Origin of the sequence: Pseudomonas sp. Irchel s3f19, assembly GCF_900187555.1 — a bacterium.
Taxonomy (GTDB): domain Bacteria; phylum Pseudomonadota; class Gammaproteobacteria; order Pseudomonadales; family Pseudomonadaceae; genus Aquipseudomonas; species Aquipseudomonas capeferrum.
Genome location: NZ_FYDW01000009.1, coordinates 115,056 through 215,447, shown reverse-complemented (window position 1 = coordinate 215,447; position 100,392 = coordinate 115,056). Strand labels below are relative to the sequence as shown.

General features: G+C 62.7%; 85 protein-coding genes, 1 tRNA gene and 1 pseudogene. 36 read left to right on the top strand and 51 right to left on the bottom strand.

Features of this window, described 5'->3' with window-relative positions; translation table 11 throughout:
- Positions 1-76: 76 nt before the first annotated feature.
- Positions 77-595 carry an IS3 family transposase gene (locus CKW22_RS20295; protein WP_033698080.1) on the bottom strand — a complete coding sequence of 173 codons (519 nt, stop codon included), beginning with the start codon at positions 593-595 and terminating at the stop codon, positions 77-79.
- 160 nt (positions 596-755) lie between these two features.
- Positions 756-2,219, bottom strand: a complete 1,464-nt coding sequence (locus tag CKW22_RS20290; protein WP_033700399.1) for a glyceraldehyde-3-phosphate dehydrogenase — start codon at positions 2,217-2,219, stop codon at positions 756-758.
- Positions 2,220-2,386: 167 nt separating this feature from the next.
- On the opposite strand from CKW22_RS20290, the gene mfd reads away from it, so the two are divergent.
- Genes mfd through CKW22_RS20275 form a run of 3 tightly spaced genes read left to right on the top strand, consistent with a single transcriptional unit; the run spans position 2,387 to position 9,767 of the window.
- The gene (gene mfd, locus CKW22_RS20285) at positions 2,387-5,836 is read left to right on the top strand and encodes a transcription-repair coupling factor (protein WP_033700401.1); all 3,450 of its coding nucleotides are present in this window, start codon (positions 2,387-2,389) and stop codon (positions 5,834-5,836) included.
- A 9-nt stretch (positions 5,837-5,845) separates the two neighbouring features.
- Positions 5,846-6,418, top strand: coding sequence for a CsiV family protein (locus CKW22_RS20280; protein ID WP_033700403.1), 573 nt, complete (start codon positions 5,846-5,848; stop codon positions 6,416-6,418).
- A 1-nt stretch (position 6,419) separates the two neighbouring features.
- Positions 6,420-9,767, top strand: coding sequence for a DEAD/DEAH box helicase (locus CKW22_RS20275; protein WP_084213350.1), 3,348 nt, complete (start codon positions 6,420-6,422; stop codon positions 9,765-9,767).
- Between the two features lie 111 nt (positions 9,768-9,878).
- Here the strand turns inward: CKW22_RS20275 and nagZ are convergent, their stop codons facing one another.
- Genes nagZ through CKW22_RS20260 form a run of 3 tightly spaced genes read right to left on the bottom strand, consistent with a single transcriptional unit; the run spans position 9,879 to position 12,178 of the window.
- Positions 9,879-10,877 (bottom strand): beta-N-acetylhexosaminidase, encoded by a 999-nt coding sequence (nagZ, locus tag CKW22_RS20270; protein ID WP_177326498.1) that lies wholly within the window; start codon positions 10,875-10,877, stop codon positions 9,879-9,881.
- Between the two features lie 22 nt (positions 10,878-10,899).
- Positions 10,900-11,424, bottom strand: coding sequence for a L,D-transpeptidase (locus CKW22_RS20265; protein ID WP_033700407.1), 525 nt, complete (start codon positions 11,422-11,424; stop codon positions 10,900-10,902).
- Positions 11,425-11,464: 40 nt separating this feature from the next.
- Entirely contained in the window at positions 11,465-12,178 is a 714-nt protein-coding gene (locus CKW22_RS20260; RefSeq protein ID WP_033700410.1) for a TetR/AcrR family transcriptional regulator, read from the bottom strand.
- Positions 12,179-12,395: 217 nt separating this feature from the next.
- On the opposite strand from CKW22_RS20260, the gene lexA reads away from it, so the two are divergent.
- Together lexA and sulA are read left to right on the top strand one after the other, a co-directional pair.
- Positions 12,396-13,004, top strand: a complete 609-nt coding sequence (gene lexA / locus CKW22_RS20255; protein WP_033700412.1) for a transcriptional repressor LexA — start codon at positions 12,396-12,398, stop codon at positions 13,002-13,004.
- A 13-nt stretch (positions 13,005-13,017) separates the two neighbouring features.
- A complete protein-coding gene (sulA, locus tag CKW22_RS20250) occupies positions 13,018-13,494 on the top strand; it encodes an SOS-induced cell division inhibitor SulA (RefSeq protein WP_033700413.1) in 477 nt (158 codons plus the stop codon).
- 50 nt (positions 13,495-13,544) lie between these two features.
- On the opposite strand, the gene CKW22_RS20245 is transcribed toward sulA, so the two are convergent.
- From CKW22_RS20245 to CKW22_RS20215, 7 genes are all read right to left on the bottom strand, one after another.
- Positions 13,545-13,778, bottom strand: a complete 234-nt coding sequence (locus CKW22_RS20245; protein WP_028632474.1) for a hypothetical protein — start codon at positions 13,776-13,778, stop codon at positions 13,545-13,547.
- 50 nt (positions 13,779-13,828) lie between these two features.
- On the bottom strand, positions 13,829-14,344 hold the full coding sequence (locus CKW22_RS20240; RefSeq protein ID WP_095064907.1) for a DUF6586 family protein: 516 nt from the start codon (positions 14,342-14,344) through the stop codon (positions 13,829-13,831).
- 123 nt (positions 14,345-14,467) lie between these two features.
- Positions 14,468-17,077, bottom strand: a complete 2,610-nt coding sequence (gene topA / locus CKW22_RS20235) for a type I DNA topoisomerase (protein WP_033700418.1) — start codon at positions 17,075-17,077, stop codon at positions 14,468-14,470.
- A 101-nt stretch (positions 17,078-17,178) separates the two neighbouring features.
- Positions 17,179-17,430: a DUF1653 domain-containing protein gene (locus tag CKW22_RS20230; protein WP_095064905.1), complete on the bottom strand. Its 252-nt coding sequence runs from the start codon at positions 17,428-17,430 to the stop codon at positions 17,179-17,181.
- A gap of 78 nt (positions 17,431-17,508) precedes the next feature.
- A complete protein-coding gene (fadA, locus tag CKW22_RS20225; RefSeq protein ID WP_033700424.1) occupies positions 17,509-18,684 on the bottom strand; it encodes an acetyl-CoA C-acyltransferase FadA in 1,176 nt (391 codons plus the stop codon).
- A 34-nt stretch (positions 18,685-18,718) separates the two neighbouring features.
- Positions 18,719-20,866, bottom strand: coding sequence for a fatty acid oxidation complex subunit alpha FadB (gene fadB / locus CKW22_RS20220; RefSeq protein ID WP_095064903.1), 2,148 nt, complete (start codon positions 20,864-20,866; stop codon positions 18,719-18,721).
- A 496-nt stretch (positions 20,867-21,362) separates the two neighbouring features.
- Entirely contained in the window at positions 21,363-21,800 is a 438-nt protein-coding gene (locus tag CKW22_RS20215; protein ID WP_033700427.1) for a hypothetical protein, read from the bottom strand.
- 110 nt (positions 21,801-21,910) lie between these two features.
- Here CKW22_RS20215 and CKW22_RS20210 point away from each other — a divergent pair, with 110 nt between their 5' ends.
- On the top strand, positions 21,911-22,351 hold the full coding sequence (locus CKW22_RS20210) for a universal stress protein (RefSeq protein ID WP_033700428.1): 441 nt from the start codon (positions 21,911-21,913) through the stop codon (positions 22,349-22,351).
- Positions 22,352-22,415: 64 nt separating this feature from the next.
- Here the strand turns inward: CKW22_RS20210 and CKW22_RS20205 are convergent, their stop codons facing one another.
- Positions 22,416-24,344, bottom strand: a complete 1,929-nt coding sequence (locus CKW22_RS20205; RefSeq protein ID WP_033700430.1) for an ATP-binding cassette domain-containing protein — start codon at positions 24,342-24,344, stop codon at positions 22,416-22,418.
- Positions 24,345-24,565: 221 nt separating this feature from the next.
- Here CKW22_RS20205 and CKW22_RS20200 point away from each other — a divergent pair, with 221 nt between their 5' ends.
- Positions 24,566-26,494: a transglycosylase SLT domain-containing protein gene (locus CKW22_RS20200; protein ID WP_047583290.1), complete on the top strand. Its 1,929-nt coding sequence runs from the start codon at positions 24,566-24,568 to the stop codon at positions 26,492-26,494.
- Positions 26,495-26,551: 57 nt separating this feature from the next.
- Here the strand turns inward: CKW22_RS20200 and CKW22_RS20195 are convergent, their stop codons facing one another.
- On the bottom strand, positions 26,552-27,352 hold the full coding sequence (locus tag CKW22_RS20195) for an MOSC domain-containing protein (RefSeq protein ID WP_033700433.1): 801 nt from the start codon (positions 27,350-27,352) through the stop codon (positions 26,552-26,554).
- Positions 27,353-27,407: 55 nt separating this feature from the next.
- Positions 27,408-28,343 carry a chemotaxis protein CheV gene (locus tag CKW22_RS20190; protein WP_033700434.1) on the bottom strand — a complete coding sequence of 312 codons (936 nt, stop codon included), beginning with the start codon at positions 28,341-28,343 and terminating at the stop codon, positions 27,408-27,410.
- Positions 28,344-28,692: 349 nt separating this feature from the next.
- On the opposite strand from CKW22_RS20190, the gene CKW22_RS20185 reads away from it, so the two are divergent.
- The 3 genes from CKW22_RS20185 to CKW22_RS20175 all read left to right on the top strand — a co-directional run bounded on the left by CKW22_RS20185 (position 28,693) and on the right by CKW22_RS20175 (position 31,125).
- The gene (locus CKW22_RS20185) at positions 28,693-29,193 is read left to right on the top strand and encodes a histidine kinase (protein WP_095064901.1); all 501 of its coding nucleotides are present in this window, start codon (positions 28,693-28,695) and stop codon (positions 29,191-29,193) included.
- A 386-nt stretch (positions 29,194-29,579) separates the two neighbouring features.
- Complete coding sequence (locus tag CKW22_RS20180; protein WP_047583288.1) at positions 29,580-30,476, top strand: sensor histidine kinase; 897 nt, start codon at positions 29,580-29,582, stop codon at positions 30,474-30,476.
- Positions 30,466-31,125: a response regulator transcription factor gene (locus CKW22_RS20175; protein ID WP_033700438.1), complete on the top strand. Its 660-nt coding sequence runs from the start codon at positions 30,466-30,468 to the stop codon at positions 31,123-31,125. Before CKW22_RS20180 ends, CKW22_RS20175 begins: the two co-directional genes overlap by 11 nt.
- Here CKW22_RS20175 and yegS read toward each other — a convergent pair.
- On the bottom strand, positions 31,109-31,996 hold the full coding sequence (gene yegS / locus CKW22_RS20170) for a lipid kinase YegS (RefSeq protein WP_033700440.1): 888 nt from the start codon (positions 31,994-31,996) through the stop codon (positions 31,109-31,111). The two genes, CKW22_RS20175 and yegS, sit on opposite strands and share 17 nt — an antisense overlap.
- A gap of 314 nt (positions 31,997-32,310) precedes the next feature.
- Here yegS and CKW22_RS20165 point away from each other — a divergent pair, with 314 nt between their 5' ends.
- Positions 32,311-33,558 carry a glycosyltransferase family 4 protein gene (locus CKW22_RS20165; protein ID WP_047583285.1) on the top strand — a complete coding sequence of 416 codons (1,248 nt, stop codon included), beginning with the start codon at positions 32,311-32,313 and terminating at the stop codon, positions 33,556-33,558.
- Here CKW22_RS20165 and glp read toward each other — a convergent pair.
- Together glp and moaB are read right to left on the bottom strand one after the other, a co-directional pair.
- Positions 33,547-34,773 carry a gephyrin-like molybdotransferase Glp gene (glp, locus tag CKW22_RS20160; RefSeq protein ID WP_077068561.1) on the bottom strand — a complete coding sequence of 409 codons (1,227 nt, stop codon included), beginning with the start codon at positions 34,771-34,773 and terminating at the stop codon, positions 33,547-33,549. The two genes, CKW22_RS20165 and glp, sit on opposite strands and share 12 nt — an antisense overlap.
- Positions 34,757-35,296: a molybdenum cofactor biosynthesis protein B gene (moaB, locus tag CKW22_RS20155; RefSeq protein ID WP_033700442.1), complete on the bottom strand. Its 540-nt coding sequence runs from the start codon at positions 35,294-35,296 to the stop codon at positions 34,757-34,759. Before moaB ends, glp begins: the two co-directional genes overlap by 17 nt.
- A 194-nt stretch (positions 35,297-35,490) precedes the next feature.
- Here moaB and CKW22_RS20150 point away from each other — a divergent pair, with 194 nt between their 5' ends.
- From CKW22_RS20150 to CKW22_RS20135, 4 genes are all read left to right on the top strand, one after another.
- Complete coding sequence (locus CKW22_RS20150) at positions 35,491-35,712, top strand: YgdI/YgdR family lipoprotein (RefSeq protein WP_027596642.1); 222 nt, start codon at positions 35,491-35,493, stop codon at positions 35,710-35,712.
- Between the two features lie 81 nt (positions 35,713-35,793).
- A tRNA-Pro gene (locus tag CKW22_RS20145) sits at positions 35,794-35,870 on the top strand.
- Positions 35,871-36,036: 166 nt separating this feature from the next.
- On the top strand, positions 36,037-37,263 hold the full coding sequence (locus tag CKW22_RS20140) for a tyrosine-type recombinase/integrase (protein WP_095064899.1): 1,227 nt from the start codon (positions 36,037-36,039) through the stop codon (positions 37,261-37,263).
- Positions 37,256-37,915 carry a hypothetical protein gene (locus CKW22_RS20135; protein ID WP_095064897.1) on the top strand — a complete coding sequence of 220 codons (660 nt, stop codon included), beginning with the start codon at positions 37,256-37,258 and terminating at the stop codon, positions 37,913-37,915. The genes CKW22_RS20140 and CKW22_RS20135 overlap by 8 nt, the downstream gene beginning before the upstream one ends.
- Before the next feature lie 766 nt (positions 37,916-38,681).
- Here the strand turns inward: CKW22_RS20135 and CKW22_RS20130 are convergent.
- From CKW22_RS20130 to CKW22_RS27960, 6 genes are all read right to left on the bottom strand, one after another.
- On the bottom strand, positions 38,682-38,984 hold the full coding sequence (locus CKW22_RS20130; protein WP_095064895.1) for a hypothetical protein: 303 nt from the start codon (positions 38,982-38,984) through the stop codon (positions 38,682-38,684).
- Between the two features lie 335 nt (positions 38,985-39,319).
- Complete coding sequence (locus CKW22_RS20125) at positions 39,320-41,128, bottom strand: DUF927 domain-containing protein (RefSeq protein WP_371856437.1); 1,809 nt, start codon at positions 41,126-41,128, stop codon at positions 39,320-39,322.
- Between the two features lie 64 nt (positions 41,129-41,192).
- Positions 41,193-42,071, bottom strand: coding sequence for a toprim domain-containing protein (locus CKW22_RS20120; RefSeq protein ID WP_095064893.1), 879 nt, complete (start codon positions 42,069-42,071; stop codon positions 41,193-41,195).
- Entirely contained in the window at positions 42,064-42,354 is a 291-nt protein-coding gene (locus CKW22_RS27965; RefSeq protein ID WP_095064891.1) for a hypothetical protein, read from the bottom strand. The genes CKW22_RS20120 and CKW22_RS27965 overlap by 8 nt, the downstream gene beginning before the upstream one ends.
- A gap of 90 nt (positions 42,355-42,444) precedes the next feature.
- Positions 42,445-42,702, bottom strand: coding sequence for a hypothetical protein (locus CKW22_RS27340; RefSeq protein WP_133248818.1), 258 nt, complete (start codon positions 42,700-42,702; stop codon positions 42,445-42,447).
- Entirely contained in the window at positions 42,690-42,893 is a 204-nt protein-coding gene (locus CKW22_RS27960; protein ID WP_095064889.1) for a hypothetical protein, read from the bottom strand. The genes CKW22_RS27340 and CKW22_RS27960 overlap by 13 nt, the downstream gene beginning before the upstream one ends.
- A gap of 372 nt (positions 42,894-43,265) precedes the next feature.
- Here CKW22_RS27960 and CKW22_RS20105 point away from each other — a divergent pair, with 372 nt between their 5' ends.
- The gene (locus CKW22_RS20105; RefSeq protein WP_160015217.1) at positions 43,266-43,571 is read left to right on the top strand and encodes an addiction module antidote protein; all 306 of its coding nucleotides are present in this window, start codon (positions 43,266-43,268) and stop codon (positions 43,569-43,571) included.
- 65 nt (positions 43,572-43,636) lie between these two features.
- On the opposite strand, the gene CKW22_RS20100 is transcribed toward CKW22_RS20105, so the two are convergent.
- The 6 genes and pseudogenes from CKW22_RS20100 to CKW22_RS20080 form a co-directional block, all read right to left on the bottom strand.
- Positions 43,637-43,942 carry a helix-turn-helix domain-containing protein gene (locus CKW22_RS20100; RefSeq protein WP_095064885.1) on the bottom strand — a complete coding sequence of 102 codons (306 nt, stop codon included), beginning with the start codon at positions 43,940-43,942 and terminating at the stop codon, positions 43,637-43,639.
- A complete protein-coding gene (locus tag CKW22_RS20095) occupies positions 43,943-44,209 on the bottom strand; it encodes an AlpA family transcriptional regulator (RefSeq protein WP_256577325.1) in 267 nt (88 codons plus the stop codon).
- A 305-nt stretch (positions 44,210-44,514) separates the two neighbouring features.
- Positions 44,515-46,083 (bottom strand): malate dehydrogenase (quinone), encoded by a 1,569-nt coding sequence (gene mqo, locus CKW22_RS20090; RefSeq protein WP_095064883.1) that lies wholly within the window; start codon positions 46,081-46,083, stop codon positions 44,515-44,517.
- A gap of 168 nt (positions 46,084-46,251) precedes the next feature.
- A complete protein-coding gene (locus tag CKW22_RS28200) occupies positions 46,252-46,956 on the bottom strand; it encodes a methyl-accepting chemotaxis protein (RefSeq protein ID WP_371856436.1) in 705 nt (234 codons plus the stop codon).
- Positions 46,957-47,184: 228 nt separating this feature from the next.
- Positions 47,185-47,295 (bottom strand): annotated as a pseudogene (locus tag CKW22_RS28195) (hypothetical protein); the annotation flags it as partial.
- Between the two features lie 765 nt (positions 47,296-48,060).
- Positions 48,061-49,824, bottom strand: a complete 1,764-nt coding sequence (locus CKW22_RS20080; protein WP_033700445.1) for an ABC transporter transmembrane domain-containing protein — start codon at positions 49,822-49,824, stop codon at positions 48,061-48,063.
- 212 nt (positions 49,825-50,036) lie between these two features.
- Here CKW22_RS20080 and CKW22_RS27610 point away from each other — a divergent pair, with 212 nt between their 5' ends.
- Complete coding sequence (locus CKW22_RS27610; RefSeq protein WP_167334463.1) at positions 50,037-50,210, top strand: PA1571 family protein; 174 nt, start codon at positions 50,037-50,039, stop codon at positions 50,208-50,210.
- A gap of 81 nt (positions 50,211-50,291) precedes the next feature.
- On the opposite strand, the gene pdxB is transcribed toward CKW22_RS27610, so the two are convergent.
- The 3 genes from pdxB to rlmM form a co-directional block, all read right to left on the bottom strand.
- Positions 50,292-51,434, bottom strand: a complete 1,143-nt coding sequence (pdxB, locus tag CKW22_RS20075) for a 4-phosphoerythronate dehydrogenase PdxB (protein ID WP_033700447.1) — start codon at positions 51,432-51,434, stop codon at positions 50,292-50,294.
- Positions 51,435-51,494: 60 nt separating this feature from the next.
- Positions 51,495-51,737 (bottom strand): sulfurtransferase TusA, encoded by a 243-nt coding sequence (gene tusA / locus CKW22_RS20070; RefSeq protein WP_033700449.1) that lies wholly within the window; start codon positions 51,735-51,737, stop codon positions 51,495-51,497.
- 73 nt (positions 51,738-51,810) lie between these two features.
- Complete coding sequence (rlmM, locus tag CKW22_RS20065) at positions 51,811-52,875, bottom strand: 23S rRNA (cytidine(2498)-2'-O)-methyltransferase RlmM (RefSeq protein ID WP_047583284.1); 1,065 nt, start codon at positions 52,873-52,875, stop codon at positions 51,811-51,813.
- Positions 52,876-53,098: 223 nt separating this feature from the next.
- On the opposite strand from rlmM, the gene acnA reads away from it, so the two are divergent.
- Together acnA and CKW22_RS20055 are read left to right on the top strand one after the other, a co-directional pair.
- Positions 53,099-55,840 (top strand): aconitate hydratase AcnA, encoded by a 2,742-nt coding sequence (gene acnA / locus CKW22_RS20060; protein ID WP_033700451.1) that lies wholly within the window; start codon positions 53,099-53,101, stop codon positions 55,838-55,840.
- Positions 55,841-56,166: 326 nt separating this feature from the next.
- Positions 56,167-57,732: a PAS domain-containing methyl-accepting chemotaxis protein gene (locus CKW22_RS20055; protein WP_033700452.1), complete on the top strand. Its 1,566-nt coding sequence runs from the start codon at positions 56,167-56,169 to the stop codon at positions 57,730-57,732.
- Positions 57,733-57,778: 46 nt separating this feature from the next.
- Here CKW22_RS20055 and CKW22_RS20050 read toward each other — a convergent pair whose 3' ends face one another.
- The 5 genes from CKW22_RS20050 to CKW22_RS20030 all read right to left on the bottom strand — a co-directional run bounded on the left by CKW22_RS20050 (position 57,779) and on the right by CKW22_RS20030 (position 61,156).
- Positions 57,779-58,663 (bottom strand): pseudouridine synthase, encoded by an 885-nt coding sequence (locus CKW22_RS20050; RefSeq protein WP_095064878.1) that lies wholly within the window; start codon positions 58,661-58,663, stop codon positions 57,779-57,781.
- A 51-nt stretch (positions 58,664-58,714) separates the two neighbouring features.
- Positions 58,715-59,023: a hypothetical protein gene (locus CKW22_RS20045; RefSeq protein ID WP_033701480.1), complete on the bottom strand. Its 309-nt coding sequence runs from the start codon at positions 59,021-59,023 to the stop codon at positions 58,715-58,717.
- 73 nt (positions 59,024-59,096) lie between these two features.
- Positions 59,097-59,528, bottom strand: coding sequence for a D-Ala-D-Ala carboxypeptidase family metallohydrolase (locus tag CKW22_RS20040; RefSeq protein WP_033700455.1), 432 nt, complete (start codon positions 59,526-59,528; stop codon positions 59,097-59,099).
- Between the two features lie 107 nt (positions 59,529-59,635).
- The gene (locus CKW22_RS20035) at positions 59,636-59,875 is read right to left on the bottom strand and encodes a glutaredoxin family protein (RefSeq protein WP_033700458.1); all 240 of its coding nucleotides are present in this window, start codon (positions 59,873-59,875) and stop codon (positions 59,636-59,638) included.
- Between the two features lie 72 nt (positions 59,876-59,947).
- The gene (locus tag CKW22_RS20030; protein WP_033700459.1) at positions 59,948-61,156 is read right to left on the bottom strand and encodes an ammonium transporter; all 1,209 of its coding nucleotides are present in this window, start codon (positions 61,154-61,156) and stop codon (positions 59,948-59,950) included.
- Between the two features lie 323 nt (positions 61,157-61,479).
- On the opposite strand from CKW22_RS20030, the gene CKW22_RS20025 reads away from it, so the two are divergent.
- The 8 genes from CKW22_RS20025 (at position 61,480) to dacB (ending at position 70,532) form a co-directional block, all read left to right on the top strand.
- Positions 61,480-61,794, top strand: a complete 315-nt coding sequence (locus tag CKW22_RS20025) for a YqjD family protein (protein WP_047583282.1) — start codon at positions 61,480-61,482, stop codon at positions 61,792-61,794.
- A gap of 9 nt (positions 61,795-61,803) precedes the next feature.
- Entirely contained in the window at positions 61,804-62,178 is a 375-nt protein-coding gene (locus CKW22_RS20020; protein ID WP_033700463.1) for a phage holin family protein, read from the top strand.
- The gene (locus CKW22_RS20015) at positions 62,175-62,504 is read left to right on the top strand and encodes a hypothetical protein (protein WP_033700465.1); all 330 of its coding nucleotides are present in this window, start codon (positions 62,175-62,177) and stop codon (positions 62,502-62,504) included. The genes CKW22_RS20020 and CKW22_RS20015 overlap by 4 nt, the downstream gene beginning before the upstream one ends.
- Positions 62,505-62,621: 117 nt before the next feature.
- Positions 62,622-63,953 carry a deoxyguanosinetriphosphate triphosphohydrolase gene (locus tag CKW22_RS20010; protein ID WP_033700467.1) on the top strand — a complete coding sequence of 444 codons (1,332 nt, stop codon included), beginning with the start codon at positions 62,622-62,624 and terminating at the stop codon, positions 63,951-63,953.
- A 282-nt stretch (positions 63,954-64,235) separates the two neighbouring features.
- Positions 64,236-64,853 (top strand): response regulator transcription factor, encoded by a 618-nt coding sequence (locus CKW22_RS20005; protein WP_033700468.1) that lies wholly within the window; start codon positions 64,236-64,238, stop codon positions 64,851-64,853.
- 8 nt (positions 64,854-64,861) lie between these two features.
- Positions 64,862-68,470, top strand: coding sequence for a transporter substrate-binding domain-containing protein (locus CKW22_RS20000; RefSeq protein ID WP_095064876.1), 3,609 nt, complete (start codon positions 64,862-64,864; stop codon positions 68,468-68,470).
- Between the two features lie 63 nt (positions 68,471-68,533).
- Complete coding sequence (locus CKW22_RS19995) at positions 68,534-68,878, top strand: YggL family protein (protein ID WP_033700471.1); 345 nt, start codon at positions 68,534-68,536, stop codon at positions 68,876-68,878.
- 196 nt (positions 68,879-69,074) lie between these two features.
- Positions 69,075-70,532 (top strand): D-alanyl-D-alanine carboxypeptidase/D-alanyl-D-alanine-endopeptidase, encoded by a 1,458-nt coding sequence (dacB, locus tag CKW22_RS19990; protein ID WP_033700473.1) that lies wholly within the window; start codon positions 69,075-69,077, stop codon positions 70,530-70,532.
- A gap of 78 nt (positions 70,533-70,610) precedes the next feature.
- Here dacB and CKW22_RS19985 read toward each other — a convergent pair whose 3' ends face one another.
- Both CKW22_RS19985 and rlmKL read right to left on the bottom strand, forming a co-directional pair.
- On the bottom strand, positions 70,611-73,016 hold the full coding sequence (locus CKW22_RS19985; protein ID WP_095064874.1) for a diguanylate cyclase: 2,406 nt from the start codon (positions 73,014-73,016) through the stop codon (positions 70,611-70,613).
- Between the two features lie 94 nt (positions 73,017-73,110).
- Positions 73,111-75,303, bottom strand: coding sequence for a bifunctional 23S rRNA (guanine(2069)-N(7))-methyltransferase RlmK/23S rRNA (guanine(2445)-N(2))-methyltransferase RlmL (gene rlmKL, locus CKW22_RS19980; RefSeq protein ID WP_095064873.1), 2,193 nt, complete (start codon positions 75,301-75,303; stop codon positions 73,111-73,113).
- Between the two features lie 559 nt (positions 75,304-75,862).
- On the opposite strand from rlmKL, the gene rmf reads away from it, so the two are divergent.
- Positions 75,863-76,078: a ribosome modulation factor gene (gene rmf, locus CKW22_RS19975; RefSeq protein WP_003248687.1), complete on the top strand. Its 216-nt coding sequence runs from the start codon at positions 75,863-75,865 to the stop codon at positions 76,076-76,078.
- A 93-nt stretch (positions 76,079-76,171) separates the two neighbouring features.
- On the opposite strand, the gene CKW22_RS19970 is transcribed toward rmf, so the two are convergent.
- Entirely contained in the window at positions 76,172-77,209 is a 1,038-nt protein-coding gene (locus CKW22_RS19970; RefSeq protein ID WP_033700476.1) for a quinone-dependent dihydroorotate dehydrogenase, read from the bottom strand.
- 136 nt (positions 77,210-77,345) lie between these two features.
- On the opposite strand from CKW22_RS19970, the gene CKW22_RS19965 reads away from it, so the two are divergent.
- The 5 genes from CKW22_RS19965 (at position 77,346) to cobA (ending at position 82,975) form a co-directional block, all read left to right on the top strand.
- Complete coding sequence (locus tag CKW22_RS19965; RefSeq protein ID WP_095064871.1) at positions 77,346-78,560, top strand: CmpA/NrtA family ABC transporter substrate-binding protein; 1,215 nt, start codon at positions 77,346-77,348, stop codon at positions 78,558-78,560.
- An 11-nt stretch (positions 78,561-78,571) separates the two neighbouring features.
- Positions 78,572-79,147, top strand: a complete 576-nt coding sequence (locus tag CKW22_RS19960) for an ANTAR domain-containing response regulator (RefSeq protein ID WP_033701481.1) — start codon at positions 78,572-78,574, stop codon at positions 79,145-79,147.
- A 165-nt stretch (positions 79,148-79,312) separates the two neighbouring features.
- Positions 79,313-80,524: a NarK/NasA family nitrate transporter gene (locus CKW22_RS19955; protein WP_047583276.1), complete on the top strand. Its 1,212-nt coding sequence runs from the start codon at positions 79,313-79,315 to the stop codon at positions 80,522-80,524.
- 9 nt (positions 80,525-80,533) lie between these two features.
- Positions 80,534-82,204, top strand: a complete 1,671-nt coding sequence (locus tag CKW22_RS19950; protein ID WP_033700479.1) for a bifunctional protein-serine/threonine kinase/phosphatase — start codon at positions 80,534-80,536, stop codon at positions 82,202-82,204.
- A 27-nt stretch (positions 82,205-82,231) separates the two neighbouring features.
- Positions 82,232-82,975 carry a uroporphyrinogen-III C-methyltransferase gene (cobA, locus tag CKW22_RS19945; protein WP_095064869.1) on the top strand — a complete coding sequence of 248 codons (744 nt, stop codon included), beginning with the start codon at positions 82,232-82,234 and terminating at the stop codon, positions 82,973-82,975.
- Positions 82,976-83,062: 87 nt separating this feature from the next.
- Here cobA and CKW22_RS19940 read toward each other — a convergent pair whose 3' ends face one another.
- The 8 genes from CKW22_RS19940 to ppsA all read right to left on the bottom strand — a co-directional run bounded on the left by CKW22_RS19940 (position 83,063) and on the right by ppsA (position 91,305).
- The gene (locus tag CKW22_RS19940) at positions 83,063-84,097 is read right to left on the bottom strand and encodes an OmpA family protein (protein WP_033700482.1); all 1,035 of its coding nucleotides are present in this window, start codon (positions 84,095-84,097) and stop codon (positions 83,063-83,065) included.
- A gap of 111 nt (positions 84,098-84,208) precedes the next feature.
- Positions 84,209-84,775: an RNA polymerase sigma factor SigX gene (gene sigX / locus CKW22_RS19935; protein WP_033700483.1), complete on the bottom strand. Its 567-nt coding sequence runs from the start codon at positions 84,773-84,775 to the stop codon at positions 84,209-84,211.
- Between the two features lie 112 nt (positions 84,776-84,887).
- Entirely contained in the window at positions 84,888-85,712 is an 825-nt protein-coding gene (locus CKW22_RS19930) for a mechanosensitive ion channel domain-containing protein (RefSeq protein ID WP_033700485.1), read from the bottom strand.
- 2 nt (positions 85,713-85,714) lie between these two features.
- Entirely contained in the window at positions 85,715-85,978 is a 264-nt protein-coding gene (locus CKW22_RS19925; RefSeq protein WP_033700486.1) for a hypothetical protein, read from the bottom strand.
- Positions 85,979-86,099: 121 nt separating this feature from the next.
- Complete coding sequence (locus CKW22_RS19920) at positions 86,100-87,095, bottom strand: zinc transporter ZntB (protein WP_033700487.1); 996 nt, start codon at positions 87,093-87,095, stop codon at positions 86,100-86,102.
- A 27-nt stretch (positions 87,096-87,122) separates the two neighbouring features.
- Positions 87,123-87,614 carry a ribonuclease E activity regulator RraA gene (rraA, locus tag CKW22_RS19915; protein WP_033700488.1) on the bottom strand — a complete coding sequence of 164 codons (492 nt, stop codon included), beginning with the start codon at positions 87,612-87,614 and terminating at the stop codon, positions 87,123-87,125.
- Positions 87,615-87,834: 220 nt separating this feature from the next.
- Positions 87,835-88,827: an alpha/beta fold hydrolase gene (locus tag CKW22_RS19910; protein WP_371856435.1), complete on the bottom strand. Its 993-nt coding sequence runs from the start codon at positions 88,825-88,827 to the stop codon at positions 87,835-87,837.
- A 102-nt stretch (positions 88,828-88,929) separates the two neighbouring features.
- Entirely contained in the window at positions 88,930-91,305 is a 2,376-nt protein-coding gene (gene ppsA, locus CKW22_RS19905; RefSeq protein ID WP_033700491.1) for a phosphoenolpyruvate synthase, read from the bottom strand.
- Between the two features lie 177 nt (positions 91,306-91,482).
- Between ppsA and CKW22_RS19895 the strand changes: the two genes are divergently transcribed.
- Entirely contained in the window at positions 91,483-92,301 is an 819-nt protein-coding gene (locus CKW22_RS19895; protein WP_033700492.1) for a pyruvate, water dikinase regulatory protein, read from the top strand.
- 136 nt (positions 92,302-92,437) lie between these two features.
- Here the strand turns inward: CKW22_RS19895 and CKW22_RS19890 are convergent, their stop codons facing one another.
- Positions 92,438-97,303 carry an NAD-glutamate dehydrogenase gene (locus CKW22_RS19890; RefSeq protein WP_095064867.1) on the bottom strand — a complete coding sequence of 1,622 codons (4,866 nt, stop codon included), beginning with the start codon at positions 97,301-97,303 and terminating at the stop codon, positions 92,438-92,440.
- A 273-nt stretch (positions 97,304-97,576) separates the two neighbouring features.
- Between CKW22_RS19890 and CKW22_RS19885 the strand changes: the two genes are divergently transcribed.
- Positions 97,577-97,930 (top strand): hypothetical protein, encoded by a 354-nt coding sequence (locus CKW22_RS19885; protein WP_095064865.1) that lies wholly within the window; start codon positions 97,577-97,579, stop codon positions 97,928-97,930.
- 52 nt (positions 97,931-97,982) lie between these two features.
- On the opposite strand, the gene CKW22_RS19880 is transcribed toward CKW22_RS19885, so the two are convergent.
- Positions 97,983-98,930: a LysR substrate-binding domain-containing protein gene (locus CKW22_RS19880; RefSeq protein ID WP_050506121.1), complete on the bottom strand. Its 948-nt coding sequence runs from the start codon at positions 98,928-98,930 to the stop codon at positions 97,983-97,985.
- A gap of 133 nt (positions 98,931-99,063) precedes the next feature.
- On the opposite strand from CKW22_RS19880, the gene CKW22_RS19875 reads away from it, so the two are divergent.
- A complete protein-coding gene (locus CKW22_RS19875) occupies positions 99,064-100,362 on the top strand; it encodes an FAD-binding oxidoreductase (protein WP_095064918.1) in 1,299 nt (432 codons plus the stop codon).
- The last annotated feature ends 30 nt before the right edge of the window (positions 100,363-100,392 follow it).

Here is a 100,392-nt window from a genome sequence, read left to right as displayed (position 1 = left end):
TAAAAAGTGCTGCGAGCCAGTCCGATCAGCCGCAGCAGGTCAGGCAAAGGGAATCTACGTTTGAGTTTGGAAACGATCAGGACTTTTTCGCCGGTATTCGTTCCTTTTCCTCGCGCAGAGCCTTGAGCTCCTTTAGGACAGCGTTCTCCATGCGCAGATACTCAAGCTCAGCCATCAGCTGGTCTCTGGGCTTTTGCGAATCGTCGGTATCTGTGGGCTTTGCTGGTTTAATCTTCTTCAACACTTTAATCGGCTTTTTCTGGCGGATGACAGGGGCTACAGGGCTACCACTGTAGTACTGCCGCTGCCAGTTGCCTATCTGCGAGGACTGGCCGAGGCCAAAATGCGCAGCGGTTTGGCGAAGAGAGAGACGATGCTCGTGCATGTGGCTCAGCACTTGGCGCTTGAAGTCGTCGTCATAGCGCTGCCCGTGCGAGCGCGGACTAAGGCTGGACTTGCTCTGATAGCTGGAGACCCACCGGCGCAGCAGACTGACGTCGATACCGAAACGCTGGGCTACTTTTCGGAAGCCATCGCTACCATCTAGGTAGGCTGAGATGGCTGTGAGTTTGAACTGCTCTGTGTATTTTCCCATCGGTCCCCCCAAGGGTTGGATTTTTTGTCCAACTTCTTGGGGGCAGTCCATCCTGTAGGAGCGGGCTTGCCCCGCGAAGAGGCAGCCCGGACAACACAATAGTCAGGACAAAAAAACGGGAACCCGAAGGTTCCCGTTTTTTCATTGCCTTACAAGCGAATCAGCGCGGAAACGCTGGCGGGTTCACACCGGCCATGTCTTCCATCACGCGAACCACCTGGCAGCTGTAACCGAATTCGTTGTCGTACCAGACGTACAGCACAACGCGGTTGTCATTGCAGATGGTGGCTTCGGCATCAACCACACCGGCGTGGCGCGAACCGACGAAGTCGGTGGAAACCACTTCCTGCGAGCTGACGTAGTCGATCTGCTTGTGCAGGTCCGAGTGCATGGCCGTCTGGCGCAGGTACTCGTTGATCTCTTCGCGGGTGGTGGCCTTTTCCAGGTTCAGGTTCAGGATGGCCATCGAGACGTTCGGCGTCGGCACGCGAATGGCGTTGCCGGTCAGCTTGCCTTTGAGCACTGGCAGCGCCTTGGCGGCAGCAGTGGCGGCACCGGTCTCGGTGATGACCATGTTCAGCGGCGCGGCGCGGCCACGGCGGCTGCCCTTGTGGAAGTTGTCGATCAGGTTCTGGTCGTTGGTGAACGAGTGAACGGTTTCGACGTGACCATTGATGATGCCGTACTGGTCGTTGACAGCCTTCAGCACCGGCACGATGGCGTTGGTGGTGCAGGAGGCGGCCGAGATGATCTTGTCATCAGCAGCGATTTCGCCGTGGTTGATGCCGTGCACGATGTTCTTCAGCGCGCCCTTGCCAGGTGCGGTGAGGATCACGCGGGCAGCGCCCGGGCAGGCCAGGTGCTGGCCCAGGCCGTCGGCATCACGCCATACGCCGGTGTTGTCGACGATCAGCGCGTTGTCGATACCGTACTGGGTGTAGTCGACTTCGCTCGGGCTCTTGGCGTAGATAACCTGGATCAGGTTGCCGTTGGCGGTGATGGTGTTGTTGGCTTCGTCGATGGTGATGGTGCCATCGAACGGGCCGTGCACCGAGTCACGGCGCAGCAGGCTGGCACGCTTGACCAGGTCGTTCTCGGCGCCTTTGCGCACGACGATGGCACGCAGACGCAGGCCATCGCCACCACCGGTCTTCTCGATCAGGATGCGCGCCAGCAGGCGGCCGATACGGCCGAAACCGTACAGCACGACGTCGGTGCCTTTACGCGCCGAAGCGTTCTGCTGGCCAACCACGTCGGCCAGTTCTTCACGCACGAACTGCTCGGCGCTGCGGCCGTTGCCTTCTAGCTTGAACTTGTTGGCCAGCTTGCCCAGGTCGACCGAAGCGGCGCCCAGTTTCAGCTCGCTCATGGCCTTGAGCAGGGGGAACGTCTCGTGGACAGACAGTTCGGTCTCGTCGGCCTGACGATGACGCGCAAAGCGGTGTGCTTTGAGGATCGAGATAACCGAACGGTTGATCAGGCTGCGGCCATAAATCGAGCTCACCACGTTGTTGTTGCGGTAGAGCTGACCGATAAGCGGGATCATCGCTTCAGCCAACGCTTCACGATCAATCCACTCACCAAGACACTGGTCGGGCTTCTGAGTCACGGGAACCTTCCACATGTAGGGACAGAAAAAAGGGGCTACATTATGACGCCCCAACGCGGAACGGGCAATGAGCGCCTGTCGCGGCAGCCAGAGCCAGTGTTCATGGCCTTTGGAGCCTGACAGCGGGCACCGGCACCGGTACAATCGGTCTCTTTGCCGCAACGCTTGGAGTGCAATCTCCCGTGTCAGTTCTGCGCCTACCGCAACTGTCGGCCACGGCCGGCAAACAAACCTGGGGCAACCTGCCCGGTGCCGCCCTCAGCCTTGCCATTGCCGAAGCCGCCAGCAGCGCTGGCCGCTTTACCCTGCTGCTGACGGCAGACAGCCAGGCCGCCGACCGTCTGGAACAGGAGCTGCGCTTCTTTGCCCCAGACCTGCCGGTGCTGCCCTTCCCCGATTGGGAAACCCTGCCCTACGACCTGTTCTCGCCACACCAGGACATCATCTCCCAGCGTATTGCCAGCCTGTACCGGCTGCCGGAGCTGAGCCACGGCATCCTGGTGGTGCCGATCACCACCGCCCTGCATCGCCTCGCGCCGACCCGCTTCCTGCTGGGCAGCAGCCTGGTGCTGGACATCGGCCAGACCATCGACGTCGAGCAGATGCGCACGCGCCTCGAAGCCAGCGGCTACCGCTGCGTCGACACGGTGTACGAGCATGGCGAGTTCGCCGTGCGCGGCGCCCTCATCGACCTGTACCCCATGGGCAGCAAATTGCCCTACCGCATCGACCTGTTCGATGACGAGATCGAAACGCTGCGCACCTTCGACCCCGAGACCCAGCGCTCGATCGACAAGGTCGACTCGGTGCGCCTGCTGCCGGCGCGCGAGTTCCCGATGCAGAAAGAGGAAGTGACCCGCTTCAAGGCCCGCTTCCGGGAGCGCTTCGACGTCGACTTCCGGCGCAGCGCGATCTTCCAGGACCTGGCCAGCGGCATCATCCCGGCCGGCATCGAGTACTACTTGCCGCTGTTCTTCGAAGAAACCTCGACCCTGTTCGACTACCTGCCCAGCGATACCCAGGTGTTTTCCCTGCCCGGTGTCGAGCAGGCGGCCGAGCACTTCTGGAACGACGTGCGCGGGCGCTACGAAGACCGCCGTGGCGACCTGAGCCGGCCATTGCTGCCGCCTGCCGAACTGTTCCTGCCGGTCGAAGACTGTTTCGCCCAGCTCAAGCAATGGCCGCGGGTGGTGGTCAGCGCCGAAGACGTCGACCCTGGCGTCGGCCGTGAGCGCTTCCCGGCACGCGCCCTGCCGGACCTTGCCATCGAGGCCAAGGCTAATCAGCCGCTGGCCGCGCTGGCCGGGTTCCTCGACCAGTTCCCCGGGCGGGTACTGTTCACCGCAGAATCGGCGGGCCGTCGCGAAGTACTGCTGGAACTGCTCGAGCGCCTCAAGCTGCGCCCACACACCGTCGAAGGCTGGACCGACTTCATCACCGGCTCCGAGCGCCTGGCGATCACCGTCGCGCCGCTTGACGAGGGCCTGGTGCTGGACGACCCGGCCATCGCCCTGGTGGCCGAGAGCCCGTTGTTCGGCCAGCGCGTGATGCAGCGCCGGCGCCGCGACAAACGTGGCGAAGCCGCCAACGATGCCGTGATCAAGAACCTCACCGAGCTGCGCGAAGGCGCGCCGGTGGTGCACATCGACCATGGCGTGGGCCGCTACCTGGGCCTGGCGACCCTGGAGATCGACGGCCAAGCCGCTGAGTTCCTCACCCTGGAATACGCCGAGAACGCCAAGCTTTACGTGCCGGTGGCCAACCTGCACCTGATTGCCCGCTACACCGGCAGCGACGACGCCTTGGCGCCGCTGCACCGGCTCGGCTCCGAGGCCTGGCAGAAGGCCAAGCGCAAGGCCGCCGAACAGGTGCGCGATGTCGCTGCCGAACTGCTCGACATCTACGCCCGCCGCGCCGCCCGCAAAGGCTATGCCTTCGCCGACCCGGCCGCCGACTACGCCACCTTCAGTGCCGGCTTCCCCTTCGAGGAAACCCCCGACCAGCAAAACGCCATCGAAGCCGTGCGCGCCGACATGCTCGCGGCCAAGCCGATGGACCGCCTGGTGTGTGGCGACGTGGGCTTCGGCAAGACCGAAGTGGCCATGCGTGCGGCCTTCATCGCCGTGCACAGCGGCCGCCAGGTGGCGGTACTGGTGCCTACTACCCTGCTCGCCCAACAGCACTACAACAGCTTCCGCGACCGCTTCGCCGACTGGCCGGTAACCGTCGAAGTGATGAGCCGCTTCAAGTCGGCCAAGGAAGTGGCCAGCGCTGCGGCAGACCTTGCCGAGGGCAAGATCGACATCCTCATCGGCACCCACAAGCTGCTGCAGGACGATGTCCGCTTCAAGGACCTGGGCCTGGTGGTGATCGACGAAGAGCACCGCTTTGGCGTACGCCAGAAGGAACAGCTCAAGGCGCTGCGCAGCGAGGTGGACATCCTCACCCTGACCGCCACGCCGATTCCACGCACCCTGAACATGGCCGTGGCCGGCATGCGCGATCTGTCGATTATCGCCACGCCGCCGGCGCGACGCCTGTCGGTGCGCACCTTCGTCATGGAGCACAACAACAGCACGGTCAAAGAAGCACTGCTGCGTGAACTGCTGCGCGGCGGCCAGGTGTATTACCTGCACAACGATGTGAAAACCATCGAAAAATGCGCCGCAGACCTCGCCGAACTGGTGCCGGAAGCACGCATCGGCATCGGCCACGGGCAGATGCGCGAGCGCGAGCTGGAACAGGTGATGAGCGACTTCTACCACAAGCGCTTCAACGTGCTGATCGCCTCGACCATCATCGAGACCGGCATCGACGTGCCCAGCGCCAACACCATCGTCATCGAGCGTGCCGACAAGTTCGGCCTGGCCCAGCTGCACCAGTTGCGCGGCCGGGTCGGGCGCAGCCACCACCAGGCCTACGCCTACCTGCTGACCCCGGCACGGCAGAAGGTCAGCAGCGACGCCGAGAAACGCCTGGAAGCCATCGCCAATACCCAGGACCTGGGGGCCGGTTTTGTTCTGGCCACCAACGACCTGGAAATCCGCGGCGCCGGCGAACTGCTTGGCGAAGGCCAGAGCGGGCAGATCCAGGCCGTGGGCTTCACCCTCTACATGGAAATGCTCGAACGCGCCGTCAAGGCGATCCGCAAGGGCAACCAGCCGAACCTGGAGCAACCGCTCGGTGGCGGCCCAGAGATCAACCTGCGCCTGCCAGCGCTGATCCCCGAAGACTACCTGCCCGATGTGCATGCACGGCTGATCCTCTACAAGCGCATCGCCTCGGCGGCCGACGAAGAGGGCCTCAAGGACCTGCAGGTCGAGATGATCGACCGCTTCGGCCTGCTGCCCGAGCCGACCAAGAACCTGATGCGCCTGACCTCACTCAAACTGCAGGCGGAAAAGCTCGGCATCAAGAAAGTCGATGCCGGCCCCAACGGCGGCAAACTCGAGTTCGAGGCCGAAACACCGGTCGACCCGCTGACCTTGATCAAGCTGATCCAGGGCCAGCCCAAACGCTACAAATTCGAAGGCGCCACCCAGTTCCGCTTCCTGGTCCCGATGGAGCGCCCCGACGAACGTTTCAACACCCTTGAGGCGCTGTTCGAGCGCCTGACCCCACAGCCTGCCTAAGGAAGATCCATGCGTGCCATCCGTTGCCTGACCCTGCTGCTGGCGCTGTTCGCGCCAACAGCCTTCGCCGAAGGGGTGTATCAGGTAGAAATGATCCTGGTGCGGCAAAACAGCGTGCCCGCCTTCACCAGCCCGTTCGCGCCCGAAAACTGGCGCGCCGACGGCAACCCCCTGGACAAGGCGGCCGAGCGCCCGCTGGGCCTGGAGGACGAGGTCACCCGCCTGCAGGCCACCGCCGACTACACCGTGCTCATGCACAAGGCCTGGCAGCAGCAGGCCGGCAGCGAGCCCAGCCGCATCGCCCTGAGCGAGGGTGAAGAGCAGTTCGGCCACTTCCCCATCGAAGGCAACCTGAGCATCGCCGAAGGCCGCTTCATTGCCGTGCAGGCCAACTTCTGGGTCAACCAGCTCGACAGCAACGGTAGCGTGCTGCGCAGCGAGCAATTCAAGCAGAGCAACAGCAACGTCAAGGCCGGCCAGCTGACCTTCCTCGACGGCGGGCACCTGGCGGTGCTGCTGAAGGTGACCCCGGCCGGGATGCGCAAACTGCCGGCGCTTGACCCGGAGATGATGGAGCAGTGATGTGAGCGAGAGCGATGCGCAGTTCTTCGTCCGCGAGCATGACGGGTGGACGTTCACGTTTGACCGCAAAACCCTGCAGCGCGGCCTGGATTATGCCGAGGATGGCAGGAGCAAGATCGTATCGATCCTCGACCTGACCATCCGCGCTCAATGTGCGGGTTCCGGCGGCCGCGAATACCACCAACGCATCGAACTGGACATGACCGAGGACGGCCTTGAATGCGAGGGAACGTGCTCGTGCCCGGTCGGTGACAATTGCAAACACTGCGCGGCGGCGCTCTATGTGCTGGAACGTGGCCCGGACTTTATCGAAGGCGCGCCAGACCAGCCCCTTGCTGCCACGCAGTCAGCGCAGCAATCCCTTGAACTGCCCCCCGAACTCGCGCACTGGGTGGAGGCGCTGGAACTACCAGCAGCACCCACTGCGGAGCCTGCCAAGCGAAAAGGCCCCGCACTCTACTACGTGGTGAGCAACAACCATGGCCAATGCATGCTCAGCGTTTTCAAAGGCACCCGGCAGGCCGATGGCACCTTGAAGCTGGGCCGCCCCAGTTCGATGCCCGAGCTCATCTACTACACGCCCAAATACGTGACCGATGAGGACTTGCGCGCACTCCGGCTGATCGATGCCCTCGGCAAGGATTACAGCCTGCCGATTGCGCGACTGGAAGGCAAAAAGGGCGCCGAACTCTATGAGTATGCGCTGGCCACCGGCCGCTTGCTGTACGACGAACAACAGGCTCCACTGGCCCAAGGCCCGGACCTGCCTGCCGAATTTCGCTGGGTGCGACTGGACAACGGTAGCTATCGCGGCGCCTGGCACCATGATGAACATGCCCACCGGTTGGCACTGCCGCTCGACCCACTCTATTACGTGGACACCCAGAACGGGCAGACCGGCAAGCTGCTGCATGACCTTGACCCGTTCATTGCCAGTCAGTTGGCGAGCGCCCCCACGGTTCCCGAGCACCTGATCATTCCGTTGAGCCATCGCTTGAATGCGCTGAACCGGCAGGTGCCGACCCCCACAACCGTGCGCAGCGAACAGATCGATGACATCCAGCCGCGCCCTCACCTGACCTTGGGCAGCCTCGAATTCAGCGCCTACATGCCCAAGACCGGCCGCATGCAGCGCCAGATGCAGCACCGCGCCGCGCTGTCGTTCGACTACGATGGCCTGCGCACCAGTGGCAACGACGACAAGCCACTGACCCGCCTGGTCGATGCCACCAGCCAGCGCATTCGCCGCCAGCCCAAAGCCGAGCAGGCACTGCGCAAAGCCTTGCGCGACCTGGGCTTCAAGGCCGCCACCCGGCAGAGCAAAGCCCTGCCCGACAGCGCCGGTGAGATGCACCAGTTGCCGGATGACGAGGCCTGGCTGCACTTTGCCCGCAACGACTTGGCGCGCCTGCGTGAAGACGGCTGGGTGATCGATATCCACCGTGATTTTGCCTTCAACCTGCAAGAGGTGGACGACTGGTACGCCAACATCGACGAAGCCCCCGGCCATGAATGGTTCGACCTGGAGCTGGGCATCGTGGTCGATGGCCAGCGCCACAGCCTGCTGCCGATCGTGCTGCAGTTGCTGCGCAGCAACCCGGAGCTGCTGCGCGCCACCGAACTGGCCCGGCGCAGCGATGACGAACACCTGCTGATCGACCTCAACCGCGGCCGCCTCGACAGCCCTGCGTTGCGCGTCGCCCTGCCCTACGGCCGCATCAAGGCCGTCATGGGCACCCTTGGCGAACTGTACCTGCATGAACACGCCGCAGGCCCCTCGCTGCGCCTGGACCGTGCAGATGCCGCGCGCCTGAACGAACTCGATCACCTGCCGTTGCACTGGGAAGGTGGTGCGCATGTGCGCGATTTGGGCAAGCGCCTGCGCGATGCGCGCGACCTGCAGGTCGCGCCGCCCACGCAGCTGAACGCCACCCTGCGCCCCTATCAGCAACAAGGCCTGAACTGGTTGCAGGCCCTGCGCGAAATGGGTACCGGCGGCATCCTCGGCGATGACATGGGCCTGGGCAAGACCCTGCAGGCCCTGGCGCACCTGCTGCTGGAAAAACAGTCCGGGCGCCTGACCGCCCCGGCCCTGGCTGTGATGCCGACCAGCCTGGTACCGAACTGGCTCGACGAAGCCCAACGCTTCGCCCCCGACCTGCGCGTGCTGGCGTTACACGGCCCGGGGCGCAGCAAGCATTTTGCCGCGCTGCACGACTACGACCTGGTCCTGACCACCTACGCCCTGGTACCCCGCGATCTCGAACACCTGCGCGCGCAGCCTTGGCACCTGCTGGTGCTCGACGAGGCGCAAAACATCAAAAGCAGCACCAGCAAGGCGGCCCTCGCCGTCTGCGAATTGCAGGCCGAACAACGCCTGTGCCTGACCGGCACGCCCATGGAAAACAACCTCGGCGAGTTGTGGTCGATCTTCCACTTCCTGATGCCTGGCTGGCTGGGCGACCTCAAGCACTTCAACCAGGCCTACCGGACCCCGATCGAACGCCATGGCGATACCGAGCGCCTGGCCCACCTGGCCAGCCGCATCCGCCCGTTCCTGCTGCGCCGAACCAAGGAGCAGGTAGCCACCGAGCTGCCTGCCAAGACCGAAATGGTCCACTGGGTCGAGCTCAGCGATGCCCAGCGCGACACCTACGAAGCCGTGCGCGTAGCCATGGACAAGAAGGTCCGCGACGAGATCGCCCGCAATGGCGCCTCGCGTAGCCAGATCATCATCCTCGACGCCCTGCTCAAATTGCGCCAGGTGTGCTGCGACCTGCGCCTGGTGAAGGGCGTTGAAACCAAGGGCAACCAGGCCGACAAGGGCAAGCTCGGGGCGCTTCTGGAAATGCTCGAAGAGCTGCTCAGTGAAGGCCGCCGGGTATTGTTGTTCTCCCAGTTCACCTCGATGCTGGCACTGATCGAGCAGGAACTGCAGAAGCGCAAAGTCCGTTACAGCCTGCTGACCGGCGACACCCGTGACCGCCGCACACCGGTGCAGGCATTCCAGCAGGGGGACAGCGAGGTGTTTCTGATCAGCCTCAAGGCAGGTGGCACCGGGCTGAACCTGACGGCTGCAGACACGGTGATCCACTTCGACCCCTGGTGGAACCCGGCAAGCGAGAACCAGGCCACCGACCGCGCTTACCGCATTGGCCAGGACAAGCCGGTGTTCGTGTTCAAGCTGATCACCCGCGGCACCGTGGAAGAGAAAATCCAGTTGTTGCAACAGGAGAAGGCGGCACTGGCCGCGAGCCTGCTCGATGGTGGGCAGGCAGGGCAGTGGCGGCTGGGGGATGAGGAGATCGAAGCGCTGTTCGCGCCGCTGCCTGGCAAGCGCGGGCGCTGAGCTTACGGCGTCCGCTTGGGGTTTACGGCGCCTTCAGAATCGAGCGCCGCGCGGGCGGCGCTCGATCTCCAATACACCTCAAGCCTCAAGACATGCGCCTCTTGGCCAAACTCAGTCGATCAACTGCGCCTCTTTCAAGGCCCCCAACGCCTCCAGCCAACGCGGCTGCTGGCGATAATCGGTACGCGCAAAGCCCTGCCCCTGCATCCGCGCAATGCGCGGCGAAGGCTTGACCTTGAGCCGCTGCGCCGCACTCAATGCCAGCTCCGCCGCCGCCCGGTCATTGCACACCAGGCCCATGTCGCAACCGGCGCTCAAGGCCGCCTCGATCCGGTTGGCGGCATCCCCGACCACGTGCGCACCGGCCATGGACAGGTCGTCACTGAAGATCACCCCGTCAAAGCCCAACTCGCCCCGCAGGATGTCCTGCAACCAACGCCGCGAGAAGCCCGCCGGCTGGTTGTCGACCTGCGGATAGATCACGTGCGCCGGCATTACCGCCGCCAGTTGCCCGCTGAGCCGGGTGAACGGCACCAGGTCCGCCTGGCGCAACTGCTCAAGGCTGCGCTCGTCAGTGGGGATGGCCACATGGGAATCGGCCTCGGCCCAACCATGCCCCGGGAAATGCTTGCCACAGGCCGCCATGCCCGCAGCGTTCATGCCACGGATAAAGGCCGCCGCCAACTGCGTGGCACGCTGCGGGTTACCTTCGAAGGCGCGGCTGCCGACCACGGCGCTGCGCTGGTGATCCAGGTCCAGCACCGGCGCAAAGCTCAGGTCCAGGCCTACAGCCAACACCTCGGTGGCCATCAACCAGCCGCATTGTTCCGCCAGGTACTCGGCGTTGTCGTTGTCGGCCAGCGCACGCATGGCCGGCAGGCGCACGAAACCTTGGCGCAGCCGCTGTACCCGACCACCCTCCTGGTCGACCGCCAGGATCAACTCAGGGCGAATCGCGCGGATCGACGCACACAGTTCGCGCACCTGGCGCGGGCTGTCGATGTTGCGGGCAAAAATGATCAAGCCGGCCACTTCAGGCTGGCGCAGCAGGTGACGGTCTTCGGCGGTCAGCCATTTACCGGCGATGTCCACCATCAGGGAGCCTTGCAGGCTGACGGTCATGGGAAATCCTTCATTGAAGACTTAAAGAAGCCCACTGGGGGCAAGCCGCCTGTTCGATGCGCACGCGGCAATGGGCCGGCACCCGGTCGAACAGGGCAAGCAAATCGGTGTTGTGCAGGCGAATGCAGCCATGGGACAGCGGCACGCCCAAAGGTTCGCTCAGCGGGGTGCCATGCAGGTAGATATAGCGCCGGAACGTGTCGACCGCACCCAGGCGGTTGACGCCCGGCTCGCAGCCACTGAGCCAGAGTATGCGGGTGAGCACCCAGTCACGCCCGGGGAACTGCGCCTGCAGCTCGGGCGACCAGACTTCGCCGGTCCAGCGCCGCCCGCGCAACACTGCGTTCAGCGGCAGGCCCGCGCCAATTTTTGCCCGCACCTGATGCAGCCCGCGCGGGGTGCAGCCCGAACCGTTGCGCTCGCCAGCGCCGTTGCGCGCCGTAGAAACCACCATGCGCACGCACAGCCGCCCCTGGGTGAACCCATAGAGGCACTGGTCGGCAAGGGATATGTGCAAAAAATCGAGATCGGGCATGGGCGCTAGCTTAGCCGAAGCGCCCTGCCCCGCCCAGCCTTCAGGCCTTGGCGGTGGTGGCGCTGGTGCTGGTCTTGCTGCGTGGGCGCAGCTGGGCCGCTGCCATCGCTTCGTCGGTAACCCCGCTGTCGGCGCGCATGCCCGCAGCCAGGAATGGCACCATCAGGCGCATGACCTGTTCGATCGAGGTATTGATGCCGAAATCGGTCTCGGCGATGGCACGCAGGGCCTTGATGCCGGACATGCTGAACGCGGCGGCGCCGAGCATGAAATGCACGCGCCAGAACAGCTCCAGCGGCGGCACCCGTGGTGCAGCCTCGTTGACCAGCAGCATGTAGCGGCGGAACACCTTGCCGTACATGTCTTCCAGGTAGCGGCGCAAGTGCCCCTGGCTCTGACTGAAAGCCAGCCCCAACAGGCGCATGAAGATGGACAGGTCGTTATTGCTGCGCGGCTGCACGGCCAGGGCCTGCTCGACGAGCATTTCCAACAGCTCTTCGAGGCTGGGCTTTTGCTCCGGGCGCGCCTGACGACGCTCCAGCTCACGCTCGAGGCTGGCACAGAACGGCCCAAGGAAGCGCGAGAACACCGCCTGGATCAGGGCCTTCTTGGAACCGAAGTGATAGTTGACCGCTGCCAGGTTCACCCCGGCCTTGCTGGTAATCAGCCGCAACGACGTTTCTGCAAACCCTCTTTCCGCGAACAACTGCTCGGCAGCATCGAGAATGCGTTCAACGGTTTCCGATTGGGCCATGATTATTCCGCCAGACAAACAGGTGTTTGAAACATACGTTTCAGTCCTGCTTCTGTCAAGGCTCGGTGACCGGGCGGTCGCCATTTAAAAGCGCCCCTTTACACGCTGCAAGCGACAAGTTGGCCCGCGCGGCACTTTTTGTTGCTGCTTGGCGCTTGCAGCTCATCCAGTACTGTATATAATCCCAGTCACTGTATAAAAAGACAGAGCGCTCACCATGTTGAAACTGACGCCACGCCAAGCCGAAATTCTCGCGTTCATCAAACGTTGCCTTGAAGACAACGGTTTCCCTCCGACGCGCGCTGAAATCGCTCAGGAGCTGGGCTTCAAATCGCCCAACGCCGCCGAAGAGCACCTCAAGGCCCTTGCCCGCAAAGGCGCCATCGAGATGACCCCGGGCGCATCCCGCGGCATCCGTATCCCGGGCCTTGAAACCAAGGCCGAAGAGAACGGCCTGCCGATCATTGGCCGGGTCGCAGCCGGCGCACCGATCCTCGCCGAGCAGCACATCGAGCAATCTTGCAACATCAACCCGAGCTTCTTCCACCCTCACGCCGACTATCTGCTTCGCGTACACGGCATGAGCATGAAGGATGTCGGCATCTTCGACGGCGACCTGCTGGCAGTGCACACCTGCCGCGAAGCCCGCAATGGCCAGATCGTCGTCGCCCGCATCGGTGACGAGGTGACCGTCAAGCGCTTCAAGCGCGAAGGCACCAAGGTCTGGCTGCTTGCCGAAAACCCCGAATTCGCCCCCATCGAAGTCGACCTGAAAGAACAGGAACTGGTGATCGAGGGCTTGAGCGTCGGCGTCATACGCCGCTGATCCAGGAGGCGCCATGCAGCAGTTCATTCACGCACCCGAGCAAGCCCAGTTGCCACTGTTCGAAGCATTTCTAGCCCAGCCCATCCTGCCCGGCCTGAAAGCCAGTGAGCAGGCGCGCAAGATCAGCCAGCCCGATCTGTTCAGCGAGCTGTCGCTGCGCGGCGCTGCCGGGCACTGCCAGAGCCTGTTGGCCCCGGTGCTGCGCGAACTGAGCGAAGAGGACGATGCCCGCTGGTTGACCCTGATCGCCCCACCCGCAAGCCTGACCCAGGCCTGGTTGCGCGATGCCGGCCTCAACCGCGAACGCATCCTGCTGCTGCACCCTCGTGGCAATCAGAGCCCACTGCAACTCACTTGCGAAGCGCTGCGCCTGGGCCGCAGCCACACCGTGGTCAGCTGGCTTGGCAGCGTCAATGCCAGCGCGCGTCAACTGCTGCTTCGCTCAGCCAGTGCCGGAAACGCACAAAGCCTGAACATCCGCCTCGGCTGATGTTCAGGCTTTGCCTGTCACTCAGAAACCGCTGATACCCTGCACGCCGATCAATGCAGAACGCGAGGGCCTTCTTCGCGTTCGAGCTCGCCGTCCATCAGGCGACCTGCCATCTGCACGCCCACACTGAGCATGGCCTTGGCCACTTCCACATGCTGACCCTGCAGGAACACCTTGGCGTCTTCCGAGAAATCCAGGGTTACCAGAGAGCCCTCATCCTCCGCACGACGCAGTTCGATCCGGCCATCAGGCAACTCGACAATTTCCAGAAAAGACGTAGACATAAAAGGCTGTTCTCCACGAAAGGCCAGCATTGTACCAGCCGCAGCGGCTATCAGCACTCACTCAACGCGTCACGGAAACGTCTCACCAAGCTTTTGAGGTTGCTGCGCCAGCTTTCCAATTCTTCACGCGACAGCGCGGGTTGCTCGGGCTCATCGAGATTGACGGCCTGGATCAACGGCTGGGTGACATCGGTTTTAGGCGTTTTTTTCGCGACCGGTGGTCGGAACAGATCGGCATAAGCACTGAGCATTTGCGCCAGCCAGGTTTCCCGCTGGCGGGACAATTCCAGCAGCTCGGCCACCTCCGGGATAGCAATCTCATTGAAAGCATCGCCAGCCAGCAGCTGCTCGACATTAGCCCCTGCCGGCAAGCGGTAGAAACCGCCGATCTCATGGCACAGCCCCAGCAGAGCACCGTACAGGTGGAACAGTGCCGATTCGCGTTCGGCCTGGACCAGGCCCGGGGCGTTCATTGCCTGGCCCTGTTCGGCCTTGGCCATGGACTCGAGTGCGAGGCCTGCGAAGAACAGCTTCTGATTGGTGCGGGTGTAGAGTTCCTGGGCCATTTCAATGCCCTCCCCTGAGATGCAGAACGATTGCAGCCAGTTTCCGGCAAGCCCTGCCCGGCCGCAAGCTGAATGTCCCTGAAATGACTGGGGGCCGCAAAGCGGCCCCCAGTTCAACGCCAATCAGCGTTTGTCTTCAACCTTCCACGCATTACCGTCGTAGAACGCCTTCCAGCCGGTCGGCTTGCCATCGACCTCGGACTGCACATACTGCTCCTTGGTCTTGCGGCTGTAGCGAATTACCGCTGGACGCCCTTCCGGGTCTTTCTGCGGTGCATCGCAGAGGAAGTGGTACTTCGGATCGATCTCATGCTTGTGCGGGACGATCTCCAACACCAGTGGTGCACGTGTCTCGCGGTTTTTCGGGAACTGACTGGCCGCCAGGAACAACCCCGAAGCACCGTCACGCAACACGTAGGTGTCATCGACCTTCTCGCACTTGAGCTCCGGCATGTCCACCTTGTCCATCTTCGGTGGCGCCGCCTCACCGCTCTTGAGCAGCTTACGGGTGTTCTTGCACGCAGGGTTGGTGCAACCGAAGAACTTGCCGAAGCGGCCGGTCTTGAGCTGCATCTCGCTGCCACACTTGTCGCACTCCAGGCTCGGCCCTTCATAGCCCTTGATGCGGTAGCTACCCTCTTCGATCTCGTAGCCCACACAGTCCGGGTTGTTACCGCAGATGTGCAGCTTGTGCTTCTCGTCCAGCAGGTAAGCGTCCATCGCCGTGGCGCAGATCGGGCAGCGGTGCTTGCCCAAGAGAACACGGGATTCCGACTCGCCTTCATCGTCCGCTGCAATTTCGTCACCCGGCACCAGGTTGACGGTTGCCTTGCAACGCTCCTTGGGCGGCAGGGTGTAGCCCGAGCAGCCAAGGAACACGCCCGTCGAGGCGGTGCGAATCATCATTGGGCGACCACATTCCTTGCAGGCAATGTTGGTCATGGTCGGCTGGTTGGCACGCATGCCGTTTTCGGCCGACTCGGCTGTCTGCAGTTTTTTGCTGAAGTCGCCGTAGAACTCGTCGAGCACGTTCTTCCAGTCACGCTCGCCCTGGGCCACGTCGTCGAGGTTTTCTTCCATGCCGGCGGTGAAGCCATAGTCCATCAGGTTGGCGAAGCTCTCGGACAGGCGCTCGGTGACGATGTCGCCCATCTTCTCGGAGTAGAAGCGGCGGTTGTGCAGGGTCACATAGCCACGGTCCTGGATGGTCGAGATGATCGCGGCGTAGGTCGACGGGCGGCCGATGCCGCGCTTTTCCATTTCCTTGACCAGGCTCGCTTCGGTGAACCGCGCCGGTGGCTTGGTGAAGTGCTGGCTCGGGTCGATCTGGATCAGCTTGAGCGCTTCACCCTGGACCATCTCCGGCAGTACGTCGTCTTCGCCAGGCTTGCTCTGTTGCGGCAGCACACGGGTGTAACCGTCGAACTTGAGGATACGGCCCTTGGCACGCAGCTCGAAGTCGCCAGCGGCTACAGTGACGCTGGTGGACAGGTACTGCGCCGGCGGCATCTGGCAGGCCAGGAACTGGCGCCAGATCAACTCGTACAGGCGCTCTGCGTCGCGCTCCATGCCACTGAGCTTGGTCGGGTGGGTGTTGACGTCGGAAGGACGAATCGCTTCGTGCGCCTCCTGAGCCCCTTCCTTGCTGCTATACACCAGCGGGTTTTCCGGCAGGTACTGCTTGCCGAACTCGCGCTCGATGTAGCCACGCGCCATGTCCAGGGCATCAGCCGACAGGTTGGTCGAGTCGGTACGCATGTAAGTGATGTAGCCGGCTTCGTACAGACGCTGGGCCATCATCATGGTTTTCTTCACCCCGAAGCCCAGGCGGTTGCTCGCCGCCTGCTGCAAGGTGGAGGTAATGAACGGCGCCGACGGCTTGCTGCTGGTCGGGCGGTCTTCACGCTTGACCACGCTGTAGCTGGAAGCCTTGAGCTTCTCCAGTGCAGCCATGGTCTGTGCTTCATTCAGCGGCTTGAAAGCCTCGCCCTTCTCGCGCGCCACTTCGAAACGCACCTTGGCGTTCTTGGCGGTGCCGAGGTCGGCGTGGATCTCCCAGTACTCTTCGGGGATGAAGGCGCGGATCTCGCGTTCGCGCTCGACCACCAGCTTCACCGCTACCGACTGGACCCGGCCGGCCGACAAGCCACGGGCAATCTTGGCCCACAACAGCGGCGAAACCATGTAGCCCACCACGCGATCGAGGAAGCGTCGCGCCTGCTGGGCATTGACGCGGTCGATGTCCAGCTCGCCCGGTTGCGAGAAGGCCTCCTGGATGGCCTTCTTGGTAATTTCGTTGAACACCACGCGCTTGTAGCGGCTGTCGTCACCACCGATGGCTTCGCGCAGGTGCCATGCGATGGCCTCCCCTTCGCGGTCCAAGTCGGTTGCGAGATAGATGGTGTCGGCGTCCTTGGCCAGGCGGCGCAGTTCTTCGATCACCTTTTCCTTGCCAGGCAGGATCTCGTACTTGGCCTTCCAGCCGTGATCGGGGTCGACACCCATGCGCGCCACCAGTTGGCGGCGTGCCTTTTCTTTCGGCGAAAGGGCCGGCGCCTCACCCGCAGCCTTGCCACGCTTGGCGGCCGGCTCTTTGCTAGCGCTGGCCGAACCGCTGGTGGGGAGGTCTCGGATATGGCCGATACTCGACTTCACCACGTACTGGTTGCCCAGGTACTTGTTGATGGTCTTGGCCTTGGCCGGGGATTCCACAATGACCAGCGATTTGCCCATGGATCGGAGTATTCCTGAATCTGAAAGATGAAAAACGCGTCAGGTGCCAGACGCGGCACCGCTATATATAGTGGCAAAAGAGTGAGGTCAAGCGCGGTCGTTCACACGTGCGACTTGCCAAGCAACCCTGGCAGCCCCTCTTCGGCCTTGATCAAAGCAAAGCGTGGCACCTGCTCGCCGTCAACCTCGACGGACTCCTGGAACATCGAAAGGGGGCGTACCCAGAACCCGTAATCACCATACAGGCATTGGTAGAACACCATCCACTCTTCGCTCTCGGAGTGCTGCGCAACACTGAAGACACGGTACTCAGGCCCCTTGTAGTGCCGGTATACGCCTGGCTGTATCTGCATGCTACTCACCCTCTTGAACAAATCTTGTAAAAAACAAAAACCGGGGCACATGGCCCCGGCTGCTGTCCCGCAACGCGATCAGACGCGTTCGAAGACAGTGGTGATGCCCTGGCCGAGGCCGACGCACATGGTAGCGACCCCCAGAGTACCGCCATTCTGCTTCATGACGTTGAGCAGGGTGCCGGAAATCCGTGCCCCAGAGCAACCGAACGGGTGGCCCAAAGCAATGGCGCCGCCGTGCAGGTTAACCTTCTCATCCATCTTGTCGAGCACTTTCAAATCTTTGAGCACTGGCAGGGCCTGTGCAGCGAAGGCTTCGTTGAGCTCGATGAAGTCGATATCGGCCATGGTCAGGCCGGCGCGCTTGAGGGCTTTCTGGGTCGCCGGCACCGGGCCGTAGCCCATGATCGCCGGGTCGACACCGGCCACGGCCATCGAGCGAAGCACCGCCAATGGCTGGATACCCAGGTCCATGGCACGCTGGCCAGACATGACGATCATGCACGAAGCGCCGTCGGTAATCTGCGACGAAGTACCGGCGGTAACGGTGCCACCTTTGGGGTTGAACGCAGGCTTGAGCGACGCCAGCCCTTCGAGCGTGGTTTCCGGGCGAATGGTCTCGTCGAAATCGAAGACCTTCAGGAAGCCGTTCTCGTCATAGCCCTGCATCGGGATGATCTCGTCCTTGAACTTGCCTTCGACCGTCGCCTTGTGGGCGAGCTGGTGCGAACGCAGGCCGAACAGATCTTGCTGTTCGCGGCTGATGCCATGCATTTTGCCGAGCATCTCTGCCGTCAGGCCCATCATTCCGGAAGCCTTGGCGGCATGCAAGGACAGGTGCGGGTTGGGGTCGACGCCATGCATCATGCTGACGTGGCCCATGTGCTCGACACCCCCGACCACGAACACATCGCCATTGCCAGTCATGATTGCCTGGGCGGCGGTGTGCAACGCACTCATCGATGACCCGCACAGACGGCTGACGGTCTGCGCCGCCGACGTATGCGGGATCGGGGTCATCAGCGAGGCCATGCGGGCGACGTTCCAGCCCTGCTCCAGGGTCTGGTTGACGCAGCCCCAGATCACATCCTCGACCTCTTTAGGGTCGACCTTGCCGTTGCGTTCCAGCAGCTTGGTGATCAGGTGCGCGGACATGTCTTCGGCGCGCGTGTTGCGGTGCATGCCACCCTTGGAGCGGCCCATTGGTGTGCGACCGAAGTCGACAATCACCACGTCTCTTGGATTGAGGCTCATATCAAATCTCTCGCTCTACTCTTGCGTTGGCCGCTCAGTTGAAGAAACGCTGGCCGCTCTTGGCCATTTCGCGCAGCTTCGCGGTCGGGTGGTACAGCGGCCCCAGGTCGGCGTACTGATCGGCCAGGGCGACGAATTCGGCGACACCAATCGAGTCGATGTAGCGCAGCGCACCACCGCGGAACGGAGGGAAGCCGATGCCGTAGACCAGACCCATGTCAGCTTCGGCGGCGGTCTCGACAATGCCGTCTTCCAGGCAGCGCACGGTCTCCAGGCACAGCGGGACCATCATCCAGTTGATGATGTCGTCGTCGCTGACTTCACGTTGCTCGAACACGATCGGCTTGAGCACGTCGAGCACGGCGGCATCGAACACCTTCTTCGGCTTGCCGCGTTTGTCGGTCTCGTAGGCGTAGAAGCCTTTGCCGTTCTTCTGGCCCAGGCGGTTGGCCTCGTACAGGGCGTCTACCGCCGAGCGGCGCTCGTCTTTCATGCGGTCCGGGAAGCCCTCGGCCATGACGTCGCGGCCATGGTGGCCGGTGTCGATGCCGACCACGTCCATCAGGTATGCAGGGCCCATGGGCCAGCCGAAGCGCTCCATGACCTTGTCGATGCGCACGAAGTCGACCCCTGCACTGACCAGCTTGGCGAAGCCGCCGAAGTACGGGAACAGCACGCGGTTGACCAAAAAGCCCGGGCAGTCGTTGACCACGATCGGGTTCTTGCCCATCTTCTTGGCGTAGGCCACGGTGGTGGCAACCGCCACATCACTGGACTTCTCGCCACGAATCACTTCGACCAGCGGCATCATGTGCACCGGGTTGAAGAAGTGCATGCCGACGAAGTTCTCGGGGCGCTTGAGCGCCTGGGCCAGCAGGTTGATGGAGATGGTCGAGGTGTTGGACGCGAGGATGGCATCCTCTTTCACCTGGCCTTCGACTTCTGCCAGCACAGCTTGCTTGACCTTAGGGTTCTCGACCACGGCCTCGACGACGATATCGACGTTGGCGAAATCACCGTAGGACAGGGTCGGACGGATGGCATTGAGTGCTTCAGCCATCTTCGCCGGGGTCAGGCGGCCCTTCTCGACGCGATTGCCCAGCAGCTTGGAGGCTTCATTCAAGCCCAGCTGGATGGCGTCCTCGCGGATGTCCTTCATCAGAATCGGCGTGCCCTTGACCGCCGACTGGTAGGCGATACCGCCACCCATGATGCCGGCGCCGAGCACGGCAGCCTGCTTCACGTCATGGGCGATTTCGTCATGGGCCTTGGCCTTGCGCTTGAGCTCCTGGTCATTCAGGAACAGGCCGATCAGGCTCTCGGCAACCGAGGTCTTGGCCAGCTTGGCAAAGCCAGCGGCCTCGATTTCCAGGGCCTTGTCACGGCCGAAGTTGGCGGCTTTCTGAATGCTCTTGATCGCTTCGACCGGCGCTGGGTAGTTCGGCCCAGCCTGGCCGGCGACGAAGCCCTTGGCCGTCTCGAACGCCATCATCTGCTCGATGGCATTGAGCTTGAGTTTTTCCAGTTTCGGCTGGCGCTTGGCCTTGTAGTCCAGCTCGCCACTGATGGCGCGCTTGATCAGGTCAAGGGCACCAGCCTGCAGCAGCTCCGGGGCGACCACGGCATCGACGGCGCCTACTTTCAGGGCGTCTTCGGCGCGGTTTTCCTTGCCGGCCGCAATCCACTCGACAGCGTTGTCCGAGCCGATCAGGCGTGGCAGGCGCACAGTACCGCCAAAGCCTGGGTAGATACCCAGTTTGACTTCAGGCAGGCCAATCTTGGCGCTGCTGGACATGACCCGGTAGTCTGCCGCCAGGCACATTTCCAGGCCGCCGCCCAGGGCGATGCCGTTGATGGCGGCTACGGTCGGCACTTCGAGGTCTTCGAAGGCGTTGAAGATGCGGTTGGCTTCCAGGTTGCCAGCGACCAGTTCGGCCTCGGGCAGCTTGAAGTTGTCGACGAACTCGGTGATGTCGGCGCCGACGATGAACACGTCCTTGCCACTGCTGACGATTACGCCTTTGACCGAAGCGTCGGCCTTGATGGCATCGACGGCTTGGCGAAGCTCGTTCAGGGTCAGGCGGTTGAATTTGTTGACGGACTCACCCTTGAGGTCGAACTTGAGTTCGACGATGCCACTTTCAAGAGCCTTAACCGTGATGGCTTTACCTTCGTAAATCATCAACTGATCTCCACGATATGGAAGCTAACTGTACACGCCGGTCGCTGCTGCCCAGGCAGGCCATGTGGCCCTGCCCCAGGCACACCCGTCAGCGCGCTAGTCGGGACTATGAACGAGCCGTGTGACATACAAACGCTCAATTCATACGCCCGTTTGATTTGGGTGTGCACACATTCTCCGAAAAGATCAGCGTTGTCAAATGCTCACGCACAGAGCGAAAACACGACTTTCCGGTCATTTTGTAGCGTCTGGGTACAAAGCATGACGTCAGTGATCACGGGGCATTCATGTCAGCGATTGACCACGAGGAGGAGGGAGTGACCCTGCGAGGGGAAGATTTTTCCGGCATTTCACTGGCAGCCGACTACACTGCCAATGGCTTCAAGCATTCCCGGCCTGCCTGGCCTTTTCTGCGCAGCAGAACGCAAAGCGGCGACTTGGCACCCCACCCCTTCAGGGGCTCTGCCAAGCCGCCGCTTTGTCGTTAAGCCATGTGTCAGGCGAGTGTTTCGAAGACCTGGGCAATATCCTGCAATACAGATTTATCGCCCCGTTCGGTCCAGTACAAGGCGATCATGCGCGGGTCGGCTTCGACCTTGTAGACGCTGGCGGGCAAGCGCGCAAAGGCCTCGGCAAGGCGCGGGTCCTCACACGGCTCGCGCCACTGGTTCCACCACACGCCCGGCGTGACCTGCCAGTAACAGAAGCTGTCCTCACGCCCCCGGCGCCGTGCGCGATGGTACTGCGGGCAGGGGCTTGGCGGCTCCTTTTCCAGCCAGTGCGGCCACTGCTGGGGCGCCAGCTGCATGGCCAGCCCCATGCGCCGCGCTTCCAGGCGCAGGTTCATCTGCTCGCTCTGCTTGCGCGACGTGCGCAACCAGGAAAGCGGGCTGAGAATCAGCGCAAGGATTGACACCACCAGCAATACCGTCATATCAGTAGACCCCATAAAGCGTTGCAAATGAGCTGGTTAGCCATTTTTCACGGAAGACCCGCCCGAAAGCGACCATACTTCTTCTATCGCGATTGTCAGGAGTACCGCTCATGTCCTACGAACATCTTCTGGTTGCCGTCGACCTGACCGAGGAATGCGACCCGGTGATCAAGCGTGCCATGGCGCTGGCAGCGCCGTACAACGCCAAGGTCTCGCTGGTGCACATCGTCGAACCCATGGCCATGGCTTTTGGCGGTGACGTCCCCATGGACCTGTCGCAACTGCAGCAACAGCAGTTCGACCAGGCCAAAGAGCGCATGGACCGCCTGTTCAACAAGTACCCGGACATCCAGCGCGGCGATTCGCACCTGACCTACGGCCAGCCACGCCAGGAAATCCACCAACTGGCCAAGGACCAGAAGTGCGACCTGATCGTCGTGGGCAGCCACGGCCGGCATGGCCTGGCGTTGCTGCTGGGCTCCACCGCCAACGATGTACTGCACGGCGCACCCTGCGATGTGCTGGCAGTGCGCTTGCTGAAGAAGGAATGAGTTGACCTGTGCCAGCTTCTTCGCGGGTTTACCCGCGAAGAAGCCAGTGCAGATCAAAAGCTGATCACCCTTCCAGCTCGGCCCAGCGCTCTACCAGCACATCCAGCTCTGCCTGCAACTGCTCGATCTTGGCCAGCACCGCGGTGGTCTCTTCGATCGACCGCTGATAGAAACCTGGTGCATTGACCTCTTCCTGGGCCGCCGCCATGCGCTGTTCGACCTCGTCGATTTGCCCAGGCAGCATCTCCAGCTCACGCTGCAGCTTGTAGCTGAGCTTCTTCTTCGAGGCATCGGCAGCAGCCGCCACCGGCGCCGGTGCCGCTTGCACTTCCTGCTTCTCAACCACTGCGCTGTTGAGTTCGGACTTGCCGCCTTTGCTCTCGGTTACCCCCAGCAGCTTGGGCGAACCGCCCTGACGGATCCAGTCCTCATAGCCGCCGACATACTCGCGTACCTTGCCCCCACCTTCGAACACCAGGGTGCTGGTGACGACGTTGTCGAGGAAGGCCCGGTCGTGGCTGACCATCAGCACCGTGCCCTTGTAGTTGGCCAGCACCTCTTCCAGCAGTTCGAGGGTTTCCACGTCCAGGTCGTTGGTCGGTTCGTCGAGCACCAGCAGGTTGGCCGGCTTGCTGAACAGCTTGGCCAGCAGCAAACGTGCACGCTCGCCACCCGACAGCGCCTTGACCGGGGTCCGGGCACGCTGGGGGCTGAACAGGAAGTCGCCCAGGTAGCTCAGCACGTGGCGGTTCTGGCCATCGATCTCGATGAAGTCACGGCCTTCGGCCAGGTTGTCGATCACGGTTTTTTCCAGATCGAGCTGATGACGCATCTGGTCGAAATACGCCACTTCCAGCTTGGTGCCACGCTCGACCTTGCCCGAGGTAGGCTCCAGGTCGCCGAGCATCAGCTTGAGCAAGGTGGTCTTGCCGGTACCGTTGGCACCCAGCAGGCCAATGCGATCCTGGCGCTGCAGGACCATGGAGAAGTCCTTGACCAGCATCGGGCCTTCGGCATGGGCGAAGCTGACGTTCTCCAGCACCATGACCTGCTTGCCGGACTTGTCGGCCGCTTCGATCTGGATGTTCGCCTTGCCCTGACGCTCACGGCGCTCGCCGCGTTCGACGCGCAAGGCCTTGAGGGCACGCACACGCCCTTCGTTGCGGGTACGGCGGGCCTTGATGCCCTGGCGGATCCACACTTCTTCCTGGGCCAGGCGCTTGTCGAACAGCGCGTTGGCGGTTTCTTCCGCGGCCAGCGCGGCTTCCTTGTGCACCAGGAAGCTGGCGTAGTCGCCGTTCCAGTCGATCAGGCCACCGCGGTCCAGTTCGAGGATGCGGGTCGCGAGGTTTTGCAGGAAGGAGCGGTCGTGGGTAATGAACAGCACCGCACCATTGAACCCGCGCAGCGCCTCTTCAAGCCAGGCGATCGCACCGATGTCCAGGTGGTTGGTCGGTTCATCGAGCAGCAGCAGGTCAGGCTCGGACACCAGCGCCTGGGCCAGCAGCACACGGCGGCGCCAGCCACCGGACAGCTCGGCCAGGGTCTTGTCGGCGGGCAGTTGCAGGCGGCTCAGGGTGCTATCCACCACTTGCTGCAGGCGCCAGCCGTCACGGGCTTCGAGTTCGTGCTGAACGTGCATGAGTTTTTCCAGGTCTTCGTCGCCCTGGATGTTCTGGCTCAGGTGGTGGAACTCGGCCAGCAGCGCACCCACGCCGTCAAGGCCCTCGGCCACCACATCGAACACGCTGCGCTCGTCGGCCAGCGGCAACTCTTGCGGCAGCTCGCCGATTTTCAGGCCCGGGGCGCGCCAGATCTCACCGTCGTCGCCCTTCTGTTCGCCCTTGACCAGGCGCATCATGCTCGACTTGCCGGTGCCGTTGCGGCCGATGATGCACACCCGCTCACCACGAGCGATCTGCCAGGACACTTTGTCCAGCAGCGGCATGGCGCCGAATGCGAGGGACACATCGCTGAATTTGAGCAGGGTCATATTGGTCTCCAGAAATCGGGCGCGCATTCTACCTGACTTGGGGCCCGAGGGCATTAAGTTGACCACCCTGCGAGGGCTTTACGACATCTGGTCGAACTTAATGTCTTGATACAAGCACTGTGCTTTCATCTGCCGCCGGCAAACGGCTAAGCTAAGGCCATAGCTTCCAACAGTGCTGGCTTCGCCGTCACTTCCCCATGGTTCAACTGCCCGGACGTATCATGCGCAGCCGCCTGTTACAGATTGCATCCTGCCTGCTGCTTACCGCCGCCACCGCCAGCGCGGCGCAGGCCCTCGACCTCACTCAACAACGCCAGTACTACGACGAGGCCAAGCGCGCCCTGGCCAAGGGCGACAAAGGCCCTTACCTGCGCTATGCCCAACAGTTGCGCGACTACCCGCTGACGCCTTACCTCACGTACGACGAGCTGACCGCGCGCCTGAAAAGCGCCAGCAACGAGGAGATCGAAGGGTTCCTGGCCAAGCATGGCGACCTGCCCCAGTCCAACTGGATGAAACTGCGCTGGTTGCGCTGGCTGGCCGAGCGCGGCGAATGGAATACTTTCGTCAAGTACTACGACCCCAAACTCAATTTCACCGAACTGGACTGCCTCAACGGCCAGTACCAGTTGAGCCACGGCCTGCGCGCCGAAGGGTATGCCACGGCCGACAAGCTGTGGAACGTCGGCAAGTCGCAACCGGCGGCCTGTGACACCCTGTTCGGCATGTGGGCCGCCGAAGGCCAACTGACCGAGGCCAAGCGCTGGAACCGCGCCAAACTGGCGGCACAGGCACGCAACTACGGCCTGGCCAACAACCTGGTCAAGACCTTGACCACCCTCGGCCCACAAGGGCGTCTGCTGATCGACGTGGCGCAAAAGCCCGAGCTGCTCAACCAGCCATCGCGCTTCAGCCCGGTCAACGAAGCCATGTCCGACGTGGTAAGCCTCGGCCTGCGACGCCTGGCCCGGCAGGACCCGGAGCGGGCCATGGGGCTGCTCGACGACTACGCCCAGCGCATGCACTTCTCGCGCGATGAAAAAGTCGCCATCGCCCGCGAAATCGGCCTGACCCTGGCGCGCCGTTACGACCCTCGCGCGCTCGACCTGATGACCCGCTACGACCCCGAGCTGCGTGACAACACCGTCAGCGAATGGCGCCTGCGCCTGCTGCTGCGCCTGGGCCGCTGGGAGGATGCCTACGAGCTGACCAAACGCCTGCCCCAGGACCTGGCCAGCAGTAGCCGCTGGAAGTACTGGCAAGCCCGCAGCCTTGAGCTGGCCCAGCCGAACAACCCGCAGGTCACCCTGCTGTACAAGACCGTGGCGCGCGAGCGTGATTTCTATGGGTTCCTTGCAGCCGACCGGGCGCAGACCCCCTACCAGTTGAACAACAAGCCACTGGTACTGAGCCCGCAACTGGTCAGCAAGGTGCGCAACACCCCGGGCATCCAGCGCGCGCTGGAATTCCATGCCCGCGGGCAGATCGTCGATGGGCGCCGCGAGTGGTACCACGTCAGCCGCCACTTCAACCGCGACGAGATGGTCGCCCAGGCACGCCTGGCCTACGACCTGCGCTGGTACTTCCCGGCCATCCGCACCATCAGCCAGGCGAAGTACTGGGATGACCTGGATATCCGCTTCCCGATGGCCCACCGCGACACCCTGGTGCGCGAGGCCAAGGTCCGTGGGCTGCATTCGAGCTGGGTGTTTGCCATCACCCGCCAGGAAAGCGCCTTCATGGAAGATGCACGCTCCAGCGTGGGCGCCAGCGGCCTCATGCAACTGATGCCGGCCACCGCCAAGGAAACCGCGCGCAAGTTCAGCATCCCGCTGGCCTCGCCTGCGCAGGTGTTCAACCCGGACAAGAACATCCAGTTGGGGGCCGCGTACCTGAGCCAGGTACACAGCCAGTTCAATGGCAACCGGGTACTGGCTTCTGCGGCCTATAACGCAGGCCCCGGACGAGTACGCCAGTGGCTCAAGGGCGCCAAGCATTTGAGCTTCGATGTCTGGGTCGAATCGATACCCTTCGATGAGACACGTCAGTATGTGCAGAACGTGCTGTCGTATTCGGTGATCTACGGGCAGAAGCTCAACTCGCCGCAGCCGCTGGTGGATTGGCACGAGCGGTACTTCGACGATATGTAGCTGCGTCGGGGTCGTGTAGGGGCCGCTGCGCGGCCCTTTCGCAACGGAAGGCCGCGCCTACAAGACCTCGACTTCCATACCTACTTCAAGTACGCCACTGCCATCCACGGCTAGGTTCTGGCCGAACAACACATCCCCCTCCTTCTCGCGGAACGTCTTGAGCGTAGTCATCGGCTCGCGGTCTGCGCTGCGCTCGCCGGTCAACGGGTCGATCGTGGTGAAAATGCAACGCACACTGGGCTTGAGCACTCGAAACTCCAGCGCGCCGATGCGAATCCGCTTCCAGCCATCCTCGGCAAACGGCTCTGCACCCTGCACCACCAGATTCGGCCTGAACCGCAGCATCTCCATCGGCCGGCCAATGCGCCGGTTCAATTCGTCCAACGAACCCTGGCCGATCAACAGCAGCGGAAAACCATCCGGAAACGCCGCACGGTCACTGTTGAGGCCATAACCATTGGGCAGATAACGCGCCCGCTGTTCCGGGCAATAGACGAGCCGCACGTCCTTGCCAAGCAGCGCCGACAGCCACAGCGCTGCCGCATCGCCGGCATCCGGTACCCGCAGGGTGTCACGCCAGAGGGTCACCCCCCGCAGGTCGTCGTCTGCAAGCGGTACGGGCACGCGAAGTGGCGCCTGCCCTGGGGCCTCCAGCAACAACTGCCCGGCAGCATCGTAGCTCGCCCTGAGCTGGCCGAGCTGTGGCCAGGCACGTTGGGTGAGAAAGCGGCCATTGTCTGCCTCCACCACCATCCAGCGACGGTCACCCAACAACCCCAATTGGCCAACCGGTGACGCCTGCAGGCTTTGCGCCCGCCCCGACTTCACCGGGTACCGATACAACTCACTCAGAAACATCCCTGCCGCCTCGCGTCATTCAAAACGCCAAGCTTATACCCCGCAGGGCCCGGTATCACGCAGTAGCGGAATCCAGCAGCAGCCGCTGCTTGACCACCTCGACCAGACGATCCGGCTGGAACTTGGACAAGAAGTTGTCACAGCCAACCTTCTTGACCATGGACTCGTTGAAACTGCCCGACAACGAGGTGTGCAGCACCACGTAGAGCTGACGCAGGCGGGCATCGCTGCGGATCTCGGTGGTCAACCGGTAGCCGTCCATCTCCGGCATTTCGGCATCGGTGAACACCATCAGCAGCTTCTCGCAAACATCCTCACCGGCATCGGCCCAGCTCTTGAGCAGGCGCAAGGCTTTCAGACCATCGCTGGCCACGTGCAACTTCATGCCCAGTTGCGACAGGGTGTCGCGCAACTGCGCCAGGGCTACGCTGGAGTCGTCCACCAGCAGCACTTCACGCCCTCTGGCGCGGGCCAGCACCGGGTCGGCGAGGCGTTCGCCGGAGACCTTGGCGTTGTAGGGCACGATCTCAGCCAGCACCTTCTCCACATCGATCACTTCGACCAGTTGCTCGTCGACTTTGGTGATGGCGGTGAGGTAATGCTGGCGCCCGGCACTGGTAGGCGGCGGCATGATCGCTTCCCAGTTCATGTTGACGATGCGGTCCACGCCACCCACCAGGAAGGCCTGCACCGAGCGGTTGTATTCCGTCACGATGATGGTGCTGTCCGGCCCAGGCTGCAGTGGGCGCATGCCAATCGCCTGGGACAGGTCGATCACCGGCAAGGTCTGCCCACGCAGGTTGACCACCCCGCAGACGAAGGCATGGCGCTGCGGCATCAGCGTCAGCTTGGGCAGTTGCAGCACCTCCTGCACCTTGAACACGTTGATCGCGAACAGCTGCCGACCTGCCAGGCGAAACATCAGAATTTCCAGGCGGTTCTCACCCACCAATTGCGTGCGTTGGTCTACCGTGTCGAGAATGCCAGCCATTGGAAGCCCCCAGGCTTGAGTCGAAAAGTTGAGTTCTTCACCCTGTATCGGCGGATTCACGCACACCTTGACCCTTGCTGGAAAATGCCGCCGAGGCAATTGATATCACTTTACCATCATGCTTTACTGCGGGCACTTCACGGTGGCTGTCTGCCGCTTTGCACCTTGTTGCACCCTAGCCGCACATCAGGGAAACCCTTAGTGGCAATCGGGTGCAACCTGATGTTCGCGATATCCATTAGCCATTAATGTGACACCATTCTCATTGCATGAATGGAGTCAGGCTTTTGCTTGCTATCGTATCGCCGTGTCCGCCCCTTGCTGCAGCTCCAAGCGCTGGAGCGTCCTGATGGACAGTGCCTTATCGTTTGAAGCTGCCCTGCAGGAGTTTCTGCTGGATGCGCATGTCTTGCTGACTCAGTCCCAGGAGTGCCTGCAGCACCTGGAGCTGATCGACAACGATGCAGATGCCTGCAAGTGCCTGAACACCGCCCTCGACACCCTGGCCCGCCGTGCCAGCCGCCTGCAATTGGTTGAGGTTGCCCACTACACCACCGTATTGCAGCAACTGCTGGCACCCGCCTGCGAGCAGCAACGCCTGGTGCGTGGGGCCTTGCCGGCGACGGATGCCTGCCTGACTCTGCTGGCCTGGCAACTGGAGCTGACAGACCCCAGCACCGGGCAGCTGAACCTTGATAGCGGTGAACAGGTCACGCTGCTTACTGAATTGGCCAGTGTTTTGGAACAACCGCGACCGCAAACGTGTGCCTCGTGCGAAGAACAGGGCAGCCACTGCCTTCACCCCCACGCAGACGCTACCCCCGACACGCGCCCTCGCGCTGCGCATTAACTCACCCGAAGAGCAACTAAGGGCCTTGTTCAAGCCCACGATGGTCTAACTTGGAAGTTCCCCCAAGTGTCGGCCGCAATACCGCTGGCATTAACCCGCTAGTTGCTCTGAAAGTGATTGCCAGCCGAATAACGGATGGCATTTTGCTACTTGCGCTAATCGGACGGACGTCCCGGAATACCCCGTAAACCATGAGGTTTCAAAGCGTTGCCCAGCAGCGACCAACGCCACGCGAAGTGTTACCATGCTCGCCAGCGAATGCCTGCAGTCTGTAACAAGGCTGATTGAGGACGTGACCCGGCAAAACTTCGAAAGTAATGCGCCAGAGCCTCTAGCAAGACGTGTGCAAGGCCTCCATCAGCAACACTTCAGTGGCTTCTCTATTTATGTTCCCACGCTTGAAGACTCCCCTGCGCTGCTGCTCCCGTACTGCGCTGCTGCGCTGGACGACGATAGTATTGTGCGTGGCCTCGGTGGTCGCCAACCTGCTGCTGTACATGGCCGGCAAACCGATGCCAGCCAGCCTGTTGCTGCTGCACGCTGCGGCGATGCTCGGCGTGGGCCTGCAGGTAAGCCTGGGGGCAGGGTCGATCCGCCTGCACCCGGCAGAACTGGCCAAGCGCATGCTCAAGGTTCAAGAAGGCGAGCGCCAGCAGCTGAGCCGCGAACTGCATGACGACATCGGCCAACTGCTCACCGCCGCCAAGCTTCAGTTGCAATGGCTGCAACGGCGGGTGCCCGATGAACTGCACAGCCACTGCGATACCCTGCGCACCACGCTCGACGACGCCCTTGGCAACGTGCGCGATGTTTCCGCCTTGCTCAACCCGCGGCAACTGGCCAGCCTTGGGCTCGAAGCCAGCCTTCGCGCGCACCTGCTGCGCACGCTGGAAAACACCGACGTGCACTGGAGCCTGGCATGCAACCAGCGCCTCAGGGGCATTGACGAAGCCGTCGCGATGGCAGTGTTTCGCATCACCCAGGAGGCCGTGACCAACATGCTGCGCCATGCCCAGGCGCGCAACCTGTCGATCCGCCTGCAACGCAGCCCCGCCGGGCTTGCCTTGAAGATCGAGGACGATGGTCGCGGTTTTCTCCCCGCCAGGCACCCGGCCGCGTCGGGCCAGCGTGGCCTGGCTGGCATGCAGGAACGCGTGACAGCCTTGCAAGGCCGCCTGCAGATCACCAGCCAGCCGGGCCTTGGCACGCAGATCGAAGCCCTGTTCCCGTGGCCGCCGCGCACCCGGGAACGCGCCAGGACCTTGACCGCCCATGACCTGTAAATTGCTGCTGGTCGACGACCACTCACTGATACGCGCCGGGGTGCGCGCGCTGGTCTCCGACATCCCTGGCTACTGCGTGGTCGGTGAGGCCGACGACGGCAATCTGTTACTTGAGCAGGTGCGCACGCTGGCACCCGATATCGTTTTGCTGGACATCTCCATGCGCTCGACCAGCGGCCTGGATGCCCTGACCCAACTCAGCGCCAGCGGCAGCACCTGCAAGGTGCTGATCCTGTCGATGCACACCGACCCGGACCTGATCATGCGCGCCCTGGAAAGCGGCGCCCATGGCTACCTGCTCAAGGACACCAGCGCCACCGAACTGGAGCAGGCCCTGTGCGCCCTGCGCAACGGCGAGCGCTACCTCAGCCCGGCAATCGCGCACACGGTCATCAACCAGGCATTGCTGCACACTCAGCATCGCAAGCAACCGAGCGGCGAGCGCCACACCCTGACTGCCCGCCAACTGGAAATCCTGCGCCTGATCGTGCGGGGCAAATCGACCCGGGAGATCGCCAGCGGCCTGGGGCTTTCGATAAAAACCGTGGAAACCCACCGCTCGCAGATCATGAAACGCCTGCAGATTCACGATGTGGCAGGCCTGGTGCTATACGCGGTGCGCGAAAAAATCATCAGCCTGGACGACTGAGCAACGGCGACCCGGCCGGCAAGTGCAGGCGCAGCGCCGCTGGCCTTGCCTCGAAGCGCAGGCTGTCGGCCTGCAACGGCTCGCCATCGAGGTTGATGTCCAGGCCCTGCGAGCTCTTGATTTCAACCCACGGCAACCTGGCCCGCACAAACAACCCATCGCCGGCCACCAGGTCGCGCAATGCCCCCACCACCTCCTGCGGCGCCGGCAAGATGGCGATGTCGAGCAGGCCATCGTCAGCCAGCGCATCCGGGCACAGTACCTGGCCACCGCCGGCCTGCCGGCCATTGCCGATACCCAGTGCCAGCACGTCACCTTGCCAGTGAAAATCCGGGCCCTGCAGCTCTACCGACGCCGCCTGCAACTCGCTGAAACGCGACAACCCCGTGAACAGATAGGCAGCAGCGCCCAGGACCTTTTTCAGGTCCTCGGAGGTGTTGGCCGTGACCTGGCTGCCGAAGCCACCGGTGGCCATATTGAGAAACAACTGATCACCGACCTGCCCCAGGTCGATTGGTTGCGCCGGGTTGTTCAGCAGCGCCAGCGCCTCTGCCGGCTCCAAGGGCACCCCCGCAGCCTTGGCAAAATCATTGGCGGTGCCCAGCGGCATCAGCGCCAGGCTGGCGTCGGTCGCCGCCAGGCCCATGGCCTCTGCCACATCGCGCAAGGTGCCGTCACCGCCCCCGGCGACGATATGGCTGTAGCCGGCTGCCAGTGCCTCGGCCACCAGACGCTGGGCATCCCCGGCCTCCCAGGTTACCCGCACATCCAGCACCCAGCCGGTCTCGCGCATCGCCAGAACGGCACTGCGCAGCGCTTCGTTCATCGCCTGCTTGCCGTGCAGGATCATCATTGCCTTGCGCCCTTGCATCGCGCTTCTCCGAGAAAAATGACCAACCCTGATCTCGACCACTGACGCACACTGATCGTTGCATACCGAACACAATAAACAATGGATTTCAGCCATTTTCCACACACCCGCCAATGCCCGGCTATGCTCAGAAAACGCACAGTTGACAAGTATTTGACCCAAGCGCTCAAAATCACCCCGCGAGTCAGCATATTGACTCGGTCAACCTTGGGCCCCTATTTCCGATAGCCATGGACGCGCCCCGGCAGCAGTGATCAGCTGACTGCCGATGGGCGCGTCTTTTCATCCGCGATCTGTTGCGAGGATTCCGGGACATGCGCATTCTCTGGACACTGCCCTACCTGCCTTGGCCGACCACCAGCGGCAGCAAGACCCGGCAATACCACCTGATGCGCGCACTCGCCCAGCGTGGCCACCGGATCACCCTGCTGGTGCAGTCCAAGATCCCCTTGAGCGACGCTGCCCGCGAAGCCCTCGAGCCCTTGCTCGAACGCTTGATCGTAATGCCCAGGCGTGCCCTGCACAGCCCGCTCAACCTGCTGGCATCACCGATCATCGACTACCCCATGCGGGCGATCATCAATGGCCTGGCGCCCTGCCTCAGGCACCGCTTCGAGCAATTGCTGGACGAGCCCTGGGACGTCATCCAGATCGAGCACAGCTACAGCTTCCAACCGTTCGAGAAGGCCCTGCAGGCCCGCGGCCTGCCCTACATGCTCAGCGAACACACCTTGGAATCGGTCATGGGCGGCGCTCGCCATGACCGCCTGCCGCTGTGGCTGCGCCCACTCAACGCATTTGATCGCTGGCGCTATCGGCGCTGGGAGCAACGGGTACTGCGCCAACCCACTGAAGTGGTGGCCGTCAGCAGCCATGACGCCGAGCTGATCGCCCAGATCAGCGGCCGCCCGGTGAACGTGGTGGTCAGTGGCGTGGACTGCGACTTCTATCAGCAGGTGCAACCCTCGCTGCACAGCCAGCGCCTGCTGTTTGTCGGCAACTTCGAATATGGCTCCAACCTGGAGGCCATCGAATGGGCGCTGGAAGAGATCATGCCGCAGGTGTGGATGAGCAACCCAGCAGTGCGCCTGGCCATTGCCGGCCATGCGCTGCCCGCCAGCTGGAGGCTGCACTGGAACGACCCACGCATCGAATGGGTCGGTTATCGCCCCGACCTGCGCGAGCTGCAGCGCCGCTCGGCACTGTTCTTCGCCCCCCTGCTTTATGCCGGGGGCTCCAAGGCCAAGGTGCTCGAAGCGATGGCTGCCGGGCTGCCGGTGATCACCACCAGCAAGGGTGTTTCAGGGCTGGCCGTGAACAACGCTGAGCATTACCTGGGCAGCGACGATGGCGACCAACTGGCGCTGCTGATCACCCAGTTGCTCAACCAGCCGTGGCGCATGGCGCAGTTGAGCGAAGCCGGCCGGCAATTCGCCCGCCAGCGTCACGACTGGAGTGTCGCGGCGCAGCAACTGGAAAACGTGCACATGCGCCTGCACCAGGCACAGCCCACCGACGCTACGCAATTGGTGGGAGGCTGGCTCGGTCGTTCAGCCAAGTAGCTCGCTGAACGGGATAAACGGCACGCTGTCACCCAGCTTGGGCGTGCTGCCTTCGCGCACCTCCACCAAGCCTTCGGCCCAGGCCGCACTGCGCAGCACCCCAGAGCTCTGGTTCTTGTAGATGTGCACCTGGCCATGCTCGATGCGGGCGCGCAGGTACTCGCGCCGCATGCCTGGCTTGGGCCAGTCGAAGCCTGCCGGCATGTCGAAACGCAGCGGCGTGACATCGGCCACACCCTGGCGCCGCAACAGGTACGGCCGCGTCAGCAGGCCAAAGGTGACCAGCGTGGAAGCCGGGTTACCCGGCAGGCCGATCACCGGCACACCGCGAAAATGGCCGAAGGTCAGTGGCTTGCCCGGCTTGATAGCCAGCTTCCACAAGGCCAGTTCGCCGGCCTCACGCAAAGCGGCCCCCAGGTAATCGGCCTCGCCAACAGAGACACCGCCGGTGGACAGGATCAGGTCAACATCGCCCAGTGCCCCCAGGCATTCACGGGTACGCGCCAGGTCATCAGGCAGAATACCCGCATCCCGAACCTCGCACCCCAAACGCTGCAACCAGCTGACCAACAGGCGACGGTTGCTGTTGTAGATCTGCCCTGGTCCCAAGGGCTGGCCAGGCTCGATCAGCTCGTCACCGGTAGACAGCACGGCCACGCGCACCTTGCGCACCACGTCCAGGCGGGCCTGGCCGAGGGTTGCAGCCAAGCCCAGCTCGATCGGCCCCAGGCGCGTACCGGCGCTCATCACCTGCTCGCCCTGACGCGTTTCCTGGCCTTGTGGGCGGATGTTCTGGTCGGTTTTCAATGGTTCGAGGAAGCGTACCCGACCGTCGTCAGTCACGTCGGCGTTTTCCTGCATCTCGACACAGTCAGCGCCGGCCGGCACCGGTGCGCCGGTGAAGATGCGCGCACACGTACCTGGCTGCAGGGGCTGCGGGGCATGGCCGGCAAAGATACGCTGACTGACCGGCAAGGGCTCGCCCTGCCAGTCCGCCAGGCGCAGGGCGTAGCCATCCATGGCGCTGTTCGGCCAAGGCGGCAGGTCGAGAGACGCCACCAGGTCGCTGGCCAGCACTCGCCCCTCGGCTTCGGCCAACGGCACGTTTTCGGTTTCCCGGATCGGCGCGGCCTCTGCCAGCGCAAGCAACCGCGCCAAGGCGTCTTCCACCGGCATCAGCGGCCGGGCCTGATTGACCTCAGCCACGGCTTTCACAGGCCGCTGCCTGCTTCAGGTGTGGCACGAAATTGCACGGGCGATGGCGGGCATCGAGCTGCTCGGCGAGGATGCCGTCCCAGCCGGTGCGCACTGCATTGGTCGAGCCCGGCAGGCAGCACACCAGCGTGCCATTGGCCAGGCCTGCCAGCGCGCGCGACTGTACGGTAGAGGTGCCGATATCGGCCACGGAGATCTGCCGGAACAGCTCACCGAAACCGTCCACCTGCTTGTCCAGCAGGCAGGCCACGGCCTCGGGCGTGCTGTCGCGGCCGGTGAAACCGGTGCCGCCAGTAACCAATACCACCTGCACGCCTTCCTCGGCGATCCAGGTCGCGACCTGGGCGCGAATCTTGTACAGGTCATCCTTGAGCAACACCCGCGCCGCCAGTTGATGACCAGCCGCAGTCAGGCGGTCGACGAACAGTTGGCCGGAGGTGTCGGTGTCGAAGGTACGCGTGTCGCTGACCGTCAGCACGGCGATGTTCAGCGGCACGAAGGGGGTATCTGCCTTGGCTTTCATGGGTGTCCGTCACAAGAAGATGGGATGGCGCATTTATAACACAGCACACCCCCGACACAGCGGCGCGCCCCTGTGCCCTTGCCCTTGCCCTTGGTCAATACTCAGGTTTTGCCGCTATGCTGCACTGTAAAGGAACTTGCGCGGACGCCCTGCGTCATAACTGTCATCTAGCACCATCGCACTGGAGAAACACGATGATTCAACGGACCCTTCCCGCCTTTCTGCTTGCCCTGGGCCTGGGCGCCCTCGCTGGCTGCGCATCGCCAACCGTCATTACCCTGAACGATGGTCGCGAGATCCAGGCAGTGGACACCCCTTCGTTCGACGAGGACTCGGGCTTCTACGAATTCGAGCAACTTGATGGCAAGCGTACGCGCCTGAACAAAGACCAGATCCGTACCGTCAAAGAGCTGTGATCTGGCTTCCCTTTTTGGCAAACGCCCTTTTAACAACAAGGGCTTGCGTGCAAAAAAGGGATGCAGTAGGATTTCGTTCATCGGAGTGTAGCGCAGCCAGGTAGCGCGTCTCGTTCGGGACGAGAAGGCCGCAGGTTCGAATCCTGTCTCTCCGACCAGCTCCTTGTTTCAGCCAGTTTCAATCTGCGCCAGAAACGCCCTACAAAGCCCGCCCCGTGCGGGCTTTGTCGTTTCACGCTGTACCATACTGTATCGCCCCATGTCGTGTCGCCGTGTATGCTGGCGTGTATTCGCTCCAGTTAATCGAACCTGAGGCATACACCAGTGAAGCGTAGTCAGATCAAGCGACGGCCTCTCGCCGACACTACCCTCTCAAGCCTTGAGCCCGAGGCATCTGTATATCGCGAGCATGATGGCAGCGGCCTTTACTTCCGCGTTAAGCCAAACGGGCTGAAATCGTGGGAATTGCGCTACAAAAAACCTGATGGCAAATGGTCATGGGTCGGAATCGGAGCCTTCCCCGAAACCACTGGCGCTAAGGCCAGAGACAAGGCCGCCACCCTTCGCAAGGATATCTCCGCCGGCACCAGCCCAGTGGTGGCTAAGCGCGAGCGCCAGGCCGCTCAGCGGCAGGCAGCGACCAACACGTTCGAACTGCTCGGCAGGGAATGGTTCCAGTCTCGCCGCACAGGGTGGCAGCCAGGTACTGCGAAGCGGATCATCGGCGCGCTGGAGCTCCATGTCTTCCCGGTCTTCGGCACTCGGCCATACACGAATATCTCGCCCATGGAGTGGATGGAGTTTTTCCGAGGCCTGGAGAAGAAAGGCATCATCGACCAAGCCGGCAATATCCGGCGCTTTTGCAAAGAGGCATACGACCTTGCTCGCGTCACCGGGCGAGCCGAATACAACCCGGTGGAGGGCCTTCACAAGTTTCTCCAGACGCGCCAGGCGGAAAATTATGCCCATGTGCAGACGGATGAGCTACCGGCCTTGCTGCGTGCCATACGTGCCTACAGCGGCTCAAAGATCGTTGCGCAGGGCCTGCGACTGCTCACGATGCTGGCCGTTCGCCCAAGCGAACTACGGGAAGCGTCCTGGGCAGAGTTTGACCTGAATATCGGGAACTGGAGCATTCCCGCTGCGCGAATGAAGAAGCGGCGCGACCATGTGGTGCCCCTGCCCCGCCAGGCGATAGAAGCCCTACGCGAGCTTTATCGCTTCACCGGCGCGTATCCATTGTTGTTCCCGGGCCGCAATGACCGCACCAAAGCCCTTAGCAACATGACTTTCAACATGGCCCTCTCTCGCCTTGGGTACGGCGGTCGACAGACCGGCCATGGCTTCCGACACATTGCATCCACGATCCTGAGAGAACAGGGGTTCCTCAAGGATCACGTTGAGGCCCAACTGTCTCACGCTGAGGATGGCGTCGCTGCCGTGTACAACAAGGCCCAGTACATCGACCAGCGCCGCGCGATGATGCAGTGGTACGCCGATCACCTGGATACATTGGCATCTGGCTCGACCGAAGCAAAAACGAATGATTGAGCCACTTTTCCTGAGCGTCGATGAATTAGCCGAGCGATGGGGCGTAACTCGCCGACAAATACTCGAGCACGGCATGATGATGAGGTTTCCGACCTGGTACATGTTCGATGGGACGATCGTTCAACACCCTAACCTCGATAGGCCGTCAATGGATTACTACGGCCCAGTCCGGGCGCTTACAGAAACCATTTCGAGACTGATGATCCAAGAGGAAATTCCTCATCCAACCTTCGCTCTAGGATCAAAACCCGAGGTCTACCTCAAGTTACTCACCGGCCAGGGATTAGCTCCAGAGGACATTATCCAGCTTGCGCCAGGCCACCTGGATAATTGGAAAGAAACCCTCTCCATTACCGAGCTGCTGATTCCTATGCAGAGTATCAAGTACCTCGAGCGCGCCAAAGATTTTGAGCAGCCCAGATCCGTGAAGCCTCGGCCCAGGACCGCCACTCAAGAGGCCATGGTCCTTGAAGCAATACGGGAGCTTGGCCACGACCCTGGGGCGCTCCCTAGCCGGCAGCCTGGCCGCCCAGGCGTCAAGAAAGTTGTGTTTGCCAAGCTGTCTGGCAGAACCGATTTGTTCACTAGCAGCACACTTTCGAAAACATGGGACCGCCTTAGGGCAAACGGAAAAATCGTCGGCGGCTTGTAGTGCTCGCCAAATTGCGATGTCACGAATGCGCAGCCCGGTGGTGGTAGAGCACTACTTAGCTAACCTTGGCCGACCCTTAACCAAAATTAGCAACCTGGTTGATACTCCCGGCCAGGCCGCCCCCCGCAGCTACGGGACGAGCCGTGAGAGTAGCGCTATTTTCTGCCCTCAATGCACGAGCCAAAACGCGGACCAACCTTAACAAACAGGTAGTGGCCACCGCGAGCCGCCCGATTTCCGTGACATGCGCGCTGCCGGCATGTTGGCCTGGGCTGTGTGCTCGAGGCACGAGGTGGCTCGCGCCAACGGTGTATAGGCCTACAAGTGCTCAATGCGAGAGGGCAGCGACGAAGTGTTGGGCAGCAGGCGAGTGGGTAGGAGCGCCTGTAGGGGATTGGTGGGGTACCGGCGCCAGCAACTGGAGACAGCGCCGACAAGCCAAAAGAAAGGCGATGAAGGCTCAACCGAACGTTTCCCTGATCACTATTCAGGGCATCCGATTAGGCCAAACATCGCCTTAGGGAGCCGAAGTTCCCCTGATCACTATTCAGGGCATCGGCTCCGGACAAGTTTAGGGCACTCCAAGGCTGGTGTCGCGCACCTACGGCACTGCAAGTACGCTTGCGGATGACCAGATTGGGAATGCTGGCCGCGCAACCAGCGGACGCTCCCACGCGCCAGCCCGATCCCCCAGGGTCATCCTTCAGCAGCGGACCTGGGCAATGCTCCCAACGAGCGGGTGTCAGGGGTACCGTGAGCCTTTAACTCATCGCGAGTCTTTCATGGGGATTTTGTCATAGGTGGCGCGCAGGTCGGCGCCGATCAGGCAATAGCGGCCACCAGGCGCATAGCACCCCCGGCAGGTCATTACATGGCTGATGTACTGGTCGCGGGCCTGGCGCCATTCAGGGGTGGCATTGGCAGCGTTGGTGTATGGGCTGGCCGGCAATTGCACAGGCTCGACCAGCACCAGGCGCGGATGATCCAAGGCGCGTTTCGCCATGGGTGGTTTGCCAGCGCCCGCAGCGTTCGGCGGCATGCGATTCAGCAGGTCGGAAAGAAGACTCATGGCGTCGCCTCACCCGAACTCCCATAACGCCCAAATGTGTCTGTGAAAACAAATCGGGGGAACGGGGGAGCGCGGGGAACACCCAGTGTTTCTGGAGCCTCCAGAGGGGGTACGTGTTTCCCACCCGAAAAACTGGGGAACGGTGATAACCAAACAGAAGCCGCACCACTGGTTCTTATATTCAGAAACATGGTTGCGTTCCCCCTGTTCCCCAACTTTTAATATGGGGGAACGACCACAGACCGCGTATTTGCTGGCTGTTCCCCAGTTCCCCCTGTTCCCCACGTTTTTAGGTTCCTGTGAATTTGGGCATTGGCGCTGGGTGGTGATGACGGTCATAGGCCATTGCCTTCGCTATCCATTGCGTCGGGATCGATCACATACAGGCGGGCAGACCCACCAGCAGGTAGGCGGTACTTCTTGGTCCTGCGGCTGTCCCGGTCGGTATCGTGCTTGGCGAGAGCACAAGCGCCCTCCAGCGCCTTCACGACACGCGCCAGCCCATGCCCGTGGGCGGCCTCGATCAGTGCAGACTTATTGAACAGGTACAGCCGCTTGGCGCCTACCACCTCCCAGTACCCGGCTCGGTTGAACACCTTGGTGTCCGGCGCTTGGTCTTCTACGCCCGAAAACCGGCTGCTGCCGTGCTTGTCGATGAAGTCGAGGATGCCGGCCAGGATCTGGCGGTCCTCGGCATTACCGCCACCCACCCGGCTCAGCCACTCGCCGTACAGCAACTGGCAGTCGGCCAGAGCCGTGCCCGGCGTCCACGGCAGCAGGCCGTAGGCAATGGCCATTTCGCCCGCCAGCGCGATCACCGCGAAGCGATCGGCCACCCGCCCGGCTTGGGCGTTGTCTTCCACGAACTGAGCGCGGATGCCGGCGAAGTCCTCGAGCAGCCCAGGGCGGTCATCGCTGGCCAGCAGCTTTTCCACGAAGGCCGGCCCGATGTGTCCGTGGTTCGCTCCTACGGCCACCGTGAGCTGGCGGTGGAAGTCGGCACCCTCCAGACCGTGTAATTCATCGAAGGCACGGTGCGTGCGGGTACCGGCGTTCACGTCGACCATACGCAGCTCAGCGCCAGCATGGGCGGCATTACCGCTGATAGCCGCGTGCTCGGACAGGGAGCGCTCGCCACTGGAAAGCGCCAGCAGGCGCCAACTCAGCTTGCCGCGGGCCTCCCGGTCACGGGTCATGGTGCCCTTGCCCTGGCCGTTGGCGAGCGAGTAGGCCATTTCCTGTACGCGCTTGGGGTCGGCCCGCTTGATCTCGTCCAAGGGCAGCATGGTGTCGTTGCGGCTGGATGCCTCAATCTCCAGTCCGCCCTTGGTCATGTCCCAGGACGCAGCGAAGATGCCCGGGTCGCCCCACACGGATGAGCCGATCAGTTGCGCCAGCGTCTTGCCGCTGGAACTGTCGCCCACCAGGTGAACACCGCCACCCAGCACGCCCACCAGGCTCAGCAGCGGGCCAGCGAGGGCGCAGCCAATGGCCAAGGTCAGTATCGGGTTACCTTCGCACTTGGCCGCAACCTCGACCTTCCAGCCCTCCAGGCTACCGCGCACACTGAACAGGTTCTGTCCCTTGGCGCTGGCCTGGTAGCGCACCTTGTCGCTGCCAATGGTGCGCCCAGGCAGTACAAAGGCGCCCGACTCATGCCAGCCGGGGCGGCAGGTGGTGGCAAACACTTCTGCAGGGCGCTGGTCCAGCAGGTACTCCATGAACTGGCCACGCTTCTTCAAGGCGATGATGACGCCCATACCGAACAGCGTTCGCCTGGCGTCCTCGCCGCTCCCGCCGAACACCTCCATGGGAATGATCCAGTCCTTAGGGCCGCTGTCGGTGAGCAGGCGCAGAAACCGACCTTCGCTGCCGTCGTCGCTGTTGGTGGTGCGGGCGGCGACTGTTACCGGCGTGGCGATCCACTCATCAGTGATCGGGCGGTCGGCCTTGTCGTCGTCGCCTTCATCGTCGCCAGCGCTGCGCTTGAAGCCATGCCAGTACACACCGGGTTTGAGCCTGCGGCCTTTCTCATTTGTCACCCAGTGCTCATACACACCCCAACATGGGCGCTCAGGCAGAATGGTAGGGAGGGTGCATGTCAGGAACTTGGCCGAGACCTTGGCCGCTTGGGCAGCGCTGATCGCGGAGGCGGTACCATCAGTTGCCCCAGCCGTTCCACCTAGGTCGACAGTTACGCGCGTTACGCTATTCGCCGGCATGACTGGCCTCCCAATGTTGCAGGTCGTTGAAGTCAGTCAGAGTGTCGGGAGCGCCGGTGGGCCAATCTGGAAACGTCACCAGGCCGCCCACCAAGACGGCGGCGGCATTGGCGGCGGTGCGACCAGGGTTGCCCTTGGTCTGACGGTCATCGTCGCCCGCAATTACTATTTCCGTGCCGGGGTATTCGGATCGAAGCGCCAGTGCAACCGGTGTGAGATTCCCGGCATTCATGGCGCAGGCGACGGTGTAGCCACCTTCGTGAAGCGTTGCCCCCGTCGCCCAGCCTTCACAGATGCACAGCGGCTTGCCCTGTGTAATACGCCCCAGAAGTGAATAGGCGCCCTTGATCCGGCCACCAAAGAGGAAGCGCTTTACGCCGCCTGGGGCAATCCGTTGCAGGTTCACCAGAATGCCACCGGCATACAACGGCACCAGCAACTCATCACCGCGCTGGCGCAAGCCATGGGGGCGAATGCCTTTTGCGATTAAGTAGGCGTGCGAGGGGTCGGCGCGGCGTGCGCCACTCCACCAGCGCTGGGCAGTTGCCGCCGCCTTGAGCTGTCGCCGTTGCTGCTCGGCTTCACGCTGGCGCCGAGCCTGCTCGATTCGCTGACGTATCTGTTCGGCCTCGCGGTGGTCAGCTGGTTCGCGGCTGCTCCAGGTGCTGGCGCCCCCAAGCTTCCAACTTCCGAACGCGCCGGAGGCGATGCCATCCAGATACAGGACGTACCAGCCGTTGAGCGTGCCCGATTTGTCGCCAGGAACGTGAAAGCGGTGAATGTTGCCATCGGCCACAGGCTCCCAGTAGAGCGGTCCATAAACCGACTGGAGCACATCACGGAAAAGGATCGTGGCATCAGTCATTGGGCTTAGACCCTTGTCGATCAGCGCTAGCAAAAGCCCGGCAGACTTGGCCATTATTCACGGCGTGCCAGTAGGCTAGGTCGTCTAACGTATCAATGAGACAAGCTGTTATCTGGGTATCCGCGCTACGCATAACTACGCGCCCGCACTCCGCGTCGGGCTCGCTCAAGAAAGGCCCCAGCAGCGCCTTAGGCGCCTTTGGATGGGTGAAATAAAACAGCTCAGTGGGTTTCTTCAGGCAAGTCTTCGCCGTTCCCGCTTTTGAGCAGGGTTTAAGGGGCATGATGGTTTTCCGTTACAAGACCGTCGGTATCAATCGTTCAGCGCCCAGCCCGGGAACTGGGCGCATACGCAAAAGAAACGCAGAGGGGTACTACTGTGTCTGCGATGGCTTGAGTCGAACAATTATCGCTTCAACATCTTCCAATATTTCCGAAAGCCAGGATGCCCGCCCAGAACAACGCTCAAGTTCGTAATACTCACGCAACTCGGCACAAACCTCTCTCAGTTGAGAAAAACTATCTACGTCGATAGATGGGGTGGGCAGGTAAGGGGCGCGTTTGCCCAGGTCGTCTGGCGCAATAGTGCTGCTGGCTCTTGAATTTTCAGTGAAAGCCTTCACACCACCCATGACGAAATTTCCTGATTCCGGACAAGTGTCGATTTACTGTCGTGCAGATCCAACGCTCGAGCGGTGCTCATATGATGGTTATAGCGTTTGAGCCGATCGGACAGATTTAAGTCGGCGCGAAGAGCGATCAAGGCCTTGCGGCGGTGGGCAAGTGCGCGGATGGCAGATGTGTACGATACGAGAACGGACATTTGTAGCTCCTTTCGTTGACTGGAGCCGCAACCGTCCTTCCTACGGGATTGGGTGGCGGCTACGTGTGGGGTAGGAATACCGGCACGAAAGGACGCCGGCCAGGCGTAAGCCTGCCCACACGTGGCCGCCATAGAGCATTGTCGAGCGCATGAAAAAACGCCACACAATGGACTTGGGGCGCTGATGCGCCTTTCGTTGTACGGGTTCCTACGCCCGGTCACCAGCAATGTGACGACGGGCGCACCATACTGTTGTCGAGTGCGGTTGGCAAGGCTTGGGGGTGAGTGGTACTTGCTTCGACGTACCTGAGCGGCATGCCCTCCCTCCAGCCGGGAAGTACTCAAGCTTTTTTTCCGCTCCAGGAGGCACTTGTGGATAACACGCAAATCCAAAAATGGGATGCTGCGCAGCTTCTCGATAACGATGAGAAAATGATCATGCATCTGGAGTTTTCGCTGGAGGAATGTGACGGAGACACCAGCGTTGTCGCAGATGCGCTTGTAACTATTCTCCGTGCTCGAAGCATGAACCAATTGGCTAGTGAGACTGGTATTAGTGTCAAAAGGCTCTACAAAGAATTGAACGGCGAGGGGCCGCTCACAGTGGCGACACTCATCAAAGTGTCCATGGCGCTTGGCATACAGGTCAGTGCTGATAGCCCTATCGTGAAAGAGTGAGGGCTTTCTTTCAGCCATAAACGTACGCCTCGGAATACCAGAGTCGTTTAGGTGGAGGGCAGGCCTCATGCTTCAACCTCGACAGCTGTTGTGGGGCAAAGGTAGTACTGCGCAACCCTGCGATGAGTGCGGCCTTGTTCATCCGTTGTGGTGATGAGGTGGCGCTGGATGTTGTGCCCAAGCTCTTTCAGCTCTTTGATCCTCGCGGCGGGCATCATGATGTTCAGCTCGCGTCTGGCTGTAATGGTATCCACTGCGACAGCTTGCAATCGGGCAAGAAGTCGCGCACGTTGGACTGCGCTGGTGGTAGTATGCGAGGGCAAATTAATTTGGAGGCTGGCCTGTTGGTCGGCCTTTTTTTTGAGCGTCATTTAGGCCGCCTCCCCTCGCATAGCGATGCGTTGGCGAACCCACTCCTGAACCTCAGCTAGTACCCAGGCAACCGGCGCGCCGCGCATCTTGCTATTGCTCAACGGCACAGACTTGGGAAAGGTGGGGTCATCGCGAAGGCGGCGATAGATCGATGTGCGGGAAAGCCCCGTCATTCCCTCAATCTCGGGCATGCGGATCAAGATGGCGCTGGAATCAAAGCAACTGTGGGCTAACGACTGGGCGGGTTGTGAATTGGCTACTTGCATACGTGCTCCGTATTGGTGTCGATTGGTACGGAACCGATATGAACAGCTGGGGTGTCCTCCCCCGCAAGTGTCCCCCTATCCTCCTTTTTTTGGGGGTACACCCTAGCCAGCACCAAGCACCCTGTATGCCAGCGTGTATGCCAGAACAAAAACAAAAGCTAAAAACCTATATATATCAGTAGATTAAAGTCACTGTTAGAACGTTGTCTCTCCGACCACATCCTATTCAAGAAGCCCGCCTTGCGCGGGCTTTTTGTTGTGCGCCAAAAATGCCCCCTGCATGCACAGGGGGCGGCAGGCGCGGCTTACTGCTCGGCCTGCACGGGCACGTACAGCAGTTGCAAACGCTCGCTGCTCCATGCCCGAGTCTGGTTGGTCAGCTCAAGGTTGTTGTTCAGCTTCTGCCCGTAGCTGGGTACGATCTGCTTGAGCCTGGCCTGCCATTCAGGGCTCTTGAGGCGGTCCTTGAAGGTCTTCTCCAGCACCGTCAGCATGATCGGCGCGGCAGTCGAAGCGCCTGGCGAGGCCCCCAACAGCGCGGCGATAGTGCCGTCCTGGGCAGCGACCACTTCAGTGCCGAACTGCAGCACGCCACCGAGCACCGGGTCCTTCTTGATCACCTGCACGCGCTGGCCGGCCTGCAGCAGCTTCCAGTCCTGGTTCTTGGCATTGGGGAAGTACTCGCGCAGGGCATTCATGCGGTCGTCGAAGCTCAGCATCAATTGCCCCATCAGGTAGGTGCTGAGGTCGATGTTGTCGATGCCGGCGTTCACCATCGGCAGGATGTTGTGGCTGTTCAGCGACGCGAACATGTCCAGTAGCGAGCCGTGCTTGAGGTACTTGGTGGAGAAGGTCGCGAACGGGCCGAACAGCAGCACCTGCTTGCCGTCGATCATACGTGTGTCCAGGTGCGGGACCGACATAGGCGGTGCACCGACCGACGCCTTGCCGTACAGCTTGGCCTGGTGGCGCGCAACCACGTCCGGGTTGTCGGTCATCAGAAACTGGCCACCCACCGGGAACCCGGCATAGCCTTCGGCTTCGGGGATGCCCGACTTCTGCAACAGCTTGAGCGCGCCACCACCGGCACCGATGAAGACGAACTTGGCGTTGACCGCCACTTCGTTGCCGCCATTGGCCAGGTCGGCCACCACCACCCGCCAGGTGCCGTCATCGTTGCGCACGATGTCACGCACTTCATGGCTAAGGTTCACGCTGACGTTAGGGTTGCGGGTCATCGAGGCGAACAGCTGACGGGTGATCTCGCCAAAGTTCACGTCGGTGCCGATCGCCATGCGCGTGGCTGCGACCTTCTGTTGAGGGTCACGGCCTTCCATCACCAACGGCGCCCATTGGCGGATCTGCTCGTGGTCTTCGCTGATCTGCATGCCACGGAACAGCGAGCTGTGCTGCAGGGCAGCGACGCGCTTGTGGAGGAAGGCAATGTTGTCGTCGCCCCACACAAAGCTCATGTGCGGCACGTTGTTGATGAACGTTTTCGGGTTGCTCAGCACGCCTTGCTCGACCTGGTAGGCCCAGAACTGCTTGGAGACTTCGAATTGCTCGTTGACGCCCACGGCCTTGCTGATGTCGATGCTGCCATCCGTGCCGACACTGGTGTAGTTCAGTTCGCAAAACGCGGAGTGGCCGGTACCGGCGTTGTTCCAGGCGTTGGAGCTTTCTTCGCCCACCTGGTCCATGCGCTCGTAGACGTCGACCTTCCAGTTCGGCTCCAGCTCGGTAAGGTAGGTGCCCAAGCTGGCACTCATGATGCCGCCGCCGATCAGCAGGACGTCGACGGTCTTGTCCGGCTCTGCGGGTTTGGAGCAGCCGATGACGCTCAGGCAAAGGAGCGTCAGCAGGATTTTTTTCATTAGTAGCGCAATCCGATTGAAGTGAAGGATTGGCGCCCTAAAGCAGAGAGTGTGCCAACTGGCATTAGACCAATGGCTAAGGGGTGAGACACCCGGTCGCATGGCGACAATCCGCCACAGTTGCGCCAAGTTCAGCGCAACAGTGGCGGATTTCCCCGCGCCGGAGGGTCAGGCCGTCAGCCGCGAAGTCACTTCCCCCAACTGCCCGGACAACCCATGCAAACGCTGTCCGGCCTGCTCGGTCTGCTGCACAGCTGCCTGGTTGGTGGTAGCGATGCGGGTAATTTCGATCAGGTTGCGCGAGATGTCCTCGGCCACGCTGGTCTGCTCTTCGGCCGCCGTGGCGATCTGCCGGTTCATGTCACGGATCGCCTCCACCGCCGAGGTGATGCGCTGCAGCATCTGCCCCGCCTGCTGCACCTGCTCGGCACCCTCCTCGCTGCGCTGCTGGCCACTTTCGATGGCCTTGACCGCCTCTACCGCACCCGACTGCACCGCTTCGATGATCTGGTGAATTTCGGCGATCGATGCAGCGGTGCGCAGGGCCAAACTGCGCACCTCGTCGGCGACCACCGCAAAGCCGCGCCCGGCCTCGCCCGCACGGGCCGCCTCGATGGCTGCATTGAGCGCCAGCAGGTTGGTCTGCTCGGCAATGCCGCGGATGACTTCGAGCACCTTGCCAATCCGCGTGCTGTCATGCTCCAGGTCACGGATCACCGCGGCGGTACCGGCGATCTCGCGGTTGACCACGCCAATGATGTCGATGGTCTGCTGCATCACCTGCTCGCCAGCCTGGGCACTGTGATCGGCATCATCGGCCGCGCGGGCGGCGTCGGCGGCGTGGCGAGCCACCTCCTGAGCGGTGGCGGACATCTCATGCATGGCCGTCGCCACCTGATCGGTGCGCTGGAACTGGTCATGCGTGCCCTGGGCCATGTCAGCCGCGATGCTGCGCAGCTGGCCACTGGCGCCTTCCAGCTCCTGGGCATTGTCCTTGAGCCGGCCGACTGTCTCGGCAAGAAAATCACGCAGGGTATTGGCCGCACGAGCCAAGCGCCCCAGTTCATCTTCACGGCGGCTGTCCACACGCGCAACGAAGCGCCCCTGGCTCAACTGCGCGACATACTCGATCAACTGGCGAATCGGCTCGATCAGGCTGCGATTGACCAGCCACAGGCTGAACAGGCCGACCAGCACCGCCGAGCCCAGCATCACCAGCAAGCCCAGCCACACCGTACGCTCTGCGCTGGCGTTGATGCTCGATGCACGCTCGCGCGCATCGGCGCGCAGTTGTTCGACCAGCTCGCTCATCTGTTCGCTGGCGGCACGGTCCACGCCCTTGACCGCAAGGTCGCCTGCAACCGGGTCACCACCTGCGGCGACAAACGCCTGGCGGCCCTGCGCGTAAGCCTGGCCCAGTTGCAGATGGCTGGCACGCAGCTGTTGCAGCGGCGCCTTGAGCTTGGCATCGCTGCTGTCGATCAGTTGCCCAAGCACCTGCTGCACCTGCTGCTCGCGGGCCTGGAACTGCTGCCAGTACTTGTCCAGCTCGGCGGGCTGACGACCGCGCAGCAGCACGTTCTTCCATTCCTGCACCTGGATCTTGAACTGCAGGTTGGCCTCATCGATCAATTGCGAAGCCCGCAAGGGCCCATCCACCAGCTCGGCGTAGCCGCGCACGCTGGAAGACAGAAACTGGAAACACACCAGCGCGATCAGCAACATCGCTACCAAGCTGCCGCCGAGCAGGGCGAGAATTTGCACTCTGAGGGATTTACGCAACATCGCGATCTCAAGACCAAAGGAAAGGAACGGCGCACGCTTGCGGCGCCGGGTAAGACATTCCATGTCCCCGTAGGCTCACTCGCAAAAAAAAGGCTGCCATCGTTCGATAGCAGCCGGCTTGAGCACTTGCACAACAATTGAGACAAATAGTGTCAGGCAATTCCTACAGAATTGTTACAGAACCACGACAGGCTAGCCCGTGGTGAACTGCAGCGAGGCTAATCGGGCATACAGCGGGCTTTCTTCGATCAACTGGCGGTGCGTGCCTATTGCCACCAGGCGCCCCTTGTCGATCACCGCGATGCGATCGGCGTGCTGCACCGTGGCCAGACGATGGGCGATCACCAAGGTGGTGCGACCGGCCATCACACTGGGCAGCGCCTGCTGAATCAGGTGTTCGCTTTGCGCATCAAGGGCGCTGGTAGCCTCATCCAGCAACAGGATCGGCGCATCGACCAGCAGCGCCCGGGCAATCGCCAAGCGCTGCCGTTGCCCGCCCGACAAGCCGATGCCACCCTCCCCCAGCGGCGTCTGGTAGCCCAGCGGCAGTTGCTGGATGAATTCGTCGGCATGCGCACCGCGCGCCGCTGCCTCGACCTCGGCCAGCGTCGCCCCTGGGCGGCCATAGCGAATGTTGGCCTCGACCGTGCCGCGAAACAGCGACGGGTTCTGCGCCACCAACGCGAACTGCTGGCGCAGCTCGGCCGGGTCGAGTTCAGTGATGGCCTGGCCATCGAGCAGGATGCGCCCCTGCTGAGGGTCGTAGAAGCGCAGCAGCAGGTCGAACAGGGTCGATTTGCCGGCGCCCGAAGGCCCGACCAGGGCCACGGTCTGCCCCGGCTCGATCGCCAGGCTCAAGCCGTCGATGGCTGCAACCGCAGGCCTCGACGGGTAGGCGAAATGCACGTCTTGCAACGCAATACGCCCGACAGCACGCCGCTGAGGCAGTGAGGCGGCTACGCGCGGTGGCAGGATTGCACTGCGTGCCGCCAACAGCTCGGCAATGCGCTCGGCCGCACCGGCGGCGCGCTGCAGCTCACCGATCACCTCGCTGAGCGTGCCGAACGCACTGCCGACGATCAGGCTATAGAACACGAAGGCAGCCAGCTCGCCTGCCGAGATACGCCCGGCAATCACGTCCATGCCCCCGACCCAGAGCATGACCCCCACCGCGCCGAGCACCAGCACGATGACCAGGGTGATCAGCCACGCACGCTGGGCAATACGCTGCCGGGCTACGCTGAAGGCCGCCTCGACGGTGCTGGCGAACAGTTCGCGATCGAGCGGCTCATGGTTATAGGCCTGCACGGTCTTGATCTGCCCCAGGGTTTCGGCGACGTAGCTGCCGACATCCGCCACCCGGTCCAGGCTCTGCCGCGACAGGCTGCGCACGCGCCGGCCGAACAGCAGGATCGGCGCCAGCACCAGCGGCAAGGCCACCACCACGATGCTGGTGAGCTTGGGGTTGGTGATGAACAGCAGCACCACGCCCCCTACCACCATCAAGGCATTGCGCAGGAACATCGACAGCGAAGAGCCGATCACCGATTGCAGCAAGGTTGTGTCAGCCGTCAGCCGCGACTGGATCTCGGAGCTGCGGTTGTCTTCGAAGAACCCAGGGTGCAGCCCGACCAGGTGATCGAACACCGCACGGCGGATATCAGCCACGCAGCGCTCGCCGATCCACGACACCAGGTAGAAGCGGCTGAAGGTACCCACCGCCAGTGCCAGCACCAACAGCAGGAACAGGCCAATGGTCTGGTTGAGCTGGTGCGCGGAGCGGGTCATGAAACCCTGGTCAACCAGCAGGCGGATGCCCTGCCCCATGGACAGAGTGATTGCCGCCGTGACCACCAGTGCCAGCAATGCCAGGAGCATTTGCCGGCGATACGGGCGAACGAACTGCCAACCCAGGCGCAGGGCGCGACGTTGGCCAGGGGAGACGGATTCGGGCATGGCGGCAACCAAAGCGGCAAGGAAGCAGCAGACTACCACTCATCGGAGCGCGAGGAACGCTTGGGGGTGACTATAGCCTTTCGATCTAAAAGGGCTCTGGAGCTTTACCGCCGTTTCTGTTGGACTGTCAGGGCCGTGACAGTCGAGGATCTGTCACAGGCCAGTCACGGCGCAGGACTACCCTGAGCTTGAACCTGATGAGGAGACAGGACATGAGCTTGCAGCACAGCAGCGATACCCCGAAACCCCAGAACAACCCGCAACCCCAGGTGTGCGGCTCGATCATCGACGCCCAAGGGCGCGAGGTTCCGATCACCGAGCAGATGATCCAGAAAGCCTGCCAGGAACTGGAACAAAGCCGGGGCACTAAAGCCCGTAAAGGCTGATCGGCTAATTCATTGCAACCCGGCGCCTGCGCCGGGTTTTTATTGCCTCGGCCGGCGAAAAGGCCGACGCAGGCACATCACTCAGACCAACACCCCACCCAGCGCACTGACCAACTGCGCCAATTGCGGCGACTCGCCACGAATCCGCACCGCCAGCCCTTCGATTTCACGCCGAGGTGGATACTGCTTGCGCAATTGATCGAATGCCACCCGCTGCTCGGCCGGGTCGTCGCTCAAGCTACGGCGGAAGTCTGCATCGTCACGGCGCGGGTCGTACACGGCGCGGCACAAGGTGGCCAAGGCCCAGGCCGGGTCTGTAGTGGCATCGAGTTCAACTTGCGCCAGCGGCGGCTTGGGCAGCAAATCGGCCAGGCGCACCTGCTCCGCTTCGCCCAGGTGACGGCACAACGCCTGGTAGATCTGCGCAGTGCCCCGCTGCCGGCCATCGAGGCTGTAGCCGGCGATGTGCGGCGAAGCCAGCGTGCACAGGTCGGCCAGTTGCAAGTCGACCTGCGGTTCGCCTTCCCACACATCGAGCACGGCATGCACGTCTTCACGGTCCAACAGCAGCTCACGCAAGGCATCGTTGTCCACCACTGGGCCACGGCTGGCATTGATCAGCCACGCCCCTGGGCGCAACCGTGCCAGTTGCGCCTGGCCCAGCAGGTGCCAGGTGGGGTACTCGCCGCCCCGCTGCAAGGGGGTGTGCAGGCTGATCACATCGCACTGTTCCAGTACCGCCTCGAGGCTGACGTAATCGCCCCCTTCGGCGGCCTGACGCAGCGGGTCGCACACCAGCACTTTCCAGCCCAGGCCATGCAGCACACGCACCAGGCGGCCACCGACCTCCCCCGCGCCCACCACGCCGTACGTGCGCTTGGGTAGCGCGACACCATCCAGCTCGGCCAGGGTCAGCAGGCTGCCCAGCACATAGTCCACCACGCCGCGGGCATTGCAGCCCGGCGCGCTGCTCCAGTGGATGCCAGCCTCGGCAAAGTAGTCCAGGTCGAGGTGGTCGGTGCCGATGGTGCACGTGCCGACAAAACGCACACGGCTGCCTTCAAGCAGTTGGCGGTCGACCTTGGTCACCGAGCGCACCAGCAGCACATCGGCGTCCTTGACGCTGGCGGCATCGAGGCTTCGGCCCGGATAGCGGCGGATCTCGCCGAAACCTTCGAAGAAGGCATCGAGCAGCGGAATGTTCTCGTCGGCAACTATCAGCATGGCGCTCTCCTGTCAGGGGAACGCAGTGTAGGCGCTACGCGCGGCGTGTTCCAGAGCGGCTCAGTCGGCTTTCTTGCGGATCCAGTACAGGAAGGTGCCCGCGTCCTCTTGCTGCTGCAGCAATTCATGGCCGAGGAAGTTGCAGAACTTGGGGATGTCGCGGCGGGTCGACGGGTCGGTGGCAATGACCTTGAGCAAGCCACCTGCAGCCAGGCCACGCACGTGCTGGTGCAACATCATCACAGGCTCGGGGCAGTTCAGGCCGGTGGCATCGAGGACGGCGTCGGGGGTGAAATCAGTCATGGGCGGCTCCAAAATATTCATCATTGTCGCGCATCGTGCGGCGCGCACCAAGGGCCGCGCGCCGCCCACGCACTCAACGCGGCTTCAGGTCCAGCCTGCGCAGATGGCAGGTCACTTCCTCACGGTCGTGATACAGCTGCTTGCAGGCGATCGAAACCCTGATCTTGCGCGCCTTGAACGTGGCCTGCATGCGGTCGAGCAGGCGCCGCACCTCGGTGTAACGTTGCTTCATCGGCAGCTTGAGGTTGACCACCGCCTCGCGGCACAGCCCTTCCCCCAGCCAGGTTTCGATCAATGCGGTGGTCCGCGCCGGCTTCTCGACGATGTCGCAGACCATCCAGTCCACCGGCTGCTTCGGCTGCCAGGTGAAACCATCCGCCATCAGGTGCTGGACCAGCCCGGTGTCCATCAAGCTCTCGGCCATCGGGCCATTGTCGATGGCGGTGACCAACATCCCGCGGCGCACCAGCTGATAGGTCCAGCCGCCAGGCGAGGCGCCCAGGTCGACACCGGTCATGTCATCACCCAGGCGCTGGTCCCACTGCTCGCGGGGGATGAACTGATGCCAGGCTTCTTCCAGCTTGAGGGTCGAGCGGCTGGGCGCTTCACGGGGAAACTTCAGGCGCGGGATGCCCATTGGCCAGAGCGCGCTGTTGTTGGCCGCAGCCTGGCCGACAAATACCCGCCGGCCAGTGATGAAGCTCAGCAGAAGGCGTGGACGGCTGGCGTCTTCAACCAGGCGACCGGCTTTTTCCAGGGCCTTGCGCAACGGCACCTCGAACTTGCGGCAGAACGTCGACAGCTCCTTGCCTTCGTTGCTGTCGAGCACTTCCAGCCACAGGCTGCCGAACACAGGCAGGCTGGCCAGGTGCTCGAGCAATACGCTGATGCGATCGCTCTCCGGCAACTCGACGAAACTGCCACGGGCCCACTGCCGCGGGAAGATCAGCTCAGCGAAGCGCAGTTCCCCCATCAGGCGCTCGGCGCCATTGTCCTCGGTGCAGACAAACTCGGCACTGGCGCTCTGCGCTTTGCCTTTGGCATAGCCGGCAACCCCCAGGCGGGCGGCATGTTCGCTGATCTCGGCGCAGACCTCGCCCTCGAAACCGGGCCGGCAATGCATGAACAGGGTACTCATCTCTCACTCCACTACGGCGGGCGCACCACAGGCGCCGGCAGGGCGGCGATGATAAAGGAAGTTCGGAACCTGCGACACGTCCCGCCGGTCCAGAAAAGGGTCACGCAGGCCAAACCGGTCTAACCTGACCATTCAGCCAGGTCCGTACCGTGCGGATCGAAACAGAGCGGTGACACCGGCAAACACCCAGATTTGCCGGGCACCGGCGCAGAAGGAGTTGGCAATGCCCTCGCTCGATAGCCTGAACACCCTCAAGACCCTCAAGGTCGCCGACCAGACGTACCACTATTACAGCCTTACCGAGGCCGCCCGCCAGTTGGGCGACCTGCAACGCCTGCCCATGTCGCTCAAGGTGCTGCTGGAAAACCTGCTGCGCTGGGAGGACGGCAAGACCGTCACCGGTGACGACCTGCGCGCCATTGCCCAATGGCTAGAGGCGCGCCGCTCCGACCGGGAAATCCAGTACCGCCCGGCCCGGGTGCTGATGCAGGACTTCACCGGCGTACCCGCCGTGGTCGACCTGGCAGCCATGCGCGCCGCCATGGCCAAGGCCGGTGGCGACCCGCAGCGGATCAACCCGCTGTCGCCGGTCGACCTGGTAATCGACCACTCGGTGATGGTCGACCGCTATGGCACGCCCCAGTCGTTCAGCGAGAACGTCGACATCGAAATGCAGCGTAATGGCGAGCGCTATGCCTTCCTGCGTTGGGGCCAGAGCGCCTTCGACAACTTCCGGGTAGTACCGCCGGGCACCGGCATCTGCCACCAGGTCAACCTGGAATACCTTGGCCGCACCGTCTGGACCCGTGAAGAAGACGGCCGCACCTATGCCTTCCCCGACACCCTGGTCGGCACCGATTCGCACACCACCATGATCAACGGCCTGGGAGTGCTGGGCTGGGGTGTTGGCGGCATCGAGGCCGAAGCCGCGATGCTCGGCCAACCCGTGTCGATGCTGATCCCGGAAGTGATCGGCTTCAAATTGACCGGCAAGCTGCGCGAGGGCATCACCGCCACCGACCTGGTGTTGACCGTGACGCAGATGCTGCGCAAGAAAGGGGTGGTGGGCAAGTTCGTCGAGTTCTACGGCGATGGGCTGGCCGAGCTGCCCCTGGCCGACCGTGCCACCATCGCCAACATGGCCCCCGAGTATGGCGCCACGTGCGGCTTCTTCCCGGTCGACCAGGTGACCCTTGACTACCTGCGCCTGACCGGGCGCCCCGAGCAGACAGTGCAACTGGTCGAACAGTACTGCAAGGCCCAAGGCCTGTGGCGCCTGCCTGGCCAGGACCCGGTGTTCAGCGATGCCCTGGCCCTCGACATGACCGACGTCGAGGCCAGCCTGGCCGGGCCCAAACGCCCGCAGGACCGGGTCGCCCTGGGCCAGGTCAGCCAGGCGTTCGACCACTTCATCGAACTGCAACCCAAGCCACTGGCCAAGGAAGTCGGCCGCCTGGAAAGCGAAGGCGGCGGCGGTGTGGCGGTGGGCAACGCCGATCAGGCGGGCGAAATCGACTACAGCCATGCAGGCCAGACCCACACCCTGCGCGACGGTGCAGTGGTCATCGCCGCGATCACCTCCTGCACCAACACCTCGAACCCCAGCGTGATGATGGCCGCCGGGCTGGTGGCGAAAAAGGCCCTGGAGAAGGGCCTGCAGCGCAAACCCTGGGTCAAGAGCTCGCTGGCCCCTGGCTCCAAGGTGGTCACCGACTACTTCAAGGCTGCCGGGCTGACGCCGTATCTGGATGAGTTGGGTTTTGACCTGGTGGGTTACGGCTGCACCACCTGCATCGGCAACTCCGGCCCACTGGATGAAGCGATCGAGCAAGCCATCGGCAGCGCCGACCTGACCGTTGCCTCGGTGCTCTCGGGCAACCGCAACTTCGAGGGCCGCGTGCATCCGCTGGTCAAGACCAACTGGCTGGCCTCGCCGCCGCTGGTAGTGGCTTACGCCCTGGCCGGCAGCGTGCGCCTGGACCTGACCCGCGACCCGTTGGGCACTGGCAAGGACGGCCAGCCAGTGTACCTGCGCGACATCTGGCCCAGCCAGCAGGAGATTGCCGCCGCCGTTGCCAAGGTCGACACCGCGATGTTCCACAAGGAGTACGCCGAAGTCTTCGAAGGCGACGCGCAGTGGCAGGCCATCGAGGTGCCGCAAGCGGCCACGTATGTCTGGCAGGAGGCATCGACCTACATTCAGCATCCACCGTTCTTCGACGACATCGGCGGGCCGCCGCCGCAGGTCGAGGACATCGAGGGTGCACGCGTGCTGGCCCTGCTCGGCGACTCGGTCACCACCGACCACATCTCCCCGGCCGGCAACATCAAGGCCGACAGCCCCGCCGGGCGCTACCTGCGCAGCAAGGGTGTGGAACCGCGGGACTTCAACTCCTACGGATCGCGCCGGGGTAACCACGAGGTGATGATGCGCGGCACGTTCGCCAACATCCGTATTCGCAACGAGATGCTTGGGGGTGAGGAAGGGGGCAATACCCTATTCGTGCCAACGGGCGAAAAGCTGTCGATCTACGATGCCGCCATGCAGTACCAGGCCCAGGGTACGCCGCTGGTGGTGATCGCCGGCCAGGAATACGGCACAGGGTCCAGCCGTGACTGGGCCGCCAAGGGCACCAATCTGTTGGGGGTCAAGGCGGTGCTGGCAGAAAGCTTTGAACGCATCCACCGGTCGAACCTGGTGGGCATGGGCGTGCTGCCCCTGCAGTTCAAGGCCGGGCACGATCGCAAGCAACTGGCGCTGACCGGCAGGGAGCGCATCGATGTGCTGGGGTTGAGCGGTGCTCATCTACGGCCAGGCATGAGCCTGACGCTGCGTATCACCCGCGAGGACGGGCAGCAGGAGCAGATCGAGGTGCTGTGCCGCATCGATACCTTGAATGAGGTGGAGTACTTCAAGTCGGGGGGGATTCTGCATTATGTGTTGCGCCAGTTGATTGCTGGTTGAGATGCAAGGCTTGGCTGGGGATTTCACAGGCACCGCAAATCCCCAGCCAACGCCACCCCCCCCCTCCACCCTCTCTCGGCGGCCTCATTCCGCTATCGGCTACTGGCTCTTGGCCAGCCATTGAGTCATCATCAGACTCACACGTCACCAAACAGCCTTAAAAACGCAAAAATGACGCCATTTTGATCAAACGTGCCTGTTCCCTAGCTCACTCCGAATAATGGCTTATTGCCATAAATCAAGCCCATTAAATATCCATTCAATAAAACCAGCGGCTTGCCGATACCTCACGAAAGCCTTGCGGATTCTTTGCGGATTACCCACCCATGCGTAACAACCAGCCGATTACCCAGAGAGAACGGACTTTCCCTGCCCAGCAGCGGTTGATCTCCACCACCAACGCCAAGGGCGTGATCAGCTACTGCAATGACGCGTTTATCGAAATCAGTGGGTTCACCCGCGAAGAGTTGACCGGCGCGCCGCACAACCTGGTGCGTCACCCGGATGTGCCCGCGGCCGTGTTCGCCCACATGTGGCAAACCCTCAAACAGGGCCAGCCTTGGATGGGCATCGTCAAGAACCGTTGCAAGAACGGTGACCACTACTGGGTCAACGCCTATGTCACGCCGATCTTCGACAATAACCAGGTGGTCGGTTTCGAATCGGTGCGGGTCAAACCCACCGCCGAACAGATCCGCCGAGCCGAAGGCCTCTACCAGCGCCTGAACCAGGGCAAGTCGGCGGTGCCGCGACGTGATCAATGGCTGCCGATTCTGCAGGACTGGCTGCCGTTCATTCTGGTAAGCCAGGTGGGCTTCCTGATTGGCAACTGGCTTGGCCACTCCTGGGGCTTCGGCCTGGCGGCGGCCCTGTCGGTGCCCCTTGGCCTGCTCGGCCTGAGCTGGCAGCAACGTGGCCTCAAGCGCCTGCTGCGCCTGGCGGAACAAACCACGTCCGACCCCCTCATCGCGCAGATGTACACCGATAGCCGCGGCGTTCAGGCCCGCCTGGAAATGGCCATGCTCAGCCAGGATGCACGCATGAAAACCTGCCTGACACGCCTGCAGGACAGTGCAGAACACCTCAGCGAACAGGCGCGGCAATCCGATGCCCTGGCCCACAAGAGCTCTTCGGGGCTGGAGCGCCAGCGGGTGGAAACCGAGCAAGTGGCGGCCGCCGTCAACCAGATGGCTGCCACCACCCAGGAAGTGGCCAACCATGTGCAACGCACTGCCGACGCCACCCAGGAAGCCAATCGCCTGACCAGCCAGGGCCGGCAGATTGCCGGTGAAACCCGTGAGGCCATCGAGCGCCTGTCGGCGGCAGTGGGTGAAACCGGTGCAACGGTGACGCAACTGGCCAAGGACAGCGACGAAATCGGCGGTGTGGTCGATGTGATCAAGGGCATCGCCGACCAGACCAACCTGCTGGCGCTGAACGCCGCCATCGAAGCCGCCCGCGCCGGAGAGATGGGCCGTGGTTTTGCGGTCGTGGCCGACGAGGTACGCCAGTTGGCCCAGCGCACTGCCGAATCCACCGGGCAGATCCACGGCCTGATCGCCAAGCTGCAGCAGACAGCCAGCAACGCCGTACTGACCATGGAAACCGGCCACCGCCAGGCACAGGAAGGGGTCGACCGGGTCATGCAGGCCGATGAAGCGTTGGTCGGTATCAGCGAAGCGGTGGCCAATATCACCGACATGGCGACCCAGATCGCAGCCGCTACCGAAGAGCAGACTGCCGTCGCCGACGAGATCAGCCGCAACATCAGCACCATTGCCGACCTTGCCGACCAGACAGCTGAACAGGCCCAGCATTCGGCGCTGCTCAGCGAGGAACTGACCAGCACTGCCGGTAGCCAGTATTCGCTGGTGGAGCGTTTCAACCGCTAAGACACCGAGCCTTGTGTGATATTGGGGCGGCCTTGGCGGGCCGCTCCTACCAGTCCAATTGCAACCGGCTCTCGAAATACCGCTCCTCACCCGTCAACGGATCTTCGAAACGCAGGCTCTGCGCCAACAGTTTCAAAGGCCGCTGATAATCGTCATCGGTCTGCAGCAGTTCGGGGTAGAACGGATCGTTGCAGATTGCCGCGCCCAATGCCGCCATGTGTACACGCAATTGGTGGGTCTTGCCGGTCACCGGCGACAGACCGTAGCGCCATAACTCGCCACGCGTCTCCAGCACCTGGGCCAAGGTTTCGCTGTTGTCAACGCCCTCCACCTCCTGCATGCGGAAGAACGGCTCGCCATGCACCAGGCGGCTTTTGTGCACCAGCGGGAAGTTGTGCTGGGGCATGGCTGCGGCGATGGCCTGGTAGCGTTTGTCGATCCGCCGCTCGGGGAACAAGCGCTGGTAGGCACTGCGCGTCTGGGGGTTGGCGGAGAACAGCACAAGCCCTGCGGTATGCCGGTCGATGCGGTGCAAAGGCACCAGATGCGGGTTGTCCAGACGCCGAATCAGCCGGCGCAGCAAAGTCTGCTCGACATACTCACCGGTCGGGGTCACCGGCAGAAAGTGCGGTTTGTCGGCAACCACCAAATGCTCGTCCACGTGCACCAGGGTTTCCTGCACAGGGATCGGCCGCTCATTTGGCACTTCCCGGAAGTAGTGCAAGCGCATGCCGCGTTTATAAGCCAGCCCAGCAGAGATTGCCTGCCCCTGCGCATCGAGCACGCGGCCGCGGGCAAAGCGGTCAAGCCACTGCGCCCGTTCGATGGCCTTGAAATGGTCACACAGGCAATCGAGCACCGTCGCCCAGTTGCCGGGGGGCAGGCACACCGTGCTGGCTTGCTGGCGGGCAGGGTCGAAAGGCGTGGTCATGGCAGCGCTCAAAAGGTTGGAGGCCGCGCATTATCCTCCAAGCCTTCCACCTCAACCAGCCTGTAGCGTCGCCTCGCTGCGCGCCTTCAACCAGCGCAGTACTTGCACGGCCTCCCAGCGGTTGGGGTCGTACAGGGCATATAACAAACCCTGGTAACCTACGACGTCCAGCCCACGGTGGTAACCGGCACGCTGGAACAATGCCTCGATCTCGGCAAAACAGGTATTGAAGTGAACCTTGCCGAACGGCGTTCGGTCTTCAGTCACCAGGCCTTCGAGGCGCAGTTCCAGAACCGCGTCGCACACCCGCTCGACGGGCATGTGGTTGACGCTGTACTTGAGTTGCTCGACGTTGAGCATGGCCTTCCCCTCGAACACTGTATTTATATACAGCATACGGACCTCCCCTCCTCCACGTCAATTCGCCAGCGCGTCATTGCAACCCCTGCAGGTAACCGGTGCCTCTGCGAATGGTCAGCACCTGGCCCCGCGGAGTGCCAGTGGTCACGGACAAATGCACCCACCGGTCAAACTCCAGGATCAGTTGATCGAAGGGTACGTCGCTGTCGCTGATTCTGCGTATCACCTCACGCGGGCTGACGTCGATCACCGTGAAGTCGGCTGCCAACCCCAGCACATGCTGGCTTGACGGTGCCCCACCGACACGCTGATTAAGCGCACTGCAGCGGTAGCCGCTACTGATGATGATCGGCATGCCGAGCAGCGCACGTACCTTTTCAAGCACGCCACACAGGACAGTTAGATTGGCCAGTACCTCAGGTGTAGGGGTGTTGTCAAACCCTTCCCTTGCGGCGATTTTCGAAGCGGTCATTTCATCCAGGGTGAAATGAGGCGTGATGAACATGGTTAGATTCTCGATGACAGTTCAAGGACACCGGCAGCAGTGGCCGGCACCCGATCATCGACTTGTCATCCCAACCATGGCGTGAGGAACGCGTGCCCATTGGGCGATCATTGCGCGAGAAACGCCACCACTTGCTCGGCATCGAACGGCCAATGCAGCTCGCCGCCATTGTCACAGCGACGCAGCACGGGAATGATCAGGCCATAGCGTTCGAACATGGCCTCGTTATCGGCAATGTCGACCAGCTCCACCAACAGGCCATGATCGACGAAAGGCATCAGCACAGCCTCGGCCACTTCGCACAGGTGGCAGCCGAGGGTGCCGAACAATTGGCATTCAGGCAGCATGGGGCAGTTCTCGGTTTGGCTTTGGAAAAGCCTATTCTAGGTCCGTCCCGCCCACTGCGCACCTGGCCTCGCTCAATCCTGGCTGGTTGCACCAATGCGGTGCAGCGACAGGTCCGCGCCCTGAAACTCCTGCTCGTGGCTCAAGCGCAAGCCATGCAGCGCTCGGATCACCCCATAGACGACAAAGCCACCGAGCAATGCCACCAGCACCCCCATAACACTGCCCAGCAACTGGCTGGCCAGGCTGACACCGCCCATGCCACCAAGGGCGGCCTGGCCGAACACGCCACAGGCAATGCCACCCCACACACCGCACAGGCCGTGCAACGGCCACACGCCCAGCACGTCGTCGATTTTCCAGCGGTTCTGCGCCGCTGTGAAACTCCAGACAAACAGCACCCCAGCCACCAGGCCGGTGGCCAGCGCGCCAATCGGGTGCATCAGGTCGGAACCGGCACAGATCGCCACCAGCCCGGCCAGCGGCCCATTGTGCAGGAAGCCCGGGTCGTTGCGCCCGGCCAGCAAGGCCGCCAGGGTGCCGCCGACCATGGCCATCAGCGAATTGATCGCCACCAGGCCGCTTACGCCCTGCAAGGTCTGGGCGCTCATCACGTTGAAGCCGAACCAGCCAATGATCAGGATCCACGAACCCAGCGCCAGAAACGGAATGCTCGAAGGTGCAAAAGCCACCAGGCGGCCGTCGCGGTAGCGCCCGCGCCGTGGCCCCAGCAACACCACTGCCGCCAGCGCCAGCCAGCCGCCCATGGCATGCACCACGACAGAGCCGGCAAAGTCATGGAACGGCGCCCCGAAGCGTGCGTGCAGCCAGGCCTGCACACCGAAGTTGCCGTTCCACACCACGCCTTCGAAAAACGGATAGACAAACGCCACGATCAACGCGGTGGCACACAGCTGCGGAACGAAACGCGCACGCTCGGCAATGCCCCCGGAGATGATCGCCGGGATGGCAGCTGCGAACGTGAGCAGGAAGAAGCACTTGACCAGCGCATAGCCATGGTCGACGGCCAGTTGCGCCGCCGGCTGGAAGAAACTCACGCCGTAGGCGATCCAATAGCCGATAAAGAAGTACACCAGCGCCGAAATGGCGAAGTCGCTGAGAATCTTCGACAAGGCATTGACTTGATTTTTGTGCCGTACAGTGCCCACTTCGAGAAAGGCGAAGCCAGCATGCATGGCCAGCACCAGAATGGCGCCCATGAGAATGAACAGGGTATTCGAACCGTGGACCAGGGAGTCCATCGCGCTGTGCATGTGTTCCATGAATAGGCAGACCTGCTGAAAAGGCACCAGGACAGATCAAGAACCTGCATCCCTGCACCGAATCGGTGCCAGCCCCCTGCCCCGTTTGCTGAATGGGGCGAGGCCTGCATGGTTTATTCTTGGGTTTGTCGAGGATTGGGTTAAGGTTTACGTTAGTTCGTCACGCAGGGCGCCCCGAATCGGCGCAGTGCACGCCAGCGGCGCCCCGCTACGTGGCAAAGCCTTAGCAAGGCCCATACCAGCCCAGTTACCCGCACAGCCACTTGAACCTTCGGCATGTGCTATCACTCGAACTACCAACACTCATCGACAGGGAGAGACCCATGGCCAGCAAATCGGCAAAGACTGCTCAAGAGATATTGATGGCTGACTTTCAGGCCTTGGTCCGCGACACCGAGAAGCTGCTCGCCGACACCGCCAACTTGGCAGGCGATCAGGCTGACGAATTGCGTGAACAGATCCATGACCGCCTGACCCAGGCCCGTGAAACCCTGCAACTGACCCAGGAATCGGTGCGCGACCGCGGCCAGGCAGCCCTTGGCACCGCCGAGCAGTACGTGCAGGAAAACCCCTGGCAGGCCATCGGTATTGCGGCGGGCGTGGGGCTGTTGATCGGCCTGCTGGCCAATCGGCGCTGAGGGATTCCCATGGAGAATGACGCCATCGGCGCCGGCGCTTCGGGCAAACGCCTGGGCGCGGCGATGCTCGGGCTGCTGCACAGCCACATCGAGCTGTTTGGTATCGAGCTGCAGGAGCAGAAGGGCCGCACCTTGAGCCTGCTGTTGTTCGCAGGTTTGGCACTGGTGTTCGCCCTGCTGCTGCTGACGGCGCTGTCCGGGCTGCTGCTGGTGCTGCTGTGGGACAGCTATCGCCTGGCGGGCATCATCGGCCTGTGCGTGTTCTACGGTGTGGCCGCGTTGTATTGCGGTTTGCGTTTGAAGGCTGCGGTGTTCGACGAGTCATCGCCGTTCGGCGCGACCCTCGAGGAACTTGCCAAGGACCGGGAGCGCCTGTTGCCATGAGCCTGCCTGAACTACCCAATACTCGTAACCCTCGCGAACTGCGCAAGGCCCTGTTGCGCCTGCGTCTGGAGATGCACCGCCAGGAAATCCGCCACGAGTCGGGGCAACTGCTCGAGCCACTGCAGCGCGTGCGCGGCATGGGCAGTTCGCTGCACGAGGGGCTTGGCATCAAGCATGCGCCGCTGTGGGGGATTGGCGCGGTGGTTGCCTTGGGCTTTCTCACCGGCAAGGGCGTGCGCAGTGGCAACCTGACACGGCTGGTGCGCTTGGGCGGCAGCTTGTTGCCGCTGATTCGACTGTATCTGCAGGGCAGCCGCCGGCACTGACGTTTTCGCATCACCTGAACAGACGCGATCACCCGCCGGTGATCGCGTAAACCTTCAGCTTGCATGGTGACTCACGACACAGGAAGCTACGCCCATCGACCGACAGGAGATCGAGCCTTGGACTGGCATACCTTGCTGACCCGCGAACGCCTGGGCAAAGCCCTGTACAGCCCCGAAGAACTGGGGCGCAGCCCTTTCCACAAGGACCACGACCGCATCATCTTCTCCGGCGCCTTCCGCCGGCTTGGGCGCAAGACCCAAGTACACCCGGTTACCAGCAACGACCATATCCATACGCGCCTGACCCATTCCCTGGAAGTCAGTTGCGTCGGCCGCTCGCTCGGCATGCGGGTGGGCGAAACCCTGCGTGACAGCCTGCCAGACTGGTGCGAACCGAGTGACCTCGGGATGATCGTGCAATCGGCCTGCCTGGCCCACGACATCGGCAACCCGCCGTTCGGCCACTCCGGCGAAGACGCCATCCGCCACTGGTTCCAGCAGGCAGCAGGGCGTGGCTGGCTGGACGACATGAGCGATGACGAGCGCGCCGACTTCCTCAACTTCGAAGGCAATGCCCAAGGCTTTCGCGTACTCACCCAACTGGAGTATCACCAGTTCGACGGCGGCACCCGGCTGACGTACGCCACCCTCGGCACTTACCTCAAGTACCCCTGGAGCGCCCGCCATGCCGATGCCCTGGGTTACAAGAAACACAAGTTCGGCAGCTACCAGAGCGAACTGCCGTTGCTCGAACAGATCGCCCGCAAACTCGGCTTGCCGCAACTGGAAGATCAACGCTGGGCGCGCCACCCGCTGGTCTACCTGATGGAGGCCGCAGATGACATCTGCTATGCGCTGATCGACTTGGAAGATGGCGTGGAGATGGAGCTGCTGGAGTATGCCGAAGTCGAGGCGCTGCTACTCGGCCTGGTGGGCGACGACCTGCCGGAAACCTATCGCCAACTCGGCCCGCGCGACTCGCGACGGCGCAAGCTGGCGATCCTGCGCGGCAAGGCCATCGAACACCTGACCAACGCCGCCGCCCACGCCTTCGTCGAACAGCAACAGGCACTGCTCGCCGGGCATCTGCCCGGCGACCTGGTCGAACATATGCACGGCCCGGCCAAGCACTGCGTGCTGCAAGCCAAGGACATGGCGCGCAACAAGATCTTCCAGGACAAACGCAAGACCCTGCACGAAATCGGCGCCTACACCACGCTCGAGATCCTCTTGAACACCTTCTGCGGCGCGGCCCTCGAACAGCATGGCGGCCGCACCCCCTCGTTCAAGAGCCGGCGTGTACTCGACCTGATCGGCAACAATGCACCGGACCCGCATGGCTCATTGCACAGCGCCTTCCTGCGCATGATCGACTTCATCGCCGGCATGACCGACAGCTATGCCAGTGAAATGGCCCGCGAAATGACGGGGCGCTCCAGCCCGACCTGAGCCCGTCAGGTGCAGCCCGAGCACAGCCTCTGGCTGCACCCTTTCTTGAAGGAAACTTCCTACTTGTGTAGGTGCCGATTAAACACCACGAATAACAGTCAATGAAAAGTTACCAAACAAGGTTTGACATCAAGCTCCACAGGCCAAATTCGTAGCCCGATTTGTTTTATCCTGTAAGCCATTTCCCATATACAGCGAATAGCCCTTCCTCACATGCCCGACGACTTCCAACTGGGATAAGGTGCCACCCGTCACCCTCACTCGCCCGCAGGGAAGTTGAACATGCACTCCGTATTTATTGTCGACGACCATCCCGTTATCCGCCTGGCCGTTCGTATGTTGCTGGAAAATCAGAACTACAAGATCGTCGGCGAATCGGACAATGGCGTTGACGCCATGCAGATGATTCGAGAAACCGCCCCTGACCTGGTCATCCTCGACATCAGCATCCCCAAGCTAGACGGCCTAGAGGTGCTTTCCCGCTTCCAGGCCATGTCCCTGCCGTTGAAGGTTCTGGTGCTGACCGCCCAATCCCCGGCGTTGTTCGCCGTACGCTGCATGCACTCGGGCGCTGCGGGCTATGTGTGCAAGCAGGAAGACCTCAGCGAACTGCTCAGCGCGATCAAGGCAGTACTTGCCGGTTACAACTATTTCCCCAGCCAGGCAATCAAACACAATCAAACGGTAGATGCCGACCTGCAACTCTTCCGCCAGGTCAATGACCGTGAACTCATGGTCCTGCAATTATTTGCCCAAGGGCGAAGCAACAAGGAAATCGCCAAAGGCATGTTCCTCAGCAACAAGACGGTGAGTACCTACAAGAAGCGCCTGATGCACAAACTCCAGGTCGAGACCTTGGTGGACCTGATCGAAATGGCCAAACGCAACGCACTGGTCTGAGGGTTTTCATGGCGCGCCATATCGCCCGGCTGTTACTCGCCCTGGCACTGGTCAGCGGCGCAATACACGCCAACCACCACGGAGTTACCGCGTATGCCCTGCTGGCACGCTCATCGGTAATGCCAGCACAGCCTTCTCTTACGGCCCCGCAACGCCAATGGCTCGAAAGCCGACACGAACTGGTGCTGGGGACCTCTGCGCCCGACTATCCGCCCTTCGACATCACCAGTGGCGGCCGCGACTATCAAGGCCTCACCGCCGAGTATGCAAACCTGATCAGCCTCGCCCTGCAGCTGCCTGTACGCGTGCTGCGCTTCAACAGCCGACAGGCAGCGGTAGAGGCACTCAAACGCGGCGATATCGACCTGCTCGGCAGTGCCAACGGCTATGAAGCGACAACGGACGGTCTGGCACTGTCGCACCCCTATGCCATTGACCAGCCGGTGCTGGTCACCCGTGAGGACGAACGCCGCCCTTTGGACCTGGGCCTGGAGAACATGCGGCTGGGCATGCTCTACCACTACCTGCCGAGGCAGGAGATAGGCAGTGCCTACCCCAAGGCCCAGGTGCTGGCCTTCGGCTCGTCTTCCCAGGCCTTGAATGCCGTTGCATTTGGCCAGGCCGACGTGTTCATCGGCGACACCATCTCCACCCATTACCAGCTCAATCGCGGCCACCTGCCCGGCCTGCGCATCGCCAATTTCAGCAAGCACGAAGCGATCGGCTTCAGCTTTGCCATGCGCAAGGCGGATGCGTTGCTGCTGGAACTGGTCAACGCCATTCTCGACAATCAGCCTGCAGCCGTGCGCGCCAGTATCTTCAAGCGCTGGAGTGCCGGCAGCGACCTGCTCCTGACCGACCGCAAGCTGCAACTGACAGAGGCTGAGGAATTCTGGTTGCAACACCACCCGGTCATGCGCGTGGCCATCGACGATACTGCGGCGCCCTTGTCCTTCTTCGATGGTTCGGGATATTTCAGGGGCATCACCGCCGACCTGCTGGAGCTCATCCGCCTGCGCACCGGCCTGCGTTTCGAGGTGCAGCGCGCCAGCGGCATTGCCGACATGATCGCCCGCCTCAAGGACGGCCGGGTGGATGTGATTGCGGCGCTCACTACCGACGGTGAGGCCGAGCAGACCCTGCAAATCAGCCGCCCTTACCTTGAAAGTGTCTATGTATTGGTCAGCCGAGCGAGCAATGGGCAATACACCTCTCTGGAACAACTGAAGGACCGACGCATCGCGATTACCCGCTACAGCGCGATGGATGACCTTTCCACGCGCTATCCGCACATTGGCTGGATCGAGACCGAGAGCTCCTTCTATTCCACGGCGCTGCTCAAAAGCGGTGCTGTAGATGCCGTGATCACCACCTTGATAGACGCCAACCATGCGGTGGCCACCCACCCCGACCTGGTCATACGCGCCACCGTCGGCAGCGAGCCGGCCAGCTACGCCATGGCAGCCGCCAGCCATTCACAGACGCTGGTATCGATCCTCGACAAAGCGTTGTTGAGCATTCCGCCGGAAGAGCTGGGGGTGATAAACAACCGCTGGCGTGGTTACGGCCTGCATGACGACAGCACCTGGCAGAGCTTTCGCCGGCTCGCCTGGCAAGTGCTGCTGGGTACCGGGCTGTTGCTGCTGCTGGCACTGATCTGGAATGCCCGCCTGCGCCTGCAGATCAAGCAGCGTCAAAGCGCCGAGCGGGCGTTGAACGACCAGCTGGCATTCATGCGTGCGCTGCTCAACGGCACACCGCACCCCATGTACGTGCGTGATCGCGAAGGTTGCCTGCAAAGTTGCAACGACAGCTACCTGGAAGCCGTTCAGGCCTGCAGCGAAGAGGTCATGGGCAAGCGCCTGGAGCAAAGCCTGTTCGCTGACTGCGAACATACTCACCAGATCCAGGCCGATTACCTGAAGGTCATGGCCGCCGGGACCCCACTGATCATCGATCGGCCGCTGCGGGTCAAAGGCCGCGAAATGACCATCTACCACTGGATCCTGCCATACCGCGACTCACTGGGCGAAGTACAAGGCATCATCGGCGGCTGGATCGATATCAGCGAACGGCGCCAGCTGGTTCAGGAACTGCGCCAGGCCAAGCAGCAAGCCGAAGATGCCAACCGCGCCAAAAGCACGTTCCTGGCCACCATCAGCCATGAAATCCGAACGCCGATGAACGCCGTCATCGGCATGCTCGAACTTGCCGTCAAACGTGCCGACCAGGGTCGGGTGGACCGTTCAGCCCTGGAACTGGCCCACCATTCGGCCAAGGACCTGCTGGGGCTGATCGGCGATATCCTCGATATCGTGCGCATCGAATCCGGGCATCTGTCACTCACTCCGGAGCCGGTCGACCTGGCCGCACTGGTCGAGTCGGTGGGCCGTATCTTCGATGGCCAGGCGCGGCAGAAGGGCCTGGCCCTGGAGGTGATGATCGAACCGGCGGCCCGCTGCCATGCATTGCTCGACCCGCTGCGCTTCAAGCAGGTGCTGTCCAACCTGGTCAGCAACGCCATCAAGTTCACCGAGCATGGCCAGGTACGCATCTGCGTTTGCCTGCAGGAAGCAGAAGCCTCCTCTTACCCGACTCTAGAGCTGGAAGTACGTGACAGCGGCATCGGCATTCACGCCGATGACTTGCAACGCCTGTTCAACCCATTCATCCAGGCCAACCCGCACAGCCAGGGTGCCCGCGCAGGCACTGGCCTTGGCCTCGCGATCTGCCGGAGCCTGTGCGAAATGATGGGAGGCACGCTGACCATCAAGAGCCTCGAAGATGTCGGCACCCAGGTTCGCTTGAAAATGCCGTTGCAAGTTGTCAGCGCCGACGCTGTCGAGAGGCCGGTGATCGAACCTGTCGACGTACCCGATCCACGCCTGAACGTGCTGGTGATCGACGACCATCCCGCCAACCTGCAGTTGATGGCGCAGCAGCTGGGTTACCTGGGCCTGGGCCACACCTGCGCCAGGGATGGCCGTGAAGGCTTGGGCCTGTGGCGCGCAGGCGCCTTCGATGTGTTGGTGCTCGACTGCAACATGCCGCACATGAACGGCTACCAGCTGGCCAGTACCGTACGTGCCGAAGAACGGCAATACGGGCGATCGCGCTGCACCATCCTCGGCTATACCGCCAACGCCCAGCCCGAGGTCATGCGCAAGTGCCTGGATGCCGGCATGGATGACTGCCTGCTCAAACCCATCAGCCTGACCACCCTGAGCCAGCGCCTGGCCGGCATCAGCCCACGGGGCCGACAGCCATGGCGGCGCAAACTGTTCGACCTGGAGGGCCTGGGCACGATCGTCGGCCAAGCCCCGAACGACCGCCAGCGCTTTCTGGCCGCCCTGCACGAGAGCCTGCAAACGGACCTGGTGATTCTGATGAGCCTGCCCGCACAAGACGCCGACGCCGTTGCCGACCAGGCGCACAAGATCCTCAGCGCCGCCCGCATGCTGGAGGCGCCCGAGCTGATGGCGGCGTGCGAAGCGCTGCAGAACACCACGTTGCCGACACCGCAACTGCGCCTACGGCGCCAGGCACTGGCCCGGCACATGCGCCGGGTGGAGAAGGCGTTGGCCGCTGACATCAAGGCTACCGGCGGGCTTGAATGAGCAAGGCAGCCACACGCCGAAGCTGGTAGACTGCGCGGCGATATTACCTAAGAGGATTGTTTCATGGCCACTAACCGCTCCCGCCGCCTGCGCAAAAAGCTGTGTGTCGACGAGTTTCAGGAATTGGGCTTCGAGCTGAACCTGGACTTCAAGGAAGACTTGGATGATCAGGCGATCGACGCATTCCTCGATGCCTTCCTGGAAGAAGCCATGGACGCCAACGGCCTCGACTACGTAGGCGGTGACGATTTCGGTCTGGTGTGCTCGGCCAAACGCGGTTCGGTCACCGAAGAGCAGCGTGCTGCCGTCGAAGCCTGGCTCAAGGGCCGCAGCGAACTGACCAAGATCGAAGTCAGCCCGCTGCTCGACGCATGGTATCCGGGCAACGCGATCAACCCGGCCGAGTGATACCTGCGCTACCCAGCGGCTTGCACGCTGAAAAGGCCACCCTTCGGGGTGGCCTTTTTTGTTGGCGTCGCTTTTGTGTCGAACGTGGCCCATCGTGGCTAAGCTTGGGGCATAATGCGCGTTCTATTTCGTCCTGGGGCCATCATCTCTTACAGCCCCAATGTCCTTCTCCCTCGCCGCAGGGTATTTACTGAATATGATCAAAACGCTCCGTCCCCTCGTTCTCGCCGGCCTGCTCCTGCCCTTCGCCCTGCCCAGCCAGGCCGCCGCCGTCAATACCAGCCTGCCACCCAAGGTGCAGCAGGCGCTTAAAGCCAACAAGCTGCAAGACACTGCGCTGTCTTTGGTGATGCTGCCGCTGGATGGGCCAGGCGCCGCGACCGTGTTCAACGCCGATGTCTCGGTGAACCCGGCCTCGACCATGAAGCTGGTCACCACCTACGCAGCGCTTGAACTGCTCGGCCCTACATTCCAGTGGAAGACCGAATTCTACACCGACGGCACCTTGAGCAACGGTGTGCTCAACGGCAACCTGTACCTCAAAGGTGGCGGCGACCCGAAGCTGAACATGGAAAAACTGTGGCTGCTGATGCGTGACCTACGGGCCAACGGCGTGCGCACCATCAGCGGTGACCTGGTACTGGACCGCAGCCACTTCGTGCAGCCCAACCTGCCGCAGTTCAACGATGATGGCGGCGACGTCAACAAGCCGTTCCTGGTCAAGCCTGACTCGTTGCTGGTCAACCTCAAGGCACTGCGCTTTGTCGCCCGCAACGATGGTGGCAAGGTGACCATCGCCGTCGAACCGCCGATTGCCAACATCCGCATCGATAACCAGGTCAAGCCCGTGGCGTCCAAGCAGTGCAAGGGTGACGTGCGCTACAACCCTGTGCCCCAGGCCGATGGCGTCAGCGTGGTGGTCAGCGGCCAACTCGGCGATGGCTGCAACTCGCAGACCTACCTGTCGCTGCTCGATCACCCGACCTACGCCGCCGGCGCCGTGCGGGCGATCTGGAACGAGCTCGGTGGCAGCATCCAGGGCCGCGATCGCATCGAGAACGTGCCCAAGAGCGCACGCCTGCTGGCACGGGCCTTCTCGCCCGACCTGGTGGAAGTGATCCGCGACATCAACAAGTACAGCAACAACACCATGGCCCAGCAGCTGTTCCTCAGCCTGGGTGCACAGTTCCGTACCGATGCCGATGGCGATGATGCCCGTGCGGCGCAACGCGTCGTTCGCCAGTGGTTGGCGAAAAAAGGCATTACTGCACCTCACCTGGTGATGGAGAACGGCTCCGGCCTGTCGCGCGCCGAACGCGTCAGTACCCGCGAGATGGCCGCGCTGCTGCAGGCTGCCTGGAAGAGCCCCTACTCGGCCGAGTTCATCAGCTCCATGCCGCTGGTGGGCATGGACGGTACCATGCGCAAGCGCCTGAAACGCACGGCCATGACCGGTGAGGGGCACATCAAGACCGGCACCCTGAATACCGTGCGGGCCATCGCGGGCTTCAGCCGCGACAGCAACGGGCATACCTGGGCGGTCGCGGCCATTCTCAATGACCCGAAGCCGTGGGGCGCATCGCAGGTGCTTGACCAGGTGCTGCTGGACCTCTATCGCCAGCCGAAACTGGGCACCAGTACTGCGGCCAACTGACCAAGTCTCGGCCTAAACACCGGTGGGGGCCGCAGGAACGGCCCCCCGCGTCTGCCGGCCACCTAGCCCGTGCAGGGCTCAGGTCAATTCCCCTTCCACCCGGTCCCGCCCCGCTTGCTTGGCGGCATACACCCCGGCATCCGCGCGCCACAGCAAGGCATCGGCGCCCTCGCCTGGCCGCCAACCCGCCACACCGAAGCTCGCGGTCACCTCGCCTACCCCTTCGATCGGTACGTTGCGCACACCCTGCCACAGCTCTATCGCCAGTAGCCGCGCCTGCTCGGCATCGCTACCCGGGCACAGCACCATGAACTCCTCCCCGCCCAGCCGGCAGAACACGTCGGTTCGTCGCAAGCGCAAGGCGATGCGCTGGCACAGGCTGCGCAGCACCAGGTCACCCACCGCGTGGCCGAACTGGTCGTTGATGCGCTTGAAGTGATCGATATCGAGCATGATCACCGCCAACGCCAAGCCATCACGCTGAGCGCGATCCAGCTCGACCTTGAGCCGCTCCTGGAAATAGCGCCGGTTATGAATACCGGTCAGCGCGTCGGTCACCGACAGCGCACGCAACTCCTCCTCCACCCCCTTGAGGTCGGAGATGTCGGTCAGGTAGCCATGCCAAAGGGTACACCCCGCATCGCCGACCTCTGGTGTCGCTTCGCCGCGCACCCAGCGCAAGCCCGCACGCGGCAGGCAGACCCGGTACTCCTCGCGCCACGGCGTGAGGTGGTCGGCCGAGTAGCGCACCGACCGGCGTACGCGGTCCAGGTCATCGGGGTGGATACGCTCGAACACCAGCGTGGCGTCCTCGTGCAGCTGCTGCAGGTCGACCTCGTAGATGTCGTACAGGCCTTTGCTGGCATACGGGAAGCACGAGCTGCCATCGGCATCCAGGCGGTACTGATAGATGCCGCCGGGTACCTCGGCACTGAGTTTTTCCAGCAGCCGGTCACGCGCCGCCAGCGCCTCATGCACCCGGCGTCGTTCCGTGACATCGATGCAGATCGCCAGGTAGCCGACCCATAGGCCTTGTTCATCGAGCATGGCCGTGACCAGCATGTTGGCCAGCAGATGGCTGTTATCGGCGCGCAGCAAGGTCCACTCGCCAGGCTCGGCACCGCTCTCCTGCACCGTTTCGGCAAACATCGCCTGGCCACCGGCAATACACCGCCCGTAGCGCTGGCTCAAGGCATGGGCGCGCTGGCTGAGTTCTTCAGGCAGCACCAGGTCCTCCAGGCGCAGTTGGCCGATCGCCTCGCTGGCCGAATAGCCGAGCATGCGCTCGGCTCCGGCATTGAAGGTGCTGACCACCCCCTTGAGGTTGGTAGCGATGATCGCCACCTGGGTCGCGGCATCCAGCACGCTGCGCAACTGGTTGTGAGTGCCGCGCAGGGATTGCTCGCTGACTCGAAGCTCTGCAGTGCGCTGCTCGACCAGGGTCAAGGCGCGCTGGCGCTGGCTGAACAGGCTGTAGAGCAAGGCACTGAGCAGTAAGCTCAACAGCCCGCCCAATAGCCCGACCGTCAGCGCAGCCGATGAACGGTTGGCCTTCAGAAACGCCACACTCGGCCGCACAAGCAGCTGGAATGGGTGGTCAGCCAGGTGCAGCAACTGGCTGCTCGCCAACGCCAGGGGTGCTGCCTCGTTCTGGGAGTCGAACACCACTTCAGGCCCTTGCAGCCCGGAAGGGTCTTCGATGCGCACGACCAGATTGTCATCAGCCAGGGCCGGCAACCCATCGCTGATGAGCTCGCGCAGGTTGAGCAACGCCATCACATACCCCGCCGCCGCGCCATGCGGCGCTGCGTCGGAGAACACCGGCGCCACCATCAGCAGGCCACCTGCCTGTGCTGCCGGCCGCCCAGCCTCGGCATCCATGATCTGCAGGGGCTCGGACACCGCCATGCTGCCAGGCTCCAGCGCACGCGCCAGGGTTGCCTGGCGCGCGCCCTGGCCAGCAAGGTCGAGCCCGTAAGGGAGTGCCGGCTGATCAGCTGACTGGGTGTAGAGCACCGGAAAGTAGTGGTCACGCAGTGGCGCCGGCTGCCAGTTGCCCTGCGCATCCTGATCGCGGATCACATAACCCTGGCCCAGCCAGGCCGAGGTGCGCTGTTCGAAATCGGCACGCTGCGCCGCCTCTACGCGCGGCGCCCAGGCGTAAGCCAAAGTGCGCTGCAGCAAGGGCCGTGCGTAACCATCGAATTCGCGGGGGGTGATTTCATTGGAGAAGCTGAAAAACCGCCGCAGCCCGTCCAGGCGCTGCTGCTGATCATCAAAACGCTCGGCGATGCGGCTGTAGCGCTCGCTGGCCAGCAACTCGAAGCGCTGGCGCAGTTGCTGCTTGTAAAAGGTGTGCGCAGCAAGCGCCAGGGTGGCCGACAGCAGGCCGCCAGCCACCAAGGCCACCAGCGCCACGGCCCAGGCGGACACCCCTTCGCTGCACAGGCCAAGAAACCTCGCACGTACGCCAAACTTGGACATAAACCCATCTCGTCACGTCAGCGTCCTGCGGATTATCTTGCCCTGCCGTCAGTTATAGCTATTGGCCATTAGCGGCGCAATGCACCTCGTCGCTTCAGCGCAATTGCAGGCGCCACGCGCGGTGGATACGGTTGTTGCGGGCGAAGTCCGGGTCCAGCGTCTGGGCGGTGATCTCCTCTACCGCGTAACGCGCCATCAGGTGCTCATCAAGCTGGAACTTGCGGAAGTTGTTGGAGAAGTACAGCACGCCACCTGGCTCCAGCCGCGCCATCGCCAGGTCCAGCAGTTGCACATGGTCACGCTGTACGTCGAACACACCTTCCATGCGCTTGGAGTTGGAGAAGGTCGGCGGGTCGATGAAGATCAGGTCATAGGTGTCGCGGTTGGCTTCCAGCCAGGCCATCACATCGCCCTGCTCCAGGCGGTTGCGCTCGGAGAAACCATTGAGCGACAGGTTGCGCCGCGCCCAGTCCAGGTAGGTTTTCGACAAGTCGACGCTGGTGGTGCTGCGCGCGCCGCCCTTGGCCGCATGCACGGTTGCCGTGGCGGTGTAGCAGAACAGGTTGAGGAAGCGCTTGCCGGCAGCCTCGCGCTGGATGCGCATGCGCATCGGGCGATGGTCGAGGAACAGGCCGGTATCCAAGTAGTCGGTGAGGTTGACCAGCAGCTTGACGCCGCCTTCGTTGACTTCCTGGAAGCGCCCTTCGGTGGCCTGGCGCTCGTACTGGCGGGTGCCGCTCTGGCGCTCGCGGCGCTTGAGCACCACACGCTGGGGCGAGATACCCAGTGCCTGCGGAATCGCGGCCAGGGCATCGAGCAGACGCGCCTGGGCCTTCTCTGGGTCGATCGTGCGGGGTGCCGCGTATTCCTGCACGTGCACCCAGTCGTGGTAGAGGTCTACTGCCAGGGCGTACTCGGGCATGTCGGCATCGTACAGGCGGTAGCAGTCGACCTGCTCGCGACGGGCCCACTTGCCCAATTGCTTGAGGTTTTTTTGCAGACGATTGGCGAACATCTGCGCACCTTCCGACAGGCGCGCAGGCTCGCTTGCCTGTGGCTCCTGGCGCCGGGCCTCGCCGTTTTCAGCCTGAGGGTCGCGACGCTCGCCGGTGACGAACTGGTCAGGCTGCACCTTGAACAACAGCAGCTTGCACGGCAGCGCACCGTTCCAGAATGCGTATTGCTTGTGGCTACGGATGCCCATGCGCTTGCCCAGCTCCGGCGCCCCGGTGAACACCGCCGCTTCCCAGCCCATGCAGGCCTGGCGCAAACGTTCGCCCAGGTTCTGATAGAGATACAACAGGCTGGCTTCGTCGCCCAGGCGCTCGCCGTAAGGCGGGTTGCTGATGACCAGGCCTTTCTGGTTCTGGTCTGGCCGCGGCTCGAAGGTGCTGACCTCGCCCTGGTAGATCTTTACCCAGTCGCTCAGGCCGGCACGTTCGACGTTGTTGCGCCCAGGCTGGATCAGCCGCGGGTCGGCCTCGTAGCCACGGATCCACAGCGGTGGCTTGGCCAGGCCGGCCTGCGCGCGCGCTTGCGCCTCGTCATGGACCTTGCGCCACAGTGCCGGCACATGGCCAAGCCAGGCGCTGAAGCCCCAACGCTCGCGCTTGAGGTTAGGTGCCATATCGGCGGCAATCATTGCGGCTTCGACCAGGAAGGTACCCACACCGCACATCGGGTCAGCCAGGGCGCCGCCTTCGGCAGCGATGCGCGGCCAACCGGCGCGGATCAGCACAGCCGCCGCCAGGTTTTCCTTGAGCGGCGCGGCGCCTTGCTGCAAGCGGTATCCGCGCTGGTGCAGGCTGTGGCCGGACAGGTCGAGCGAGAGAATCGCCTCGCCGCGGTCCAGGCGCAGGTGCACACGCACATCGGGGTCGATCTTTTCCACCGACGGGCGCAGGCCTTCACGGTTGCGCAGCTTGTCGACGATGGCGTCCTTGACCTTGAGCGCACCGAAATGGGTGTTGTCGATGCCCGAGCCATGGCCGCTGAATTCCACCGCAAGCGTACCGTCGGCGGCCAGGTGGTCAGCCCAGTCAACCGCGTTGACGCCATCGTAGAGGTCGTCGGCGTTCTTCATGTTGAAGCGCTTGAGCACCAGCAACACCCGGTTGGCCAGGCGCGACCAGACGCACAGGCGGTAGGCGGTTTCCATGTCGGCGGCGCCGCGAATGGCCGAGGTGTGCTCGCGCACCTCATCGAGGCCGAGGCCCTTGGCCTCTTCGGCGAGCAGGCCTTCCAGGCCTTTGGGGCAGGTGAGATAGAGTTCGAAACGGTCCGACATGAGGATTCCAGAGCCTTTGGCTATTTGACTGACGAGGCGACGCATCGCCCCGCGATGTTTGCCCGAACACCCTTCCAGCAGGCATCCGAGTGGCCCTCCCCTGCACAACTGCGCAGCAGAACGACCGGGCCGCCTGACCGATCAGCACTTCGCCAGGGGCAAAGACAGCTTAGATCATCAGGCAGTTTGAAAAATTCGAGCGATTCAGGGACCGATGTGACCCTTCGTCGCATTTCAAAATAATTCTGTCATGGCCCAGCAACGCTGGCGAAATGACGTCAATGATCGGCAAACCCCGATCATAGCGGGCTCAACGGCAAATAAGGTTGAGTCGCATTTATTTACTTATCACTTCACCCTTGGAAAGGTTACGTGCTTATGACAAATCGATCATTCACACCGTGACTCGCATTCGTTAGAACTGGTCTTAGGCCGCTTCGCAACGAGGCGGCACCTTCAGCTCGCCACGCCGGCAGCGAGCGCAAACCGGCAGAAAGACTCTGCCCGGCCTCGGAGAGGCCGACGGGACATTACAGTCAACAAGTGAGGGCAACACCCTATGAGAAGACTTAAGCGTGATCCGTTGGAAAGAGCATATTCACGTGGCTATCAATACGGGGTCACCGGCAAATCCCGCGAACTTTGCCCGTTCAATCTTCCTTCTGTTCGCCAAGCCTGGATCAACGGCTGGCGTGAAGGTCGCGGTGATAACTGGGACGGCATGACTGGCACCGCTGGCATCCATAGACTCAACGAAAATCACGCCGTTGGCTGATCGAGGACACTGAATTCGATTTACCATGCACGCCCCATCCGGGCGGCGGGCGAAGGCCCAGGGGCCCCTTGATGGGGCCCTTTTTATGGCCGGTTAAAAACCTGAAGGTTGTCGTGGCATCGCGGCGATAGCATCCACTGCCTCGCGGATCAGCGCAGGGCCTTTATAGATGAAGCCCGAGTAGATCTGCACCAGGCTGGCCCCGGCGGCGATTTTCTCGGCGGCGTGACGCCCCTCGGTGATGCCACCCGCAGCAATGATCGGCAGCTTGCCGCCCAGCTCACCTGCCAGCACCTTCACCGTGTGAGTACTCTTCGCCAGTACCGGAGCACCCGACAAACCACCGGCTTCGCCCCCATAAGGCAAGCTTTCGACGCCTTCACGGCTCAGCGTGGTGTTGGTGGCGATCACCGCGTCCATGCCCGATTCCATCAACGCAGCAGCCACCAGTGCGGTTTCTTCATCACTCATGTCCGGGGCGATCTTGATCGCCAACGGCACGCGCTTGCCCTGCGTAACCGCCAACTGCTCGCGGCGCTCGGCCAAGGCATCGAGCAACTGCTTCAGCGAGTCGCCAAACTGCAGGCTGCGCAGCCCCGGCGTGTTCGGCGAACTGACGTTGACGGTGATGTAGGTGGCGTCGGCATAGACCTTGTCCAGGCAGATCAGGTAGTCATCGACCGCACGCTCGACCGGGGTGTCGAAGTTCTTGCCGATGTTGATGCCCAGCACGCCTTTGTAACGCGAAGCTCGCACGCGCTTGAGCAGGTGATCGACGCCCAGGTTGTTGAAACCCATGCGGTTGATGATCGCCGTGGCTTCCGGCAGGCGGAAAATCCGCGGCTTCGGATTGCCCGGCTGCGGGCGCGGTGTGACGGTACCGATCTCGACGAAGCCGAAGCCCAGCTGAGCAAAGCCATCGATGGCCGCGCCGTTCTTGTCCAGGCCAGCGGCAAGGCCCACCGGGTTGGCGAAGTTCAAGCCCATGACCGACACCGGCAAAGCCGCCGGCTGCTTGCACAGCATGCCATTGAGGCCAAGACGGCCACCGGCACCGATCAGGTCCAGGGACAGGTCGTGGGAGGTTTCCGGGGAAAGCTTGAACAGCAGCTGGCGGGCCAGGGTATACATGGGCGGGCAAGGCTCGGGGTGAATGAGGGGGCGATTATAGCCAGCGCACGGCTGGCATGACAGTAAATCCTCGGCCGCTTGGCACATGCGTTGCTTCGCACACCGCACTGCCTTTTCAGTACGGGCGAGGAACCTTGTGAACACAGCACCCCGAGCAACGCCCCTGGCCTGGGTCAACGGCAGCGACGCGCCGGAAAAACCCAGCCTGAACATTGGCTTCATGGCCCTGACCGATTGCGCCTCGGTGGTGGTCGCCGCCACCCAGGGTTTTGCCCAGCAGCACGGCCTGGCCCTCAACCTCAAGCGCCAGGGTTCCTGGGCGGGGCTGCGCGACAAACTGGTCAGCGGCGAACTGGATGCCGCGCACTGCCTGTACGGCCTGGCCTATGCCGTGCACCTGGGCATCGGTGGTGTGCCGGCCAGTGACATGGCCGTGCTCATGGGGCTGAACCAGAATGCCCAGGCCATCAACCTTTCCCCTGCCCTGCAACGCAAGGGTGTGACCAGCCCTGAGGCATTGGCGAGCCTGGTGCACCAGCATGGCGCACGCCTGACCTTTGCCCAGACCTTCCCCACGGGCACCCACGCCATGTGGCTGTACTACTGGCTGGCGAGCCAAGGCATCCACCCGCTGCGCGATGTCGACAGCGTGGTGGTACCGCCGGCACAGATGGCCGCGCATATCCAGGCAGGCCGCATCGACGGTTTCTGTGTCGGCGAGCCCTGGTCAGCCGATGCCGTCGGCAAGGGCCAGGGTTTTACCTTGGCAACCAGCCAGTCGATCTGGCCGGACCACCCGGAGAAGGTCCTCGCGTGCGCCCGCACCTTCGCCGAGCAGTACCCCAACAGTGCCCGCGCCTTGATCAAGGCAATCCTCGCGGCCAGCCGCTTCATCGAGCAAAGCCCTGAGAACCGCCGCAGCACCGCACAGCTACTCAGCGCCAATGCCTACCTGGACACCCCGGTGGGCAACATCGAGCCACGCCTGCTTGGCGACTACCAGGACGGGTTGGGCAACCAGTGGCAAGACCCCCACGCCCTGCGCCTGTTCGACCAGGGCCAAGCCAACCTGCCGTACCTGTCCGACGGCATGTGGTTCATGACCCAGTTCCGCCGCTGGGGCCTGCTGCGCGACGACCCCGACTACCTCGGCGTGGCCAGCCAGGTCCAGCAACTGGGGCTCTATCGCGAAGCCGCAGACACCCTCGGCATCCCTTGCCACGGCCTGCCGATGCGCAGCAGCCTGCTGATCGACGGTACACGTTGGGACGGCAGCGACCCCTACGGCTATGCCCGCAGCTTCCGCTTGCATGCCCTGGGCGACACACCCGAAGCCTGCGCTGGCCTGTGAGGGGGATGAACATGCTGCGTATCCTGCTGATCGACGACACTCAAAACAAGCTGGGCAGGCTCAAGGCGGCCCTGAGCGAGGCCGGTTTCGACGTCATCGAAGCCCCGGGCCTGACCATCGACCTGCCCGCCTGTGTCGAAACGGTGCACCCGGACGTCGTGTTGATCGATACCGACTCACCGGATCGCGACGTGATGGAACAAGTGGTGCTGGTCAGCCGCGACCGCCCAAGGCCCATCGTGCTGTTCACCGACGAGCATGACCCGGGCGTGATGCGCCAGGCTATCCAGGCGGGGGTCAGCGCCTACATCGTCGAGGGCATCCACGCTGCGCGGCTGCAGCCAATCCTGGATGTGGCCATGGCCCGCTTCGAGAGCGACCAGGCGCTCAAGGCGCAGTTGGTGGCGCGCGACCTGCAGTTGGCCGAGCGCAAGCGCATCGAACAGGCCAAAGGCTTGCTGATGAAGATGAAGGACTGCAACGAAGAGCAGGCCTACACCCTGATGCGCCGCCAGGCCATGAGCCGGCAACAAAAGCTGATCCAGGTGGCCGAGCAGATCATCGCCATGCACGAAATGTTGGGCTGAACCCCGAAGGAGCGAGTTGGCCCAGCTCTTGCTGAAGAAACCACACCGGTAGCCAACGGCGGTTGCCCCACTTGATCCCGACAAAGACGTCGCTCACCCCTCCACAGCCGTGGGCCGGGTAGCGGCGTCTTTTTCGTTCCGTTGTTTTGCCGAGTGAGGTGTTCAATGAGTACCAGCTTCTGGAAATCCGGGCATGTGCCCACGCTGTTCGCTGCGTTCCTGTATTTCGACCTGAGCTTCATGGTCTGGTACCTGCTCGGCCCGCTGGCGGTGCAAATTGCCGCCGACTTGCAGCTGAGTGCACAGCAACGTGGCCTGATGGTGGCCACACCCATTCTGGCCGGTGCGATATTGCGCTTCGCCATGGGCCTGCTGGTCGATCGCCTGTCGCCCAAGACCGCCGGCCTGATCGGCCAGGTCGTGGTCATCATTGCCCTGGCCGGCGCCTGGTACCTGGGCGTGCACAGCTACGAGCAAGCCCTGCTGCTGGGCGTCTTCCTGGGTTTTGCCGGGGCCTCGTTCGCCGTTTCGCTGCCGCTGGCCTCGCAGTGGTACCCGCCTCAGCACCAGGGCAAGGCCATGGGGATCGCCGGTGCCGGCAACTCGGGCACGGTGTTCGCGGCGTTGCTGGCGCCCGCCCTGGCCGCAGGCTTTGGCTGGAACAACGTGTTCGGCTTCGCCCTGATCCCGCTGTCGCTGACCCTGGTGGTATTTGCCCTGCTGGCGCGCAACGCACCTGAGCGGCCCAAGCGCAAGGCCATGGCCGACTACCTCAAGGCCCTCGGTGACCGCGACAGCTGGTGGTTCATGTTCTTCTACAGCGTCACCTTCGGCGGCTTCATCGGCCTGGCTAGCGCCCTGCCCGGCTACTTCAGTGACCAATATGGCCTGAGCCCGGTCACCGCCGGCTACTACACGGCTGCCTGCGTCTTTGCCGGCAGCCTGATGCGCCCACTCGGCGGCGCCCTGGCCGATCGCTTCGGTGGCATCCGCACCTTGCTGGGCATGTACAGCGTGGCCGCCATCTGCATCGCCGCAGTCGGCTTCAACCTGCCCAGCGCAACCGCTGCCCTGGCGCTGTTCGTCAGCGCCATGCTCGGCCTGGGCGCCGGCAATGGCGCGGTATTCCAGCTGGTGCCGCAACGCTTTCGCCAGGAGATCGGCGTGATGACCGGGCTGATCGGCATGGCCGGTGGTATTGGCGGCTTCCTGCTGGCTGCGGGGCTTGGCACCATCAAGCAGCACACCGGTGACTACCAGTTGGGGCTGTGGCTGTTCGCCAGCCTCGGCCTGCTGGCCTGGTTCGGCCTGCATGGCGTCAAACAGCGCTGGCGCACCACCTGGGGCTCGGCCGCCGTGACTGCGGCGCGGGTCTGAGGCACGCCGATGAGCCTGCAACTGAGCTTTGCCCACGCCAGTGCCACCGGGCCGCGCGCGGAAAACCAGGATGCCCTGCGCCTGGTCACGCCGGCGCCGGAACTGGCCGCCAGCAAAGGCTACCTGTTCGCCCTCGCCGACGGTGTCAGCCAATGCGCCGATGGCGGCCTGGCAGCACGCGCCAGCTTGCAGGCCCTGGCCCTGGACTACTACGCCACCCCCGCCACCTGGAGCGTGGCGCAGGCGCTGGACCGCCTGCTGCTGGCGCAGAACCGTTGGCTGCGTGCCCAGGGTAGCGGCCAACCGCTGCTGACCACGCTCAGCGCCCTGGTGCTACGCGGGCGGCGTTTTACCTTGGCGCATGTGGGCGACTGCCGGGTCTACCGCTGGCACCAAGGGCACCTGCGGTGCCTGAGCGAAGACCACGTCTGGGACCAACCGGGCATGCAGCATGTGCTCAAGCGCGCGCTGGGCCTGGACCAACAACTGCTGGTCGATTACCTGGAAGGTGAACTGCAGGCGGGCGAGTGCTATGTGTTGGTGAGCGACGGCGTCTGGGCCAGCCTGGGGGACCAGCACATCCAGGCGGTATTGCGCGAGCAACCCGACCTGCAGTTGGCCGCTGACACGCTGGTCGCCAGCGCTCACCTCAATGGCAGCCAGGACAACGCCAGCGCCCTGCTGGTGCAGGTGCAACAGCTGGGTACGGCCAGCCTGGGCGATACCCTGGCGCAGTTGCAACAGTGGCCTGTACCCGGCCCCCTGCGTGAAGGCCAGGCGCTCGATGGTTGGCAGGTCGACACCCTGCTCTCGCACAGCCGTCAATCGCTGCTGTACCGGGTACGTGACGGCCACGGCCAGCCCTGGCTGCTCAAGACCCTGCCCAGCGCGCGCGAACAGGAGCCAGGGGCCGCCCAAGGGTTGTTGATGGAAGAGTGGTTTCTGCGCCGGGTCGCAGGGCGACACTTCCCCGAACTCCACGTCGCCAGCCAGCGCCAGCACCTGTATTACGTGATGCGCGAACACCCCGGCCAGAGCCTTTCGGCACTGCTCGCCGAGCACGGGCCGCTGCCCTTGGCGCAGTGGCTGGAGATCGCCCGTCAACTGCTGCAAGCGGTCGGCGTGCTGCATCGGCGCAACTTGCTGCACCGCGACATCAAGCCAGACAACCTGCACCTGGGCGCCGATGGACAGTTGCGGTTGCTGGACTTCGGCCTGGCGTATTGCCCCGGCTTGTCTGAAGACCCGCAGCACGAGCTGCCTGGCACGCCATCCTATATCGCCCCGGAAGCCTTCGACGGCCAACCACCCAGCCCGCGGCAAGACCTTTATGCCGTCGGCGTGACGCTTTACCAGCTGCTGACGGGGCACTACCCCTATGGCGAAGTGGAGCCGTTCCAGCGGCCACGCTTCAGCCAGCCGGTCAACGCTTCGCGCTATCGCCCCGACCTGCCGGAATGGTTGCAGCACAACCTGCTGCAAGCGGTAGCGGCCGACCCGGCGCAACGCTTTGAAACCGCCGAGCACTGGTTGTTGCTACTCGAACGCGGCGACCGCCAGGAGCTGGCCCACCGCCCCCGCCCCTTGCTGGAGCGCGAACCGCTGAAAGTTTGGCGCACCCTGGCCCTGCTGTCCCTGCTGTGCAACCTGATAGTGCTGCTCGTCCTGCTCAAGGGCTGAGTACACCTTGCCGAAGAGGAAACAACGATGAATGCGAAAGTCTGGCTGGTCGGCGCCGGCCCTGGTGATCCCGAACTGCTTACCCTCAAGGCCGTGCGCGCATTGCAGCAAGCCCAGGTAGTGATGATCGACGACCTGGTCAACCCCGCAGTGCTGGAGCATTGCCCCCAGGCACGGGTGATGGCCGTGGGCAAGCGCGGCGGCTGCCGGTCCACGCCTCAAGCCTTTATCCAGCGCCTGATGTTGCGCCATGCGCGCCAGGGGCGCTGCGTGGTCAGGCTCAAAGGGGGCGATCCGTGCATCTTCGGCCGTGGCGGCGAAGAGGCTGCCTGGCTGCAAGGGCATGGCATCGAAGTGGAGCTGGTCAACGGCATCACGGCGGGCCTGGCAGGCGCGACGCAATGCGGTATATCGCTGACTTCGCGCGGGGTGAGCCGCGGCGTGACGCTGGTAACGGCACACACCCAGGATGACAGCGAGCTGAACTGGGCGGCGCTGGCCCAGGGCGGTACGACGCTGGTGGTGTACATGGGCGTTGCGCGGCTGGAGCAGATTCGCCAAGGCCTGCTGGCCGGCGGGATGGCTGCGCATATGCCGGTGGCGATGATCGAGAATGCGTCATTGGCGCAGCAGCGCGACTGCCGTAGTGATGTACAGGGGATGGTTGAGGATGCGCGGGCGTTCGGGCTAAGCAGCCCGGCAATTCTGGTGATCGGCGAGGTCGTCACCGGCGCTGTAAGCGCAGCCTTGCGTTGCGAAAGGGTTGCGTAGCAGCCCCAGAATCTCAGTGTCACCCCCTAAATCACAGACAAAGAAAAACCCGGCCGAGGCCGGGTTTTTCATGAAGCATCAAACCAATTACTTGGCCTGGGCTTCTACTTGCGCTTCAACGCGACGGTTAACAGCGCGACCATCTTCGGTGGCGTTGTCGGCAACCGGACGGGTCTCGCCGTAGCCAACCGATTCAACACGGTTGGATTCTACGCCGTACTGATTGGTCAGTACTTGCTTGACAGCGTTGGCACGACGCTCGGACAGCTTCTGGTTGTAAGCGTCTGGACCCACGGAGTCAGTGTGACCTTCCACGGTGGTGGTGGTCGATGGGTACTGCTTCATGAAGTCAGCCAGGTTCTTGATGTCGCCGTAGCTGTTAGGCTTGACGACCGACTTGTCGAAGTCGAACTTGACGTCCAGCTCAACGCGAACGACTTCGGCAACAGCCGGGCAGCCGTCGGCGTCAACGGTGACGTTGGCCGGGGTGTCTGGGCACTTGTCGACGTTGTCGCAGACGCCATCGTTGTCGCTGTCAGAGCAGACTTCGGCAACTGGGGCCGGAGCAACTTCAGCTTGCTTCGGGCTACCGCCGAAGTTCAGACCAACGCCAACGCTCGGGGCCCACTCGGTGTCGCCCTGGTCGATGTTGTACTGAGCTTCAACGCCGGCACGGGCGTAGAACATGTCGGTGATGTACCACTTGGCGCCAGCGCCAACGTTGGCGAAGGTGGAGTGGTCACGACCGCCACGGCCGGTCTGGCCCAGCGACTGGTGCGAGAAACCAGCGGAAACGTACGGACGGATGGCGTCGTACGGGTTGTTGAAGTGGTAAACGGCGTCCAGGGCGGTGTTCGAGCCCTTGATGTTCTTGCCGTCTTCGCCACGAGCGTTGTGAACTTCGTCGTAGCCCAGACGCAGTTCAACGTCGTCGGTCAGGAAGTAACCGATCGAGCCGCCGAACAGGTTGCCGTCGTTCTTGAAGTCGCGCTGGCTGTCGAAGAATTCTTTTTTGTAAAAGATTTCAGTTTCGACGGCGCCTTGACCTTGTGCCATAGCGCCAATCGAAGTGGCGGCTACAAGCGAACCAATGGCCAAGCCCAAGGTGTTTTTCAATTTCATCCGTTAAATCCCCATCTGGTGATAGTTAAGCAGTCCCACCAACAACAAGGGGGACAACTCGACGGCAAGTCTAGCAGAACTCGCCGATTCGTTAGAGATATTTGCACACGCTTAAGTTTCATCGAGCCCGTGAAATTTCTCCCGAAGCTTGTCTAGCGCGCGCTTGTAACGCATTTTCGTCGCGCTCAGGCCCATGTGCATGATGTCGGCGATCTCCTGAAATTCCAGCTCTGCGACAAATCGCAGCACCAGGATTTCCCGGTCGATCGGGTTCACATGCACCAGCCACTTGTCCAGCCCGCCCTTTTCTTCGGGTTTCGGAGCCTTGTCCTCGGACGCCTCTTCAACAGGGTCCAGGCTCAAGGCATCCATCAGCCGACGTTTGCGGCGCTCCTTGCGGTACTGGGTAATGCACTCGTTGTAGGTGATGCTGTAGAGCCAGGTCTTGAACTTCGATTTGCCCTCGAAGTTCTTCAGCCCGTACAGCACTTTGAGCATCACCTCCTGACAGACATCGTCGGCATCCCGGTCGTTCCCCAAATAACGCGCACAGACGTTGAACAGGGTCCGCTGGTAGCGCCGCATGAGCTCCTCATAGGCGCGGGTAACGTGGTACAGCTCCTCATGCGAACGCGCCACCAACTCTTCGTCGGTGAGCTCGCGGGGGTCATAACGCATGGGCGGCGAATGAACTTTATTCAAAACGAATCTGGCCGACAGTCAGGTCAATGTCGCCGCGCGACCCCGGGGGTCGATTTCGCGGCGGCATACATTAACAGCTTTTGTGCGGTTAGCGGCTATTGACGCGCTGCTCAAGCAGCACACGGTTCGACAGCGACACCAGTTCGCCATCATCGGTCAACAGCGTCGTCTTGACCGTGCCGATTTCCTCGATATGCCCTTCGACCTCTCCAATCCGCACCTGCTGGCCGACTTGATACAGCTCACGCACGTAAATACCGGCCAATATCTGCCCGGCGATTTCGCGGCTGCCGAGGCCCATGGCCAAGGCAACGGCCAGACCAACGGTAATCAGCCCGATGACGATCACGTGGTTGAGCAGGTCGGTCTTGACCTCGAGCTGGCTGATGGCCACCGAGATGCTGATGATGATCACCAGGCCTTGGGTGATACGCCCAAGGCCTGCGGAGTACTCAAGGCCAATGCCTTCGGCAGCGCCGCGCACCAGGCCATTGGCCACCTGCGCCAGCAGCACACCGGCCAGCAGCACCAGCGCCGCGCCGAATACTTTCGGCAGGTACAGGGCGAGCATGTCGAGGGTCGCCGAAACCCGCTCAAGGCCCAGCGATTCCGCGGCCGAGACGAGGAAGATCAGCAGTACGAACCAGTAGACGATCTTGCCGATGAGGGTCGAAATCGGCACCTGGATGCCACCGCGGCTCAGCATCTTGGTCAGCCCGGTACCTGCCATCAGGCGGTCCAGGCCGAGCTTGGCCAGCAGCTTGGACAGCAGCGTATCGAGCAGCTTGGCCACTACGAAACCGAGCAGCACCACGACCAGGGCGCCGAACAGGTTAGGGATGAAGTTCGCCACCTTGGTCCAAAGGGCAGTCATGGCGGTGACCAGGCTTTGGGTCCAGAGATCCAGTTCCATATTCAATCGGCCTTATCTGCTTTGCTGCCGGTGGCAGCGTTGCGGGTAGAGTTTCTGCGCACCGGCGCTACATGCGCCGAGCCATTGTTGACGGCGATCAGCAGCGCCTGGCTCCAACGGCCAAGCAGGCTGAACAGATCACCCGCACCGACCTGGCGGTTGGCGGTTTTCAGCACACGACCCAGGCAGGCGGCGTCGTCTCGGTCCTGGCCGGACGGCGACGCCTTGAGCAGGTCGCGCAGGGATTCTTCAAACGGATCGTGCATGGGCACCTCGCGCAGTATCTGTCAGAGACGAGAGCGCCGGGGCATGGGTCACACATCGCCTGGGGGCGTGTGGTGCAAAATGAACCGCTGCCGCCTGCTTCGCGGGCAAGGAATTCAACATCTAGACCCACCGCAGCCGACGGAACAGCCACCACTGCCCTACCGCCAGCCCCAGCACGATGATGCAGGCAAACAAGAAGCCGTAGGGGTTTTCCGCCCCCGGAATGCCGCCGACATTGATGCCCAGCAAGCCGGTGATGAAGCTCATGGGCAGGAAGATGCAGGTGATGATGCCGAAGCGGTACATGGTGCGGTTCATGCGCTCGCTGCGCCGCCGGTCCTCGCTTTCAAGCACCAATGCGGCCCGCTCGCGGGTCAGCTCCAGCTCTTCGAGGTAACGGATCAGGCTGTTGTTCAACTCGTTCCAGTAGTCGGCATCGGCATCAGCGAACCAGCTCCACTTGCTGCGTGACAGCTGTGCGTAGATTTCCCGCTGCGGCGCCAGAAAACGTCGCAAGCCGGCCGCACGGCGGCGGATCTGCTGCAGGCTACCCTGCTCGGGAGTGTACCGCTCGTCGGATTCGACCTTTTCTTCCTCGAGGTCGACCAGCTCGGACAGGTCGCTGACCAGGCCCTGGACCTTCTCGGTCAGCAGCTCACCCATCAGCAGCAATAACGCCGAAGCTGACTTCGGCCCCCTGCCCTCGCCGAGCAACTGGAGCATCTCGTCACTGGCCCGAAGCGGCCGCAAGCGCAGCGAGATGACCCGTTGCGCCTCGGCGAAGATGCGCACCGAGACCATGTCTTCAGGTTCGGCGCCCGGGTTGAGGTTGACCCCGCGCAAGAACAGCAACAACTGTTCGTCCACCAGCGGCAGCAAGCGCGGCCGGGTGTTTTCTTCCAGCAGCAGTTCGCAGGCGAACTCGCTCAGGCCGCTGTCGCGCAGCAGCCAGGTGCGGGTTTGTGGATGGCTGCGGTCCCAGTGCAACCAGAGGCTTTCCTGGGGGTGCAGTTGCAGGTCGTCCAGTTCGGTACGGGCAATCGAGCGCGCGCCGCCTTTGCCATCGAGCACCAGGGCATGCACCAGCCCCCACTGCGCGTTGTCTTCCTCGAACATCAAAGCTCCATCAGCGCGTGCGGCGCATCACTCCGGCATTTTCAGCGGGCTTGGCGAAACCAGCACGCCATTGTTGTCGGCATACACATATTCGCCCGAGCGGAAGGTCACCCCGGCGAAAGTCACCGGCACGTCGAGCTCGCCGACGCCACGCTTGTTGCTTTTTTTCGGGTGGCTGGCCAAGGCCTGCACGCCGACGTCGGTCTGGATCAAGATGTCCACGTCACGCACGCAGCCGTAGATCACCAGGCCTTCCCAGCCGTTCTTGGCCGCTTTCTCGGCCAGCATGTCGCCCAGCAGCGCACAGCGCAGCGAACCGCCACCGTCAACCACCAGAACCTTGCCCTTGCCGTCGAGCTCGACCTGCTCCTTGACCAGCGAGTTGTCTTCGAAGCACTTGAGGGTGACGATCTGGCCACCGAACGAATCGCGGCCGCCGAAGTTGCTGAACATAGGTTCGAGCACCTGGACTAGGTCAGGGTAGGTGTCACACAGGTCGGGCGTTACGTAATGCTGCATGGGAAGCTCCTGTCAGTCACAACGAAAGCGGGTATGGGCCAAGGCTACACCGAGGAAGCTGTTGACGTCATCCGGGACCGAGCAGTCAGTTGCATTCCTTCGGCACTGGCCTCTTCGCGGGGCAAGCCCGCTCCCACAGGTATTTCACTGCCTTAAGAACAGTGGGGTACCTGTGGGAGCGGGCTTGCCCCGCGAAGGGGCCAGCGCAGGCAGCATGGAATCAGCTGGCTGGCACAGCCTGCGCCACAACAGTCGACGCATGCACCGGCATAGACGGGTTCCTCAACCAGCGTTCCACCAACGGCCAGACCTGCGCCTGCGCGGCCTTGCTGACCAGCATGTCGACATGCCCGAACGCATCGAAGCCTTCCTCGCGGCCCAAGCGCAGAAACTGCTTGCGCTCCCCGCCCAACTGGTCGAACAGCTTGCGGCAAGCCCAGACCGGGTCCTGGTAATCGCCCGCACCGGCCACGGCCAGCACCGGCACATCCACTTGCGCAAGGCCCGCCCACCAGTCGTTGTCCTTGTCGCCAAAGCGCCCGAACAGGCCATGCCAGCGCATGCTTTCAAGTGCCAAGCCGATCGGTTCGTCCTCGGGGCCACGCTTAAGCCGCTGCCCGGGAATCTGCCGCCAGCGCTTGAGCAGCAGCTTCGCCCCCCACACCACCGGCGGCACTTTCAACGGCCAGTACACGCGGCTGACCTGGGTACCGAAGAACGCGGCGCTGGCCACCTGCTCGGTTGGCAGGTAGCCGCCACCCAGTGCAGCGGCCAAGGTTGTCCCGCCCAGGGAATGGCCAAGCCAGTGCGGCGCCTGGCCGGTTTGTTCCAGCACGAAAGCGCCAATCAACGGCAAGTCATCGCGGGCATAGTCGGCGACACGGTTGTGCTGCCACTGGCGATTGCGCGGCGACAGGCCATGGCCGCGCATCTCCGGGATCCACACATCGAAACCCGCGCGGGCCAGAAACGCGCCCAGGCCGACCCCTTTGGGCGAATACCAGAAGCGCCGATTGGAAAAACTGCCGTGCAAAAGAATGACCGGTACGCCTTGAGCCTGCCCCTGATCGGCCAGGCCAAGGCGGGTCACGGCCAGCTCGACGCTCGGGTCAGGGCTGTTGCCGGCCTTGATCCGGTACACGTCTTCGCTCAAGTCGCCTCGCCGCTCAGCGCTGAGCAAGGCCACGGGAAATAAAGTGCTGCTGCTTTGCATAAGGTTGCTTGGTGCACAAAAAAGGGCGGGGACCATTACTGGAACTCGCCCTGGATCAAACCAGGCGGGGGCGCGCCAGACGCGCCCCCGCAATCCACTGTATCAGGCTGCGCCCTGGCCCTCGGCCAGGAAGAACCAGGTCTCGAGCACCGAGTCCGGGTTCAGCGACACGCTTTCGATGCCCTGCTCCATCAGCCATTTGGCCAGGTCCGGGTGGTCCGATGGGCCCTGGCCGCAGATGCCGATGTACTTGCCGGCCTTGTTGCACGCCTGGATGGCGTTGGCCAGCAGCTTCTTCACGGCCGGGTTACGCTCGTCGAACAGGTGCGCGATGATACCCGAATCACGGTCCAGGCCCAGGGTCAGCTGGGTCAGGTCGTTGGAGCCGATCGAGAAGCCATCGAAGTACTCGAGGAACTCTTCGGCCAGAATCGCGTTGGACGGCAACTCGCACATCATGATCACGCGCAGGCCATTGTCGCCACGGGCCAGGCCGTTTTCGGCCAACAGGTCGATGACCTGGCTGGCTTCGCCCAGGGTGCGCACGAACGGCACCATGATCTCGACGTTGGTCAGGCCCATCTCGTTGCGCACGCGCTTCAGGGCACGGCACTCGAGCTCGAAGCAGTCACGGAACGATTCGCTGATGTAACGCGAAGCACCGCGGAAGCCCAGCATCGGGTTTTCTTCTTCCGGCTCGTACAGCTTGCCGCCGATCAGGTTGGCGTACTCGTTGGACTTGAAGTCCGACAGGCGCACGATGACCTTTTTCGGGTAGAAGGCTGCCGCCAGGGTGCTGATGCCTTCGACCAGCTTCTCGACATAGAAGCCGACCGGGTCGTCGTAGCCGGCGATGCGCTTGTCGACGCTGTCCTTCAACTCTGCCGGCAGGCCGGCGTAGTTGAGCAGCGCCTTGGGGTGCACGCCGATCATGCGGTTGATGATGAACTCCAGGCGCGCCAGGCCGACACCGGCGTTGGGCAGTTGGGCGAAGTCAAAGGCACGGTCCGGGTTGCCGACGTTCATCATGATCTTGAACGGCAGGTCCGGCATGGCGTCGACCGAGTTCTGCTTGATGTCGAAGCCCAGCTCACCTTCGAAGATGAAGCCGGTGTCGCCCTCGGCGCAGGACACTGTCACGCCCTGGCCGTCCTTGAGCAACTGAGTGGCGTTACCGCAACCGACGACTGCAGGGATACCCAGCTCACGGGCAATGATCGCCGCGTGGCAGGTACGCCCGCCGCGGTTGGTGACAATGGCGCTGGCGCGCTTCATGACCGGCTCCCAGTCCGGGTCGGTCATGTCGGAGACCAGTACGTCACCGGGCTGCACCTTGTCCATCTCGGACACATCGTTGATCACGCGGACCTTGCCGGCGCCGATGCGCTGGCCGATCGCACGGCCTTCGACCAGTACGGTGCCCTTTTCTTTCAGCAGGTAGCGTTCCATGACATTGGCGCTGGAGCGGCTTTTCACCGTTTCAGGGCGGGCCTGAACGATGTACAGCTTGCCGTCGTCACCGTCCTTGGCCCACTCGATGTCCATCGGGCGCTGGTAGTGCTGCTCGATGATCATGGCCTGTTTGGCCAGCTCGTTGACTTCGGCATCGCTCAGGCAGAAGCGGGCGCGCTCGGCACGGTCGACCTCGACGGTCTTGACCGAACGACCGGCCTTGGCTTCGTCGCCGTAGACCATCTTGATCGCCTTGCTGCCCAGGTTGCGGCGCAGGATCGCCGGGCGGCCAGCCTGCAAGGTGTTCTTGTGTACGTAGAATTCGTCTGGGTTGACCGCACCCTGCACCACGGTTTCACCCAGGCCATAGGCGCCGGTGATGAACACCACGTCGCGGAAACCCGACTCGGTGTCGAGGGTAAACATCACACCGGCGGTGCCGGTTTCCGAACGGACCATGCGCTGCACACCGGCAGACAGGGCCACCAGCTTGTGGTCGAAGCCCTGGTGCACGCGGTAGGCGATGGCGCGGTCGTTGAACAGCGAGGCGAACACTTCCTTGGCCGCGCGGATCACGTTGTCGACGCCACGGATGTTGAGGAAGGTTTCCTGCTGGCCGGCGAACGAGGCGTCCGGCAAGTCTTCGGCGGTGGCAGACGAGCGCACGGCTACGGCCATGTTGTCGTTGCCTGCGGCCATTTCAGCGAAGGCCGTACGGATTTCCGAATCCAGACGCGCCGGGAATTCGGCTTCCATGACCCACTGGCGAATCTGCGCGCCGGTTTTGGTCAGGGCATTGATGTCATCGACATCCAGCGCATCGAGCGCGGCATGGATACGCTCGTTGAGACCACTCTGTTCGAGAAAATCGCGGTACGCCTGCGCCGTAGTGGCAAAGCCGCCCGGCACCGATACACCAGCACCCGCAAGGTTGCTGATCATCTCGCCCAGGGATGCGTTCTTGCCCCCCACATGCTCCACATCATGGACGCCGAGCTTTTCGAGGGAAACTACGTACTCTACCAAGGTGATCTCTCCACTAACTGTGTTGGAAAAGCTCAAAGGCGCCCGCCTGTCTTCTTTGACTTGGCCGGGCGTTTGTGGCCTGTACCTGGAAAATAAGTGAGAATGCCGACAGCCGCATTCGGCAAACCGAACTTATCATATCCAAGAAACGTCATCAGCTTAAGGCCCAGGGTGCAAATGAAAAGAACCGCGTTCTTCATCTCCGACGGCACCGGCATCACTGCCGAGACCCTGGGGCAAAGCCTGCTCGCTCAATTCGAAAGCATTCCGTTCAGCAAATTCACCCGTCCCTACATCGATTCGCCGGACAAAGCGCGAACCATGGTGCAGCAAATCAACGCTGCTGCCGAGCGTGATGGCGTGCGGCCGATCATCTTCGACACCATCGTCAATCAGGACATCCGTGAGATCCTGGCCACCTCGAACGGCTTCATGATCGACATCTTTTCGTCGTTTTTATCCCCGCTTGAGCAGGAATTGACCGCCCATTCGTCGTATTCCGTCGGCAAATCGCACTCGATCGGCGGTAATTCCAACTACATGGAGCGCATCGAAGCGGTCAACTTCGCCCTGGACAATGATGATGGCGCGCGCACGCACTACTACGACAAGGCCGACCTGATTCTGGTCGGGGTCTCGCGTTGCGGCAAGACGCCAACCTGCCTGTACATGGCCATGCAGTTCGGTATCCGTGCGGCCAACTACCCGCTGACCGAAGACGACATGGAGCGCCTGCAATTGCCAGCGGTGCTGAAAAAGCACCACAACAAGCTGTTCGGCCTGACCATCGACCCCGACCGCCTGACCGCCATTCGCCACGAGCGCAAGCCCAACAGCCGCTACTCAAGCTTTGCCCAGTGCGAGTTCGAAGTCCGCGAGGTAGAGAGCCTGTTCCGCCGGGAGAACATTCCCAATATCAATTCCACGCATTTTTCGGTGGAGGAGATTTCGGCGAAGATTCTGGTGGAAAAAGGCGTGGAGCGTCGGTTCAAGTAAGAAAGCTTCAAGCTGTAAGCTTCAAGCTACAAGAAAAAAGCGGGAATGCGCCAAGACAGCCAATGGTGGCGGAGACAAAAGCTGCAAGCGAAACCTGCGAAGGTCTGCTTGCAGCTTGTAGCTTACAGCCTGCGACTTATGAAGGCACCGCCGCCGCCTGCCCGCTCATTGCCAGGTCGACCAGCTCGCGGTTGGCCACCGCATACATCGCATAGTCCGTGCCGGTGGCATTGCGCAGGTCGTCCAGCATCGCACGCCAGCGCTCGACCATCACCCGGTGCTGCTCGGCCCACAGCGCCACGCGGGCATCCATGTCTTGCGGCGCATCGGCCATCTGCAACACAGAGATGGTGATCGCCCGCTGCTGCAGGTCGATGTCGTCGCGGAATGCCTCGCGGGCCAGGGCCTGCCAGTTGTTTTCCACCGGCAGGTTGCTGATTTCCTGCAAGTACCAGGTCAGGTCCAGCGAACTGCCCACCGCGAAGAACGCCTTGGCCACCTGCGCCGGGTCATGGCCGGTGACATCAGCCGCCTCGATGATCGGCAACAGCGTGTACAGGTGGCTGGTACCGGCCACCATGCGCGCGAGCAGTTCAGGCACACCGGCTTCGACAAAGCCCTGGTAACGCACCATCCAGCGCTCGCGGGTCGGCCCTTCCAGCAACTCGTCCAGCTTGAGCCCCAGTTGCGCGATCTTCGGCCCGAAGTGCGCGGTGTCGCGCCCGGCGTCCTGCTCGTTGCGACGGCTGCGCAGGAACCAGCGGGTGGCGCGGCGGCCCAGGCGCATCAGTTCGTCCATCAAGGTCAGCTGGACCTCGGCCGGCACCTGGTAGTCCAGGGCTTCGATCTGACGGAACCAGTGCGGCAGGTGGAAGATGTCGCGCACGATCACATACGCACCCGCCACGTTGGCCGGGCTCATGCCCGTCGACTCCTTCAGGCGCTGGACGAAGGTGATGCCCATGTTGTTGACCAGGTCGTTGGCGATCTGGGTGCTGACGATCTCGCGCTTCAGGCGGTGGCGACGCATGGAATCGGCGAACTTGCTGACCAGCGAGGGCGGGAACGCAGTTTCCATGTCGCGGGTCAGGTAGTCGTCGTCCGGCACCCGCGACTTGAGCAGTTGCTCTTTGAGGTCGATCTTGCTGTACGAGATCAGCACCGACAGCTCGGCGCGAGTCAGGCCTTGGCCTGCGGCCAGGCGCTCGGCCAGTTGCTCTTCGGACGGCAGAAATTCGATGGCACGGTCCAGCTTGCCACGCCCTTCCAGGTCCGCCATCAGGCGCTTGTATTCGGCGATCCGCTCGCGGGCGCGACGGGCTGCCAGGGACAGCGCCTGGGTCTGCTTGTAGTTGTTGCCCAGCACCAGCGCGCCGACCTCTTCGGTCATGCTGCCGAGCAGCTGGTTACGCTGCTTCTCGGTCATGTCGCCACCCTGCACCACTTCGTTGAGCAGGATCTTGATATTGACCTCGTGGTCCGAGCAGTCGACGCCACCAGCGTTGTCGATGAAGTCGGTGTTGGTCGCGCCGCCATTGAGGCCGAACTCGACCCGGCCGAGCTGGGTCATGCCGAGGTTGCCGCCCTCGCCCACCACCTTGCAGCGCAGCTCGTTGCCGTTGACGCGCAGGGCGTCGTTGGCCTTGTCGCCGACATCGGCGTGGCTTTCTGTGCTGGCCTTGACGTAAGTGCCGATGCCGCCGTTCCACAGCAGGTCGACCGGCGCCTTGAGCAGTGCATTGAGCAGCTCGGTCGGGGTCAGGCGGTCGGCTTCGATGGCGAAGCGTTCTTTCATCTGTGGGCTGATGGCGATGCTCTTGGCACTGCGCGGGAAGATCCCGCCGCCTTCGGACATGATGCTGGTGTCGTAGTCGCTCCAGGCCGAACGCGGCAAGTCGAACAGGCGCTTGCGCTCGGCGAAGCTGTTGGCCGGCTCCGGGTTCGGGTCGATGAAGATGTGCAGGTGGTTGAACGCCGCCACCAGCTTGAGCTTGTCGGACATCAGCAAGCCATTGCCGAACACGTCGCCGGCCATGTCGCCGACGCCGATCACGGTGATCGGGTCTTCTTGCACATTGATGCCGCGCTCACGGAAGTGGCGTTGTACGCCAACCCACGCGCCCCGGGCGGTGATGCCCATTTTTTTGTGGTCATAGCCGGCCGAGCCGCCCGAGGCGAAGGCATCGCCCAGCCAGAAGCCGTAGTCGATGGCAATGCCGTTGGCGATGTCGGAGAACGTCGCGGTGCCTTTGTCGGCGGCCACCACCAGGTACGGGTCGTCATCGTCGTGGCGCACCACATTGGCCGGCGGCACCACGCCACCGTCCTTGAGGTTGTCGGTGATGTCGAGCAGGCCGGAAATGAAGATGCGGTAGCAGGCAATGCCTTCAGCGGCGATTTCGTCACGGCTGCCACCCAGTGGCAGGCGGCGCGGCAGGAAGCCGCCCTTGGCGCCGACCGGCACGATCACCGAGTTCTTCACCTGCTGGGCCTTGACCAGGCCGAGCACCTCGGTGCGGAAGTCTTCCTCGCGGTCCGACCAGCGCAGGCCGCCGCGGGCGACGTTGCCAAAGCGCAGGTGCACACCCTCGACCCGTGGCGAATAGACGAAGATCTCGAACTTGGGTACCGGCTTTGGCAGCTCGGGGATCAGCTTGGGGTTGAACTTGAAGCTGAAGTACGACTTGTTCTGGCCGTTGCCGTCCGGCTGGTAGAAGTTGGTCCGCAGGGTGGCCTTGATCAGGTCCAAATAGCGACGCAGGATGCGGTCTTCGTTGAGTACCTGAACATCGTCCAGGGCGCTCAGGATCGCCTGTTCCAGGCGTTGCTGCTTGTCGTCCAGGTCGTCCTGGGTAAGCTTGCGCGCCAAATAGAAGCGGGTCTTGAACAACCGGGTCAGCTCGCGGGCGATGTCGGTGTGGTTGTTCAGGGTGCTGGCGATGTAACCCAGGTCGAAGCCCAGGCGGATCTGCTTGAGGTAGCGGGCATAAGCACGCAGCAGTGCCACATCGCGCCAAGGCAGGCCGGCGGTCAGCACCAGGCGGTTGAAGGCGTCGTTCTCGGCGTCGCCGCCGACAATGTGGATGAACGCGTCCTGCAAGGTGTCGTTGAGCTGCTGGATGTCCAGACTCAGGCCTTCGCTGTAGGTGAAGGCGAAGTCGTGGATCCAGTATTCACGGCCATTGGCGTGACGCAGGCGGTACGGGAACTCGCCCAGCACGCGCAAGCCGAGGTTCTCCAGGATCGGCAGCACATCGGACAGCGCCAACGGGGTGTCGGCGTGGTACAGCTTGCAATGCAGGGTACGCTCGCCGACCTGGGTCAATGGCTGATAGAAGCTCATGGCCAGCGGCTTGCTTTCGGACAGCCCCAGCACGTGCTGCAGGTCGACCACTGCCGAATGCGCAGCGAAGCGCTCGCGGTAGCCCGCCGGGAAGCCTTTGGGGAAGTCGGCCAGGATGTTGGTGCCCTGGGCTTCGCCGAAGTTCTCCACCACCAGGGTCGAGTAGTCGTCGTGCCACGAGCGGCACGCCTGGATCACTTCGTTTTCCAGCTGTTGCGGGTCGATGTCGATGCGGTTTTTCGGATCGACCCGCAGAATCAGTTGCACCCGCGCCAGTACCGACTCGGAGAAGAAGGTCCAGAACTCGCAGTCGCTGGCTTTCAGGCGCTCCATCAGCACCTGCTGGATCTTCTGCCGCACTTCGGTGGAGTAGATCTCACGCGGTACGTAGGCCAGGCAGTAGCAGAAGCGGCCGTACGGGTCCTTGCGCAGGAACACGCGGATCTTGTTGCGCTCCTGGATCTGCACGATGGCCATGACGGTGCTGAACAGCTCGTCGATCGGCGTCTGGAACAGGTCGTCGCGCGGCAGCACCTCGAGCACCTGGGCCAGCTCCTTGCCCAGGTGAGCCTTGGGGTCGAAGCCCGAACGGCGCTCGACTTCGGCAACCTTGACCCGAATGTAAGGGATGGCATGCACGCTCTCGCCGTACACCGAAGAGGTGTACAGGCCCATGAAGCGGCATTCCTTGACCACCTTGCCCTCGGCGTCCAGCTGGCGAATCGACACGTAGTCCGGGTAGGCCGGGCGGTGCACACGGCTGGGCAGCGCGGCCTTGGCGAAGGACAACAACAGTGGCTCGTTGAGGTAGGCCACGGCGTAGTCTTCGATGCGCAGCTCTTCAGACGTCAGCCCCACGCGCAAGCGCCGCGGCAGGCCGAGGAAGGACTGCTCGTCGTAGACCATCTGGCCGCCATCGCTGCCGCCCTGGACGGTGAACTCCTCGTAGCCCAGGAAGGTGAAATGGTTGTCCAGCAACCACTCGAGAAACGCCTTCACCTCGCCCTTCTCGTGCTGCGCCGGGCCAAACGCAGTCTGCTCGACCTGCGCCACCACTTCGCGCAGCTTGACCTTCATCGGTTCGAAGTCGGCGACCGCCACACGCACTTCAGCCAGCACCTGTTCGATCTCGCGGGTCAGCACCGTCAGTTCGGCGGCGTTGGCGCAACGGTCGATCTCCAGGTACATCAGCGACTCATGGCGCACACCCTCGCCGTGGGTGCCCTTGGGCAGCAGCTCGAGCAGCTCGCCTTTGGCACCGCGGCGCACGCTCAGTACGGTGGTCTGCAGGGTGTGGATGCTGTAGCCGCGGCGGTTGAGCTCGGTGCGCACCGAGTCCACCAGAAACGGCAGGTCGTGGTGCAACACCTCGACCACGGTGTGGGTCGACTGCCAGCCGTTGCGTTCGTAATCAGGGTTGTACACCCGCACTTGGGGTTGTTCGGCGTCGAAGCGCTCGATGATGCGCCAGGCAGAAAGGGTACAGCCAGCCAGGTCGGAAAGCCTGCGCTGGGTGAGTTCGTCCATTGAGATGATGCCGAAGAACTGTTCGGCGAACAGGGCCACTTGTGGCAGTGCCTGTTCGCTGATGTGCTGCGCCAGAGCCGCTTGCAGTTGATGCTGGAAGTCGGCCTTGCTGGCTGCGGTGAAAAACGCCATCTGTGGTACTCCGCTTGGGCTTTGTAATAATTGAAGCGTCGCTCGCGTGCGCCGTGTACGAATCAACGATAGCCAACCCGTGGCAAGGCGGACGGTTAAACCAGGCGTTGAACGTGCGTGGCACGCTCAGGGCTCGCCGAAGCTTAACGACTGAGTAGTCACCAACGCTTGCAGCGCTGCGACAATTTCGGTCAAGGGGCGGTAACTTTACGTTTATGGATGTACACAAGACTGTCAGAATTCCCTTCCGTTTCCTTTGACCCGAGCCTGTTCATGCAAATCAAGACCGCCCTGCTCTTCGCCAACCCTTGCGATGACGAGGAAGACAACATGGCGACCCTCTGCTGCCACGGCGACAAGTGTCAGATGGTCCTGCTCACCCGTTACCCGGATGAAGACACGGTCGACCTGACGCTCGATGACGAGCCCTCGACGCTGGATGGCTTGAAGGTGACCTTGACTGCCCAGCGCCTGCTGATCGAAGTGGCGGCCGGGGATCGCGATGCCTTGAAGGGGGATGAAACGCTGGAGATCATCCTGACCAGCGAACTGAGCGATATGGACGAGGTGAAGGAAACGCTGCAGAACATTCTGCAGGGGACCGGGACGTTCGTCTGCGAGGTCTGATGCAAGCCTGAAGGGCCGCGAAGGCAGAAGTTTGTTTCGGCAATGGACTACATCAGGGCGCTGACCTGGTCACGCCCAGATCATGCCATTCGCTATTCGCCTGGCGCGTGCGCTCCAGCTGCGCCTCAAACCACTGCAATACCGCCTTGCAGGCCGGGTGCGCGACGCCGCTGTCGCGTAACCACAGCGCGTACACGCCACCGGTCTTCAGCGGTGCGCCGAACGGCACGATCAGGTCGCCCCGGGCCAGTGCGTCGTGCGCCAGCACCTGGTCGCTCATGGCCACGCCCAGGCCGCGGGCGGCAGCATCCAGGGCAAGGTCGTCAAGGTTGAACATCAGGTGTTTGTAACTGCGTTCGGGGCCCTCCTGGTGCGCCTGCAGCCACAGGTTCCACTCGTGACGCGCGGTCGAGCCATGGATCAGCGCATGCTCACCCAGCGCCTTCAGCGAGCGTGGCGGCAACTGCCCGTCGCCCAGCTTTGGCGCACAGACCGGCACCAGGTACTCATCGAACAAGACCGTCAAGGGTCGACCATCCAGGCCGTCACGCAAATACAGCACGTAGGCATCGCAATCCCCGCTGGTGTCCACCACCTCCCCGCTCACGGTTTCGATGGACAGGCATAACGCCGGGTTGAGTGCGTAGAAGCTGCTCAGCCTGGGCAGCAGCCAGCGCACCGCCAGTGACACGAAGATACGAATACGAAACGGCCGATCCACCGGTGCCGGGGAAAGCCGTTGCGCCAGGGCCCGCAGACCGTTCAGCGCTTCGCAAGCCACCGCATACACATCACGGCCCTGCTCGGTCAGCGCCACCTTGCGGCTGGTGCGGTCGAACAGCGCCACACCGTAATGCTCCTCCAGCTGCTGAACCTGGCGGCTGATCGCACTCTGGGTCAAGTGCAGCTGCCTGGCGGCCTCGGTAAAGCTGCTGCTGTCCGCTACGTGGATAAGCGCCTGAAGGGCTTGAAGCGAGGGCACACGAAAGATTTTATCCATGCGTTTCAAGAATAGCTGAATGAAATTTTAGCGTTAGAAACAAGGCCACAGCCCTCGTAGATTAAGCCCTGAAGGCGCACCCAAGACCAACACCGATAACCGGTGCGCATTGATTGTGGAGGAGCTGATGGCAATCGACAACCGCTGTGGATGGATCGCCTTGGCGGGCGAGTCTGCCCCGCACCCGCGCCTTTCAGGCCAGCACGCCTGCGACTGGCTGATCATTGGCGGCGGCATCACCGGCCTTGCCGCAGCCCACACGCTGGCCGCACGTTTCCCAGGGCAACGCATTGTCGTGCTTGACCGGCAGCGAGTGGCCCAGGGTGCCTCGGCACGCAACTCGGGTTTTGCCGTCAGCCATGAACTACCCTCGCCCAATGAATTGCTCGGCAACCCAGGCTTTGCCGGCTTTGCCGTGGCTTCGCGCATTGGTGTGGCGGCCGCACAGGAGGTGCGCCAGCGTATCGGCGAGCTGGGTATCGCCTGCGAATACGATGACGCGGGCTATCACTTTGCCGTGCATCGACCCGCGCACCTGCAGCAGGCCGACGCCGTGATCCACACACTGGAGGCCGTTGGCGCCAACGCTCGCTACCTGGAAGGCGAAGCGTTGCAGCAGCGCCTTGGCAGCAGTTTCTACACCCGCGCCATCCATTGCGCCGGTGGCAACGCACTGCTGCAGCCGGCGAAGTATGTGCGCGGCCTTGCCGACAGCCTGCCCAAGGCGGTGGAGGTATACGAGCACAGCGCGGTGCTGAGCCTTCGCCGCGCCGGGCGTGGCTGGCAGGCCCAGACCGAAGCCGGCGTTATAAACGCGCCCCAAGTGCTGGCCTGCGTCGGGGCGTTCTTGCCCCGGGTCGGCGTGCACCATAGCGGCACCTTCGCGCTGGAACTGAGCGCCAGCATCACCCGCCCCTTGACCGAGGCTCGCTGGCAAAGCCAGTTCGGCGAGCGCACCTGGGGCGTGCTGTCGACCCTGCCGGGCGGCGCGACCCTGCGCCTGCTGCCGGGCCGACGGCTGTTGATTCGCAACACGGTGGAGTACCGCCAGCGCGACCTCAATGGCACGCAGTTGCAGGCCCGTCGCCAGCAACATCTGCAAGGGCTGGAAAAACGCTTCCCCGGGCTGGCCGCCACGGACCTCGAATACACTTGGACCGGCCACCTGAGCGGCACCCGCTCCGGCGAGCCGTGCTTCGCGCGGATCGATGAAGGGCTGCATGCCGTGGCCGGCTGCAACGGTTCGGGCGTCGCCCGCGGCACCCTGTGGGGCAGGCTGCTGGTCGACATGGCCAGCACATCGACCTCGGCGCTGCTCACCGACGTGCTCGGCCAGGCCCAACCCGGCTACCTGCCGCCACGCCCGTTCTTCGATATCGGCGCCTCCCTGCGCATGGCCTGGGAAGTACGCCGCGCGCGGCGCGAACGTTGACTGCCATGAGCACTTGCGAACACTTACAAC

Bases quoted from the DNA above. Each gene is read 5' to 3' on its own strand.
- CKW22_RS19955 (WP_047583276.1), top strand. From the start codon at position 79,313: ATGAGTACCAGCTTCTGGAAATCCGGGCATGTGCCCACGCTGTTCGCT.
- CKW22_RS20005 (WP_033700468.1), top strand. From the start codon at position 64,236: ATGCACTCCGTATTTATTGTCGACGACCATCCCGTTATCCGCCTGGCC.
- lexA (WP_033700412.1), top strand. From the start codon at position 12,396: ATGTTGAAACTGACGCCACGCCAAGCCGAAATTCTCGCGTTCATCAAA.
- mqo (WP_095064883.1), bottom strand. From the start codon at position 46,083: ATGAAAAAAATCCTGCTGACGCTCCTTTGCCTGAGCGTCATCGGCTGC.
- acnA (WP_033700451.1), top strand. From the start codon at position 53,099: ATGCCCTCGCTCGATAGCCTGAACACCCTCAAGACCCTCAAGGTCGCC.
- CKW22_RS20245 (WP_028632474.1), bottom strand. From the start codon at position 13,778: ATGTCTACGTCTTTTCTGGAAATTGTCGAGTTGCCTGATGGCCGGATC.
- dacB (WP_033700473.1), top strand. From the start codon at position 69,075: ATGATCAAAACGCTCCGTCCCCTCGTTCTCGCCGGCCTGCTCCTGCCC.
- CKW22_RS19960 (WP_033701481.1), top strand. From the start codon at position 78,572: ATGCTGCGTATCCTGCTGATCGACGACACTCAAAACAAGCTGGGCAGG.
- CKW22_RS20195 (WP_033700433.1), bottom strand. From the start codon at position 27,352: ATGTTTCTGAGTGAGTTGTATCGGTACCCGGTGAAGTCGGGGCGGGCG.
- tusA (WP_033700449.1), bottom strand. From the start codon at position 51,737: ATGACTGATTTCACCCCCGACGCCGTCCTCGATGCCACCGGCCTGAAC.
- CKW22_RS27960 (WP_095064889.1), bottom strand. From the start codon at position 42,893: ATGTCCGTTCTCGTATCGTACACATCTGCCATCCGCGCACTTGCCCAC.
- CKW22_RS20190 (WP_033700434.1), bottom strand. From the start codon at position 28,343: ATGGCTGGCATTCTCGACACGGTAGACCAACGCACGCAATTGGTGGGT.
- CKW22_RS20210 (WP_033700428.1), top strand. From the start codon at position 21,911: ATGTCCTACGAACATCTTCTGGTTGCCGTCGACCTGACCGAGGAATGC.
- CKW22_RS20100 (WP_095064885.1), bottom strand. From the start codon at position 43,942: ATGACGCTCAAAAAAAAGGCCGACCAACAGGCCAGCCTCCAAATTAAT.
- CKW22_RS20165 (WP_047583285.1), top strand. From the start codon at position 32,311: ATGCGCATTCTCTGGACACTGCCCTACCTGCCTTGGCCGACCACCAGC.
- CKW22_RS20120 (WP_095064893.1), bottom strand. From the start codon at position 42,071: ATGACTGATGCCACGATCCTTTTCCGTGATGTGCTCCAGTCGGTTTAT.
- CKW22_RS20280 (WP_033700403.1), top strand. From the start codon at position 5,846: ATGCGTGCCATCCGTTGCCTGACCCTGCTGCTGGCGCTGTTCGCGCCA.
- CKW22_RS19985 (WP_095064874.1), bottom strand. From the start codon at position 73,016: ATGTCCAAGTTTGGCGTACGTGCGAGGTTTCTTGGCCTGTGCAGCGAA.
- CKW22_RS19920 (WP_033700487.1), bottom strand. From the start codon at position 87,095: ATGTTCGAGGAAGACAACGCGCAGTGGGGGCTGGTGCATGCCCTGGTG.
- CKW22_RS20230 (WP_095064905.1), bottom strand. From the start codon at position 17,430: ATGCAGATACAGCCAGGCGTATACCGGCACTACAAGGGGCCTGAGTAC.
- CKW22_RS20180 (WP_047583288.1), top strand. From the start codon at position 29,580: ATGTTCCCACGCTTGAAGACTCCCCTGCGCTGCTGCTCCCGTACTGCG.
- CKW22_RS20295 (WP_033698080.1), bottom strand. From the start codon at position 595: ATGGGAAAATACACAGAGCAGTTCAAACTCACAGCCATCTCAGCCTAC.
- yegS (WP_033700440.1), bottom strand. From the start codon at position 31,996: ATGCAAGGGCGCAAGGCAATGATGATCCTGCACGGCAAGCAGGCGATG.
- CKW22_RS19895 (WP_033700492.1), top strand. From the start codon at position 91,483: ATGAAAAGAACCGCGTTCTTCATCTCCGACGGCACCGGCATCACTGCC.
- rmf (WP_003248687.1), top strand. From the start codon at position 75,863: ATGAGAAGACTTAAGCGTGATCCGTTGGAAAGAGCATATTCACGTGGC.
- fadA (WP_033700424.1), bottom strand. From the start codon at position 18,684: ATGAGCCTCAATCCAAGAGACGTGGTGATTGTCGACTTCGGTCGCACA.
- rlmM (WP_047583284.1), bottom strand. From the start codon at position 52,875: ATGAGTACCCTGTTCATGCATTGCCGGCCCGGTTTCGAGGGCGAGGTC.
- cobA (WP_095064869.1), top strand. From the start codon at position 82,232: ATGAATGCGAAAGTCTGGCTGGTCGGCGCCGGCCCTGGTGATCCCGAA.
- CKW22_RS19880 (WP_050506121.1), bottom strand. From the start codon at position 98,930: ATGGATAAAATCTTTCGTGTGCCCTCGCTTCAAGCCCTTCAGGCGCTT.
- CKW22_RS20030 (WP_033700459.1), bottom strand. From the start codon at position 61,156: ATGGAACACATGCACAGCGCGATGGACTCCCTGGTCCACGGTTCGAAT.
- CKW22_RS27610 (WP_167334463.1), top strand. From the start codon at position 50,037: ATGAGCTTGCAGCACAGCAGCGATACCCCGAAACCCCAGAACAACCCG.
- CKW22_RS20185 (WP_095064901.1), top strand. From the start codon at position 28,693: ATGGACAGTGCCTTATCGTTTGAAGCTGCCCTGCAGGAGTTTCTGCTG.
- CKW22_RS19885 (WP_095064865.1), top strand. From the start codon at position 97,577: ATGCAAATCAAGACCGCCCTGCTCTTCGCCAACCCTTGCGATGACGAG.
- CKW22_RS20020 (WP_033700463.1), top strand. From the start codon at position 61,804: ATGGAGAATGACGCCATCGGCGCCGGCGCTTCGGGCAAACGCCTGGGC.
- CKW22_RS20130 (WP_095064895.1), bottom strand. From the start codon at position 38,984: ATGAGTCTTCTTTCCGACCTGCTGAATCGCATGCCGCCGAACGCTGCG.
- CKW22_RS19995 (WP_033700471.1), top strand. From the start codon at position 68,534: ATGGCCACTAACCGCTCCCGCCGCCTGCGCAAAAAGCTGTGTGTCGAC.
- CKW22_RS19890 (WP_095064867.1), bottom strand. From the start codon at position 97,303: ATGGCGTTTTTCACCGCAGCCAGCAAGGCCGACTTCCAGCATCAACTG.
- rraA (WP_033700488.1), bottom strand. From the start codon at position 87,614: ATGCAGCATTACGTAACGCCCGACCTGTGTGACACCTACCCTGACCTA.
- CKW22_RS27965 (WP_095064891.1), bottom strand. From the start codon at position 42,354: ATGCCCCTTAAACCCTGCTCAAAAGCGGGAACGGCGAAGACTTGCCTG.
- CKW22_RS20290 (WP_033700399.1), bottom strand. From the start codon at position 2,219: ATGTGGAAGGTTCCCGTGACTCAGAAGCCCGACCAGTGTCTTGGTGAG.
- CKW22_RS20215 (WP_033700427.1), bottom strand. From the start codon at position 21,800: ATGACGGTATTGCTGGTGGTGTCAATCCTTGCGCTGATTCTCAGCCCG.
- CKW22_RS20050 (WP_095064878.1), bottom strand. From the start codon at position 58,663: ATGACCACGCCTTTCGACCCTGCCCGCCAGCAAGCCAGCACGGTGTGC.
- sigX (WP_033700483.1), bottom strand. From the start codon at position 84,775: ATGCGTTATGACCCCCGCGAGCTCACCGACGAAGAGTTGGTGGCGCGT.
- CKW22_RS19930 (WP_033700485.1), bottom strand. From the start codon at position 85,712: ATGGAACTGGATCTCTGGACCCAAAGCCTGGTCACCGCCATGACTGCC.
- CKW22_RS20240 (WP_095064907.1), bottom strand. From the start codon at position 14,344: ATGGCCCAGGAACTCTACACCCGCACCAATCAGAAGCTGTTCTTCGCA.
- CKW22_RS20175 (WP_033700438.1), top strand. From the start codon at position 30,466: ATGACCTGTAAATTGCTGCTGGTCGACGACCACTCACTGATACGCGCC.
- CKW22_RS20055 (WP_033700452.1), top strand. From the start codon at position 56,167: ATGCGTAACAACCAGCCGATTACCCAGAGAGAACGGACTTTCCCTGCC.
- CKW22_RS28200 (WP_371856436.1), bottom strand. From the start codon at position 46,956: ATGTCCGCCACCGCTCAGGAGGTGGCTCGCCACGCCGCCGACGCCGCC.
- CKW22_RS20205 (WP_033700430.1), bottom strand. From the start codon at position 24,344: ATGACCCTGCTCAAATTCAGCGATGTGTCCCTCGCATTCGGCGCCATG.
- CKW22_RS20025 (WP_047583282.1), top strand. From the start codon at position 61,480: ATGGCCAGCAAATCGGCAAAGACTGCTCAAGAGATATTGATGGCTGAC.
- CKW22_RS19910 (WP_371856435.1), bottom strand. From the start codon at position 88,827: ATGCAAAGCAGCAGCACTTTATTTCCCGTGGCCTTGCTCAGCGCTGAG.
- topA (WP_033700418.1), bottom strand. From the start codon at position 17,077: ATGGGCAAATCGCTGGTCATTGTGGAATCCCCGGCCAAGGCCAAGACC.
- moaB (WP_033700442.1), bottom strand. From the start codon at position 35,296: ATGAAAGCCAAGGCAGATACCCCCTTCGTGCCGCTGAACATCGCCGTG.
- CKW22_RS19925 (WP_033700486.1), bottom strand. From the start codon at position 85,978: ATGCACGATCCGTTTGAAGAATCCCTGCGCGACCTGCTCAAGGCGTCG.
- CKW22_RS20135 (WP_095064897.1), top strand. From the start codon at position 37,256: ATGATTGAGCCACTTTTCCTGAGCGTCGATGAATTAGCCGAGCGATGG.
- pdxB (WP_033700447.1), bottom strand. From the start codon at position 51,434: ATGCTGATAGTTGCCGACGAGAACATTCCGCTGCTCGATGCCTTCTTC.
- CKW22_RS20045 (WP_033701480.1), bottom strand. From the start codon at position 59,023: ATGCTCAACGTCGAGCAACTCAAGTACAGCGTCAACCACATGCCCGTC.
- fadB (WP_095064903.1), bottom strand. From the start codon at position 20,866: ATGATTTACGAAGGTAAAGCCATCACGGTTAAGGCTCTTGAAAGTGGC.
- CKW22_RS20000 (WP_095064876.1), top strand. From the start codon at position 64,862: ATGGCGCGCCATATCGCCCGGCTGTTACTCGCCCTGGCACTGGTCAGC.
- CKW22_RS27340 (WP_133248818.1), bottom strand. From the start codon at position 42,702: ATGGGTGGTGTGAAGGCTTTCACTGAAAATTCAAGAGCCAGCAGCACT.
- sulA (WP_033700413.1), top strand. From the start codon at position 13,018: ATGCAGCAGTTCATTCACGCACCCGAGCAAGCCCAGTTGCCACTGTTC.
- CKW22_RS20035 (WP_033700458.1), bottom strand. From the start codon at position 59,875: ATGCTGCCTGAATGCCAATTGTTCGGCACCCTCGGCTGCCACCTGTGC.
- CKW22_RS20200 (WP_047583290.1), top strand. From the start codon at position 24,566: ATGCGCAGCCGCCTGTTACAGATTGCATCCTGCCTGCTGCTTACCGCC.
- CKW22_RS20265 (WP_033700407.1), bottom strand. From the start codon at position 11,424: ATGCCCGATCTCGATTTTTTGCACATATCCCTTGCCGACCAGTGCCTC.
- CKW22_RS20150 (WP_027596642.1), top strand. From the start codon at position 35,491: ATGATTCAACGGACCCTTCCCGCCTTTCTGCTTGCCCTGGGCCTGGGC.
- CKW22_RS19970 (WP_033700476.1), bottom strand. From the start codon at position 77,209: ATGTATACCCTGGCCCGCCAGCTGCTGTTCAAGCTTTCCCCGGAAACC.
- rlmKL (WP_095064873.1), bottom strand. From the start codon at position 75,303: ATGTCGGACCGTTTCGAACTCTATCTCACCTGCCCCAAAGGCCTGGAA.
- CKW22_RS20260 (WP_033700410.1), bottom strand. From the start codon at position 12,178: ATGGCCCAATCGGAAACCGTTGAACGCATTCTCGATGCTGCCGAGCAG.
- CKW22_RS20095 (WP_256577325.1), bottom strand. From the start codon at position 44,209: ATGCAAGTAGCCAATTCACAACCCGCCCAGTCGTTAGCCCACAGTTGC.
- CKW22_RS19950 (WP_033700479.1), top strand. From the start codon at position 80,534: ATGAGCCTGCAACTGAGCTTTGCCCACGCCAGTGCCACCGGGCCGCGC.
- CKW22_RS19940 (WP_033700482.1), bottom strand. From the start codon at position 84,097: ATGAAATTGAAAAACACCTTGGGCTTGGCCATTGGTTCGCTTGTAGCC.
- CKW22_RS20040 (WP_033700455.1), bottom strand. From the start codon at position 59,528: ATGTTCATCACGCCTCATTTCACCCTGGATGAAATGACCGCTTCGAAA.
- CKW22_RS20015 (WP_033700465.1), top strand. From the start codon at position 62,175: ATGAGCCTGCCTGAACTACCCAATACTCGTAACCCTCGCGAACTGCGC.
- CKW22_RS20080 (WP_033700445.1), bottom strand. From the start codon at position 49,824: ATGCCCGAATCCGTCTCCCCTGGCCAACGTCGCGCCCTGCGCCTGGGT.